This window comes from Bacillus sp. FSL W7-1346 (genome assembly GCF_038593335.1).
Lineage (GTDB): Bacteria > Bacillota > Bacilli > Bacillales > Bacillaceae > Bacillus > Bacillus altitudinis.
The window spans coordinates 3,055,442-3,170,784 of record NZ_CP151988.1 but is presented as its reverse complement, the minus strand read 5'-3'; the positions used below and the strand labels follow the sequence as shown (position 1 = coordinate 3,170,784).

106 protein-coding genes, 1 tRNA gene, 1 pseudogene and 1 other annotated feature (1 of these 109 cut by a window edge) are annotated in these 115,343 nt (G+C 42.2%); of the genes and pseudogenes, 84 read left to right on the top strand and 24 right to left on the bottom strand.

All coding sequences use genetic code 11. The features are described from left to right. Positions 1–57: 57 nt before the first annotated feature. The gene (locus NST09_RS16420) at positions 58–1,851 is read left to right on the top strand and encodes a M3 family oligoendopeptidase (protein WP_342493126.1); all 1,794 of its coding nucleotides are present in this window, start codon (positions 58–60) and stop codon (positions 1,849–1,851) included. A gap of 215 nt (positions 1,852–2,066) precedes the next feature. Here the strand turns inward: NST09_RS16420 and NST09_RS16415 are convergent, their stop codons facing one another. Beyond that, entirely contained in the window at positions 2,067–2,801 is a 735-nt protein-coding gene (locus tag NST09_RS16415) for an alpha/beta family hydrolase (protein ID WP_342493125.1), read from the bottom strand. A 189-nt stretch (positions 2,802–2,990) separates the two neighbouring features. On the opposite strand from NST09_RS16415, the gene NST09_RS16410 reads away from it, so the two are divergent. The 5 genes from NST09_RS16410 (at position 2,991) to NST09_RS16390 (ending at position 7,546) form a co-directional block, all read left to right on the top strand. Then, a complete protein-coding gene (locus tag NST09_RS16410) occupies positions 2,991–3,839 on the top strand; it encodes a YitT family protein (protein WP_035389657.1) in 849 nt (282 codons plus the stop codon). A 48-nt stretch (positions 3,840–3,887) separates the two neighbouring features. Then, a complete protein-coding gene (cccB, locus tag NST09_RS16405) occupies positions 3,888–4,217 on the top strand; it encodes a cytochrome c551 (protein WP_007500002.1) in 330 nt (109 codons plus the stop codon). Positions 4,218–4,599: 382 nt separating this feature from the next. After that, complete coding sequence (gene ftsE, locus NST09_RS16400) at positions 4,600–5,286, top strand: cell division ATP-binding protein FtsE (RefSeq protein WP_008348229.1); 687 nt, start codon at positions 4,600–4,602, stop codon at positions 5,284–5,286. Then, on the top strand, positions 5,279–6,169 hold the full coding sequence (gene ftsX, locus NST09_RS16395; protein ID WP_017368131.1) for a permease-like cell division protein FtsX: 891 nt from the start codon (positions 5,279–5,281) through the stop codon (positions 6,167–6,169). Before ftsE ends, ftsX begins: the two co-directional genes overlap by 8 nt. Positions 6,170–6,283: 114 nt before the next feature. Beyond that, positions 6,284–7,546: a M23 family metallopeptidase gene (locus NST09_RS16390; RefSeq protein WP_072367407.1), complete on the top strand. Its 1,263-nt coding sequence runs from the start codon at positions 6,284–6,286 to the stop codon at positions 7,544–7,546. A 48-nt stretch (positions 7,547–7,594) separates the two neighbouring features. Here NST09_RS16390 and NST09_RS16385 read toward each other — a convergent pair whose 3' ends face one another. Next, positions 7,595–8,335, bottom strand: coding sequence for a sulfite exporter TauE/SafE family protein (locus NST09_RS16385; RefSeq protein ID WP_008348223.1), 741 nt, complete (start codon positions 8,333–8,335; stop codon positions 7,595–7,597). A gap of 153 nt (positions 8,336–8,488) precedes the next feature. On the opposite strand from NST09_RS16385, the gene NST09_RS16380 reads away from it, so the two are divergent. The 3 genes from NST09_RS16380 to NST09_RS16370 all read left to right on the top strand — a co-directional run bounded on the left by NST09_RS16380 (position 8,489) and on the right by NST09_RS16370 (position 11,891). After that, positions 8,489–9,937 carry a S41 family peptidase gene (locus NST09_RS16380; protein WP_072367409.1) on the top strand — a complete coding sequence of 483 codons (1,449 nt, stop codon included), beginning with the start codon at positions 8,489–8,491 and terminating at the stop codon, positions 9,935–9,937. Between the two features lie 344 nt (positions 9,938–10,281). Then, positions 10,282–10,635, top strand: a complete 354-nt coding sequence (locus tag NST09_RS16375) for a swarming motility protein SwrAA (protein ID WP_007500014.1) — start codon at positions 10,282–10,284, stop codon at positions 10,633–10,635. Positions 10,636–10,718: 83 nt separating this feature from the next. Then, positions 10,719–11,891, top strand: a complete 1,173-nt coding sequence (locus NST09_RS16370) for a PDZ domain-containing protein (RefSeq protein ID WP_171465812.1) — start codon at positions 10,719–10,721, stop codon at positions 11,889–11,891. An 8-nt stretch (positions 11,892–11,899) separates the two neighbouring features. On the opposite strand, the gene NST09_RS16365 is transcribed toward NST09_RS16370, so the two are convergent. After that, positions 11,900–12,265, bottom strand: coding sequence for a winged helix-turn-helix transcriptional regulator (locus tag NST09_RS16365; RefSeq protein WP_017357877.1), 366 nt, complete (start codon positions 12,263–12,265; stop codon positions 11,900–11,902). Between the two features lie 221 nt (positions 12,266–12,486). Between NST09_RS16365 and NST09_RS16360 the strand changes: the two genes are divergently transcribed. Together NST09_RS16360 and NST09_RS16355 are read left to right on the top strand one after the other, a co-directional pair. Next, positions 12,487–13,161, top strand: coding sequence for an NAD(P)H-dependent oxidoreductase (locus NST09_RS16360; protein WP_008348217.1), 675 nt, complete (start codon positions 12,487–12,489; stop codon positions 13,159–13,161). 91 nt (positions 13,162–13,252) lie between these two features. After that, positions 13,253–13,477 (top strand) — a binding site (T-box leader). A gap of 75 nt (positions 13,478–13,552) precedes the next feature. Beyond that, positions 13,553–14,902, top strand: a complete 1,350-nt coding sequence (locus NST09_RS16355) for an amino acid permease (protein ID WP_008348215.1) — start codon at positions 13,553–13,555, stop codon at positions 14,900–14,902. A gap of 48 nt (positions 14,903–14,950) precedes the next feature. Here the strand turns inward: NST09_RS16355 and NST09_RS16350 are convergent, their stop codons facing one another. The 8 genes from NST09_RS16350 to NST09_RS16315 form a co-directional block, all read right to left on the bottom strand. Then, on the bottom strand, positions 14,951–15,943 hold the full coding sequence (locus NST09_RS16350) for a glycosyltransferase family 2 protein (protein WP_008348213.1): 993 nt from the start codon (positions 15,941–15,943) through the stop codon (positions 14,951–14,953). 31 nt (positions 15,944–15,974) lie between these two features. Beyond that, entirely contained in the window at positions 15,975–18,098 is a 2,124-nt protein-coding gene (locus NST09_RS16345; protein WP_342493124.1) for a glycosyltransferase family 39 protein, read from the bottom strand. 150 nt (positions 18,099–18,248) lie between these two features. Then, positions 18,249–19,667: an ATP-binding protein gene (locus tag NST09_RS16340; protein WP_342493123.1), complete on the bottom strand. Its 1,419-nt coding sequence runs from the start codon at positions 19,665–19,667 to the stop codon at positions 18,249–18,251. Beyond that, entirely contained in the window at positions 19,664–20,350 is a 687-nt protein-coding gene (locus NST09_RS16335) for a response regulator transcription factor (RefSeq protein ID WP_024719907.1), read from the bottom strand. The genes NST09_RS16340 and NST09_RS16335 overlap by 4 nt, the downstream gene beginning before the upstream one ends. Further along, the gene (locus tag NST09_RS16330; protein ID WP_057079000.1) at positions 20,347–21,330 is read right to left on the bottom strand and encodes a YncE family protein; all 984 of its coding nucleotides are present in this window, start codon (positions 21,328–21,330) and stop codon (positions 20,347–20,349) included. Before NST09_RS16330 ends, NST09_RS16335 begins: the two co-directional genes overlap by 4 nt. A gap of 267 nt (positions 21,331–21,597) precedes the next feature. Further along, positions 21,598–22,932: an MFS transporter gene (locus NST09_RS16325; protein WP_342493122.1), complete on the bottom strand. Its 1,335-nt coding sequence runs from the start codon at positions 22,930–22,932 to the stop codon at positions 21,598–21,600. Between the two features lie 39 nt (positions 22,933–22,971). After that, the gene (locus NST09_RS16320) at positions 22,972–23,544 is read right to left on the bottom strand and encodes a TetR/AcrR family transcriptional regulator (protein ID WP_025208046.1); all 573 of its coding nucleotides are present in this window, start codon (positions 23,542–23,544) and stop codon (positions 22,972–22,974) included. Between the two features lie 90 nt (positions 23,545–23,634). Further along, positions 23,635–26,160, bottom strand: coding sequence for a PEP/pyruvate-binding domain-containing protein (locus tag NST09_RS16315; RefSeq protein ID WP_342493121.1), 2,526 nt, complete (start codon positions 26,158–26,160; stop codon positions 23,635–23,637). Between the two features lie 284 nt (positions 26,161–26,444). Here NST09_RS16315 and NST09_RS16310 point away from each other — a divergent pair, with 284 nt between their 5' ends. The 3 genes from NST09_RS16310 to uvrA all read left to right on the top strand — a co-directional run bounded on the left by NST09_RS16310 (position 26,445) and on the right by uvrA (position 31,850). Beyond that, positions 26,445–26,690, top strand: coding sequence for a CsbA family protein (locus NST09_RS16310; protein ID WP_008348197.1), 246 nt, complete (start codon positions 26,445–26,447; stop codon positions 26,688–26,690). A 290-nt stretch (positions 26,691–26,980) separates the two neighbouring features. Then, on the top strand, positions 26,981–28,966 hold the full coding sequence (uvrB, locus tag NST09_RS16305; RefSeq protein ID WP_035389639.1) for an excinuclease ABC subunit UvrB: 1,986 nt from the start codon (positions 26,981–26,983) through the stop codon (positions 28,964–28,966). A gap of 7 nt (positions 28,967–28,973) precedes the next feature. Continuing rightward, positions 28,974–31,850: an excinuclease ABC subunit UvrA gene (gene uvrA, locus NST09_RS16300; RefSeq protein ID WP_047945641.1), complete on the top strand. Its 2,877-nt coding sequence runs from the start codon at positions 28,974–28,976 to the stop codon at positions 31,848–31,850. A 32-nt stretch (positions 31,851–31,882) separates the two neighbouring features. Here the strand turns inward: uvrA and NST09_RS16295 are convergent, their stop codons facing one another. Then, a complete protein-coding gene (locus NST09_RS16295; RefSeq protein ID WP_008348188.1) occupies positions 31,883–32,113 on the bottom strand; it encodes a hypothetical protein in 231 nt (76 codons plus the stop codon). 197 nt (positions 32,114–32,310) lie between these two features. Between NST09_RS16295 and NST09_RS16290 the strand changes: the two genes are divergently transcribed. The 5 genes from NST09_RS16290 to NST09_RS16270 all read left to right on the top strand — a co-directional run bounded on the left by NST09_RS16290 (position 32,311) and on the right by NST09_RS16270 (position 38,286). Continuing rightward, positions 32,311–32,646, top strand: a complete 336-nt coding sequence (locus NST09_RS16290; protein ID WP_008348186.1) for a hypothetical protein — start codon at positions 32,311–32,313, stop codon at positions 32,644–32,646. Between the two features lie 11 nt (positions 32,647–32,657). Then, the gene (locus NST09_RS16285; protein WP_060832685.1) at positions 32,658–33,749 is read left to right on the top strand and encodes a DUF4097 domain-containing protein; all 1,092 of its coding nucleotides are present in this window, start codon (positions 32,658–32,660) and stop codon (positions 33,747–33,749) included. 6 nt (positions 33,750–33,755) lie between these two features. Then, entirely contained in the window at positions 33,756–33,950 is a 195-nt protein-coding gene (locus NST09_RS16280; RefSeq protein ID WP_008348183.1) for a PspC domain-containing protein, read from the top strand. Then, positions 33,951–34,337: a phage holin family protein gene (locus NST09_RS16275; protein ID WP_007500042.1), complete on the top strand. Its 387-nt coding sequence runs from the start codon at positions 33,951–33,953 to the stop codon at positions 34,335–34,337. A gap of 94 nt (positions 34,338–34,431) precedes the next feature. After that, on the top strand, positions 34,432–38,286 hold the full coding sequence (locus tag NST09_RS16270) for a metallophosphoesterase (protein WP_342493120.1): 3,855 nt from the start codon (positions 34,432–34,434) through the stop codon (positions 38,284–38,286). Positions 38,287–38,312: 26 nt separating this feature from the next. Here NST09_RS16270 and NST09_RS16265 read toward each other — a convergent pair whose 3' ends face one another. From NST09_RS16265 to nagA, 3 genes are read right to left on the bottom strand one after another with little or no spacing between them, the layout of a single operon-like run. Next, a complete protein-coding gene (locus NST09_RS16265) occupies positions 38,313–39,038 on the bottom strand; it encodes a GntR family transcriptional regulator (RefSeq protein WP_148779751.1) in 726 nt (241 codons plus the stop codon). Between the two features lie 18 nt (positions 39,039–39,056). Continuing rightward, entirely contained in the window at positions 39,057–39,782 is a 726-nt protein-coding gene (gene nagB, locus NST09_RS16260) for a glucosamine-6-phosphate deaminase (RefSeq protein WP_035389633.1), read from the bottom strand. After that, positions 39,782–40,972: an N-acetylglucosamine-6-phosphate deacetylase gene (gene nagA / locus NST09_RS16255; protein WP_144625671.1), complete on the bottom strand. Its 1,191-nt coding sequence runs from the start codon at positions 40,970–40,972 to the stop codon at positions 39,782–39,784. Before nagA ends, nagB begins: the two co-directional genes overlap by 1 nt. Before the next feature lie 176 nt (positions 40,973–41,148). On the opposite strand from nagA, the gene hprK reads away from it, so the two are divergent. The 7 genes from hprK (at position 41,149) to NST09_RS16220 (ending at position 46,272) form a co-directional block, all read left to right on the top strand. Next, positions 41,149–42,081 carry an HPr(Ser) kinase/phosphatase gene (hprK, locus tag NST09_RS16250; RefSeq protein WP_003212943.1) on the top strand — a complete coding sequence of 311 codons (933 nt, stop codon included), beginning with the start codon at positions 41,149–41,151 and terminating at the stop codon, positions 42,079–42,081. An 11-nt stretch (positions 42,082–42,092) separates the two neighbouring features. Continuing rightward, positions 42,093–42,917 (top strand): prolipoprotein diacylglyceryl transferase, encoded by an 825-nt coding sequence (gene lgt / locus NST09_RS16245; protein WP_046344550.1) that lies wholly within the window; start codon positions 42,093–42,095, stop codon positions 42,915–42,917. A gap of 16 nt (positions 42,918–42,933) precedes the next feature. Beyond that, complete coding sequence (locus NST09_RS16240; protein ID WP_025208037.1) at positions 42,934–43,878, top strand: nucleoside recognition domain-containing protein; 945 nt, start codon at positions 42,934–42,936, stop codon at positions 43,876–43,878. Continuing rightward, positions 43,875–44,525, top strand: a complete 651-nt coding sequence (gene ppaX / locus NST09_RS16235) for a pyrophosphatase PpaX (protein ID WP_017357895.1) — start codon at positions 43,875–43,877, stop codon at positions 44,523–44,525. Before NST09_RS16240 ends, ppaX begins: the two co-directional genes overlap by 4 nt. 1 nt (position 44,526) lies before the next feature. Then, positions 44,527–45,045, top strand: a complete 519-nt coding sequence (locus NST09_RS16230; RefSeq protein WP_017368116.1) for an acyltransferase — start codon at positions 44,527–44,529, stop codon at positions 45,043–45,045. Positions 45,046–45,114: 69 nt separating this feature from the next. Next, positions 45,115–45,543 (top strand): Rrf2 family transcriptional regulator, encoded by a 429-nt coding sequence (locus NST09_RS16225; protein WP_003213266.1) that lies wholly within the window; start codon positions 45,115–45,117, stop codon positions 45,541–45,543. 87 nt (positions 45,544–45,630) lie between these two features. Then, a complete protein-coding gene (locus NST09_RS16220) occupies positions 45,631–46,272 on the top strand; it encodes an NAD(P)-dependent oxidoreductase (protein ID WP_212046942.1) in 642 nt (213 codons plus the stop codon). Positions 46,273–46,303: 31 nt separating this feature from the next. Here NST09_RS16220 and NST09_RS16215 read toward each other — a convergent pair whose 3' ends face one another. Then, positions 46,304–47,095 (bottom strand): C39 family peptidase, encoded by a 792-nt coding sequence (locus NST09_RS16215; protein ID WP_342493119.1) that lies wholly within the window; start codon positions 47,093–47,095, stop codon positions 46,304–46,306. A 230-nt stretch (positions 47,096–47,325) separates the two neighbouring features. Here NST09_RS16215 and NST09_RS16210 point away from each other — a divergent pair, with 230 nt between their 5' ends. The 17 genes from NST09_RS16210 to NST09_RS16130 all read left to right on the top strand — a co-directional run bounded on the left by NST09_RS16210 (position 47,326) and on the right by NST09_RS16130 (position 63,021). Then, the gene (locus NST09_RS16210) at positions 47,326–48,501 is read left to right on the top strand and encodes an ATP phosphoribosyltransferase regulatory subunit (protein ID WP_079919148.1); all 1,176 of its coding nucleotides are present in this window, start codon (positions 47,326–47,328) and stop codon (positions 48,499–48,501) included. Next, positions 48,494–49,141 (top strand): ATP phosphoribosyltransferase, encoded by a 648-nt coding sequence (hisG, locus tag NST09_RS16205; protein ID WP_007500071.1) that lies wholly within the window; start codon positions 48,494–48,496, stop codon positions 49,139–49,141. Before NST09_RS16210 ends, hisG begins: the two co-directional genes overlap by 8 nt. Further along, the gene (gene hisD, locus NST09_RS16200; protein ID WP_050826641.1) at positions 49,138–50,427 is read left to right on the top strand and encodes a histidinol dehydrogenase; all 1,290 of its coding nucleotides are present in this window, start codon (positions 49,138–49,140) and stop codon (positions 50,425–50,427) included. The genes hisG and hisD overlap by 4 nt, the downstream gene beginning before the upstream one ends. Next, on the top strand, positions 50,424–51,008 hold the full coding sequence (hisB, locus tag NST09_RS16195; protein ID WP_017368110.1) for an imidazoleglycerol-phosphate dehydratase HisB: 585 nt from the start codon (positions 50,424–50,426) through the stop codon (positions 51,006–51,008). The genes hisD and hisB overlap by 4 nt, the downstream gene beginning before the upstream one ends. Further along, entirely contained in the window at positions 51,008–51,646 is a 639-nt protein-coding gene (gene hisH / locus NST09_RS16190) for an imidazole glycerol phosphate synthase subunit HisH (protein ID WP_017368109.1), read from the top strand. The genes hisB and hisH overlap by 1 nt, the downstream gene beginning before the upstream one ends. Next, entirely contained in the window at positions 51,643–52,380 is a 738-nt protein-coding gene (gene hisA, locus NST09_RS16185) for a 1-(5-phosphoribosyl)-5-[(5-phosphoribosylamino)methylideneamino]imidazole-4-carboxamide isomerase (protein WP_007500079.1), read from the top strand. The genes hisH and hisA overlap by 4 nt, the downstream gene beginning before the upstream one ends. Beyond that, entirely contained in the window at positions 52,377–53,135 is a 759-nt protein-coding gene (gene hisF, locus NST09_RS16180) for an imidazole glycerol phosphate synthase subunit HisF (protein ID WP_108611010.1), read from the top strand. Before hisA ends, hisF begins: the two co-directional genes overlap by 4 nt. Beyond that, positions 53,132–53,761: a bifunctional phosphoribosyl-AMP cyclohydrolase/phosphoribosyl-ATP diphosphatase HisIE gene (gene hisIE / locus NST09_RS16175; protein ID WP_108611009.1), complete on the top strand. Its 630-nt coding sequence runs from the start codon at positions 53,132–53,134 to the stop codon at positions 53,759–53,761. The genes hisF and hisIE overlap by 4 nt, the downstream gene beginning before the upstream one ends. A gap of 130 nt (positions 53,762–53,891) precedes the next feature. Further along, a complete protein-coding gene (locus NST09_RS16170) occupies positions 53,892–55,352 on the top strand; it encodes a tetratricopeptide repeat protein (RefSeq protein WP_017357904.1) in 1,461 nt (486 codons plus the stop codon). A gap of 364 nt (positions 55,353–55,716) precedes the next feature. After that, on the top strand, positions 55,717–57,093 hold the full coding sequence (locus tag NST09_RS16165; protein WP_052320275.1) for an NlpC/P60 family protein: 1,377 nt from the start codon (positions 55,717–55,719) through the stop codon (positions 57,091–57,093). 234 nt (positions 57,094–57,327) lie between these two features. Next, complete coding sequence (gene trxB / locus NST09_RS16160) at positions 57,328–58,278, top strand: thioredoxin-disulfide reductase (RefSeq protein ID WP_024719880.1); 951 nt, start codon at positions 57,328–57,330, stop codon at positions 58,276–58,278. Positions 58,279–58,635: 357 nt separating this feature from the next. Continuing rightward, complete coding sequence (locus tag NST09_RS16155; protein ID WP_008348133.1) at positions 58,636–59,100, top strand: 8-oxo-dGTP diphosphatase; 465 nt, start codon at positions 58,636–58,638, stop codon at positions 59,098–59,100. A 39-nt stretch (positions 59,101–59,139) separates the two neighbouring features. Continuing rightward, on the top strand, positions 59,140–60,027 hold the full coding sequence (rapZ, locus tag NST09_RS16150) for an RNase adapter RapZ (RefSeq protein ID WP_025208027.1): 888 nt from the start codon (positions 59,140–59,142) through the stop codon (positions 60,025–60,027). After that, on the top strand, positions 60,028–60,987 hold the full coding sequence (locus NST09_RS16145) for a YvcK family protein (RefSeq protein ID WP_008348128.1): 960 nt from the start codon (positions 60,028–60,030) through the stop codon (positions 60,985–60,987). A gap of 17 nt (positions 60,988–61,004) precedes the next feature. Then, the gene (gene whiA, locus NST09_RS16140) at positions 61,005–61,955 is read left to right on the top strand and encodes a DNA-binding protein WhiA (RefSeq protein WP_008348125.1); all 951 of its coding nucleotides are present in this window, start codon (positions 61,005–61,007) and stop codon (positions 61,953–61,955) included. A 26-nt stretch (positions 61,956–61,981) separates the two neighbouring features. After that, positions 61,982–62,239 (top strand): HPr family phosphocarrier protein, encoded by a 258-nt coding sequence (locus NST09_RS16135; RefSeq protein WP_008348124.1) that lies wholly within the window; start codon positions 61,982–61,984, stop codon positions 62,237–62,239. A 38-nt stretch (positions 62,240–62,277) separates the two neighbouring features. After that, positions 62,278–63,021, top strand: coding sequence for an arylamine N-acetyltransferase (locus NST09_RS16130; RefSeq protein ID WP_017368107.1), 744 nt, complete (start codon positions 62,278–62,280; stop codon positions 63,019–63,021). 52 nt (positions 63,022–63,073) lie between these two features. On the opposite strand, the pseudogene NST09_RS16125 reads toward NST09_RS16130, so the two are convergent. Both NST09_RS16125 and NST09_RS16120 read right to left on the bottom strand, forming a co-directional pair. Beyond that, positions 63,074–63,400, bottom strand: a pseudogene (locus NST09_RS16125) (ribonuclease); the annotation flags it as partial. Between the two features lie 342 nt (positions 63,401–63,742). Then, positions 63,743–64,720, bottom strand: a complete 978-nt coding sequence (locus NST09_RS16120; protein WP_342493118.1) for a D-glycerate dehydrogenase — start codon at positions 64,718–64,720, stop codon at positions 63,743–63,745. A 563-nt stretch (positions 64,721–65,283) separates the two neighbouring features. On the opposite strand from NST09_RS16120, the gene NST09_RS16115 reads away from it, so the two are divergent. Together NST09_RS16115 and NST09_RS16110 are read left to right on the top strand one after the other, a co-directional pair. Then, complete coding sequence (locus NST09_RS16115; RefSeq protein WP_342493117.1) at positions 65,284–65,865, top strand: carbonic anhydrase; 582 nt, start codon at positions 65,284–65,286, stop codon at positions 65,863–65,865. A gap of 37 nt (positions 65,866–65,902) precedes the next feature. Next, positions 65,903–67,525 (top strand): SulP family inorganic anion transporter, encoded by a 1,623-nt coding sequence (locus NST09_RS16110; protein ID WP_342493116.1) that lies wholly within the window; start codon positions 65,903–65,905, stop codon positions 67,523–67,525. 224 nt (positions 67,526–67,749) lie between these two features. On the opposite strand, the gene NST09_RS16105 is transcribed toward NST09_RS16110, so the two are convergent. Beyond that, positions 67,750–68,091 (bottom strand): MazG-like family protein, encoded by a 342-nt coding sequence (locus NST09_RS16105; protein ID WP_008347798.1) that lies wholly within the window; start codon positions 68,089–68,091, stop codon positions 67,750–67,752. Between the two features lie 136 nt (positions 68,092–68,227). Between NST09_RS16105 and NST09_RS16100 the strand changes: the two genes are divergently transcribed. Next, positions 68,228–68,806, top strand: coding sequence for a TIGR00730 family Rossman fold protein (locus NST09_RS16100; RefSeq protein WP_048001956.1), 579 nt, complete (start codon positions 68,228–68,230; stop codon positions 68,804–68,806). A 55-nt stretch (positions 68,807–68,861) separates the two neighbouring features. On the opposite strand, the gene clpP is transcribed toward NST09_RS16100, so the two are convergent. Then, positions 68,862–69,458: an ATP-dependent Clp endopeptidase proteolytic subunit ClpP gene (clpP, locus tag NST09_RS16095; protein ID WP_007500118.1), complete on the bottom strand. Its 597-nt coding sequence runs from the start codon at positions 69,456–69,458 to the stop codon at positions 68,862–68,864. 253 nt (positions 69,459–69,711) lie between these two features. Between clpP and NST09_RS16090 the strand changes: the two genes are divergently transcribed. The 5 genes from NST09_RS16090 to abc-f all read left to right on the top strand — a co-directional run bounded on the left by NST09_RS16090 (position 69,712) and on the right by abc-f (position 74,963). Then, positions 69,712–69,787, top strand: a tRNA-Arg gene (locus tag NST09_RS16090). A gap of 293 nt (positions 69,788–70,080) precedes the next feature. Beyond that, complete coding sequence (locus NST09_RS16085) at positions 70,081–70,545, top strand: DinB family protein (protein ID WP_342493115.1); 465 nt, start codon at positions 70,081–70,083, stop codon at positions 70,543–70,545. A 233-nt stretch (positions 70,546–70,778) separates the two neighbouring features. Continuing rightward, entirely contained in the window at positions 70,779–71,669 is an 891-nt protein-coding gene (locus NST09_RS16080; RefSeq protein WP_056702976.1) for an ABC transporter substrate-binding protein, read from the top strand. Positions 71,670–71,836: 167 nt separating this feature from the next. After that, entirely contained in the window at positions 71,837–73,003 is a 1,167-nt protein-coding gene (locus NST09_RS16075) for a macrolide family glycosyltransferase (RefSeq protein WP_342493114.1), read from the top strand. A 400-nt stretch (positions 73,004–73,403) separates the two neighbouring features. Continuing rightward, positions 73,404–74,963: an ABC-F type ribosomal protection protein gene (gene abc-f / locus NST09_RS16070; RefSeq protein ID WP_342493556.1), complete on the top strand. Its 1,560-nt coding sequence runs from the start codon at positions 73,404–73,406 to the stop codon at positions 74,961–74,963. Positions 74,964–74,978: 15 nt separating this feature from the next. Here abc-f and NST09_RS16065 read toward each other — a convergent pair whose 3' ends face one another. After that, the gene (locus NST09_RS16065; protein WP_282900206.1) at positions 74,979–76,388 is read right to left on the bottom strand and encodes a polysaccharide deacetylase family protein; all 1,410 of its coding nucleotides are present in this window, start codon (positions 76,386–76,388) and stop codon (positions 74,979–74,981) included. Between the two features lie 334 nt (positions 76,389–76,722). Here NST09_RS16065 and NST09_RS16060 point away from each other — a divergent pair, with 334 nt between their 5' ends. The 4 genes from NST09_RS16060 (at position 76,723) to NST09_RS16045 (ending at position 80,032) form a co-directional block, all read left to right on the top strand. Beyond that, the gene (locus NST09_RS16060) at positions 76,723–77,751 is read left to right on the top strand and encodes an iron ABC transporter permease (RefSeq protein WP_172673038.1); all 1,029 of its coding nucleotides are present in this window, start codon (positions 76,723–76,725) and stop codon (positions 77,749–77,751) included. Further along, a complete protein-coding gene (locus tag NST09_RS16055; RefSeq protein ID WP_283931119.1) occupies positions 77,748–78,749 on the top strand; it encodes an iron ABC transporter permease in 1,002 nt (333 codons plus the stop codon). The genes NST09_RS16060 and NST09_RS16055 overlap by 4 nt, the downstream gene beginning before the upstream one ends. Positions 78,750–78,765: 16 nt before the next feature. Then, positions 78,766–79,662 (top strand): iron-hydroxamate ABC transporter substrate-binding protein, encoded by an 897-nt coding sequence (locus NST09_RS16050; RefSeq protein WP_007500130.1) that lies wholly within the window; start codon positions 78,766–78,768, stop codon positions 79,660–79,662. A gap of 145 nt (positions 79,663–79,807) precedes the next feature. Then, the gene (locus tag NST09_RS16045) at positions 79,808–80,032 is read left to right on the top strand and encodes a phage holin (RefSeq protein WP_008347764.1); all 225 of its coding nucleotides are present in this window, start codon (positions 79,808–79,810) and stop codon (positions 80,030–80,032) included. A gap of 292 nt (positions 80,033–80,324) precedes the next feature. Here NST09_RS16045 and NST09_RS16040 read toward each other — a convergent pair whose 3' ends face one another. Further along, positions 80,325–80,795 (bottom strand): helix-turn-helix domain-containing protein, encoded by a 471-nt coding sequence (locus NST09_RS16040; protein WP_017368091.1) that lies wholly within the window; start codon positions 80,793–80,795, stop codon positions 80,325–80,327. Positions 80,796–81,052: 257 nt separating this feature from the next. On the opposite strand from NST09_RS16040, the gene NST09_RS16035 reads away from it, so the two are divergent. The 19 genes from NST09_RS16035 (at position 81,053) to NST09_RS15945 (ending at position 101,369) form a co-directional block, all read left to right on the top strand. Continuing rightward, a complete protein-coding gene (locus NST09_RS16035; protein ID WP_007500132.1) occupies positions 81,053–81,784 on the top strand; it encodes a Wzz/FepE/Etk N-terminal domain-containing protein in 732 nt (243 codons plus the stop codon). After that, a complete protein-coding gene (locus NST09_RS16030) occupies positions 81,774–82,457 on the top strand; it encodes a CpsD/CapB family tyrosine-protein kinase (RefSeq protein WP_008347761.1) in 684 nt (227 codons plus the stop codon). Before NST09_RS16035 ends, NST09_RS16030 begins: the two co-directional genes overlap by 11 nt. A gap of 165 nt (positions 82,458–82,622) precedes the next feature. Then, a complete protein-coding gene (locus tag NST09_RS16025; protein WP_342493113.1) occupies positions 82,623–84,497 on the top strand; it encodes a nucleoside-diphosphate sugar epimerase/dehydratase in 1,875 nt (624 codons plus the stop codon). Continuing rightward, entirely contained in the window at positions 84,463–85,602 is a 1,140-nt protein-coding gene (locus NST09_RS16020) for a glycosyltransferase family 4 protein (RefSeq protein ID WP_342493112.1), read from the top strand. The genes NST09_RS16025 and NST09_RS16020 overlap by 35 nt, the downstream gene beginning before the upstream one ends. Positions 85,603–85,604: 2 nt before the next feature. Continuing rightward, positions 85,605–86,444, top strand: coding sequence for a glycosyltransferase (locus NST09_RS16015; RefSeq protein WP_046344518.1), 840 nt, complete (start codon positions 85,605–85,607; stop codon positions 86,442–86,444). Then, positions 86,437–87,567, top strand: coding sequence for a glycosyltransferase family 1 protein (locus NST09_RS16010; RefSeq protein WP_342493111.1), 1,131 nt, complete (start codon positions 86,437–86,439; stop codon positions 87,565–87,567). The genes NST09_RS16015 and NST09_RS16010 overlap by 8 nt, the downstream gene beginning before the upstream one ends. 14 nt (positions 87,568–87,581) lie before the next feature. After that, on the top strand, positions 87,582–88,685 hold the full coding sequence (locus NST09_RS16005) for an EpsG family protein (protein ID WP_171465787.1): 1,104 nt from the start codon (positions 87,582–87,584) through the stop codon (positions 88,683–88,685). Between the two features lie 27 nt (positions 88,686–88,712). Continuing rightward, a complete protein-coding gene (locus NST09_RS16000) occupies positions 88,713–89,741 on the top strand; it encodes a glycosyltransferase (RefSeq protein ID WP_342493110.1) in 1,029 nt (342 codons plus the stop codon). Next, on the top strand, positions 89,741–90,769 hold the full coding sequence (locus NST09_RS15995) for a polysaccharide pyruvyl transferase family protein (RefSeq protein WP_282833385.1): 1,029 nt from the start codon (positions 89,741–89,743) through the stop codon (positions 90,767–90,769). The genes NST09_RS16000 and NST09_RS15995 overlap by 1 nt, the downstream gene beginning before the upstream one ends. A 28-nt stretch (positions 90,770–90,797) precedes the next feature. After that, the gene (locus tag NST09_RS15990) at positions 90,798–92,327 is read left to right on the top strand and encodes an MATE family efflux transporter (RefSeq protein WP_035389448.1); all 1,530 of its coding nucleotides are present in this window, start codon (positions 90,798–90,800) and stop codon (positions 92,325–92,327) included. Positions 92,328–92,347: 20 nt separating this feature from the next. Next, positions 92,348–92,941 carry a sugar transferase gene (locus tag NST09_RS15985; protein WP_017359198.1) on the top strand — a complete coding sequence of 198 codons (594 nt, stop codon included), beginning with the start codon at positions 92,348–92,350 and terminating at the stop codon, positions 92,939–92,941. Next, positions 92,904–93,593 carry an acetyltransferase gene (locus NST09_RS15980; RefSeq protein WP_052463366.1) on the top strand — a complete coding sequence of 230 codons (690 nt, stop codon included), beginning with the start codon at positions 92,904–92,906 and terminating at the stop codon, positions 93,591–93,593. The genes NST09_RS15985 and NST09_RS15980 overlap by 38 nt, the downstream gene beginning before the upstream one ends. Next, positions 93,590–94,753, top strand: a complete 1,164-nt coding sequence (locus tag NST09_RS15975) for a DegT/DnrJ/EryC1/StrS family aminotransferase (RefSeq protein ID WP_165379137.1) — start codon at positions 93,590–93,592, stop codon at positions 94,751–94,753. The genes NST09_RS15980 and NST09_RS15975 overlap by 4 nt, the downstream gene beginning before the upstream one ends. Before the next feature lie 164 nt (positions 94,754–94,917). Continuing rightward, positions 94,918–96,537: a nickel ABC transporter substrate-binding protein gene (gene nikA, locus NST09_RS15970; RefSeq protein ID WP_146270579.1), complete on the top strand. Its 1,620-nt coding sequence runs from the start codon at positions 94,918–94,920 to the stop codon at positions 96,535–96,537. 18 nt (positions 96,538–96,555) lie between these two features. Then, complete coding sequence (gene nikB / locus NST09_RS15965; protein ID WP_017368084.1) at positions 96,556–97,500, top strand: nickel ABC transporter permease subunit NikB; 945 nt, start codon at positions 96,556–96,558, stop codon at positions 97,498–97,500. Continuing rightward, positions 97,497–98,330 carry a nickel ABC transporter permease subunit NikC gene (gene nikC, locus NST09_RS15960; protein WP_017359202.1) on the top strand — a complete coding sequence of 278 codons (834 nt, stop codon included), beginning with the start codon at positions 97,497–97,499 and terminating at the stop codon, positions 98,328–98,330. The genes nikB and nikC overlap by 4 nt, the downstream gene beginning before the upstream one ends. Positions 98,331–98,334: 4 nt before the next feature. Next, positions 98,335–99,150 (top strand): nickel import ATP-binding protein NikD, encoded by an 816-nt coding sequence (gene nikD / locus NST09_RS15955; protein ID WP_342493109.1) that lies wholly within the window; start codon positions 98,335–98,337, stop codon positions 99,148–99,150. Positions 99,151–99,163: 13 nt separating this feature from the next. Next, the gene (locus NST09_RS15950; protein ID WP_254000806.1) at positions 99,164–99,979 is read left to right on the top strand and encodes a dipeptide/oligopeptide/nickel ABC transporter ATP-binding protein; all 816 of its coding nucleotides are present in this window, start codon (positions 99,164–99,166) and stop codon (positions 99,977–99,979) included. Between the two features lie 64 nt (positions 99,980–100,043). Next, the gene (locus tag NST09_RS15945; protein ID WP_342493108.1) at positions 100,044–101,369 is read left to right on the top strand and encodes an MATE family efflux transporter; all 1,326 of its coding nucleotides are present in this window, start codon (positions 100,044–100,046) and stop codon (positions 101,367–101,369) included. 24 nt (positions 101,370–101,393) lie between these two features. Here NST09_RS15945 and yvfG read toward each other — a convergent pair whose 3' ends face one another. Continuing rightward, on the bottom strand, positions 101,394–101,609 hold the full coding sequence (gene yvfG, locus NST09_RS15940) for a protein YvfG (RefSeq protein ID WP_017359206.1): 216 nt from the start codon (positions 101,607–101,609) through the stop codon (positions 101,394–101,396). Positions 101,610–101,679: 70 nt separating this feature from the next. On the opposite strand from yvfG, the gene rpoN reads away from it, so the two are divergent. Next, a complete protein-coding gene (gene rpoN, locus NST09_RS15935; protein WP_342493107.1) occupies positions 101,680–102,978 on the top strand; it encodes an RNA polymerase factor sigma-54 in 1,299 nt (432 codons plus the stop codon). A 173-nt stretch (positions 102,979–103,151) separates the two neighbouring features. Beyond that, a complete protein-coding gene (locus tag NST09_RS15930) occupies positions 103,152–103,889 on the top strand; it encodes a FadR/GntR family transcriptional regulator (RefSeq protein WP_148779725.1) in 738 nt (245 codons plus the stop codon). A 227-nt stretch (positions 103,890–104,116) separates the two neighbouring features. On the opposite strand, the gene NST09_RS15925 is transcribed toward NST09_RS15930, so the two are convergent. After that, a complete protein-coding gene (locus tag NST09_RS15925; RefSeq protein WP_342493106.1) occupies positions 104,117–105,559 on the bottom strand; it encodes a sigma 54-interacting transcriptional regulator in 1,443 nt (480 codons plus the stop codon). Between the two features lie 209 nt (positions 105,560–105,768). Here NST09_RS15925 and NST09_RS15920 point away from each other — a divergent pair, with 209 nt between their 5' ends. The 8 genes from NST09_RS15920 to eno form a co-directional block, all read left to right on the top strand. Beyond that, positions 105,769–106,962, top strand: a complete 1,194-nt coding sequence (locus NST09_RS15920) for an ornithine--oxo-acid transaminase (protein ID WP_342493105.1) — start codon at positions 105,769–105,771, stop codon at positions 106,960–106,962. A gap of 101 nt (positions 106,963–107,063) precedes the next feature. Beyond that, positions 107,064–108,485 (top strand): amino acid permease, encoded by a 1,422-nt coding sequence (locus NST09_RS15915; RefSeq protein ID WP_171465780.1) that lies wholly within the window; start codon positions 107,064–107,066, stop codon positions 108,483–108,485. A gap of 288 nt (positions 108,486–108,773) precedes the next feature. Then, a complete protein-coding gene (locus NST09_RS15910; protein WP_008347711.1) occupies positions 108,774–109,811 on the top strand; it encodes a sugar-binding transcriptional regulator in 1,038 nt (345 codons plus the stop codon). A gap of 31 nt (positions 109,812–109,842) precedes the next feature. Then, positions 109,843–110,850 (top strand): type I glyceraldehyde-3-phosphate dehydrogenase, encoded by a 1,008-nt coding sequence (gene gap / locus NST09_RS15905; RefSeq protein WP_007500174.1) that lies wholly within the window; start codon positions 109,843–109,845, stop codon positions 110,848–110,850. Between the two features lie 213 nt (positions 110,851–111,063). Continuing rightward, on the top strand, positions 111,064–112,248 hold the full coding sequence (locus tag NST09_RS15900) for a phosphoglycerate kinase (protein ID WP_017359212.1): 1,185 nt from the start codon (positions 111,064–111,066) through the stop codon (positions 112,246–112,248). Positions 112,249–112,278: 30 nt separating this feature from the next. Next, on the top strand, positions 112,279–113,040 hold the full coding sequence (gene tpiA / locus NST09_RS15895) for a triose-phosphate isomerase (RefSeq protein WP_017359213.1): 762 nt from the start codon (positions 112,279–112,281) through the stop codon (positions 113,038–113,040). Beyond that, entirely contained in the window at positions 113,033–114,568 is a 1,536-nt protein-coding gene (gpmI, locus tag NST09_RS15890) for a 2,3-bisphosphoglycerate-independent phosphoglycerate mutase (RefSeq protein WP_017359214.1), read from the top strand. Before tpiA ends, gpmI begins: the two co-directional genes overlap by 8 nt. A gap of 29 nt (positions 114,569–114,597) precedes the next feature. Beyond that, a protein-coding gene (gene eno, locus NST09_RS15885) for a phosphopyruvate hydratase (RefSeq protein WP_003212752.1) crosses the window boundary here: on the top strand, positions 114,598–115,343 show its 5' portion. It continues 547 nt past the right edge of the window; 746 of the gene's 1,293 nt are visible here — the first part of the coding sequence; its start codon is at positions 114,598–114,600; the stop codon falls past the right edge of the window.

Here is a 115,343-nt window from a genome sequence, read left to right as displayed (position 1 = left end):
CCATACTGACTCTATATCCTTTGTATGATGAAATTAGCAATTAAAGGGGGAAATAATTTGGGATTAAAACCATTACAAGAGACGTGGGATTTAGATGCCTTTTTTAAAGGAGGCAGTTCTTCATCAGAATTTATCACATACTTACAGCACATACAGCAGCTATTAGATGAGTTACGACAAAAGGTAGATGCCTTTTCAAAAGAAGATACACAAATTGAAAAAGAGTTAACAGCTGTCCTTGAAACGTATGAAATCACATATAAAAAATTAGCACAAGCAGGTTCATTTGTATCCTGTCTACAATCTCAAAATACAAAGGATATGAAGGCGGGCAGTCTCCGAGGGTCTATTGCCAAGCTGGAAGCTGAATTAGGAACCATTTTAGCAGGGTTTGATCAATCACTTGCTGAGATACCTACTAGCCAGTGGGAAGAATTAATGGATTCAGCCGCTTTCTCAGATGTTCGTTACATATTAAATGAACGAAGAGAACATGTGAAAGATCAACTGCCTGTTGAACAGGAAACACTCATTCAAAAACTAGCAGTAGATGGGTATCATGCGTGGGATGAACTTTATTCTAGCTTGGTGAACAAAATTACCATTCCATTTGAGCAAAATGGTGAAACACAAATGATTTCTGTAGGCCAAGCAGAAAATGCGATGGATGATTCAGACCGTGAAGTGAGAAAAGCCGTCTATCATAATTTAGAACATGCATGGACACAGGATGAACATTTGTTTGCAAGCACACTCAATCATCTCGCTGGTTTTCGTCTACAAGTATATGAAGCCAGAGGATGGGATCATATATTAAAAGAGCCCCTTGATATTTGCCGGATGAAACAAGAGACGCTCGATACAATGTGGTCTGTCATTGATGAACATAAACAGCCATTCATTGATTATTTACAACGTAAAGCTGACATGCTTGGGGTTGATAAACTAAGCTGGTTTGATGTGGGAGCGCCTATTGGAAGTGAGACAAAAACCTATTCTTATCAAGACGCAGCCGCTTTTATTATCAAGCATTTCGCAGGGTTTGGAAAAGAGCTTGCTGCTTTTACTGAAAAAGCTTTTAATGAACGCTGGGTAGAAGCTGAGAATCGCCCAAACAAACGAGTGGGCGGTTTCTGTACGAATTTCCCTGATAGCGGAGAATCACGTATTTTTATGACCTTCTCAGGGACTCCATCCAATGTAGCGACACTAGCACATGAGCTTGGTCATTCGTTCCATCAGGAAGTCATGCAGGATGTTCGGATGTTGAATCGTAAATATGCGATGAATGTAGCTGAAACTGCGTCGACATTCGCAGAAATGATTGTGGCAGATGCTTCATTAAAAGAGGCGGCCAATGAAGAAGAGCGTCTCAGTTTGCTAGAGGATAAGCTGCAGCGCAGTGTGGCATTCTTTATGAATATTCAATCACGCTTCTTATTTGAACAACGCTTTTATGAAGAGCGCAAACAAGGAGAAGTGCCAGCTGACCGCTTGAATGAGTTGATGGTAGAAGCACAGAAGGAAGCCTTTGGTGACTCTTTAGATGAATACCATCCGCATTTCTGGGCGTCTAAACTGCATTTCCATATTACAGGGGTCCCGTTTTATAACTTCCCTTACACCTTCGGGTACATGTTCTCTCTAGGTATTTACGCGAAAGCATTGCAGGCCGGGGCATCATTTGAAGAGAAATATATTGCGCTATTAAAAGATACAGCGTCAATGACTGTAGAAGATTTGGCATATAAGCACCTAGGTGTCGACCTGACTCAAAAAGCATTTTGGGAAGAGGCCATTTCACTGGCTGTGGCAGATGCTGAAGAGTTTTTAGAAGCGACGAAGGTATAAAAAATGAAAAGCTCCCATTACGGGAGCTTCAGCGTGTAGACAAACCCTCGCATTCGTTGTCAGTCCTGCGCTTCGGTGCTCACGAATGTCAAATTCGCTGCGCACCGATGCTCGTCCTTCCTAGGGCTGCAAAGGTTTTCTATCACGCTGAAAAGAAGACAAAGGGCTAAAATCAAGTTCATTTTAGCCCTTTGTCAACAATCTTGCAGCTCCCATTACGGGAGCTTTTTTGCTGGTTTTAACCATTCCAGCATCGTCTGAACGATGTCTTTTTGTTGCGTGAGGACTGGAATGTCTGCAGGCTGATCCCCTTTTTGTTTGCCATACATGCCAAATTGAGCATGATTACCGCCTTTTATCTCATGATATACGGTTTGAGAAGGTAGCTGCTTTTTCGATTTTTTGATTTTTTCTTGTGTCGCCAGCCCATCTTTTTCGCCTGAAATAGATAATACTTGCAAGGAAGCCTGTTTCAAGTCATCTGATGCAGGATAGGAGGCAAGGAAAAAGAGGCCGTCCAGCTTGCTTTGATTTTTCTCTGCATACATAGCGGCAGCTGTCCCGCCTAGCGAATGTCCGCCAATGTACCAATGCTTGATGGCTGGATGACTTTTGAGGATATCCTCTGCCTTCTTCGTATTAAAAATCGCGAAGGAAAATGGCATGTCTGGGATAAAGACCGAATAGCCTTTCTTCATCAGCGCATTCCCTAGATGGGCATACGCAAGAGGTTCAACTTTTGCCCCAGGATAGAGAATGATGCCAGTATCGCTTTTTGATGCTTCAAATGAATATACCCCATTTTTATGATCGACTTGTTCAATCTTCACCTGCTTTTTTAACGCTTCCGATGGTCCATATGTAAAGCGGCTCCATGTATAGAAAGCACCAAAAGCTAAGATGATGAGTGCAAGTAATGTAATACCGGTGATCTTCAATATTTTCTTCATCGTATGTCCCTTCTTTCTCATGTACATATTAAATATACCATCATTTACTCTTCTGCCAAACGGCAAGTACGCTGATCCGGCTGTGTGATAAAGTATTAATCCATTAGCACTGCATTTGGCTGTTATTTACAATCTGAATGAGAGGGCTTAAAATAGGTGTGCATTCAGAAGTAACGGAGGAAGAAAGACATGAAGCAGGAACATTCTCAACTTTGGATTGAAGTGAAAAATTATGTACTCATTTTAATAGGATCAGCCATCGTGGCGGTTGGCTTTAATACGTTATTATTACCAAATCAGATTGCTGCTGGCGGTGTGAGTGGAATCAGTACCATTATGCAGTCATTCGGTTTTGAAGCTGCATATGTACAATGGGGCCTCAATATTCCGCTCTTTATCGCAGGCTTTTATTTATTAGGTGGAACATTTGGGGTAAAAACGCTCGTTGGTTCTGTCTTTTTACCTTTAATGGTGTTCTTAACAAGACACATTGCTCCTGTCACCCATGAAGCACTGCTCGCCGCAATATTTGGCGGTGTAGTGATTGGGATCGGAATTGGGCTCGTTTTCCTCGGCAATGGTTCAACGGGAGGAACGGCACTTGCGGCCAAAATCATCAATAAATATACAGGGCTGACGTTAGGTACTTGTTTAGCGATGATGGACGGTTTGATTGTTTTGGCGGCCATGACTGTTTTTGGGATTGAAGAAGGACTGTACGCTGTGATCGGAGTGTTCATTTCTAGTAAGACGATTGATGTCGTGCAGGCTGGCTTTAGTCACTCGAAGATGGCCATGATTATTACGGGTCATGAGGATGAGGTCAGACAGGCGGTGTTTGATCAAATTGATCGTGGTGTAACGAAGATATCAGCAGTAGGTGGGTACACCGACCATGACCGGCCTATTTTAATGTGTGTGGTAGGGCAGTCACAATTCACAAAGTTGAAACAAGTGGTAAAAGCGATCGATGCATCAGCGTTTGTCATCGTCATGGATGCAAAAGAGGTGCTTGGTGAGGGTTTTAAAAGGGCGTAAACAAGGATATAATAACGTTGACCAAATGATTGTAAGGGAGGGAAATACATGAAAAAGAGCGGATTAACGCTTCTTTTTGTCGCTATGCTTTTTGTACTTGCGGCCTGCGGAGGAAATTCAAGCAGCAGTGACAAAGAAGGCAGTAAAAGTGCTTCAAATGTGAGTAGTGGTGAAGAGATTTATCAGCAAAACTGTATTGGCTGTCATGGAAAAGACTTATCTGGCGGAGGCGGACCAAGCCTGAAAGAAGTCGGGAAGAAATATAATGAAAGCCAAATTGCAGATATTGCCCAGAACGGTAAAGGATCTATGCCAAGCGGAATGGTAGATGAAAAACAAGCAAAAGAAGTCGCCAAGTGGCTTGCAGAGAAAAAATAAAACCTTTGTCTAATCGACAAGGTTTTTTTATTTTCTATTTGTAGAAAAAGACTTTTGGATAGTATGAAAACGTATTATATTAAATTTTATTTAAAAAATAAGGGTAAAAAGACACGTTTTTCGGTTTTTGTTGCTCTATTTACCTTTTATTTATAAGTTTTGAAATATAAATGTAATACCATTGCGTCGATTCATGACGTATAATTGGAGTTGTTGAAATTTAGACGATTCAATTTTTTCATCTTTTTGGATGAAAAGGACATAAATTGCTTGTGCGTATCGAAGGGTATGTGCGTGACCATACATAACGTTTTTTGACGAGAAGTGTCAGAACATCATGATAAGCTGTTTGACAGCGAATAAGAAAAGATTAGGTGATTACATGATTGAAATGAAGGAAGTCTATAAGATCTATCCTAATGGCGTAAAGGCGATCAATGGAATCAATGTCTCTATCCATCCAGGAGAGTTTGTGTATGTTGTTGGTCCCAGTGGCGCTGGTAAATCCACGTTCATTAAAATGATGTATCGTGAAGAGAAACCAACAAAAGGGAAAATCTTAATTAATAACAAAGATTTAGGCTCGATGAAGGAAAAAGAAATTCCTTATGTGAGAAGAGAAATTGGCGTAGTATTCCAAGATTTCAAACTGCTTCCAAGTCTTACGGTCTTTGAGAACGTGGCATTTGCTCTTGAAGTCATTGGTGAACAGCCAAGTATTATTAAGAAAAAAGTGCTTGAGGTACTTGATTTGGTGCAATTAAAGCACAAAGCTCGTCAATTTCCAGATCAGCTTTCCGGCGGTGAACAGCAGCGTGTATCGATCGCTCGTTCGATCGTCAATCATCCTGAGGTTGTCATTGCAGACGAACCGACAGGAAACCTTGATCCAGATACTTCATGGGAAATCATGAAGACACTCGAAGAGATTAATAACCGCGGAACAACAGTCGTCATGGCGACACACAACAAAGAGATTGTAAACAGCATGAAGAAACGCGTCATCGCAATCGAAGATGGAATGATTGTGCGTGACGAAGCAAGAGGGGAGTACGGAATTTATGATTAAAACTCTCTCGCGGCATTTACGTGAGAGCTTCCGTTCACTTGGAAGAAACACGTGGATGACATTTGCATCAATTAGTGCGGTCACTGTCACATTGATTTTAGTTGGGGTTTTTCTTGTTATTATGCTCAACTTGAATAACATGGCATCGAACGCTGAGAAAGAAGTAGAAGTAAAAGTTCTCATTGATTTAACTGCGAATCAAAAGCAGCAGGATGAATTAAAAGCAGAAATTGAGAAGATTCCTGAAATCAGTGATGTGAAATATTCATCCAAGGATGATGAACTAAAAGCACTGATTAAAAGCTTTGGTGAAAATGGACAATCTATGGGATTGGTTGATCAAGAAAATCCATTGAATGATGCGTTTATTGTGAAAACAACAGATCCCCACGATACACCAAAAGTAGCGAAGAAATTAGAAAACCTAAAAGGGACGTATAAAGTCACTTATGGAAAAGAAGAGGTCAGCCGACTCTTTAATGTTGTCGGAGTGGCGCGTAATGTCGGCATCGCACTTATTATTGGGCTTTTATTTACAGCGATGTTCTTGATTTCCAATACGATCAAAATTACGATTTTTGCTAGACGTAAAGAAATTGAGATTATGAAACTAGTAGGTGCAACGAACTGGTTTATCCGCTGGCCGTTCTTCATCGAAGGATTACTACTTGGTGTATTTGGCTCGATTATACCAATCGCTGTATTGCTTGGCACGTATCAATATGCTGTCGGCTGGGTGGCGCCAAGGGTACAAGGTTCATTTATTTCAATGCTTCCATACAATCCGTTTGTCTATCAAGTATCACTGGTCCTTCTATTGATCGGTGCCATTATCGGTGTGTGGGGAAGTTTAACGTCCATCCGTAAATTCTTGAAAGTATAAATCTATTTATATTGATGGCAGCACTCGAGGATTCTATAGAAGATGTGACCGGTTGATCCAAATCATCCGGTCGACTCTTCATGCAGGCAGTTGTCATGGGAGGGGAATATCGTTTTGAAAAGAAAGCTGATGATGGCTGGAATGGCAGCGTTTATTGGAACAACGTGGCTATACATTCCAGGGAACGAAAATCGTGCATTCGCATACGAAGACCTAGATCAAAAACGTCAACAAATTGAAGAGAAAACATCGAAGACTGAATCAACCTTGAAGAAAAAGAAATCAGAACTGGCAAAGCTTGAAAAGAAAGAATCAAAGCTAAAGCAAGAAATTGAAAAAATTGACCAAAAAGTAAGTGCCGCAACTGAAAAAGTCGCTGAAAAAGAAAAAGAGGTCAAACAGACGAAACAACAGATCAAAAAACTAAAAAAAGAGATTGAAGTCATCAACGAGCGAATTGAAAAGAGAAAAGCGATTTTCAAAGATCGAATTCGTTCTATGCAAAAAAGTGGCGGTACAATCAACTATTTAGATGTGCTGCTAGGTGCTCGTAGCTTTAGTGATTTTGTCAGTCGTGTGGGAGCTGTTACAACCATCGTCGAAGCAGATAAAGACATGATTACAGAACACGAAAATGATTTGGAGCTAGTGGAGCAAAAAGAAGCAGAGCTAAATAAACAGCTAAGTGGACTTGAAACATCTTTGAAAGAGCTTGAAACGTTGAAAAAGGACCTATCTAAACAGCAAAAAGAAAAAGGAAAAGTCCTTGGTCATGTAACGGAAGAAAAAGAACATGCACATGATGAACTAGGAAAGCTTGAAAATGAACAAGAAATTCTAGCGAATCAGAAAGCGGCGGTAAAGTCTGAAGAGGCACGCCGTCAAAAAGAAGAAGCGAAGAAAGCAGAACAAGCAGCTGCTGAAAAAAGTGCACCTGCACCAAGTGGAGGATCTGATCAAGTGTCAGATACACCAGCAAGTAGCTCAGGTTTCATTAAACCAGCTGCAGGCCGTTTCTCATCAGGCTTTGGCGGGCGTTCTGGCGGACAGCACTACGGATTAGATATCGCTGCAAAAGGCACTGTATCTGTCGTTGCAGCCGCATCTGGCACAGTCACGAACTCAAGCTACTCGTCGAGTTATGGGAATGTGGTGTTCATTACACATAACATCAATGGCCAAACGTATCAAACGGTATACGCTCATCTTTCAACAAGAAGTGTGTCAACAGGTCAAAGAGTCGAGCAAGGTCAATTCCTTGGATATATGGGCAACACAGGTCAGTCTTATGGCCAGCATCTTCATTTTGAAATTCATAAAGGATTATGGAATGGCGCGAAATCAAATGCAGTCAATCCAGCACAATATATCCGCTGACAAAAAGCCGATAACATGATGTTATCGGCTTTTTTCATGTAGATGAAATTAAAATAACAGCAGTAATCCGGCAATAATAGGTGTTAAAAGCACAGCGGATTTTAATAACAGTTTTGGCGCAAGGCGTGTAAATTTTGCCCCAATAAAAGCCCCTAATACGGTACCGATTAAGATCTGAACGAGCAGGATAAAGTCAACATAGCCTTCTGAAATATAACCAATTCCACCGCCAATAGAGATTGGAATAATCACTAGCATCGTTGTGCCAACAGCTTGTCTAATAGACAGCTTCAGCAAAATCAAAAGCCCCACTTGAATAAATGGTGCTGATCCAATACCGAACATCCCTGAAAGCATCCCTGATACAAGGCCTAATATAATGCCCCTGATCAGCAATTGGCGTGAAGAAAGCGGCTGCTGCTCAGCATCTTCTTTTAGGACAAACAATTTGATCATCATAAAAACAGCAGATAAAAAGAGCATACCAGCTGTTAAATAGTGCAGGCTATCCTCTGGAATAAAAGGAGCCACTTTTGCTCCGGCAAATGAAGCAATACAAGCTAGTGCACCGACAATCAAACCTGATTTGAGCTGGATATTTCCTTCCCGGTAGTGGCTGTATGCACCAGATAAAGTCGTAAATGCCATAGCAGCTAAAGATGTCCCAAGTGCAGTATGGATTGGTACATCAAAGATTAACGTCAGCAATGCGATGACAAAACCAGCCCCGCCAGCTCCTACAAACCCTAGTAAAATTCCTAATAAAAGCATCGTCAATATAATATACATAGCGAAGACTCCTTCTCGATCGTAACAAAATAAAAATTACACCTAATGAAATGATTAGTCAAGCCTCCTTAGGAGAATGTCTTTACATGAAATCCCTTCTTCTGGCATATAATAACTCAGGTCATCAGGAAGAGTTGAAGAAGGAGGCCAAATATGAAAAAACAAATCGCATCCATCATGGCAAGTGTCATTCTCATCATCAGTGCAGGGGTTGTGACGCATAAAGAGGCGACTCAGGCGGAGTCACCGAAAGCGGCTGCTGCAGTGGCTGGACAAGCTCAATCAAGTGATCGAGCGAAGGAAAACGGAATGGAGAAAATTGAGAAAGCCTATGACCTCATTTCGAATGAATATGTAGAGGAAGTGGATCGTCAAAAGCTGCTTGAAGGTGCCATTCAAGGAATGCTTTCAACCTTAAATGATCCGTATTCAGTATACATGGACAAGCAAACCGCAAAGCAATTTTCGGATTCACTTGATTCCTCATTTGAAGGAATTGGGGCAGAAGTTGGAATGGATGAAGGAAAGATTATCATTGTCTCTGCCTTTAAAAAATCCCCTGCGGCAAAGGCGGGTCTGAAACCGAAAGATGAAATCATCAGCATTGACGGTGAGTCGATGAAAGAAAAAAGCCTAAACGATGCTGTACTGAAAATAAGAGGAAAAAAAGGAACGTCTGTCGCCTTGAAAATCAGACGAAATGGAATTGAAAAAGAGCTAACATTCCATATCAAACGAGAAGAAATCCCGCTTGAAACCGTAACGGCTTCAATGAAAGAGGTCAATGGTCATAAAACAGGCTATATTGCGATCTCTAGCTTCTCTGAAGATACGGCGAAGGATTTCACGGCAAGCTTGAATAAGCTCGAGAAAAAGGGCATGGAAGGCCTTGTGCTGGACGTGAGAGGAAATCCTGGCGGCTATCTACAAAGTGTGGAAGACATTTTAAAACATTTTATCACAAAGGATCAGCCATATATTCAAATTGCAGAACGGAATGGCGATCGAAAACGATATTTTTCAAAACGAAAAGAACAAAAACCATACCCAATCAATGTCTTAATTGATAAAGGAAGTGCATCTGCTTCTGAAATTCTGGCTGGTGCCATGAAAGAAGCAGGGAAGTATGAAGTGGTAGGTGACGTTTCCTTTGGTAAAGGGACTGTGCAGCAGGCGGTACCAATGGGAGATGGAAGTAACATTAAATTAACGCTGTATAAGTGGCTGACACCGAAAGGGAATTGGATTCACAAAAAAGGCGTTGTGCCGACCATTGCGATTCATCAACCAGATTACTTCACCGTTGGCCCGCTCCAGCTGAAAGAACCGCTTCAGCTTGATATGAACAATGAAGAAGTCAGACAAGCACAGACATTGTTAAAAGGGTTATCATTTGACCCTGGCAGAGTAGATGGATATTTTGACGAAGAAACGAAAAAGGCTGTACTCGCATTTCAAAGCACATACAATCTCGAAAAATCAGGCGTGATTGATTTAAAGACAGCGAAAATGATGAACAAGATGGTAGATGAAGTGAAATCTTATGAAAAGAATGATCTTCAGCTGCAAACTGCACTAAAAGCACTATATCTCAAAAAATAAAGAGGCGAATAAATGCCTCTTTTTTTTGGTTCATAAGTGTTACGAACATGTAATAATTTATTCTTAAAAATATATTATATCGAGAAATATATTCATTTATTTTACAAAAAACATAACATTCCTTCGAATTTACCCGATAACATATTTATATAAGAGACTTTCTGTTGATTTAAACATGTCATGAAAATGAAACTTTTGAAAGTTGTATGTTACATAAATAATTCTTACAATAAAAAGTAGCACTCATTTTAAATATTTTATTTTTTGCGGATATTCAGCTTAAGCATTGAGCTGTACCGAGGTTTGCGCTTTTCTTAAAAGAACTAGTAAATGGGGGTACACAATTGAAAAGGGCAAGTATTGTGAGAGAGAAAAAATATTACGAGTTGGTAGAGGAGCTTAAGAGTCGTACGAAAGATGTGACGTTTTCGGCTACAAAGGCATTAAGTCTACTCATGCTGTTAAGCAGGTACTTGGTCAATTACACAACGGTAGAATCAGTCGACGAGATCGATGAAGACTGTGCTGAGATATACTTCAATTATTTAATGGATAATCATAAGAGACTTGGTATAAACTTAACCGACATCAAGAGGTCCATGCAGCTTCTCGGCGGCATACTAGATGTAGATGTAAATCACTATTTAAAAGATTTTTCACTGTCGAATGTCACACTTTGGATGAATCAGGAGAAATAAACCTGATGTCAAGCATCGATTTATTTGATAGAATAAGAGAAAATGCTTGACTTGGGCGGTGAACGATAATGAGCTCGGAGTGGATGGGAGCCGGATTAAAAGCGGTCGGTCTGTTTTTAATCCATCCTCTTTTTTATTTTATGATATTAATCAGCCTATTATATGGCTACATCCGCGTAAAGCGGGAGAGAAAAGCGTTTCAAACAAGAATAGAAGATGTTTACGATGAACTGAAATTTACATATTCAAAGGGATGGGTTCCAGGAATTTGTCTATCGATCATATCTGTAGGCTTAGGGATTTCCCTTCCGCCTGGATTCATCGTGCTGATTGCAGCGATGACCATCGTTTTCTCTTTATTCTTTAAGGCGAGTGCGCTTTCGTCTGCATACACACTCGGTTTCAGTTTTATTGCGGCATTTGGACTGATGTCTGTTCAAGTGAGCCATTCTTGGCTGCCGCAGCTTTCAATGATGAATGCATCAGCCGTTGTGATCCTGTTAGGGCTACTGTTAATGACCGAAGGCATCTTAGCCTATCGAACGGCGCATTTACGTACATCGCCTGCAATGGTGATGAGTGCGAGAGGACTTTTGATCGGCCAGCAGCGAGCAAACCGTCTGTGGCTTCTACCACTTGTTTTGCTGATGCCGGCAGGTGAATGGACTTCTTCTCTGCCATGGTGGCCTGTGCTTCAAGTGCACGATCAAAGCTTTTCATTTATTGTGATCCCGTACATCATCGGCTTTGGCCAGCGTATTCAAGGATCGCTGCCAATTGTGAGTATTCAAATTACGTCACGCCGAATTATGATGCTCGGTCTAGCTGTTGCTGCAGTAGGTGCGGCAAGTATTTGGTTTGAGCCGATTGCGTGGGGAGCTGTTGTTCTAGCGATTGCAGGAAGAGCCTTTTTATCATGGAAGCAGAGGGCGAATGACAACGCTGCACCATTCTTTTTCTCTAAGCGGAATCAAGGGCTTATGGTGCTTGGTATCATTCCGAATACCCCTGCGGCTGATTTAAAGCTTGAGATCGGAGAAATGATTACAAAGGTCAATGGAATCGAGATCAAAACCGTTTCAGAATTTTATGAAGCACTACAAACCAACCGTGCTCTGACAAAGCTTGAGATCATTGGTCTCAATGGTCAGACAAGGTTTGAGAAACGCGCCTCTTACGAAGGGGAGCATCACCAGCTTGGTATCCTGTTTGTGAAGGACGATCCTCAGCAAGAGCCAACGGCGATTTCATCTTAAAAAAGCTGCTAGAGATGGCAGCTTTTTTCTTTTGGGCGCGTTTCTCTCCCATAGGATTCGCCCCATTCACGCATGGCAAAGATAATGGGCTTTAACGTATTTCCAAGAGAAGTCAGTGAATACTCGACACGAGGAGGAACTTCCTCATAGACTTCACGGTGAACAATCCCGTCTTGTTCAAGTTCTCGTAATTGCAACGTCAGGACACGCTGCGAAATTCTTGGCAGAAGCCGGCGTATTTCGTTGTAACGCTTTGGACCGCAAGTCAAATGATAAAGGATGACGCCTTTCCATTTCCCTCCGATGACATTTGTAGTGATAGACACGGGACAGCCATGATTCACAATACTGACTGGATTGGATGGTGCACTCATCTCAACATTCCTTTCTTAAACGAAAATGGTCATAAACGAACATGTTTGTACCTAACGAACAAAAATGTGCGTACTTGAATCAATGGAAGCTTTTCTTTTACCATAGAGATAGGACATCACACATTCGGGTTGTTTGTTTTCCTATCATAACAATTTCTATGAGGGAATGGAAAGAAATTGGATTGTGGGAACACACCTGTTCATTAGAAAGGATGAAGAAAATGCGAGACAAAGAGCAGTTGAAAAAAGAAATCATTGAGGCGTATGAATTCCGTCATGCGACAAAAGAGTTTGACCCAGCGAAAAAGATTCCAGAGGATGATTTTGCATTTATTTTAGAAACAGGAAGACTTTCTCCAAGCTCTGTAGGGTTTGAGCCTTGGAAGTTCCTCGTTGTCCAAAATGAAGCATTTAGAGAAAAATTAAAAGAGTATACATGGGGGGCGCAAAAGCAGCTTCCAACTGCCAGCCATTTTGTGATCATCTTGGCAAGAACAGATGCCCGCTATGATTCAGCATATGCAGAATACATCAACAAGCAAATCAAAGGAATGACAGACGAAACGTTTGAAATGGTCAAGGGGCGCTACAGAGAATTTCAAGAGAACGATCTTCATCTACTAGAAAATGACCGTACATTATTTGATTGGGCTTCAAAACAAACGTATATTGCCTTAGGTAACATGATGACAGCTGCGGCACAGATCGGCATTGATTCATGCCCAGTTGAAGGATTTAGCTACGATCACATCCATCGTATCTTAGAAGAAGAAGGGTTACTGGAGGATGGTCAATACGACATCTCTGTCATGGCAGCCTTTGGTTATCGTGTCACTGAGCCAAAACGCGGCAAAACACGTCGCCCGATGGATGAAGTAGCTGTTTGGATTCGTTAATCGCTGTTTGTCTGAAAAAGGCTGTTGACAATTGCGTGGTTAGTCAGTATATTTAAAAAATAAAATCTTTGACGAATATACAAATTTGACTATAAACGCTTTGACTTGAGAATAGTAAATGAACATCCGTTTTTTAAGAGAGCTGCGGGTCGGTGCAACGCAGTAAAACGAATCATTGAACTCGCTCAAAGAGCGGTAAGACTGAATGAATAGTAAGTCTTTACGTGTGACCTCCGTTATCGGGTTTTAAGTTGGATTCAGCCATGGCTGAATCAATAAGAGTGGTAACGCGGTTGCAAGGTCAGTCGTCTCTTCCAGGAGATGGCTGGCCTTTTTATATGCTTTTATCTCATATTTGTCTGAAGATTCAAATTTAAAGGAGCTATAGAAAATGGAAAAGGAACATGTGCAGTTAAAACGAACAATGACATCAAGGCATATTATGATGCTTGCGCTTGGCGGTGCCATCGGTGCTGGTCTGTTTAAAGGAAGCAGTTCTGCCATTGATATTGCGGGTCCTGCTGTCATTTTGGCATACATGATTGGTGGTCTTATTTTATTATTTATTATGCAAGGACTTGCCGAAATGACCGTTGCACGACCTGGAGCAAGAACATTCCGTGACTTGATTGAACCTGTGTTAGGAAAATATCCGGCCTATTTCTTAGACTGGATCTATTGGAAGATGTGGGTGCTGAACATTGCAGCAGAAGCGATTGTGTCGGCCATCTTTATTCAGTACTGGTTCCCACAAGTGCCAATCTGGATGCTTGTGTTAATCATTTCACTTGTAGTCACAATCATTAATGTTTGCTCAGTCAAAATGTTTGCTGAGACAGAGTATTGGTTGGCTTCTATTAAAATTGCTGTCATCATCTTATTTATTATCATTGGATTTACCATGCTATTTGTCTCATTCGGACAGCATGCAGCACCTGGATTGTCTAACTTAACGGATCACGGTGGATTTTTCCCAAATGGTACTGGCGGATTAATTGCAGCAATGCTGGTTGTCGTGTATTCATATGGTGGGACGGAGATGATTGGGGTTACTTTAGCAGAAACAAAAAACCCTGAAAAAGTCATCCCAAAGGCCATTCAAAGTACGTTTGTACGCATCATCGGTTTTTATGTACTGCCGTTCTTTATCATTGTCAGCTTAATCCCTTGGAATCAAGTAAACAATGAGCAAGTAAGTCCATTTGTGACAGTGTTTGCAACAATCGGAGTACCGTATGCTAGTGACATCATGAATGGTATTATCTTACTAGCGATTTTGTCTTCTATGAACTCTGGATTGTATGCTTCATCACGGGTGCTTTATACACAGGCAATGGATGGCCGTGTATGGAAAGGATTCTCCAAGCTGTCAAAACAGCAGGTGCCTGTTCGAGCCATCCTTGTATGTACATCTACCTTGTATGCAGCTGTATTGATTTCTCTTTTTGTAGGAAGTCAAACATTTAATTACTTAATGGGCTCTTTAAGTTATACAGTTCTATTCATCTGGTTTATCATTGCCGTCGGTCATTTGAAATCTCGAAGCGTCGCACAGCCAGGCGGATATCGCGTGAAGCTGTATCCTTTCACAACGTGGTTTTCAGTTATTGCGATCATGGCCATTTTTGTCGGCGTTGTATTCAATACACCAATTGTTCAAACGCTGGTCACTATGGGCATTTATTTAATCATTACACTTTCTTTCTTTATTAACAGAAAACGGTTTGAAACAGCCGTCTAATTTATTAAAAAGCGTGCAGGACCTTCTGAAGGGTCTCGCACGCTTTTTTTAATGCTGTTTATATTGCTTGAAATGGACAGGGGATTGAACGGGATGTGGCTTTGCCTGAAGGCCATAGCTCTCCCTGACGATATAAAGCGGCCGGTCCTTGGCTTCATCGTAGATTCGGCCGATATACTCCCCGATCATGCCTAACATAAAGAGGATGATCCCACTAAAGAATAGCTGAATGACAATTAATGAACTCCAGCCGGTGATGGTGCTGTTAGTAAAAAGCTTTAAATATAAGACAAGAAACATCGAAATGAAGCCAATAGCTGAAAGGACAATGCCTGCCACGCTGGCCAGCTTTAAAGGTTTGTAAGAAAAAGATGTGATCCCATCCATCGAGAGCTTGAGCATCTTTTTGAGAGGGTACTTTGTTTCTCCTGCCAACCGCTCATCCCGAACATATTCTACTGCAATCTGTTTGAAGCCAACCCAGCTCACTAATCCGCGGACAAATGGGTTTTTCTCGCGTATTTTTCTCATTTCATGACACACTTTACGATCCATCAATCTAAAGTCGCCGGTGTCAATAGGAATATCTACTTCGGTGATTTGACGTAGCACTCGGTAGAAAAGGGAAGCCGTGTACTTTTTGAAAGCTGTTTCGCCTTTTCGTTGCGTGCGGACCGCGTATACGACCTCATAGCCTTCCTTCCATTTTTCAATCATGTCTAAAATCAATTCAGGTGGATCTTGTAAATCCGCATCAATCACTACGACAGCTTCTCCCTTTGCATAATCCATTCCCGCTGTAATGGCAATTTGATGCCCAAAGTTACGAGAAAAATCAATAAGTCTCACATGCGGATCAGTCTGGCAGTACCCTTTAATCAGTTCAGCTGTTCGATCCATACTGCCGTCATTGACGAAGAGAAGCTCATATGCTTCTCCCGTCGAATCCATGACGGTCTTGAGGCGCTGATACGATTCATGGATCACAAGTTCTTCATTATACACTGGGACTACAACAGAGTATTGTATGTTCTTTTCCATCAGTCATCGTTCCTCCCTTTTAATAGATGAATTAATCAACGGATAGTTCATAAAGAGTACCGCTCTCCATTCCGCCCATTCGTCCATTTGACTGATCATTTTGTTTTGATTGTTGGCTGTCAGAGCTGTCTGTTTGCTGGTTCGTTTTGGATGTAGAGCTGTTCTGCCATTTAGAAGTAGATACTTCTTTGCCATTTTTTTGAATCCAAGTGAGAATGTCAGAGCTGCCGCCTCTCATACCAGAAAGATAGAAGTATTTGATTTTGCCGTCTTTAACGAGCTGTTTGAATTCATTAAGCGTGAGAATGTTATCAGATCCACTAAATCCACCTAATGCCATAACAGCTTTTCCTGTTTTAATAATGTAAGGCGAAGCAGTGGTTGCATCTGTTGTCCCGAATAGGAATTCTTCTCCCGTATTGTTTTTTTCAAGATAGCTGATCAGCTTTTCATTGACTTGTGAACTCATGCTGCCACTTGAAGTTGCAAGCTGAGGACCAGCCTCTGGCAGCATACTGTTTCCTCCGTAAAGAAGAGGTGTGCTTGCCCAGTATAGGGGTGCGATCAGCATCCCTAGGATGGCAATGAGAGACATGAATTGTTTTAGTTTTTCTTTCCCTTTTATCAAAAGTAGAGAAAGGATCGTTCCAACACCAATGATACCTACTGCGATGCTTAGTGCAAGTCCAATCGTGCTTGTAAAAGTGGATAGGATAAAGATTTCAAATGCGGTTGTGACGAATATCGCAATTGGAAGCAACCATTTTTTAAAGCCAGTTCCTGTTTGGAACAATTGAGTCATAGAAACCCATCCTGCTCCTGCTAATACAGCAATTGGCGGTGCCAGCATGATTAAATAATAGTGATGGAAGAATCCTGCGACACTGAAAAATGCAGCAACAGGTATAAGCCAAGCTAACCAAAATAGTGTTTCTTTTTGTTTTGTATTGAGACGTCTTCTTTCAAAGGCTGTCGAGAAGAAGATACCAATCGCACCGAAGAGCGCAAATGGAAGCAGCCAGCTGATTTGATCGGATAGTTCAGATTGGAACAGACGTAATGGCCCTTTTGTTCCTGTTCCAAACATGCCAGAACCACTTCCCATTTTTCCGCCCCCACCATTTGGCGGTCCATCACCATTACCGCCTGAAGGCATATCAGGTGGTGTTGAGCCGTTTGCACTGCTTGGTGGTCCTTGCATGGAAGGCTGTTCCTGACTGGATGATTGGTTTGAATTGTCTGAGTTGTTTTGAGTTCCATTTGATGGCGGCTGAGGCATGGTGGATGAATTATTGTCATTTTGCTGATCACCCTGCTGTGAAGGTGGCTGTCCCTCACCCTGATTTGTGCCGCCTCCTCCGCCAGACTGTTGACCAGTCAACCGCTGCAGACCATTGTAACCAAAGGCTAATTCTAGGGCTGAGTTTGATTGACTTGATCCCATATAAGGACGATTGTCTTTGGAAGTGAGATCAACCGCTATAGACCATGAAGCAGATACACCTAAAAGAACAATCATCGAAATCATCAGCGATAACAACTTTTTCTTCCATGTCGTTCGATAGGCGATGATGTAAAACAGGACGAGAGCCGGTACAATCATATACGCTTGCAGCATTTTTGTATTAAAACCGACACCGATCATTGCAAAAGAAGCAATCGCCCAAAGCACTTTCTGCTGTTTCACAGCCTTGAACATCATGGCTGTTGAGAGTAAAAGAATAAAGACGAGTAAGCTGTCAATGTTATTTGTACGAGATACAGCAACTGCGATTGGTGTACACGCCATAATGAGTGCTGACACTCTTGCAGCAGCCAGGCCAAATGTAGGTTTGACTAGGCGGTAGATTAAATAAACAGATCCAATGCCAGCTAAAGCTTGGGGTAAGATCACACTCCAGCCATGCAGGCCAAAAATTTTGGCACTGATCGTTTGCAGCCAGAAGGCGAGCGGTGGTTTATCCACCGTGACATAACCTGAGGGATCGAACGAAGCAAAGAAGAAATTATGCCAGCTTTGCATCATACTTGTGACCGCCGCTGTATAATAAGCGTTCACCGTATCGTCGTTCCAAATGTTATAAATGTTTAAAATGGCAGATAAAATCAATATGAAAAATAAATAAAGATCAAATTTCTGAAAGCGTCTAATCAAAAGCTTGTCACTCCTTTTTCTTAACTTGAAAAAAGTGTAACAAGCAAATATGAATAAATTGTTAATAAAAAAAGGCCAATTCTTTATTTTTCTGTTGAATAAAAACAGCTCTAGAAAAGAGCTGTTTTGTTTAAAAGATGTCATCTTATTTTATGAGGAGACAGGCGGAGTTTCAGTGCTCTCTGCACTTGGTAATTGTATAATAGCGGTCGTACCTAGGCCTTGTTCAGATTGAAGAACGAACGAGCCACGATGTTTTTTTATAATTTGATAAACAATGGCTAGTCCAAGACCAGAGCCGCCATCTTTTCTTGTGCGGGCTTTATTCACTCGATAAAAACGCTCAGAAACATGAGGGAGATCTCCTTTTGGAATTCCGCTGCCTTCATCTATGATTCTCAATTCAGCAGTTTGTTGGTGAACGAATAATTCAATCGAAATCGATTTTCCTGATGGCGTGTAATGGATGGCATTGTCCAATAAATTACGAACGACTTGCTCAAGTCGATCGCTATCACCATAAATAATACAATCTTCTTCGAGTTCTCGGTTGAACGAGATTCCCTTTTGACTAGTAATGAATGTCATTTGATCAAGAACATCATGAATAAGCTGCGCAAAGACGATTGGTTCCATCGTTAGTGGATAAGATTCCCCCTCTAATTGCGCGAGATCAAGAAGGTCATGTACGAGCCTGCTTAATCGTGTGGATTCGTCTTGAATAATCTGCATGCCTTTCTTTTGATCAATAATGCCTTCTTCAATTCCTTCGGCATAGCCTTTCATATAACTTAAAGGCGTTCTCAGTTCGTGAGAAACATTAGCAAGGAACTCTCTGCGATGCTGTTCAACTTTTTCTAACGTAGAGGACAGTTTATTAAAGGAACGGCTCAGCTGATTTAGCTCATCCCCTTTTTTGGTCACAGCCATGCGTTTTGAAAAATCACCAGATTCCATTTCCATTGCAATTTCTTTCATTTGATTGATCGTCCTTACGACTTTATTAGAACTTTTATATCCAATAAAGAAAATCAAAAGCAAGATAATTAAAATAGAGATGCCAAGCGTTAATCGAATTTGAACAAACGGTTCATACACATCAGATAAAGGCATAGAGAGGAAAATGGTTCCTGATAAATCATTTTTGTTTGAGAACACAGGGATGGCAATCCCGAGAATATCTTGATGAAACTGGGGGTGTTCTCTAATTAACACAACTGTTTCCCCCTGAAGAAGCTTTTGGCGTTCTTTAAACGTAATGAGGTTATCGTTTGTATTCGTATCGAAAGGGATACCGCTTGAAAGCTCCATAGGATCATCAGTAAAAATAACACTTGCCTGACTTGAGTCATTTGCCCACTTCATTCTGTCAGTAAAATATGTGTCTTTCCCGTGTTTGTGATAGATTTCTGACAGTTTCTTTCCTTGTAAACTTAAAGAGTCAATCTGTTTATCTATATATAAGTGCTGGTATAAGTAATAAGTCAGGGCAAGAGCTGAGGCAGCAACGATGCCTATAACTGAAAGGATTAAGAAAAGCACTTTCCTTTTAATAGATAATGGCTTCATTTGTCCTCCTCAAACTTATAGCCGACACCCCAAACGGTCTTAATATACCGTTCCGCTTCCTTTAATTTCAGTCTTAGTGTTTTAATATGTGTATCGACTGTTCTTAAAGAGCCACTAGGTGAGTGTGATTCCCACAATTTTTGATAGAGCTGTTCACGGGAAAAGACTTGGCCTTGATTGAGCAGAAGAAACATAAGTAAATCAAATTCTCTTCTTGTTAAATTGATGGGCTTTTGCTTGAGATAGACTTGTCTGCCGTCTTGATCGATCTCCAAGTCACCAATCATGATTCGACTGCGCTTTAAAGAAAGACCTCTAATTCGTCTTAATGTCGTTTCAATTCTAGCTGCAAGCTCACGTAGACTAAAAGGCTTCATGATGTAGTCGTCTGCTCCAATTTCCAGCCCCTTAATGCGATCCTCTTCATAACTTCTAGCTGTTAAAAATAAAATGGGGATTTGGGAGGTTTGCCTGATGCGCTGGCAGACTTCGAATCCATCCATATCTGGCATCATAATATCCAATACAACAAGGTCAATGGCCTCTTTTTCAAGCTGATGTAAGGCGCCCGTGCCATTATTTGCAGTTATCACGTGAAAGCCTTGTCTCTGCAAAAAGGATCCGATTAACTCAAGCATATCTAATTCATCATCTACTATTAAAATATTCATCTGTTCTTTCATTTCTTTTCCTCCAACATGATAGCATAAGGTCCTGCTGGGATGTTCAGTCGGTTCTTCAACATAAATGTATGTTTGTCGATGACGGATACTGAATTGTCATCTAAGTTACTGACATATATAGATGAGGAATCAGCAGTGATATAATTCGGATTTTGACCGGTCTCAACAGAGGAAAGCAGTTTGTTTTTCTCGGTATTTACTTTATATAGTGTGTGGTCTCCATGACATAATACATATAAAGTAGAAGAGTTTTTTTCTGAAAAAAATGCGACTGGCATAACACCTAGTTTGATTTCTCGCTGTTTTTTACCTGTTTTAGGGTCGTAAGCAAAAATGCTCTTATTTAATGTGCCCGGTTTACCGTGCCCTCCAACCCAAATGGAATGCCCATCAAAATGAATGCCAGATGGCCGTTCTAGGACGGAAATCGTTCGTATCTTTTTTTTCTTTTCAATATCAATGACTGAAACAGAATGACTTTTTGCATTTAAAACAAACAACGTTCCTGAAGAAGACAACGCCATAGAAGAGGGGAATGTCCCGGTCTTCACAGTTGCTTTTATTTTCTTGTGCACTGTATCGATAAAATAAACGACATTTTTCTCTGAATCGGTCACAAGTAAAGTGTTGGTATCCGCATCATACGCAAGTGAAGTCAGACCTTTATTCATATCCATATAGTCCGCTGCTGTTCCTTTTTTTAAATTGATTTCTATAAGAGATTGTCCTTCCTTACTTGATGCAATGATCACGTCTTTGTTGATGTGAACAAGATCAGTGAGAGGATGTTTTAAATCAACGGAAGAGACAATTTTATTTTTTTGTAAATCAACGATTGAAAAGGAGGCTTTTTTTAGTTGAGAAATGACAGCAATTGATTGAGAGCTGCCAGGGGGCGTAAATTGCTGGTCTTTTCCGCAGCCTGCTAGGAAAAATAGTAGAGCTGACAAGCATATTAAAAAATATTTCACTCGTTTCATCCTTCTGCTCCTTTGGTGCTCTATTTTCAAAAAGCATAACACAAAAATTGTGAAAAAAAATCGAAGTTATGAATGCTGGAAGATATGAAAAGGAGTTTTTAGGTGGGGAAGTAGAGGTAAATGAAAGCTGAAATTTCTTTTTCGTCTATTTATATGACATTTTTTCATGAGTAAAAGATCATTTTCACAGTTTGATCATTGTATTCATAATCGGTTACAGTATCAAATAATCATAGCTCCCCGCCCTAAATAGAGCGAAGGGAGTCGTTAAGCAGAGTGTTCAGATGAATGAGAAGTGGGTTTCGTTTTTAGACGATGAGAGAGGAGGAAACCAAGGATACCTGCGCCCATTAATACGATAAATAAAGATTGAAAACCACTTAATATACCAATTAAAGTAGATGAAATGATACTTCCGAAATATCTAAAGGTAGAAAAAATCCCAGATGCAGAGCCGGATAAACTCTGATCAACAGATGTTAAAGAAGCCATCTGCATGCTAGTCATGCCAATACCTGATGAGATCCCCCCAGCGACTAATGTGATGATAAGGAGTGGTATATTTGGATAGCTACTTAGTGTGATCAGCATAACACCGGATAAAGTAAGACAGAGAAATGAAAATCGAATCATTTTTTTGGCACCTTTTATTGGATGGAGCTTTGCTCCGAGTAATCCACTAATAGACATACAGAGTGAAAAGATCGAAAGGAAAATCCCGCTTTGTGTATGAGAAAGTGCGAGTTTTTGCTCCATAAACAGCGGCATGATGAGAAGAATCGCGTACATCACAAAATTACTAAGCATGATAGAAAGGTTAGCGTTCGTAAAAGTACTGTTTTTAAATAGTGTCAAATCAATGATGGGATTTGTAACTTTCCGTACGTGTTTGAAAAATAAAGGAATGGAAATGACCGCTAGAACGCCATAGATCATGTATTCGTTTAATACTTGGCTTTTAGTAAACAAAATGAGTGTGGCGATCCCGATTGTTAAGTATAACGAACCGATGATATCTACATTGGCTTGTAAACGTGTATGTTTCATCTTCGGAATCATAAAAACGCCTGTCACAAGTGTGAGAATCAAAAATGGTATATTCACTAGGAAAATGGAATGCCAGTCAAAGCTCTGAATGAGAATAGAGCCGATAAAAGGTCCAAGTGCGGCACCAATTCCCGCTCCAAAACCGAAAAAACCCATAGTTTTAGAAAGCTTTTCATGTGATACTGTTGCACGAATTAAAGCAATGCTGTTCGGCGTTAATATAGCTCCGCCTGCCGCTTGAATTGATCGGAAGCTAATAAGAAAAGCAAGATTAGGTGCGAAAGCACATCCAATGGAGCCAATCAAAAAGAGTATCACACCAGCTAAATACATGCTGCGGTGGCCGTATATATCTCCCAGCTTACCCGCAATAGGTTGAGTGACTGCCATGACAATTAGATAAATCGTGACCACCCAAGTAATGTTTGATATGGATTGATCGTAATAAGTTGATATAGATGATAGAGCGACTGCGATCATGGTTGAATTGACTGGAACTAAAATAGCTCCAAGCAGCAAAGAATAAATGATCAAGTTCTCTTTTTTAAGATTCAATGTGTTTACCACCTTTGTAAAAAGAAGAATTTCACCCAATTAAGTGGGGGAAATTCCTCTCATGAAAATGTGTGTGCATGTCTCAATAAAGTCTTCTTTTTTTGTTAAAACAAGCTGAATGTCTTGCTCTAGCTGTTGAATGAAAAAGCCAAAATACGTGCTAATAAATATATCTGCATAGATGTCTTCTTTTCCTTCTAATACACGATGCTGAGCGCCCATTTTTTTGAAATAATGAATCAGCATGTCTCTCAATTCTTGAGGATAAATTTTTTCATGGTCTGTTAAATCTTTAAACATAGCGGGTTCTCTCATGCTGATATAGATAAATTCTTTTTTTGAAGTCAAATCTTCAAGGAAATAGCTACCGAGAAATTTTAAATCGGTGTATAAATCGTCTTTAAATTCTGCTTCAAGGGTTTTGGTCGGTGTTGATTTCATTTTCATAATGGCAGCAATCACGCCGCGTTTGTTTTTAAAGTTACGAAAAATTGTCGCTTCACTTACATTCGCTTTTGTCGCAATTTCTTTTGTCGTTGTTTTTTGATAGCCCTTTTCAGACAATAATTCCATTGTTGCGCGAATGATCCGTTGATTTGTTGATTTTAACAAGCATACTCACCTCAGGTTATGAATGTGTTTGCAACAAAGTAAGTATACCGATAAAATCTGTGACCGCCAATATGATCCAAACAGTGACGACTATGCCCGTGAATGCTGATTTAATAACTGGATACGCCCATTGGCTCCATCTACTGTCACGAGGTCGCCGGATTTTAGTTTTTCAGTTGCGATCCGTGTGCCTAAGACAGCCGGTATCATATATTCTCTAGCGATAATAGCGGAATGGGACAAAATACCGCCAGAATCGGTGATGACTGCTTTGGCGTCTCTAAATAAGCTGGTCCATAAAGGGGTCGTTGTTTTACAAATTAAAATGTCATCTTTTTCAAATTGTGAAAATTCATCAGCAGATGTAATGACTCTGACTCTTCCAGAAGTAATGCCGCTAGATGCACCAATTCCATAGATTGCATCGTCTGTGTTGTTTGCATTTTCCCTTAGAGAACCAAGCATTCTTTCTACTTGCTGCAATTCAGCTTCAGAAGGCGTTCCTGTATAAGCTGGTGGTTGGATGGATTCATTTTCCTTCATTTCAATTTTTCTTTGCTGAATGATCGAATCGTATGTGGTCGAAGTTGTGAGCGCATTGAGTACTTCATCATCGTAAAGATACCAAAGGTCTTCTTGATGAGGGATCGCTCCTTTTTGAACAAGAAGTTCACCAATTTTTAAGAGATAGAGTCTCGCTTTTGCATCTAACATGGCATCAATGTAAAAGTGATGATCATCTCGAATATTGGCTGCATGGAGTGCAAAATGATAAAGTTCTTCAAATTTTGTTTTAAACGCTTCATCTGTCACTTGACTGATAAACTGTTCATACGTTTCTTGCCTTTTGATCACGGCTTGTGCAAATTCTTCATCAAAATCAGATTGGTGCCGAATGTTGTTTCTAATGATGTCCAAGACAAATTCAGGATTTTCCACCCATGTTTCCTCGGTGAAATCATGGCTTTTAACAGACCGCCAACCATAGACTTGGAGAAAAGCTTCTACGTTGGAAATGAAGTTTTTTCCTTTTTCTGTGTGATTGAGGGCATATAATAGTTCAGCATTCGTTGAATGATGTTTAAATGCCTGAAGAAGCTCGGAATCTTGAAGAACGTCTTTTGCCAAGTGAGATAGCTTTTGATCTGTTTCAAGGGACTTGTTCATCACACCTATCATCATTTCATGCAGCAGGACGACTTGTGTTTGATCGCCAGTATATGAGACAAGCATGTCTTCAATGATCGCTGATAGAATGACTTGAGGTATGACAATGTCAAAATGGTCGTCATACGCTCTTAGATAAATTTCCTTTAATTCTTGAAAGCCGCTGATGGCTTCATCAATTGTTAGCGGTTGAGTGATTTGCCGATCAAGTTTTTCGTATAATGGGAACAAGTTTTGCTTTAAAATGTGATACATTCTTTCGCTTAAACGAGGAAACAGTTCGAATAGGCTCTCGTCAAAAACTGGTTCCGCTGACGCTTCTGGCATAGACGGTGAAGAATACAGATGTCCTCTATAAAGTTTGATATCTTTAATATTAAGGTCTGGTACTTGATACTTCTCTCCGTTTTTCTTCATCCCGTTTTTTAAAGCAGGTATGATCAAACTTGAAAAAAGAGGACTTGTGGGTCCAGGCATATGATCGTCCATTGAGATCCAGAAGTCTTGCAGCTCTTCAGGTTTCATTTGAAAGGCTGCACCTGAGGAGCCATTTGCTGTATTGGAAAAAGAAGCAGTAATCGGTCTTGCTTGAAGTAAATAAAAAGTACCATCTGACATGCCGAATTCGATATCTACTCCATGTCCATAAAGTTCTTCTACTTGTTTTGTCATTTTCGTGATTTGGATCAATTGATCATCTCGAAGACAAAATTGGCCAGCCATCTCCTCACCTACGGGTTGTTCAATAACGCCCTCTTGACAGGGAACAATTTGCACTTCTTTTGTTCCTAGTGATTTTTCAATTGAGTACGTTTCTTTGTTTACAATAAATGTATCTGGCGTCACAAGGCCGGAGACGATGGCTTCTCCTAGTCCATAGCTTGCAGTCATCATGACTTCGTTTGTTTTTCCTGATACAGGATTCTCACTAAAGATGACACCAGAGATGTCAGAATGGATCAATCCTTGTACAACAACAGCCATGAGCGGCATCTCTTCCTCGTTCTCAATCATTTCTTCCTTATATTCTGTGACTCTTGCTGCGAAGTAAGACGACCAACATTCTTTGACGGCTTGCAAGAACTCTTCATTTGTTTTGATATTTAAATAGGTCTCGTATTGACCTGCAAAGGAGGCGCCTTCGAGATCTTCCGCAACAGAAGAGGATCGCACTGCAACGGATGGATATGTTTTCAACAATGATTGAAAGGATGAAAGTAATTCTGTCTCCATTTGTGAAGGAAACGAAGCTTCTGTGATTTTTCGGGCAAGGTTTTGATCAGTTGGATGGAAATTGTGATATGAAAGAAAGCTTGCAAAGCTGTTCGTTTTAATAATAAATCCATCTGGAACTGGCAGTCCGTGATTGTTTAATTTAATTAAATTCACGCCTTTTGCCCCTGCGAGTGATGCGGATTCTTCAGCCGCATGAAATAATACTGAATACATGGGAATGCCCCCTTATCCAAATAGCCAATGGTTTCATTTGTCTCTTTTTGTTTTTTAAAATGATAGTGCGCACTATCATTTTCATCATAGAATTTATTGGATGTAACTGTCAAAGACGTAAAGACCTATCTTTAGAAAGGGGACGTTTTCACTAATTTTCCTCCTCATCTATATCAAAAGTCTTCAACCGAGAAGAAAAAAGCTGAAATTGAAAACTGTGAATTGTTCATTATGCCAATCTTTACTATAATCAAGGGAGTAGACCATGTAGAGGGAGGGTTTTTGTGATTACAAAAGCCATATTTGCACTTGTTTTTCCTTTCTTGCTCGTTATTTTATTTTCAAAGGTTACTTATAATCATTACGTTGGCATTGCATTAACAGCAGCGCTTTTATTTGCTTCGTATATGAAAGGCTATACAGAAACCTACTTTATCGTAGGATTAGATATTATTTCTTTAGTGGCCGGGGCATTGTTTATGGCCAAGAAAGAAGTCGAAAAAAGAGAGAAGGCTGAAAAACATCATTGATGTGATCCCTCTTGATGAAAAGAAAATGTTTTTGATTGCAGGAGCTGTGCTTACGATTCTAGTGAGTGCAGCTTTCTTTTTTGTGGTTTTTCTGCTGATCGAATATCTCGCTCCAAAATGTTCCATACTGAAAGGAAGGTTTCTTTAGAGGGTTATGAGCCACGGCAGAGAGGGTATGGTTGTATTGGAAATAAAAATCAAGTCAGACACGAACTTTAGTTCGTATTTTTGTGTTCTTTTATGATAATATATTCATTAGATAGATTTCGTAACGAAACGGAGGCTTTGATGTGAGTGACCGCTTTGAATTAGTTTCTAACTATCAGCCCCAAGGAGATCAGCCAAAAGCCATTGAAAAGCTTGTGGAGGGCATCCATCAGGGGAAACAGCATCAAACGCTGTTAGGTGCTACAGGTACGGGAAAGACCTTTACTGTATCCAACCTGATCAAAGAAGTGAACAAACCAACACTTGTCATTGCGCATAACAAGACACTTGCCGGACAATTATACAGCGAGTTCAAGGAATTTTTTCCAAATAATGCTGTTGAATATTTTGTGAGTTATTATGATTATTACCAGCCTGAGGCGTATGTTCCTCAAACTGATACATTTATTGAAAAGGATGCCAGCATTAATGATGAGATCGATAAGCTAAGGCACTCCGCCACATCCTCATTATTTGAGCGGAGAGATGTCATCATCATTGCCAGTGTGTCCTGTATTTATGGCTTAGGTTCTCCTGAAGAATACAGAGAGCTTGTGCTGTCTTTACGAACTGAAATGGAAATTGAACGCAATCAGCTGCTGCGTAAGCTTGTGGATATTCAGTATTCTCGTAATGATATAGATTTTCAGCGCGGAACCTTCAGAGTTCGAGGAGACGTCGTTGAAATTTTTCCTGCTTCACGAGATGAGCATTGTATCAGAGTGGAGTTTTTCGGTGATGAAATTGAACGTATTCGTGAAGTAGATGCTCTCACTGGAGAAATTCTCGGTGATCGTGACCACGTTGCTATTTTCCCAGCATCTCACTTCGTCACAAGAGAAGAAAAGATGGAAAAAGCGATTATTAATATTGAAAAAGAGCTTGAGGAACAGTTGGAAAAGCTTCGTGAAAACGGGAAACTGCTTGAAGCACAGCGTCTTGAGCAGCGGACAAGGTATGACCTTGAGATGATGAGAGAGATGGGCTTTTGTTCAGGGATTGAGAACTACTCAAGACATCTCACCTTACGTCCGCCTGGTTCAACACCTTATACATTGCTTGATTATTTTCCGGATGATTTTATGATTGTTGTCGATGAGTCACACGTGACCATCCCGCAAATTCGCGCCATGTACAATGGGGACCAGGCAAGAAAACAAGTGCTTGTTGATCACGGATTCCGTCTGCCGTCAGCACTTGATAATAGACCACTCACATTTGATGAGTTTGAAAAGCACATTAACCATATTGTGCATGTATCCGCAACACCTGGCCCATACGAGCTTGAGAAAACGCCAGAGGTCGTGGAACAAATTATTCGTCCAACCGGTTTGCTTGATCCAATCATTGAAGTCCGTCCGATTGAAGGACAAATCGATGACTTAATTGGGGAAATTCATGCAAGAGTTGAGAAAAATGAGCGTGTGCTTGTGACGACTTTAACGAAGAAAATGTCTGAGGATCTGACAGATTATCTGAAAGAAATCGGAATCAAGGTCAATTATCTGCACTCAGAAATTAAGACACTAGAACGGATTGAGATTATTCGTGATTTACGTCTCGGAAAATATGATGTGCTTGTAGGGATCAACCTTCTTCGAGAAGGCTTGGATATTCCAGAGGTGTCGCTCGTGGCGATTTTAGATGCGGATAAAGAAGGCTTTTTACGTTCAGAAAGATCCCTCATCCAGACGATTGGTCGTGCTGCAAGAAATGCAGAAGGCCGAGTTATCATGTATGCAGACAATATGACGAAATCAATGGACATTGCCATACAAGAAACAAAGCGGAGACGTGAGCAGCAAGAAGCGTATAATGAGAAATTTGGTATCACTCCGCAAACGATCCATAAGAAGATTCGAGATGTGATCAAGGCAACAAAAGTACATGAGGATTCAGAAGAATACGAAACAAAAGCAGCACCAAAGTTGTCAAAAATGAGCAAAAAAGAACGAGAAAAAGTGATCGAAAACGTCGAGATGGAAATGAAAGATGCAGCAAAAGCGCTTGATTTTGAAAAAGCAGCAGAATTAAGAGATCTATTGCTAGAGCTAAAAGCGGAAGGATGAATGCCAGATGGCTATGGAACGAATAGAGGTGAAAGGGGCAAGAGCCCACAACCTTAAAAATATTGATGTCAATATCCCGCGCGATCAGCTAGTGGTCATTACAGGTTTATCTGGTTCGGGAAAATCGTCGCTTGCCTTCGATACCATTTATGCAGAAGGTCAGCGTAGGTATGTTGAATCACTGTCGGCCTATGCACGTCAATTTCTCGGTCAAATGGACAAACCAGATGTAGATGCGATTGAAGGGCTTTCTCCAGCGATTAGTATTGACCAGAAAACGACAAGCAGGAACCCTCGATCAACCGTTGGGACAGTTACAGAAATTTATGATTACTTGCGTCTATTATATGCTCGAGTCGGAAAACCGATTTGTCCTATTCATGGGATCGAAATTACATCACAGACGATTGAGCAAATGACAGACCGTATTTTAGAGTATCCAGAACGAACGAAACTACAAGTGCTTGCTCCGATCGTATCTGGACGTAAGGGAACACACGTGAAAGTACTTGATCAAATTCGGAAGCAGGGCTACGTTCGAGTCAGAGTTGATGGCGAGATGGAGGACCTGTCAGAAGAGATTGAGCTTGAAAAGAATAAAAAGCATTCCATTGAAGTGGTGATTGATCGAATTGTCGTGAAAGAAGGCGTGGCGGCACGGTTGTCTGATTCTCTTGAAACGGCACTCCGACTTGGTGAAGGTCGTGTGATGATTGATGTGATTGGACAAGAGGAGCTGTTATTTAGTGAGCATCATGCTTGTCCGCACTGCGGATTCTCTATTGGGGAACTTGAACCAAGAATGTTCTCGTTTAATAGCCCTTTCGGTGCCTGCCCAAGCTGTGATGGGCTTGGTTCTAAACTAGAAGTAGATCCAGAGCTTGTGATTCCGAATAAGGATTTGACTTTACGTCAGCATGCCATTGCCCCATGGGAGCCTCAAAGCTCACAATATTACCCGCAGCTTCTTGAGGCGGTATGTACACACTATGGAATTGACATGGATATTCCAGTAAAAGATATTCCGACGCATTTATTTGATAAAATTTTATATGGCAGCGGCTCTGAGCTGATTTATTTTAAATATGAAAATGATTTTGGCCAGGTCCGTGAAAATGAAATCGAGTTTGAAGGTGTGCTTCGTAACATTGAACGGCGCTACAAGGAAACGAGCTCCGATTATATTCGGGAGCAAATGGAAAAATATATGGCCAATCAGCCATGCCCGACCTGTAAAGGGTATCGCCTGAAAAAAGAAACGCTTGCGGTTCTCATCAATGGCAAACATATCGGAGAAATGACCGATTTGTCTGTATCTGATGCCCTTGATTTCTATGAGAAAATTGAGTTGTCTGAGAAAGATTTGCAGATTGCCCAGCTCATTTTACGTGAAATCAAAGAGCGCTTGTCCTTCTTGAATAATGTGGGGTTAGATTATCTGACATTAAGCCGGTCTGCTGGCACATTATCAGGCGGGGAGGCGCAGCGGATTCGTTTGGCGACACAAATCGGATCAAGACTGACAGGCGTTCTTTATATTTTAGATGAACCATCGATTGGTCTGCACCAACGGGATAATGACCGGTTGATTGGGACATTGAAAAACATGCGTGATATCGGAAACACACTGATTGTCGTAGAACATGATGAAGATACGATGCTTGCCGCTGATTATCTCATTGATATTGGACCAGGTGCAGGGGTTCATGGAGGAGAAGTGATTTCAGCTGGAACGCCAGAAGAAGTCATGAAAGACCCAAAATCGTTGACTGGACAATATTTATCTGGTGAGAAATTCATCCCGCTTCCGATTGAGAGACGAAAGCCTGACGGCCGCTTCATTGAAATTAAAGGGGCAAAAGAAAACAACCTTAAAAACGTGAATGCGAAATTTCCTTTAGGTGTCTTTACCGCTGTGACGGGTGTGTCAGGATCAGGGAAAAGTACACTTGTGAATGAAATTTTATTGAAATCCCTTGCCCAAAAACTGCACAGAGCAAAAGCGAAGCCAGGACAGCACAAAGAAATCAAAGGAATGGATCACTTAGACAAAGTCATTGATATTGATCAATCTCCAATTGGCCGTACACCAAGATCCAACCCTGCTACGTATACAGGTGTATTTGATGATGTGCGGGATGTGTTTGCGCAAACCAATGAAGCGAAGGTACGAGGCTATAAAAAAGGGCGATTCAGCTTTAACGTGAAAGGTGGACGCTGCGAAGCATGTCGTGGAGATGGCATTATTAAAATTGAAATGCACTTTTTACCTGATGTATACGTGCCTTGTGAAGTGTGTCACGGGAAACGTTATAACCGTGAGACGTTAGAGGTCACGTATAAAGGGAAAAATATTTCCGATGTTCTTGAAATGACGGTAGAGGACGCACTTCAATTTTTCGAGAATATCCCGAAAATTAAGCGGAAGCTGCAAACGATCTTTGATGTTGGATTAGGATACATTACACTTGGGCAACCTGCCACGACATTGTCTGGTGGAGAGGCGCAGCGCGTGAAATTGGCATCTGAGCTTCATCGCCGTTCAAACGGAAGATCCTTGTATATTTTAGATGAACCGACAACCGGTCTTCATGTGGATGATATTGCTAGGTTGTTAAAAGTGCTCCAGCGCTTGGTCGAAAACGGGGATACGGTATTGGTCATTGAGCACAACCTTGATATTATTAAGGCTGCCGATTACCTTGTTGATCTAGGACCAGAAGGCGGTGCTGGTGGAGGAACGATTATTGCTTCAGGAACACCTGAACACATTGCTAAAGAAGAAGCTTCTTACACCGGTCGATACTTAAAACCGATTTTAGAGCGTGATCGTGAGCGAATGAAACAGTTAGTCAAAGAAACAGAAAGTGTGACATCCTCATAAAGAAAAACCCCTCCGAAAGAGGGGTTTTCCTTTTATTGCACATCTTCCTTTGGCATTAAGTTACTGAGGTGCGTTAAATCCTTTAAAATATGAGTGCTGCTACTATCGAGCAGTACTTTTAAATAACGGATATCACCATACTTCGGATGAGACGGATGAATGGCCTCTAGCTCCTTGATCATATCGCTGTTCATGCTTTTCTGTTTCTGTATAAGGTCTAAAAGCGTTTGTGCCGTGTGGTTAGCATTATGATGATCTGTCAAAATAATTACCCCCTATAATGATAATCACCATCTTTTCAACATATTTTAAAGGGTAATCCATGAAGAATCTACACTTAGGTGCAAAAAGAAATAATTTGTGTCTAAGGTCATATGTAAATCGAATGAGTTTGAAACTTTTTATACGCCATAAACGTATGAGTTAGAAAGGAATTTTCATCATGAAGGAGCGAATATATATGAACAGAGATCAGTCGATCATTGCATCTATTTGTTATTTTAGTGTATTTTTCATGCCGTTTATTGTACCGATCGTGGCATATTTTGTAGTGGATCAAAAGGAAACGAAACGGCATTCGCTGCGTGCATTGTGGTCACATGTTTTGCCAGTCGCAGCGTGTGTGCTGCTGGTTTTTGGAGCTATCCCCTTTTTATTGACGACACAGGCAAGCGACTCACTCGTTCCAGTGTTCACCGTACTTATCTTGTCCTTTTTAGTCGCCATTGGCTTTTTGATCTCTGTCATTTGGAATATCATTCAAGGTATTAAAGTGCTTCAATCCATCAAATCGTAGGAGGGCTTTGTATGAATGAAAAAGAACGCATTTTAAAATTAGTAGAAGACGGGACATTATCTGCAAAAGAAGCGATTACGCTGCTTGAAAAATTAGAAGAAAATCAGTCCATTTCACTAGAAAAATCAACGGCTGATCATACCTTTCATGAAGAAAAAGTTGGCGCAGAGAATAAAGGAACTGGTACTGAAAACCTCGGTGCAAAGCTGTTTGGATGGTTAGATTCGGCGGTGAAAAAGGTCAAAGATGTAGATCTTGATTTGAACTTTGGACAGTCCGTCGACGTTGAACACATTTTTCAATTCAAAGACGCGGCACTGTCTCATTTAGATATTCAATTGGCAAACGGCAGTCTCAATTTGATGCCTTGGGATGATGGGGATGTTCGGGCAGAGTGTCATGCGAAAATTTACCGTGCAGAGGATGGAGAGCAGGCAAGACAGCAATTTCTTCAACATCTGGATTGCGGGCTTGAAGGGGACAAATTTTTTATCCGAACTGAAAAGAAGACCATGAAGGTCAATGTCACCCTGTATGTGCCACGTATCCAATACGATAAGATCAAAGTCAAACTGTTTAATGGACCGATTCGCGGGGAAAAGCTAAAGACAAAAGAACTGGCTGCAAAAACAACAAATGGCGTCGTCTCTTTTGCCTCTTTACAAGCAGAAAAAGTCGGGATTGAAACAGCAAATGGACAAATCAAACTGGCTGATCACGAGTGTGGTATGATTGAAGTAGAAACCATTAATGGGCTCATTGACCTGCGCGGGAAAAGTGAATCAATTGATGCACAGAGCTTCAATGGGAACATTGCTGTTCAGCTGTCAGATGAGAAATGCCGTTCGATCTATGCAAAAACGACAACAGGCAGTGTGGACGTTCAGATTCCGCGTGCTTGTGCAGTGACTGCGGAGCTGAAAAGCAATCTCGGATCGATCTCTCATGAGCTGCTTGATGCAAATATGATTAAAGAGAAAAATGAAACGCTGCAAAAAGAGAAAATGATCAAAGCCAATCAACAGGCGGAGCACAATATATCCATTTTTGCAGAAACAAAAACAGGCTCAATCCAAGTAAAGCACCAATCAGACAAGGAGTGATTCTACATGAAGAAGCTTTATCGTTCAGCGACAGATAAAAAAATAGCGGGTGTTGTCGGTGGACTTGCTGAATACTTAAGTGTCGATGCATCCCTGCTTCGTATTTTAACGGTGATCATCGGATTTATGACAGCATTTATGCCGATATTCTTGATCTACTTCATCTGGTATTTTGTTGTTCCGGAAGAAGGCACTAACTAAATGCTTAGATGGATCGTTAGTATTTTCGTCAATGCATTACTTTTAATCGTCATTGCTGGATATTTTGATTCAGGCATTCTGCCAGGCCTTGGTAGTGTGTATATTGAAGGCTTTGGCGCAGCGATTGTAGCAAGTATTATTTTGTCCTTGCTCAATATTTTAGTGAAGCCGTTTTTGATCATTTTAACGCTGCCAGTGACAGTACTTTCACTAGGATTGTTCCTCTTTGTCATTAATGCCATCACACTGATGATGACCTCAAGCTTTATGGGAGATAGTTTTAACATTGATGGGTTTGGAACGGCCATTTGGATGGCTGTCATTTTATCCATTTTCCATCTGCTCATACAGAAAGGAATCGTGGAACCGTTAGCGAAAAAAAGCTAACGGTTTTTTTGTGTGAATTTATATCGTTTCCCCGTTCCATCTGTCATAAAAACCGTCTTCAGGAGACACAATATCCGAAGGGAGGCGGTGCACGATGGTGAATGTGAGCAGACAAATCATTCTTTTGCTTTTTTTGAGCATTCTTTTTTGTTTCAGTCAGCCTGCTTCAGCAGGATCTTTGACACAAACACAAGTGAACATACGAAATAAGCCCTTTTCACCTTTTATCTTTGATCAATTTCAAGTAGATGTCCGTCCGGTTCAAGGAAAAAAACGTGATCTTCAATTTCGGGCATCTATTAGTCAGTCAGAGCAAATTTTGTCTGCAAACTTGTACTATAAACAGAGTGATGAACTAGGATATCGATTGATCCCAATGGAACGATTACCGGGGATGAAACCAGAATTCACAGCGAAAATCCCGACAGATCAGTTGTGGAATCCAACAGTTCATTACTATACAGAATTCCTGACGCAGAAGTCTGTCATCAAAACAACCGAACAAGCAGTTCACTTAAACGGATTTGAAGAGGATCTCTCACAAATTCCTGAGCTATTGATGACAGAAATCGTCGTGAATTCAAAAAACCGCAAAGGCAAGGATGCTTTTGAATTCATCGAGGTGTATAACACAACACATGCACCCATTTCACTTCGACATTACCAGCTTCGCTATCGCAATCCAGCGCAAGGCGTGGAGATGGATGATATATATTCATTTCACACAAGTCCTATCACCATTTCTCCTGGAAAGCCGTACGTATTTTGGCTTAGAAAAAAAGGGCAGGAGCATTTAACGGTAGCGGACTTTAATGCGATGTACAAAAGCCATTTAAAAGAGGGCGAGCAACTATCGGTCATTGAGAGTAAAGGATTGTCCAATTCTAAATCCCGCCTTGTTTCTATCACAACAAATATAGGAGAAGAGGTATCGTCGGCATCCTATCGTTTAAGGCCTTCATTGTTTAGCGAGCACAGATCGTTACTGTTCAAGTATCCAATGGATGGTACGACACAAATGAAGCTGATCTCGAAAGTGGAGGAAGAGCCAACACCCGGAAAAGTGTTAAAAGCACAAATTCCAACTGAAAAAAAAGAAATATCACAAGATGTTCATAAACCTGTGATCGAAGATATGACAGACAATCAACCGATAAAACCAACTGAAGGCATTGAAATGAGGGCAGATGTGCAGGATGATCAGTCCGTCAAAACGGTCAAATTGCGATATCGAACCAATCGTCATGAAGATTTTAAAGAGGTGCTGCTTCAAAAGGATCATAATGATCGGCTGTTTCACTATATTATTTATTCACCTGAGCTCATCGGTAAAGATCGATTGGAATATCAGATTGAAGCGTCTGACGGCGAAAATCAAGCAATGACAATGAAAAAAACAATTGATGTGGAACAAGTAAGCAAAGCTCACGGCCTTCGATTGAATGTAGAAGAAGGAGATACGGTTTCTGGCGTATTTCACTTAAAAGCAACAGCAGATCAGAAAAAAAGCATAAAATTAATGATAGATGGAAAACCGATTCGACAAGTATTCCCTGCACTTGAAGCAGATCCATATCTTGCATTTGATGTCAAAGGGACAAATTTATATTTTAAGAATGGTGTGTCTATAGGTAAGCACTTACTTTCCATTTTTGATGATTCGACAAAAGTGTATCGCACCTATACGATACCAATACCAGAAAAACACTTAGAAAAGGCAGGTCCACAAACGATATCATTCCATGCTGGGACGAAGTCATCGCCGTTTGACCGATTTCCTGGAGAAAATCACGATGATTTTGAATTGAAAAATGTCCAGATGATTTTATCGAATGGAACTCAAATTCTGCCTCTAAATGCGAGCCAGCATGAGGAATGGAAAATGGGCGACGGTGGCAGCGCTAAGAAGGTGAGAGCATTTCAGTTTCAAATCCCGAAGCAAGCATATGCATCAAGCTATATTCAGTGGGATACAAGAAGGCTGAAAGAAGGAGTACATGTTGTTCAGGCTAAAACCGCAGACGAATCTCAATCTGTACGTGTGAAAGTCGATAACACGGGTCCGAAAATCAAGAGTAATATACAGGCAAATGACCAATATAAAGGCGTCTTTACGTTAAAGGCAAAGGTAACGGATCGTTGGAGTGACATAGCGGAGATGAAGGCATATTTAGATGGAAAACCGATCTCTTTGCCTTATCAAACGTCCTCTAGCGAATTAGAACCTGGGGAGCACACATTGAAGATAAAAGCAAAAGATGCCGCTGGAAACAAATCAACTTTGAAAAAGGTTTTTAAGACGGTACATGAACACCCTGAAACGCCAGAGAGAGTGTCAGATAGGACAAAAAAGGAATCATCTAAGCAAACAGTGCTAACCAATGATCCTACTAATGATCAGTTAGATTACTCCTTTTACCGTGCCTATCAATATACATCGCTGCATCCGTCCATGAAGATTTTCAAATATGCAGCGGAAACAGAGCCGCCAAAACATTTAAATGAAACAGGGGAAATGATTTTTTCTGATCGAGAAAGAAATCGCATTGCATTTGCTGATGGTAAATCAGTGGAAACGAAAGATCTACAGCATTTTCCTTATCATCGCTTTCAAATCAAGGTTCATCACGATGTACGTGAAAAGGATGTTGTCGAGGCTGTATGGAAAGGAAGCTCATTATCAGGGAGAAAGGTAACGATGTATGCTTGGAATCATCAGCAAGAAAAGTGGGATAAAATTACTCATCACTTTGCCAAGGATGAAAAGGAATTTTACTTGAAAGGGCTGCTGTCAGTCAGACAGTATATGAAAAATCAAACGTTTGATTTGCTTGTACAAGATGAGATCAGTAAGACGTTAAAGCCTTATAAGATGGTGTGGATGTCTGATACTCAATATTATGCCAGAAGTTATCCTCACATCTTCAAAAAAATGGTCGAGTGGATCAGAGATCAAAGGGACCCATTAAATATTCAATATGTGTTCCATACAGGTGATATTGTGGATGATTCAAAGGACAAGCAGTGGAATCGTGCCGATACATTTATGCGTGTGTTAGATAAGCATCAGATTCCTTACGGTGTATTAGCTGGTAATCATGATGTCAGGCACAAAGACGGCCATTATAGGGAATATGGGAGATATTTTGGAGCGAAACGCTTTGAAGACAAGCCGTATTACGGTGAATCCTATCAAAACAATCGAGGTCATTATGATCTTATCTCTGCTGGTGGCAATGATTATATGATGGTGTATATGGGCTGGGGGATCAAGCAAAATGAGATTGACTGGTTAAATCGAGTCATTTCTGAACATCCAGATCGAATTGTCATTTTAAATTTCCATGAGTATTTGTTAGTGAGCGGAAATCGAAGCCCAATTGGAGATTTGATCTTCCATCAAGTGGTAAAGCGTCACCCGAATATTGTCGCAGTATTTAGCGGTCACTACCACGGAGCCAGTCGAAAAGTAGATGAGATTGACGATGATCATGATGGAAAAGTGGACAGAAAAGTATATCAAATCCTTGCAGATTACCAGTCAGGTCCTGAAGGCGGTCAAGGTTTTATGCGGCTGATCACTGCGGATCAAGAAAAAAATAAACTTCATTTCACCACATATTCACCCTACTTGAATCAAGAACATTTCTATGATCCAAAAACGTATGGAGATCAAGATGAATTTTCAATTGATGTGGATTTAACACCTAAAATGAAATCCGTTAAAACCAATTATTTTGAATTGAATGTCTACACAAACGTTCTTCTTGGAGAAGTCAAAGGTGTGAAAAGTGGTAAAAAAGCAAGCTTTGAATGGAAAGGGTTAAAGCCAAATCAAGAATATTATTGGTACACTGTAGCAAAAGACCGTTTCGAAGGGAAAGCGATTTCGCCTATATGGAAAATTCATACAAAAAATGATGATCAATCAACATTTCTTAGGAAATAAAAAACTGTGCTTTCAGGAGCACAGTTTTATCTTTCCATTGTGTGAGTGAGCTTGTATCGATCCCCTCTATAAACGGATATGACATACTCGAATGGAAGGTCATTTTGAAAATAAGTTGTTCTTGCAATGGAGAGAACAGGGTCCCCTAATGAAATAGACAGCGCGTTAGCTTCTTCCTTTGAAGCAACATTGGCTTCAAGCTCCTGCTTGGCATGGGCGATGGTTAGACCTGTGTTCGCTTCTATATATTCATATAAAGATCCAGTTAAATGTTCCTTTGTGAGCTCGCCAGCAAATTTTTCAGGAATATAACTCGTTTCAATAGCCATTGGTTCATCGTTTGCAAGGCGGATTCGTTTTAATTCATAGACATTTTCACTGTTCGACAGCTGTAATGATTGCAGCAAGTGCTCTGGGCATGCGACTTTTTTGAAATCAATCAACTGACTTGAAGCTTTGAGCCCACGTTGACGCATATCTTCTGTAAAGCTTGTTAAGCCCTGAAGCGGTTGTTCAAATTTCTTTCGGCTAACAAATGTTCCTTTTCCTTTTTGCCGGTATAAATATCCTTCGTTCACAAGGTTCGATAAGGCTTGTCTGACAGTCATTCGGCTAATACCAAAGCGTTCGGCATATTCTCTTTCAGAAGGAATGAGTGTATCAGGTGCTAACGTTCCATCCTCAATCTGCTTTTTCAAGTTCTCCATAATCTGATGGTACATGGGGATAGGTGACTGCTTATCAATAAACATGTGAAAATCCTCTCGTGTTTAGCGTAGTGAACCAGCTTCTCGATCAATAAAAATCGTCACATCTTCATGAAGTTTCAGAGCAGATGCAGGGAAGTCTGGGTGAATCTCTGTTCGTTCTAAATATTGTATCACGTCCGCTTTTGATTTTCCTGATGCGAGAAGGAGAATTTTTTTACTTGAAAGAATGCTTGCAATTCCCATTGTAATGGCATGTGTAGGCACCTCATCAATAGAAGAAAAGTATCTTGCATTGGCTTGGCGAGTGTGTTCATCTAATTGGACGACATGCGTCTTTGAGTCAAAAGGAGTACCAGGTTCATTAAACCCGATATGTCCATTTTGTCCGATACCAAGTAGCTGAAGATCAATACCCCCTAAATCTTCAATGAGCTGATCATACCTTAAGCACTCTTCTTCCAAGTGAGCAGCAGCACCATTGGGGAGGAAATATTGATCTGATGGGAGATCAATATGGTCGAATAAATGACGCTTCATGTAAGTCATATAACTATTTTCATGATTTGGATCAATTCCCACGTACTCATCCAGATTCACTGTTCTTGCTTGTTTGAAAGACAATTGTTCTGTTTGATGCAACTGAATTAACTCTTTATAAGTATCAATTGGTGTACCGCCAGTTGCCAGACCGAGAACCGCATCTGTTTTTGATTTAATGGTACGTGCAATGAAAGCAGCTGCTGCTTTTCCTAATTGATCTTTATCTGCAAATTCGATGATGTTCATCAGTGTGTGGCCTCCTTTTTTTCATAAACGATTTGTCCATGGCAGATCGTCATCATGAGTTCGCCAGCTTCATCCCAAATGACCAAGTCTGCCAGTTTTCCAACTTCGATCGAACCGAGCTGATGATCGATCCCGAGCTGAGTGGCTGCATTTGTTGAGGTCATTTGAGCAATTTCTGTCCATCCACATTGTGTGATCTGTCTCATACGTTTGACCCCATCTTTCATTTGTAAAATCGATCCTGCAAGTGTTCCATCTGCCAGCAATGCTTTTTCACCGCTGACTGTCACAGTCTGACCGCCAAATTCGTAGGTTCCCTCTCCAAGTCCTTTTGCACGCATTGAGTCTGTAATCATGATCAAACGTTCACTTCCCTTAGCCAAATACGCAAGCTTTACGGAAAGAGGATGTGAATGAATGCCATCTGTAATCAGCTCAGTCAAAAGCTCTTCGTTTGTAAGCGCAGCCCCTGCAACATTTGGCTCACGATGCTGAAATGAACTCATCGCATTATAAAGATGCGTGACATGACGCGCGCCGTGATTTGCTGCTAGTTCAATCATGTCATGAGAAGCATTTGTATGTCCAATAGAAGGAATGATATCTTTTTCTTTTAGCAGGGAAAGGAATGCAAAATCAGTATCTTCCTCAGGTGCAAAAGTGACAATTCGAATCAGCTGATCAGATGCACTCAGCCATTTCTCAAAAAGAGGAAGGTTAGCCTGTGTAATCCATTGAGCAGGCTGCGCTCCAGCTTTATCTTTAGAAATAAAAGGACCTTCTAGATGAATGCCTAAACATTGTGCCTGACTTCCAGCCTGTTTTTCATTATAGGGTCTCCACTGTGCGACATTTTTAAGTGCTTGCTCAATCTCTTGATGATTTTGTGTAATGGTTGTTGCTAAAAAGCTTGTCGTTCCTTCTGCGGGTAAGTGATCAGCAAGTGTATTCATGGCTTCTGGTGTGGCATCCATCATATCTGCACCATATCCCCCATGGATGTGAATATCAATCATTCCGGGGAGTAAATAAAAGTTTTCCCGGGAAATATATACTTTTTCATAATTTCCTGTCGGCGGTGATGTTGAAATATAGTCGATCTTGCCATCGCGTAAACCGACAAAACCGTTTTCAATGATTTCTGTCTTTGTCACAATATGAATATTGGAGAGCAATAAAGAACTGCTCATGATTGTGCCCCCTTATTCTCGTCGTTAGATTCAGTTTACCTTTTTTAAGTATAGTTGTCTATACCAGTAAATGTGATGAAACAGGATCAGGATAAAATACTATTTTGGGTTCATCATTGAAAGTGATAAAATAGAGCTGTATTTCTGAAACGCCTGCGATAAAAGGAGGAAGAAGCGTGCCGAAAGTTCGTACGAAGGACATAATGGAACAATTTCATCTTGAACTGGTAAGTGGGGAGGAAGGGATTAATCGTCCCATTACAATCAGTGATCTTTCCAGACCAGGTATTGAAATGGCTGGATATTTTACATATTACCCAAAAGAAAGAGTTCAACTTTTAGGGAAGACAGAGCTTTCTTTTTTTGAACAGCTCCCAGAACGCGAACGAAAGCAGAGAATGATGTCTCTTTGTACAGATATTACCCCTGCCATCATTTTGTCACGAGATCGTGAAGTACCAAAGGAATTGATCGAAGCTTCAAACGAAAATGGAGTGCCGGTTTTACGCTCAAGCTTAAAGACGACAAGACTTTCGAGTCGATTAACGAACTTCTTAGAAAGCAAGCTTGCACCAACGACTGCGATTCATGGCGTACTCGTAGATGTATATGGTGTAGGTGTGCTGTTAATTGGAAAAAGTGGTGTAGGTAAAAGTGAAACGGCTTTAGAATTAGTGAAGAGAGGACACAGGCTGGTTGCAGACGATTGCGTGGAAATCAGGCAAGAGGATCAGGATACGTTAGTTGGAAGCGCACCAGAGCTGATTGAGCACCTTCTAGAAATCCGTGGATTAGGCATTATTAATGTGATGACCTTATTTGGAGCGGGCGCTGTCAGAAGCTATAAGAGAATTACGATTGTTATGAACCTTGAGCTTTGGGAACAAGGCAAACAGTATGACCGTTTAGGACTTGAGGAAGAAAAAATGCGAATCATCGATACAGATGTACCAAAGCTGACCATCCCTGTACGTCCGGGACGAAATTTAGCGGTCATCATCGAGGTAGCTGCTATGAACTTCAGATTGAAACGAATGGGACATAATGCAGCGGAACAATTTACAAGTAAACTTGCCGATGTCATTGAAGACAATGGCCAGGATGAATAGGAGCTGTCTATATGAATGAAGCAATTCAACCAATTGATCCGATTGCTTTTCAGCTCGGACCTATTTCGGTTCATTGGTATGGTGTGATTATTGGGGTCGGAGCGCTGCTTGGACTCTGGCTCGCATTAAGGGAGTGTGAAAAAAGAGGCATCAATAAAGATATGTTTATTGATCTCATCTTATTTGCCATTCCTATCGCCATTATTTGTGCACGAATTTATTATGTATCCTTTGAATGGGATTATTATCAGCAGCACCCAAATGAAATCATCAAGATTTGGAATGGCGGAATTGCCATACATGGTGGACTGATAGGGGCGGTGCTGACAGCGATTGTCTTTACTAAAGTGAGGAAGGTGTCCTTTTGGAAAATCGCCGATGTCGCAGCGCCTAGTATTTTACTAGGGCAAGCCATCGGGCGCTGGGGGAACTTTATTAATCAGGAAGCGCATGGTGAGGCTGTTTCAAGAGCCTTTTTAGAAAATTTGCACCTGCCTGAGTTTATTATTAATCAGATGTACATTGACGGGACCTACTATCACCCTACGTTCTTATATGAATCATTATGGAATATCGCAGGCGTTTTGATATTAATCTTATTACGTAGAACATCATTGCGTCGAGGCGAAATGTTCTTGTCTTATTTAATCTGGTATTCAATCGGCCGTTTCTTCATTGAAGGAATGAGAACAGACAGCTTAATGCTGACTGAGCATCTTCGAATTGCACAGATGATTTCGATTGCCATATTTGCAGTGGCTGTTTTGCTGATTGTGTTTAGAAGAATCAAGGGATATGCATCTATACGGTATAAAGAGAACAACTCATCAAATTAAGCAAGGGGGATAAGAGATGGGTGAGACATGGAAAAACGGCTTGAAAGCAGGGTTATCGACAACTTGGACACTTGGAAAAGTCATTTTTCCGGTTACCATTCTCGTTAGTATCTTGCAGCATACACCTGTGATGGATTGGATGATACAATTCATCCGTCCTTTTATGGGCCTGTTTGGTCTTTCAGGGGAAGCGGCCATTCCGCTTGTTTTAGGAAATATGCTGAACTTGTATGCGGGTATTGCAGCCATCTTGACATTAGAGCTGCCTGTGAAGGAAGTGTTCATTTTAGCGGTCATGCTCTCCTTTTGTCACAACTTGATCATCGAATCAACAGTGGCGGCGAAGGTTGGGCTGCGGGTGTCTGTCATTTTGCTGGTGAGAATCAGTCTTGCCGTCGTGTCAGCAATTGTCATTCACCTCGTTTGGCAGGGAGGCGAGGAGCCGGCGCAATATGGTTTGCTGACAGCTGCTCAGTCGGCTGATGTGCCTTCTAGCTGGTATATGATCGTACTTCTTGCTTTACAGAAAGCTGTTCTTGGTGTGCTGCAGCTGGCTTGTATTGTCATTCCTCTCATGATCATCATTCAATTTATGAGAGACTTAGGGTGGCTCCATACGCTGTCTAAGTGGCTGTCTCCTTTTACGAGAATGCTTGGAATGAAAGAAAATACGTCTATGACGATGGTGGCTGGTTTAACCATTGGTCTTGCCTACGGGGCAGGCGTCATGATGAAGGCAGTGGAAGAGGACGGTGTCAGCAAAAAGGATTTAACGCTTGCTTTCATTTTCCTTGTGGCGTGTCATGCGGTGGTCGAAGATACACTCATTTTCATTCCTTTAGGTATTCCAGTCTGGCCGCTTCTTCTTATTCGCCTTATTTCTGCTATTTTATTGACAGCTGCCATCAGCTATATCTGGCGGAGGCGCGAACATACAGCTGTTAGAAAGGAAGCCATATGAACCAATCAACTATTAACACAGTGCTATTTGATTTAGATGGCACATTAATCAATACAAATGAATTAATTATTGCTTCATTTCAGCATACGCTTGATCATTATTACCCTGGTCAATACAGCCGTGAGGATATCCTTCATTTCATTGGTCCATCATTATTTGATACATTCTCTGCAATGGATCCGAATCTGACAGATGACATGATTCAGATGTATCGAACGTTTAATCATGAACAGCATGACCTGCTTGTGACGGAGTACGAGACGGTGTTAGACACGTTGAAAATTCTTCAGGATCGAGGGTTTAAGCTTGGTATTGTGACTACAAAAATACGTGATACGGTTTTAATGGGATTAAAGCTGACTGGTTTGGAGCCTTTTTTTGAGGTCATTGTCACACTTGATGATGTACAAAATGAGAAGCCGCATCCAGAACCAGTCCAGCTGGCATTATCCAAGCTCGGCAGTGATCCGCATGAGGCGATCATGGTTGGCGATAACTATCACGACATTTTATCTGGTCAAGCGGCAGGGACGAAAACAGCAGGTGTTGCTTGGTCTATTAAGGGAGAAGAAGCCCTGTTAAAGCATCGCCCTGATTATATGCTGCAGAAAATGAGTGATCTCTTGGCGATTGTTGGAGCTGATTAAGTTGAGAAAAACAGATCGTTATCCTGTCAAAGGGGTCAATTCGCTTAGACAAGTCTATCGGACGGTCCCCTTTCTCAAGGTTGTGAAAAACTTTATCTTTATTCAAATGGCAAGGTATACGCCTTTTATGGGAATGAAAAATTGGATTTATCGCACCTTCCTTCGAATGAAAGTCGGGGAGGATACGGCGTTTGCTTTAATGGTGATGGTCGATCTCATGTTTCCTGAGAAAATCACTGTCGGTCGAAATAGTGTGATTGGCTATAACACGACCATTTTGTCCCATGAGTATTTGATTAAAGAGTATAGGCTTGGGGAAGTCTATATTGGTGATGAAGTCTTAATTGGGGCAAATTCAACGATTCTACCTGGAGTGACAATTGGTGATGGTGCGATTGTATCGGCAGGAACTCTTGTGAACAAAGATGTTCCGGCAGGCTCCTTTGTTGGAGGTAATCCAATGCGGATGATATATACAAAAGAGGAAATGGAAGCACGTCAATCTACGTCTGCTGAGTAGCTCGGCAGACTTTTTTGTTGACATTCTAACTTGGTGTAACTATAATGATTACAACAGAGGTGAGAAAACATGAAAATCAGCAGCAGATTTACTGTCGCTGTCCATATTCTGGCCTTGCTATCACTTGAAAAAGGATCATTACAGACATCGGAGGATATCGCAGGAAGTGTCAATACAAATCCAGTGGTCATTCGCCGTATCATGAGTAAGCTCAAAAAAGCAGGCCTAATCTCAACGAGTCTTGGCAAAGGCGGTTCTCAATTGAACCGAAGTGAGGATGACATCACACTGCTCGATGTGTATAAAGCGGTTGAAGTTGTGGATGAGGGAGAATTGTTTCAAATTCATGAAAGCCCAAACCCTGACTGTCCGATCGGTGCCAATATTCAAGCTGTACTAGAATTAATTTTGTGCCGTGCCCAGAGTGCGATGGAGCAAGTGCTTGCTGAGATTAAATTAAGTGAACTAACGCAGGTTTTAATCAAAAAAATTGGATGATCTATTCAATTTTTTTTACCTCTGTTGTAACTATATCGGTTACATCTTAAGTGATCAAAATAACAATATATTGTGGGAGGAATTTACATGAAAATTGGAATCATTGGCGCAACAGGTAAAGCAGGACAACACATTTTAAAAGAAGCTCAATCAAGAGGGCACGAAGTAACGGCAATCGTTCGAGATGCACAAAAAGTGACCAATTCATCAGCAGCTGTTTTAGAAAAGGATGTTTTTCACTTAGAGGCAGGAGACGTCAAAGGTTTTGATGTGATCGTAAACGCATTTGGTGCACCAGCAGGACAAGAGCACCTTCATGTAGAAGCAGGGAAAAAACTCATTCATCTCTTGAAAGAGACACCAGAAACGCGTTTAATCGTTGTGGGAGGTGCTGGAAGTTTATTTGTAGATGAGGCCAAAACAACTAGACTGATGGACACACCAGAGTTTCCAAAGGAATACTTTGCAACTGCTTCACAGCAAGGAGAAAACTTAAAAGATCTTCAAAAGACCGAAGGAGTAAAATGGACATTTTTAAGTCCAGCAGCCTTCTTTAATCCAGCAGGCAAACGGACAGGTGCTTATGTGAAAGGCAAAGACCATCTTATCGTCAATTCAAAGGGTGACAGCTATGTGAGTTATGCTGACTACGCCGTTGCACTTGTCGATGAGATAGAACAAGCTGCTCATGTTGGAGAACGTTTTACTGTGGTTTCTGAAGCAGAATAAGAATATAAAAACCCCGCTAAATAGCGGGGTTTTATGCTTTAATAATAATCGCCTGACTGCCCATCTGTTTCCAAGAATCTTCAAACTGTTCACGATCGACTTTTTGATTCTTCTCTCCGTAAGGGTTATTTAAGTAGACGTGATCTTTGTCGTAGCCTGTGATGACTACGCTGTGCATATTAAAGCTGATATCTATTTTCCCATTTGGTGTATTCCATGTTTCAATGTTATCTGTTTTGGCAAAGGTCGAAGTGGTAATGACCCAGACAGGATAACCTTTTTCAAGTGATTGGTAAATGGCCTTTTTAACTGGCTTGCCGGTTAAGTCAACGGCTTGATTACCTACATATTTTTTCGCAAGCTGATAAATGGGTTCATGGTACACACCAAGACCTGGCCCATTCTCCATATCGCCTACAAACCCGTCATGAGGGTCTCCCTTTAAGCCATTCTCATAATTGAGCGGGACACGCTTCATCTCGTTTGCCAATGCGTTTTTCGTTATATGCTCATAGCCGCTGTAATGAAGAAGCATGGCTAAGCTCGTGACTTCGCATCCGTTATAAAGCTTTGGTGCATCCATTTGATTAAAGAGGATGACGTCCATGGCTTTTTTATTTCCTTTTAAACTAGATTGTGTCGTTTCTGTTTTTTTCGTAGAACGCGTTTCTTCTGCTGCTAGTGCGGTATCATTTTCTTTTTCTTTGGCTTCTTGCGGTGACGTTGTTTTCTTGACTTGGTCGAATTGTGAAATGAAAATAAAGCCGAAATAAACAAGACATGCGCACAACAAAGTTAAGATTAATGTCTGGATGAATTTCACTGTAATCTCCTGTGTTATTCAATATTTTTAAGTATTATAGCATGTTCCTAAAGCAAAGAGATCAAAAAGGATTAGGTGTCATTTTAATGTAATATATGAACAAATGATTAAGGAAAAAAAGGGGAAAATAAAAATGATTGATTTAATCACTTTATTTTGTTAGCATATTATCATATTAGCGAACTAAAGGATTCGGAATTTTTTGTTTTAATGTGTTGGAGGTGCGGAACATGTTCATGTTTGAAAAACCATATGGTATGCGAGATTCATTACCAGGATTGTATGAGACGAAGAAAAGGGTTAGGCATTCTTTAACAGAGGTCATGAATGGTTGGGGTTATCGTTTAATGGAAACGCCAACGCTTGAATTTTACGATACAGTCGGTGTTCAATCGGCGATTACAGATACGCAGTTGTTTAAGCTTCTTGATCAAAATGGTCAAACCCTTGTGCTTAGACCTGATATGACGGGACCAATTGCGAGAGTGGCGGCCTCAAAGCTTCACGAACAGGCATATCCGCTTCGAGTCGGTTATGCAGCCAACGTGTTTCGGGCACAGGAAAGAGAAGGCGGAAGACCTTCTGAATTTGAGCAGGTCGGTATTGAATTGATCGGTGATGGTTCGATTAGTGCAGATGCTGAGGTCATAGCGCTTGTCGTGTTTGCATTAAAAAATGCTGGACTTCAATCCTTCAAAATTGCGATCGGGCATGTGGCTTTAGCTGAGACCTTGTTTTTAGATGTACTAGGGAATACGGAGCGGGCAAACGTATTGCGCCGATTTTTATATGAAAAGAATTATGTGGGATACAGGCAGCATGTCAAACAATTGCCGCTCTCATCCATCGATAAAACAAGGCTGCTCCAGCTTTTAGAGCTGCGCGGCGGTCAAGAAGTGACCCAGCAGGCTGAAGAAATTGTGGTCTCACAAGAGGGCAAAGAAGTGCTGGCGGAGTTAAAGGCGCTGTGGGAGACACTTGAAGATTACGGCTGTACAGAATATATCCGTTTGGATTTAAGCATGGTCAGTCATATGAGCTACTATACGGGAATTTTGTTTGAAGTATTTGCAGATCATGTTGGGTCTGTGATCGGAAGTGGAGGAAGGTATGATCAATTGCTTGCTCACTTTGATGCACCCGCACCCGCTACAGGCTTCGGACTTCGATTAGACCGTCTTCTTGAGGCACTCGACGCAAAAGAAATAAATGAGCCCCAAGAGGCTGTGATTTTTAGTAAAGAACAACGGCTTGAAGCATTTGATTTTGCAGAAAAAGAGCGGAAAAAAGGCAAAAGGATTGTTCTCCAAGACTTAGCAGGTATTGAAAATATCGATGCCATGACCAAGGCATTTGAACAAGTGACTTATTTTATCGGCGCTAGAAAGGAAGAGCAAAATGGGTAAAGTGTTGACAATGGCAATGCCAAAGGGGCGGATATTTGAAGAAGCAGCAGGGCTATTAAGACAGGCTGGATATCAGCTGCCGGAGGAATTCGAAGATTCAAGAAAACTAATCATTGATGTACCGGAAGAAAATCTCCGCTTTATTTTAGCGAAGCCAATGGATGTGACGACATATGTAGAGCACGGTGTAGCGGATGTGGGCATTGCAGGGAAAGACGTCATGCTTGAAGAAGCACGGGATGTGTACGAAGTGCTCGATTTAAACATTAGCAAATGTCATTTAGCTGTAGCAGGCTTGCCGGGAGCCAGCTGGGGCGGTGTTGCGCCGCGTGTGGCCACAAAGTACCCAAATGTCGCTTCTTCTTATTTTAGAGAACAAGGTGAGCAGGTGGAGATCATTAAGCTAAATGGTTCCATTGAATTAGCACCGCTCATCGGACTTGCCGATCGAATTGTTGACATTGTCTCCACCGGTCAAACACTTAAGGAAAATGGGCTTGTCGAAACGGAACATATTTGTGACATTACGTCACGTTTTATTGTCAATCCTGTGAGCTATCGAATGAAGGATGCGGTAATCGATGAAATGGCGCAGCGTCTGGCAAGAATCATCGAAGGAGAAGGGGAGGAAACATCATGAACATCACCTACATACAAGAAGGTGAGACAGACACTCTCTCACTCAAGCGTTCTCTAGATACAGGAACGGAAGAGCAGCGACTGGCTGTTCAGCGGATTATCGAAGAAGTGAGAAAAAATGGTGACGAAGCCGTACGGTCTTTCACGAAGCAATTTGACGGTGTCTCTATTGAACAGCCACTTGTGACGGAGGATGAAAAGACAAAAGCCTACGAACGTTTGGACCCGGAGATGATCCAAATCATCCAAACGGCGATCCGGAATATTCGAACATACCACGAGCGTCAGCTAACCTCCTCTTGGTTTTATCACCAAAAGGACGGCTCAATGCTAGGTCAGAAAGTAACACCGCTTGATGCGGTCGGTGTATATGTCCCAGGGGGAACGGCCGCCTATCCATCATCTGTTTTAATGAATGTGATCCCAGCACTTGTTGCCGGCGTTGAGCGAATTGTCCTTGTGACACCGCCAGGAAATGACGGCCGTCTGTCTGACGCTGTGCTAGTAGCTGCGAAGGAGTTGGGCATTTCAGAAATGTACAAAATGGGCGGTGCTCAGGCGATAGCCGCTCTTGCATATGGAACGGAAAGTATTCAGCCTGTTGATAAAATCACCGGTCCAGGAAATATTTATGTAGCACTTGCCAAACGGGAAGTATTTGGTCAAGTAGACATTGATATGATTGCGGGTCCAAGTGAAATTGCTGTTTTAGCAGATGAAACGGCAACTGCACATGAGGTGGCAGCTGATTTGCTTTCACAGGCAGAGCATGATGCATTGGCATCCAGTATTTTGGTGACACCATCTAAAGGATTGGCTGAAAGAGTGCAAGCGGAGGTGCAAGCGCAGCTTGATACTTTGCCAAGGAAATCAATTGCAGCACAATCTATTCAAGACCATGGTTATATTTACGTAACAGAATCTTTGGATCGTGCAGTTGATATCGTGAACCAGTTAGCCCCAGAGCATTTAGAAGTGCTGACGGCGTATCCAGAATCACTACTTGGTCAAATCAAGCATGCTGGAGCAATTTTCTTAGGGCGTTACAGCCCAGAGCCGGTAGGGGATTACTTCGCAGGACCGAACCATGTGCTGCCAACAAACGGGACGGCAAGGTTTTCTAGTCCGCTCGGCGTCACGGATTTCCAAAAGAAAACGAGCATCATTTCATATAGTAAAGAAGCCTTTGAAACACATAGGGAAAGCATTGCGGCTTTTGCAAGATTAGAAGGGCTTGAAGCACATGCCAGATCGATTGAAGCGAGAAAGCGGGAGGAATCAAAATGAGACAGGCGGAAACAGCGAGACAGACAAATGAAACGAACATTTCGTTAGCGCTAGAGATTGATGGCGAAGGAAAAGCAGATATTCAGACAGATGTCCCTTTTATGACGCACATGCTCGACTTATTCACGAAGCATGGACATTTTAACTTAACTGTAGATGCAAAAGGAGACACAGATGTCGATGATCACCACACAACAGAAGATATTGGCATTGTGCTTGGGCAGATGTTTAAAGAAGCGCTCGGTGATAAAAAAGGAATTAAGCGCTACGGCTCTAGTTTTGTTCCAATGGATGAAACACTCGCCCAAGTAGTCGTGGATTTAAGCAATCGTCCTCATTTGGAAATGAGAGCCGATTTCCCTAGTCAGAAGGTCGGCACCTTTGATACGGAGCTGGTTCATGAGTTTCTTTGGAAATTTGCCCTTGAAGCACGAATCAATCTGCATGTGATCGTTCACTATGGAACCAATACCCACCATATGATTGAAGCCATTTTTAAAGCGATGGCACGCGCCTTAGATGAAGCAACAACCATTGATCCGCGTGTGAAAGGGATCCCGTCGACAAAGGGGATGCTCTAATGATTGGCGTCATTGACTATGGAATGGGAAATTTGTTTAGCGTATCAAAAGCACTGGAACGAGCAGGAGCGTCTTATATCGTGTCTTCTGAAGCAGAGGAGCTGAAAAAGGCAGATGCGTATATTTTGCCAGGAGTCGGTTCATTTCGTGATGCGATGCTGCTGTTAAGACAGACAGGACTTGAGGCGTTTATCCACCAAGTCGTGCAGGAAGGAAAGCTGTTATTTGGCATTTGCCTTGGCATGCAGTTGTTGTTTGAAGAAAGTGAAGAAGCAGGAAAAACAAAAGGGCTAGGCCTTTTAAAAGGACGTGTCGTTCTTTTGAAGGATCGTGATCAGGATGGACAAAGGCTGAAGGTGCCTCATATGGGCTGGAATGAGCTCACATTTCATCAGCCCTCTCCATTGTTTGAAGGTGTGCCGGAAGGATTTGCATACTTTGTTCACTCTTATTATGTGAGCGGCATGAATCCAGAAGACCTATTGGCAAGTGCACCCTATGGTGTGCAAGTACCTGCCGTTGTTGGGAAGGGGAATGTGTTTGGAACGCAGTTTCACCCTGAAAAAAGCAGTACAACAGGAATGGCACTGTTGAAACAGTTTATTCAATTAGCAAACGAACAGAGGGTGAGCAAATGAGTGATTTTACATTATATCCAGCAATTGATATGAGAAATGGCAAATGTGTACGACTTGTGCAAGGAGACTATGACCAAGAAACCATTTATGGAGATTCACCGTTAGACATGGCGAGACTGTTTGCAAATGAAGGAGCGAAATGGATACATCTCGTTGATTTAGATGGCGCAAAAGCAGGAAAACGCGTGAATCATGAGCATGTGCTGGCGATTGCTTCCTCATTAGATGTGAATGTCCAAATTGGCGGCGGCATTCGGACAGAAGAAGATGTTGCATTTTATTTAAACAATGGCGTATCGAGAGTCATTCTTGGCAGTTCAGCGGTGTCAAACCCGGTTTTTGTGAAAAAAATGCTGGCGCAATATGGAGAGAAAATCGCCATTGGCATTGATGCACGAAACGGTTTTGTATCGACTGAAGGCTGGCTTGAAACGTCGGAAGTGAAGGCGGAGGAACTTGGTCAGGAACTGGCAAAGGAAGGCGCAGAGGTCTTCATTTTCACGGATATTCAAATGGATGGCATGCTGTCTGGTCCAAATGTGGAAAGTACGGTTCGATTAGCAGAAGCAACTGGCAAACAAGTCATTGCCTCAGGTGGTGTCAGTGCAGTGAGTGATCTGCAAAAGCTGTCAGCACAAAAGCAGACAGGTGTGTCTGGTGCAATCATTGGCAAGGCGCTGTACACAAAGCAATTTACTTTAGCTGAAGCGTTTGAAGGGCTTGACAGCATATGATGACAAAACGAATCATTCCATGTCTTGATGTAAAGGAAGGGCGTGTGGTCAAAGGGATCCAATTTCTAGGGTTGAAGGATGCTGGTGATCCGGTCGAATTAGCGCAGATCTATGACGAGGAAGGTGCGGATGAACTCGTCTTTCTTGATATATCTGCCTCTCATGAAGGCCGAAAAACGATGGTGGATGTGGTCAAACAAGTGGCATCCACTCTCGCTATCCCGTTCACGGTGGGCGGCGGGATTAACCACCTTGATGACATGAAGCGTATTTTAAGAGCGGGGGCAGACAAGGTGTCTGTGAACACAGCGGCTGTTTTAAGACCGGAGCTAATAACAGAAGGAGCCGACTTTTTTGGTTCACAGTGCATAGTTGTTGCGATTGATGCGAAATACGATGAAGAGAAACAAGCATACATGGTCTATACGCACGGAGGACGCCGTCAAACGGATTTAGAAGTGAGTGACTGGGCGAAAGAAGCCGTGCGAAGAGGAGCAGGCGAGATCTTGCTGACTAGCATGGATGCCGATGGTGAGAAAACGGGCTTTGAGCATCGTTTGACGAAGCTTGTATCAGAAACAGTCACAGTGCCAGTTATTGCTTCAGGAGGTGCTGGCAATGCGCAGCATATGCTGGAGGCTTTTACAAAAGGTGAAGCTGATGCCGCACTCGCAGCCTCTATTTTCCATTATAAAGAAACCTCCATTCAAGAGGTGAAGACATTTTTGAGAGAACACGGGGTGAAGGTAAGATGAAACAGGCAAACGAATTAACCTTTAATAATGCAGGTCTCATTCCTGCCATTGTACAGGATGCTCAAAGCAAGGAAGTTCTTACTTTGGCGTATATGAATCAAGAATCCTATGAAAAAACATTAGAGACAGGGGAAACATGGTTTTTTAGCAGATCGAGAAATGAGCTTTGGCACAAAGGAGCCACATCTGGACACACCCAGCGTGTCACATCCATTCGCTATGACTGTGATCAAGATGCCCTGCTTGTTCTAGTGACACCAAGCGGTCCAGCCTGCCATACAGGCAGCTATAGCTGTTTTTCGGAAGAGGGCGTGAAACAGCAAAGGGGAGAACAAGACCGCTTTGCCATTTTAAATGAACTGGAACAGGTCATTGCGAAGCGTCAGATGGAAATGCCAGAAGGAGCTTATACAACCTATCTCTTTGAAAAAGGAGTCGACAAAATCCTGAAAAAGGTAGGGGAAGAAGCTTCTGAAGTCATCATTGCAGCGAAGAACCGTGATCAAGAAGAATTGAAATGGGAAACAGCAGATCTTCTGTATCACCTTCTTGTGTTATTACGTGAACAGCAGCTGCCTCTTGATGATGTATTAAAGGTATTGAAAAAGCGCCATCAAGGGGAATGAAAAGCTGGGGGTACCCCCAGCTTTTTGCTTTTAAATGAAAAACAAATCCTTCCTTTCCTTTTGTTCTATGTGACGACTCATGAAGTATGTTATACTACACACGGTACACTGTTCGAAATGGAGGGTATCGGTGAGTAAATACACTTCTCAAAATAATCACACACAAGTCGTCCAGCTATTCCAAGATGGGCATTACTTTTTTCATAAAGGTCTAAAAGCATATAGAGAAAGAAATCTGTCTAGGGCAAGTAAGCTGATACAGCGGGCCATCGTACTTGAGCCTGAAAATGTAGAAATGCTGTCGCAGCTTGCCATTATTTATACTGAAATGGGGCATTACCAACAATCTAATGAACTGCTTGATTTTATCCTTGAACACTTGGATGAGAACATGTCAGAGTGTCACTACTTTAAAGCCAATAATTATGCGAATCTCGGTTTGTTTCAAGAGGCATATAGATGCGCCACTGCTTATGCTGCGCTGGAAGAAGACGGGGAATTTGCAGATGAAAATGACGATCTCCTCGATCTGCTTGATATGAGTGACGATGTTGATGAAGATTTTCCTTATGATCAGGATGATCTGATTGTAAAGCAGGATCAAGCCAACCATTTGCTAGAAAGCGGCAGGCTGGATGAAGCAATCGAGATGCTGGAACAGATGATTGTTGAGTATCCAGAGTTTTGGTCAGCGTATAATAATCTCGCTTTGGCCTATTTTTATTCTGGCCAAATCGATCAGGCAAAAGAAATGTTGAACCGGGTCCTTCATGAAAATCCCGGTAATCTGCATGCCCTTTGTAATCAGCTTGTTTTCTATCATTATGAAAAAGAAGAAGAAAAGGTCAATCTGTTAGCGAAGCAATTAACGCACGTGTATCCAATATTAAGTGAACAGCGTTATAAGCTTGGCGCAACATTTGCCCTTGTTGGAGAATTTGAATGGGCATTTAAATGGCTTTATTCTTTGTATAAAACAGGTTTCCAAGGTGATAGTACGTTTTTATACTGGCTGGCAAGTGCAGCCTATTATACGGGCCACAAAACGCTGGCGCAAACCGTTTGGGATAAGATGGTGGAAGAAGATATTGATGCAGATGAAATCAAGCCGTGGCAAGACAAACCAGAGGAGTCTGAGCCAATGGTTTCAATTGAGGAACGACTCACTGCCTACTATGTCAGCAAACAAAAAGGTGAACGTGACGTCTTGCAATCTGTTCTTGATTCCCGCGCTGCGAAAACGGCCTTTGAACAGCAGTTTATTGAGTTACTTTTATATGAAGATCAAATGGAAGAACGATCGTTTTCAGAAGATGCGGTCTTCGCAAAACAGGCGGCATCTGCTTTGGAAGAAGCGGTGCAGCCTGATAGCCACATGCCATATTTTTGGTTATTCCATATTATTCAGCAAGCACGCGCTTCAGGCGTAGAGAAGAAAAATGCCATTGCATGGGCAGCAGCTTCTTATTATCTATGGATGAATGAACAAGAAGAATCAGCTGTCAGCAAAAAAGAGATCGCAGCTTCTTTTCAGATCAGCGTTCAAACGCTGTCAAAATATGAGAATGTTATTTGTGCGTTCATGGTTTGAATAGGTAAATAGAATCAGATAACAGCAGCATGGCCGAAAAGGTCATGCTTTTTTCTTGGATAAAAAGGTGGGATTTGCTAGGATTTGGCGAAGTATGACAATCTCGACATCTATTTGAAACATAAATGTAATAAAAATATTAGCTCATTTTGTCGATGTGTCATGTATAATGAAACTCGTGGATTAAAACAAAGACATATATTTAAATATTTTACTATACATAATGCAACACCTAGTGATAGAAACAATCTGGTCAACATCTGACTGAATCATCAGGAAGAAAGACACAGGAAGCACAGATTGGTCGCAGAGAATTTGCTGCTTTCTCATGTCGCTTGGGAAATTGTCAAAGGAGGAACTATACGTGAAAAAGTTTATTACTTTCGGTTTAGCTTCGGTGATTGGAGCGAGCGGTTTATTTATTCCATTTACTCATGAAGCAAATGCACAGAACTTTGAACAAAAGAAACAAGAACTAGACAGCAAGCAGTCAGAGGTAAACAAGAATCTTCAAAAGAAAAAAGAAGAGCTTTCAAAGCTTGAGGCAAAACAAGAGGCACTTGCGCTAAAGCTAAAAGAAATTGACGAAAAAGCTTTAAAAACAAGTGATCAAATCGAAGAAAAACAAAAAGAAAACGAAAAAACAAAAAAAGAAATCAAGGCACTGAAAAAAGAAATTGCTGATACAGAAAAACGTATCGAAGAAAGAAACGAATTCTTGAAAAAGCGTGTACGTGCGCTTCAAGAAAGCGGTGGTTCTACGAAATACATAGATGTATTACTAGGAGCAAAAAGCTTTAGCGATTTCATCAGTCGTGCAGGTGCTGTATCTACATTAATCAACGCAGACAGCGAAATCATTAAAGAACAAGAAAGAGACAAAGCGGAATTACAAAAGTCTGAAAACGAATTAAACACAAAGCTTGAAGATGTTCAAAAGACGCTTGCAAAGCTTGAAACACTTCAAACTGACTTAAATAAACAGCTTGATGAGAAAGACAAGCTATTCAAGCAAGTGAAAAAGCAAAAAGGAAGTGCTTCTTCTCAAATCAGCGAGTTAAACACTGAGGCAAACAGCATTGCATCTGAAAAAGACGCAACAATCGCTGCTCAAAAACAAGCTGAAAAAGAAGCAAGAGAAGCTGCTCAACAAGCAAAAGAAGAAAAAGCACAAAGACAACAGCAACGTCAAGCTAGTGTTCAAGCTGAAGACAACAGCTCTAATAACGACAGCGGTTCTTCTTCAAATAACAGTGGATCTTCAAATAACAACAACAACAGCAGTTCACCAAGCAAAAAGCCATCTTCTGGCGGTGGATCACCTGTTAGCAATAACGTAGGCGGAATCGAAGGTGCAATCAGCACAGGTTCTACGATTGTAGGACAATCTCCATATAAATGGGGCGGCGGCAGATCACAAGCCGATATTGACGCACGTCGTTTTGACTGTTCTTCATTCGTTCGCTGGGCATTTGCATCAGCAGGCATCAACCTTGGACCAGTTGGCGGTACAACAACAGATACGCTTGTAGGTAAAGGAAGAGCTGTAAGTGCATCTGACATGAAACGCGGAGACCTTGTGTTCTTTGATACGTATAAAGTAAATGGACACGTTGGTATTTACTTAGGAAACGGTACATTCTTGAACGATAACAGCTCTCGCGGTGTTTCAGTTGACTCTATGAGCAACGTTTACTGGAAAAAAGCATTCAATGGCGTTGTAAGAAGAGTCGTTGAATAAATCATTACTTACTATATAACCGTAAACAGGCTTCCTTAAACAGCAGTTTAAGGAAGCTTTTTCTTTTTTTGAAGATATGAGCAAATGATTCGCTTATTATCCGCAGATTTAATAGGATATGGGTAAGGAATAAAAGCTAAGAGTGGAAATGATGCTCTCTGTCATGAATGGAAGCATCACCCAAGGGCATTCTAATAAGAAATGCTAGCAGCAATTGAAGAGGGAGTGACAGTTGTGTCAGAAGAAAAAATCTACGATACGATCATCATTGGAGCGGGTCCTGCCGGAATGACAGCCGCTGTTTATACATCACGGGGAAATCTTTCAACACTGATGATTGAAAGAGGAATTCCAGGCGGCCAAATGGCGAATACGGAAGATGTCGAGAACTATCCGGGCTTTGAAAGCATCTTAGGGCCGGAACTTTCAAATAAAATGTTTGAGCATGCAAAGAAATTCGGTGCCGAGTATGCGTATGGCGATATTAAAGAAATTGTAGATGGTGAAGAGTACAAAATCGTCAAAGCTGGTTCCAAAGAATACAAAGGACGCTCTGTTATTATTGCGGCAGGTGCTGAATACAAAAAAATCGGTGCACCAGGCGAAAAAGAACTTGGCGGCCGCGGCGTATCATACTGCGCTGTATGTGACGGTGCCTTCTTTAAAAACAAAGAGCTTGTCGTGATTGGCGGAGGAGACTCAGCAGTAGAAGAGGGTGTTTACCTCACTCGCTTTGCGTCTAAAGTCACAATTGTCCATAGACGCGACAAACTTCGTGCCCAAAGCATCTTACAAGCACGTGCATTTGATAATGAAAAAATCGACTTTATGTGGAACAAAACCGTTAAAGAAATCAATGAAGAAAATGGGAAAGTCGGCAGTGTGACATTAATTGATACCGTGACAGGTGAGGAAGAAGACTTCAAAACAGATGGCGTCTTTATCTACATCGGTATGTTGCCGCTGTCTAAACCATTTGAAAATCTAGGGATTACAAATGCAGAGGGCTACATTGAGACGAACGAAAGAATGGAAACAAAAGTTGAAGGAATCTTCGCAGCTGGTGACATTCGTGAGAAAACACTTCGTCAAATCGTCACAGCAACAGGTGATGGAAGTATTGCAGCACAGAGTGCACAGCATTATGTAGAAGAGCTTGCTGAAAAGCTAAAAGCAATGAAATAAACAGCTGTCGTAAATCCTTAATATTGCGTCACGGGCTTTTAACTGGAATGTAACACGGGTGAAACAATTATCCGTTATGATAAAACTAGTAATTGACCCCCTTTTATAAGGAATACATGTTTGGCACGGATGTGAATCCGTGTCCTTTTTTTTGCTTAAAATCAGAAATTCACGAGATGTTCACAAATGACGCATGGAGAACCGTTACATGTTGTAAAATAAAGAATAGAGAAAGTGCCCGTCGCCATATTCATACGAAAACCTGTCTGTTTTCAGTGAAGAACGGGCATGTTCATTGTGGGAGTCATGATGAACCTGTATAATAAGAAAAAGACATAAAAGAGTAGGTGACAGCTGATGCAACGAGTAACCAATTGTGTGCTGCATCACGAAGATCAAGTTCTCTTGCTGCAAAAGCCAAGACGAGGCTGGTGGGTAGCACCTGGCGGCAAAATGGAGAGCGGAGAATCGGTCAAGGATTCAGTCGTTCGAGAATTTAGAGAAGAAACAGGCATTTATATTTTAAATCCGCAGCTAAAAGGCGTGTTTACCTTTATCATAAAAGAAGGCGATCAAATCGTTCAAGAGTGGATGATGTTCACCTTTATGGCAGATTCCTTTACAGGAAAAAACGTATCAGAGTCGGAGGAAGGCATTTTAAAATGGCATGATGTAAAAGATGTACCCAGCTTGCCGATGGCTCCAGGAGATTCCCATATTCTTGACTTCATGTTGAAAGGGAAAGGACTTCTCCACGGCACTTTTACGTATACACCAGACTTTGAGCTGATTGCTTATCGATTAGATCCTCAAGGAGACTAATAAATGAACCGTTTTCATAAAGAAGGAGAGGGAGCAGGCATGAATACGCACAAACAAGATGATATTCAGCTTGTGATTATTACAGGGATGTCAGGTGCGGGGAAAACCGTTGCCATCCAAAGCTTTGAAGACTTAGGTTACTTTTGTGTGGATAACTTACCGCCATCACTTTTACCGAAGTTTCTAGAGCTTATGAAGGAATCCAATTCAAAGATGAGCAAGGTGGCCCTTGTGATGGATTTGCGCGGACGCGAATTCTTTGATAGCTTAATTGCAGCCTTAGATGAAATGAGTGATCTTGGTTGGATCACACCAAGAATATTATTCTTAGATGCAAACGATAAGGTACTTGTCTCAAGATACAAAGAAACGAGACGTTCGCATCCTCTTGCGACAACAGGTTTGCCGCTCGAAGGAATCGCGATGGAACGCGATCTGTTAGAAGAGTTAAAAGGCCGAGCTCAAATGATTTTTGATACATCGGATTTGAAACCGAAACAGCTTCGAGAAAAGATTGTCACACACTTTGCTACGAATCAGGGGCAAGTGTTTACAGTGAATGTGATGTCATTTGGCTTTAAGTACGGCTTGCCAATTGATGCTGATCTTGTATTTGATGTGAGATTTCTGCCGAATCCTTACTATATTGAGAGCATGCGTCCACAGACTGGAAATGATGAAGAAGTACGCTCCTATGTCATGAAGTGGAGTGAAACGCAAAAGTTCACAGAGAAATTAATCGACCTTCTCAGCTTTATGCTTCCGTCCTATAAACGAGAAGGGAAAAGTCAGCTGGTGATCGCTATTGGCTGTACAGGTGGACAGCACCGATCAGTGACGCTAGCGAACTACTTATCGGAGTATTTTAAAAATGACTACTATACTCATGTCACTCACCGGGACATTGAAAAGAGAAGCAGAAAATAGATGACGACACTTCCAAAGGTGGTCATTCTTGGCGGAGGCACTGGCTTATCTGTTTTGCTCAGAGGGCTAAAAACAAAGCCAGTGGATATTACCGCTATTGTAACGGTTGCTGATGATGGAGGCAGCTCAGGCAGACTGCGACATGATTTGAATATTCCGCCTCCAGGCGATATTCGGAATGTCCTTGCGGCACTTTCTGATGTCGAACCGCTTGTAGAAGATTTATTTCAGCACCGTTTTAATAAAGGGAATGACTTAACAGGCCACTCTCTCGGCAATCTCATTCTTGCGGCTATGACGAATATAACCGGTGATTTTTTTCATGCCGTCACAGAAATGAGCAAGGTCTTAAATGTGAGAGGAAAAGTATTGCCAGCAGCGAATTCAAGTGTTGTTCTTCATGCTGAATTAGAAAATGGGCAAGTGGTAACAGGAGAATCAAAAATCCCAACCTATGGTGAGCGAATTAAACGAGTGTTCCTCACACCCGATACGATTGAACCGCTCCCAGAATCGATTCAAGTCATTCGTGAAGCCGACTTGATCGTCCTCGGACCTGGCAGCTTGTATACAAGTATCTTGCCAAACTTGCTTGTACCGCATATTGGCGAAGAAGTGATTCGTTCTAAGGCGAAAAAAGTCTATATTTGTAATGTCATGACACAGCCGGGGGAAACGCTTTCCTACAGTGCAGCTGATCATGTGCAGGCACTAAACGATCATATGGACCGACCATTTATCGATACGATATTTGTGAACAATAAAGAAATTCCAGAAGAAATCAAAGCAAAATATGCAGAAGAGCAGGCGCAGCCTGTACAATTCGACACAGATGTACTCAAAGCCATGGGACTAGAAGTCATCCCTGGGGAAATCATTACATATGACCAGCATGTGATTCGTCATGATACGCTGAAAGTAGCTGCGCTGCTTGTCGATTTGCTGCATCAGAAAAAATAGGAATGGGGGTGGCAAGGATGTCATTTGCATCCGAAACAAAAAAAGAGCTGACTAATCTGGAAGTGAAGGACTGCTGCACAAAAGCAGAGCTTTCTGCCCTCATCCGTATGAACGGTTCATTATCTTTTTCTAATCGAAAATTGATTTTAGATATACAGACAGAGAACGCAGCCATTGCAAGACGTATTTATACCCTTTTGAAAAAGAAATACGATGTGACTGTCGAGCTGCTCGTTCGTAAAAAAATGAGATTAAAAAAGAATAATGTGTATATTGTCAGACTGGTAGAACGAGCGAAAACCATTTTAGAGGACCTAAAGATATTAGGTGAACAATTTGTATTTGAACGCAACATTTCAGAAGAACTTGTGAAGAAAAGATGCTGCAAGCGTTCCTATATGAGAGGTGCTTTTTTAGCAGGAGGTTCTGTGAATAATCCAGAAACCTCTTCGTATCACCTTGAGATTTTTTCACTATACAAAGAACATAATGATGCCCTTTGTGAGCTCATGAATCAATTCCATCTTAATAGTAAAACACTTGAACGCAAAAAAGGCTTTATCACATACATGAAGGAAGCGGAGAAAATTACGGAATTCTTAAGTGTTGTGGGTGCTCATAACTCATTGCTTCGTTTTGAAGACGTGCGCATCGTCCGAGATATGAGGAATTCTGTGAACCGGCTCGTCAATTGTGAAACAGCAAACTTGAATAAAACGATCGGTGCCTCACTGCGCCAGGTTGAAAATATTCAATTCATTGACGAAAAGATTGGATTAGACGCTCTGCCAGATAAGCTGCGTGAAATTGCGCAACTGCGTATTGACTACCAAGAAGTCACACTAAAGGAACTTGGCGAAATGGTGGAAAGCGGCAAGATCAGCAAATCAGGCATTAATCACCGTTTAAGAAAGCTAGATCAGATTGCAGAACAATTAAGAAACGGACAAGCTGTTACACTCAAATAGGGAAATAAAAAAGGGAGGCAGATCATATGGTGGAAAAAACGGTCACAATTCAGCTGAAAACGGGTTTGCAGGCACGTCCGGCTGCTTTGTTCGTTCAAGAAGCCAATCGTTTTGGTGCTGATATTTTTCTAGAGAAAGATGGGAAAAAGGTCAATGCGAAGAGTATTATGGGACTGATGAGCCTTGCGATCAGCTCTGGGGTCACCGTCAAACTAATAGCTGATGGAGCAGATGAACAAGAAGCCATCGATGCGTTAACGGATTTTATCAATCAAGAAAACTGAGTCTCTTCAAGGGCTCAGTTTTTTTAGGAGGGAAAGTTGTGATTCAATCAGCCTTTTTACAGAAAATTGGATACGAAGCCGTGTCCATTACGTTTGATCAATTGCCGGATTTACTAAGGAAGATGGCTTATACCTTTCCTTTTGAAAATAGATCTGTGGTGGGTAAACACGCCTATGCTTTGGATCCAGAAGGTTTGAAGCATCATCTTCTGGAAGGCAGCAGAGGTGGGCTTTGCTATGACCTCAATCCGCTCTTATATTATGTCTTAAAAGAGGCAGGTCTCGCTGTACAGCTCGTTCAAGGGACCGTATATAACAAAGAAGCAGAGAAGTGGGCACTGGATGGGACGCATGTAGCCATCGTCCTTCAACATCACCATGAGCGCTACCTCATTGATGCAGGATTTGGTGTGAATTTACCCCTTCAGCCCGTCCCTTTTACAGGTGAATGGGTGGAAGCACCGTCCCTTCGTTTTCGAGTGAACGAAGAGGAAACAGAAAAAGGAACCCATCTACTCCAATTGGATAGGGGAGCGGGTGCTGAAACAGGTTATGCTTTCACATTGAAAGAAGTCGGTGAAGATACACTTGTGCAATTGAGGCATGAGATTTATGAAAATGAAGCCTCTCCTTTTAACAAAAGACCGCTTGCATCCAAACTGACACCAACAGGTCGTGTGATCGTGACAGAGGATCATGTCACGATACATGAACAGGACGAAGTATCGAAGAAACCACTCTCACAACCGTTTGAGGAGTACGTACAAAAACTGCTTCCGTAAACAATATGAAAAAAGACAGCCCTTTTGACTTAGGGCTGTCTTTTTACAATGATTAACGAATCCTCGTAAATGTCGCATAGTGATCGGTTGTTTTATAAATGAGCCAGTCACTTGAGTATACTAGGCGGTCAGCATTACGGAAACCGGAGACGTAGTTGATGTCGGCTTCACGCCATGTACGGCCACTAGCTGATGGAAGGCGTCCTTCCCGATTAGAGAATACGTCTCCACCGATGCTTTTGCCCGGCGCGACTTCAGCTAAATTTCCTTTTGATGCAACCCATCCGAGGGCGCTCGCTTGTGATTTGGTGATGTAATTATCAGGTAGTCGTTTATAGCGGATTAAGTAATCTGCTACACCATCAAAGGTATTAATGACGGCAAGGGTACGAAGGTCTGGTGCAAGCTGTACGGAAGCAGTTTCATTTGTGGCTGTTGGTGTAAGTGGTGTTTCTGCATGGGCTTGCTGCGGGATAAATCCAGAAAACAGAATGGCAGCAATCAGAGCGAACAGAGTAAAAATCGAACTTATTTTTTTCATCTTGATCCTCCTCAAAAGGAAATGGGATGCCGTCCTCTTGATGCTTGTCTATCTCATATTATAGCACCGGCATATGAAGAGAATGTAAAGAATCAGGAGATTGGTGAAAATGAGGCTTTTTGACCTACTGTCTCTAGATGACGTAAACAAAAAGACGCAGTTCCCTGCGCCTTTTTTCAATTAAGATGAGGCAAGCTCCTTCACAATATCAACAGGGGCTTTGCCATCAATTCCATGAAGCACATTATGAATAGCTCGTTTCAGCATAAGGTCTCTTGTCGTTTCAGTAGCGGAACCGATATGCGGGGCAAGCGTGACATTGTCCATCTTCTTGAAAGGATGATCTTCCTGAAGCGGTTCTTGCTCGTACACATCCAGACCAGCTCCTTTAATCCACCCTTCCTGCAGTGCTTGAATGAGGCTTTTCTCATCGACGGTTTTTCCGCGGGAGATGTTCACGAATAAAGCTGTCGGCTTCATTAATTTCAATTCCCGCTCTCCTATCATATGGTACGTCTCATCAGTCAGCGGTGTGATTAACACAATGATATCAGCTTGCTTCAGCAAGTCATCCAGTGCGCAATATACAGCGCCATATGCCGATTCGGCTTTCTCGTTTCGGCTCCGGTTGTGATAGAGAACGTTCATATCAAAACCATGAGCGGCTCGTTTGGCTACTTGCTCACCGATTCGTCCCATCCCAATGATCCCAAGCGTTTGATGATGGACATCAATGCCGAATATATCTTCCTCTTGAACAAATTTTGTCCATTTTCCCTTGCGGATAAAACGATCAAGCTCGGCAATTCTCCTCGCAGAAGAGAGAATGAGCGAAAAGGCAAGATCAGCAACGGTATGATCGAGTGTATAAGGCGTGTGCGTACCAATCACGCCTCTTTGTCTCATGGCTTCTAGATCAAAATTGTCATAGCCGACTGAATTATTGCTCACCACCTTGAGTTGGGGTGCATGATCTAATAAATCTTGATCAATTTTCGTACCAGATGTTAAAAGGCCATCAGCCTTCTGCAGCTTCTCAAATAATAGATCTCTTGGGATCGGATCCTTTGACTGCCATACCTCATATGTACAATGTTCTTTTAACATGTCTTCAAAAGAGGCAGGTAAGGGTTTGGCGACAAAAATATGTGGTTTCATCATCAACTCGCTCCTTTCACATGGTCATCTTTCTCTTTTTATTATAAAGCAACCATTTTGGCAGTACACGTTTGAATATGAGCTGCTCAATATTTAATATACTGAAATAACTGAAAAGGAGAGATTTTTATAGTGAAAGAGTAAATGACATGGCCATCTGATGTCTTTTTATGATGTAGAAAAACGAGTGATTAGTAGATGAGTCATAGAAAAATGCTAGATGTTTCGGGAGATAATCTGACAAACTGGAAAATAGATCGAGACTTTTTGGTAGAAAATTTATTATATTTGCAGTGTATTAAACGGGATGGTCATTTTCTACTAAACCATTTCATCGTCTTTTGGTGAAATGAGAGCCATCGTTTGTAAGCAAAAGCCGCATATCCCCTGTGCTGAAGCGGAACAAAGAGCAAAATAGAGAAAATGTTTACATATTCTCTCATCGTTTTCTCATTTTTTTCTTTTTTTTCTATCATTTTTCTTCTCTATGCTTGAGAACACACAAGGGAAAAGGAGGCCAGGTAAGGCGTTACAACCACTTAAAAAAGATAGGAGATGACAGGATGGAATCAACATTAGAACAGATTCTTCAGCACAATGCAGATTTTGTGAAAGAGAGAAAGTATGAGCCTTTCAAGGCGGGAAAATTTCCTGAGAAGAAATTGGTTATATTAACTTGTATGGATACACGCCTGTTGGAATTATTACCGCAATCCATGGGGCTTCGTAATGGTGATGCGAAGATCATTAAAAATGCAGGAGCCATCGTCACACATCCATTTGGCAGTGTCATGCGGAGTATTTTACTAGCCATTTATGAGCTGAAAGCAGAGGAAGTATGCATTGTCGGACACCATGAATGCGGAATGGCAGGCCTTGCGGCAGACCCTTTACTTGAAAAGGCAAAAGCACGGAGAATTGAGGAAAAGTGTTTGAGCATTGTGAAAAGCGCAGGTGTTGATTTAAAGGGCTGGCTGACAGGCTTTGATTCAGTGGAAGAGAGCGTATCCCAAAGTGTGAAATTAGTCAAAGAGCACCCGCTCATGCCAAGTGATGTAGCTGTTCATGGACTAGTGATTCATCCGGCAACAGGAAAGCTGGATGTCGTTATAAAAGATAAACAGATCGACCCGCAATATACCTAAATCATCTACACATACTTGAAGGAGGCCAACACATACCATGCGTTTTTATGGAAGATTTGAAGGTTATGATTCATCAAAGTTTAGACGCGATTTAATCGCTGGGCTTGTCGTGGGCGTTGTGGCAATTCCTTTAGGCATGGCTTTTGCCATTGCATCTGGTGTCGGACCAGAATACGGACTATACACAGTCATCGTTGCCGGCATTTTGATTTCATTGTTTGGTGGTTCAAAGTATCAGATTGGCGGACCGACCGGGGCATTTGTTCCAATTTTATTCGGGATCGTCAGCCAGTACGGTATTGAAAACTTACTCATTGCTGGTTTTATGGCAGGCTGTATGCTTGTCTTATTCGGAATATTCAAACTAGGAAAGCTCATGAAATTTATTCCTCGTCCGGTTATCATCGGCTTTACTGCCGGCATTGCTGTCATTATTTTTTCAGGACAGATTGCCAACTTCCTCGGATTAAAGGGTGTTGAAAAACATGAAAGCTTTTTCCTCAATATGAGAGAAATCGTGGTCCATCTCGGTACCGCAAACAGTCTCGCCATTCTCACAGCGATTGTTGGGCTCATCGTGATTTTGGCGGCACAAAAATACATTTCCAAAATACCTGGTGCTCTATTAGGTCTACTCGTTTCAACATTTATAGCTGTTCTCTTTTTTCAAGGACAAGTTGAAACCATCGGCTCTGCATATGGCGAAATCCCTCGTCAGCTGCCAACTTTCGCTTTTCCTGAATTGACGATTGAAAAAATGATTTATTTGCTGCCGCCGGCTATTGTCATTGCGCTTTTGGGCGGCGTGGAGTCGATCTTGTCCGCGATGGTAGCTGATAATATGAAAGGTTCTAAACATGACAGCAATAAAGAACTCGTCGGACAAGGAATTGCCAATATGGCGGCACCGCTTTTTGGAGGGATCCCAGCGACTGGAGCGATTGCTCGTACGGCAACAAACATTAAAAATGGTGGAGCAAGCCCCATTTCAGGAGTCGTGCATGGTGTCGTTGTCTTGCTCATCTTAATGTTATTTGCACCATATGCATCGATGATTCCACTTGCTGCCATGGCACCGATTTTGATGTTTGTGGCGTGGAATATGAGTGAGAAAAAGGAGTTTATCAATATTGTCAAAGTCAAAAATGCGGATTCCCTTGTGCTTGTCGTGACCTTCCTGCTAACGGTCATCGGTGATTTGATTATAGGGGTGACTGCAGGTCTCATTTTAGCGTTTATCGCCTTTATCAAAAAAATGAGCCAGACAACGAATATTTCCTCAAATGTTGCTGTTCCTCAAATCGAAACCGCAGCTGCCTTAGAAAGGGAGACCGATCAGAAAGGGATTAGTATGTATTCGATTGAAGGGCCACTCTTTTTCGGTACAACCGATTCATTGGAAAATTCGATTTTGGATCATGTTCAGACAAAGCCGAAAACACTCATTTTGCTTATGAACAAAGTGAATTATATGGACACCTCAGCAGAAGCGGTTCTGATGAACATTTCTAATCGTTTAAAGCATCACAATGGAAAATTGATGATTGTAGGGCTTCAATCACAGCCAAAAGAGCTTTTGCATCGTACCGGTCTTTTCCATCACATTGGAAAGCAGCATTTCTTTGAACGAACGGATGATATTTCACCACAGCAGCTATAAAAGGCTAAAAAAAGCACGTGACATGTCGGTCACGTGCTTCAGCGTGTAGACAAACCCTCGCATTCTTTGTCAGTTCTGCGTGCCGGTGCTCACGAATGTCAAATTCGCTCCGCGCCGGTATTCGTCCTTCCTAGACTGTAAAGGTTTTCTATCACGCTGAAAAGAAGACAAAGGGCTAAAATCAAGTTCATTTTAGCCCTTTGTCAAAGCCCATGACATGTCGGTCACGGGCTTTTTACCTGCTCTTTTTCACTAGAAAACCGTTGTGTGAGTTTCTGTTGATGGGAAGAGAAGACCTCTTCTACTGTTACATCATAGAGATCAGCTAGAACAAGTAGATTTCCTAAGACATCTCCCATTTCTTCAATAAGGTCCTTTCTTAACGCGGCGTCCTCCTGTGTTTTCTCATCAGGTCGATCGCGTCCAATTTCGACCGCCCTGACTGCGCGAGCGAGTTCACCTGTTTCTTCCATCAGGAAACCTAACCTGATAAACGGCCCGTATTCTGTCCAATTTCTCATTTTGTAGAAATCTTTGATCCATTTTTCCATTTCAGTTGTTTGCATTCTCTTTATACAGCTCCTTATATGGTGTTCACCTTCTGATTTTACACTATATATAGATAGAGCGGCTGTTTCTTTACAATGAATTATAGTAGAATGAGTGGGTGAAGAAATCATAGAGAGAGATGGAGCTGTTTTGATGAAAACGATTTGTGTGTTTGCTGGTTCGAATCCAGGTGTGAATGACATCTACAAACAAAAAGCTGTCGAGCTAGGGGCTTATATGGCAGAGCAAGGAATCCGCCTTGTATACGGTGGCTCACGAATTGGCTTAATGGGAGCTATAGCGGATGAGGTATTGAAAAACGGCGGGCAAGTGATCGGAGTCATGCCAAAAGGGCTTTTTAGAGGAGAGGTTGTGCATCAAGAGCTAACCGAATTGATTGAAGTCAAAGGGATGCATGAACGAAAAGCGAAAATGAGCGAGCTGGCCGATGGGTTTATTGCCATGCCAGGTGGTTTTGGTACATATGAAGAATTATTTGAGGTGCTATGTTGGGCGCAAATTGGCATCCATCAAAAGCCAATCGGATTGTATCAAGTGAATGACTATTTCAATCCGCTCATAGACATGGTGAAGTTTAGTATACAGGAAGGTTTTTCGAATGAATCACACCTTCAATTGCTACATGCCTCTGGAGAACCGGAAGAATTGATTTCACAGATGGCTTCCTATCAAACACCAACTCTTCAACAGAAATGGACGGAGCTGTCTTAAAATAGATGCATAACAAAAAACCGTCTGTTCAAAGAGCAGACGGTTTGTTTTGTGATTATTTTTGTTCTTCTGTATTACGGGTCAAGACTTTGTCAATGAGTCCGTATTGAAGTGCTTCTTCCGCTGTTTTAAAGTTGTCACGATCTGTATCGCGCTCAATGACTTCAATTGGCTGACCAGTACGTTCAGCAAGTACTTGGTTCAGTTTATCGCGTAAAGAAAGGATTCGTTTTGCCGCAATTTCAATTTCTGTTGCTTGACCTTGCGCACCACCTAGTGGTTGGTGAATCATCACTTCACTATTTGGAAGGGCATAACGCTTACCTTTTTCACCAGCAGCAAGCAGGAACGCACCCATAGATGCAGCCATACCAATACAAATAGTTGATACCTTTGGTTTAATAAATTGCATCGTATCGTAAATGGCCATACCAGCTGTGATCGAACCGCCAGGGCTGTTAATGTAGATAGAGATATCTTTTTCTGGATCCTCGGCTTCTAAGAAGAGAAGCTGTGATACGATGGAGTTGGCAACATTGTCATCGATCGCAGAACCAAGCATGATAATACGGTCTTTTAAAAGACGAGAATAAATGTCGTAAGCTCTTTCCCCACGATTTGTTTGCTCAATGACTGTAGGTATTAAATTCATAATGTTCCTCCTTCACCTTTTAGGTAAGTATGTAATTCAATGATACATTTTTGGTCAATAAAGGTCAAACAAAATGCTGACCTAAAATCAAATACCCCTATCCATTTTCCCCAAAACTCTTCCACTTCAAACCATCATATGAGTATATGTATGGGAATGAAGAAAATGCATGGACAGGGATAGTGATTAATCATTGCTTTCTTGCAGCATTTCCCTTATAATTTGATATGCTGACGTTCAAAAAATAAATCGTGCGCTCGTAGCTCAGTTGGATAGAGCGGTGGTTTCCGGTACCACGTCTGCCGGGGGTTCGAATCCCTCCGAGCGCGTCTTGAGTATCCGATGGATTATTTATGAAAGAACTTGAAAACCCTTTGAAATAAAGGGTTTTTTTGTTTTTTTATGAGTGGTATTGTGTGAGTAAATTGAGAGGAACTTCACTATTTATTAGAGAGTTCATTTTGTATCGAAAAACACAGATTAATATTGTTAAAAAGACAAATTTTCTTGATGATAGGCAATCAAGTCAACTTAATCTATTATTGGAGTATAAAGTCAGTTCATCAATATTCTCAAAGCTTGTTCAACGAAAAGGGCAGAATTCATTCATAAGGAGGCACTAATGAATTGTGAAAGTGTTTTACATCAAATTGAAGTAGCTGTTAAAACATTAATAAAAATAGTAAGTCAATTAGAAGAAACTGATTTACAAAAAAGACCAACACCTCATAAGCAGTCTATGGGAGAGTTGCTGGAACACATTGCGATCATTTGTGAAGCTGACTGGCGTATCGCAAATGAGGCGACCCAAGAAGAGATGGAAACATTTTATGCTAATGTATCATATAAAACTGTAAAGTCGATAGAAAAAGGCTTAATGACTAATTTTCAATCATTAAAAAATCATTATATGAAATTATCGGACACAGAACTACTGTCTCGTACCACTTCCTATTGGGGTGTGACATATACAAGGTATGAATGGTTGTTAGAGATATTAGCACATGTTTATCATCATAGGGGGCAAGTACACGCTATGCTTGTTCACTGTTACGATAAAGACCCTAAAATTTCTATGTTTGAATAACTGTCCTCAATTCAAATAACCATCCATCGTGTTGGTTCAAGTAATGTCAATTATACGTTCTTCGAGTTCATGCTCGACCTAGTTCACGATAGAACAAGGTCTCTCAAACCCTTCTCCATTAAGAGAGGGGTTTTTGTGTGGCGTTCACTTCTAAAACTTTACATCTATACCAAACTATTTATGCTATAATTAATAATCATTCTCAATTAAAGGTGGTTTCGTCAGTGAAAAAAATGATTTGGCTTATGAGTCTGCTGGCAGTATTGTTGGTGGCTTGCGGGCAGAAAGACAATAAAGAACAAGAATCAAATACTCGTACATATACAACTGAAACGGGTGAAAAGATCACCATTCCTGACAAGCCAAAGCGTATTGTTGTGTTAACAGCGCAGCTTGGAAATTTTAAAAAGTTAGGTGTGACACCTGTTGGCATGACAGATGTTTATCCTAAATCATCCTTTTTAGATGAAACAGGTGTGAAGAGGGTGCCGATAGAAAATGTGGAGGCAATCGCCAAACTGAAGCCTGATCTCATCATTGCTTATTCACAAAATGATCAAGTTGAGAAATATAAAAAGATCGCAAAAACAATTACTTTCACAACAAGTGAGCATAGCTTTAAAGAGATGCATATTGAAATCGGAAAGATTCTTGGAAAAGAATCGTTAGCGAAAAAACAAATACAAGAAATGGACGAGCAACTGAAAAAAGACGGCAAAGAGGTCAAAGCAAAAATTGGTGAAGACAAGACGTTCTCCATTATGGATGTGCAGCCTAAGCAGGTGTACTTATTTGGTACAGACTTTGGTCGTGGAGGAGAGGTTATCTATCAAGGGTATGGATTCAGTTTGCCTGAAAAAGCAGAGAAAGCTCTACCAAAAGAAGGGTATCTCGGTATTTCATTAGAAGAGATGAATGAGTATACAGGTGACTATTTACTTGTACCAACAAAGGATGGAAAAGCACCTAATCTAGATATCACAGGTAGCGGTGTATGGAAGAAGAATAAAGCAGTGAAACAAGGACATGTTTTATCCTATTCAATCAAAGAATTTATCTATGCTGATCCAATCTCAATTGAAAAACAGTCTGCTGCGTTTAAACAAATGCTGCTCAAAAATTAATAGAAAAAAGACAAAGCACTTAAACAGGAGGCTTTGTCTTTTTTTCTGCTATCCTCTTAAAATACTAGCCATAAGTCTCATTTATCCCCTTTTCAGGCGTATTTGTTGAGCCCGATCACTGTATAAGATTAACATGGAAGAGAATTGACAATAAGGAGAGGATTCTTGTGGCGAAGGTTTTAATGATTACGTTCCCAGCTGAAGGACATGTGAACCCAATGTTAGGAATGATAAGAGCATTTGTTGATCGAGGTGATGAAGTGCATGTGGTCACAACTGAACATTATCAAAAGCGGATCAAACGCTTAGGCGCTCACGTACATATACATCCAGATTATATTCGCACATTAAGTGTCGAAGAAAGCGATTTAGAGTCCATGCAGCCATTTTTCCATGCCATGCTGCAAACGTCATTAGACATTTTAGAAGTGGTGGAAACTCTTTCTCAACAGCATTCATTTGATTTGGTCTATTTTGATATGTTTGGAGCAGGTGAGCTTGTGCGGGATTACTTACAAATTCCAGGCATTGGTTCGAATCCTTCTTTTGTGCTGCAGGAGGCGCATTTTGATACACCTTTATACAGAAAAGATGAGAAGGCGACTCATCTGTTAGAAGAAATACATGAACGTTTTGGCGTTCAGCCAAAGCATTTGATGCAATTCATGAAAAACCGTGGAGAGCTGAATATGGTGTATACAAGTGAATATTTTCAGCCGTCTGTTGATGCATTGGATGATTCGTTTGTCTTCATTGGACCGAGCTTTCTAAAACGTGCTGACCAGCATGATTTCCCGTTAGAAACGCTTGAGCGAGAGAAGGTCGTCTTTATTTCAATGGGAACGGTTCTTGGAGATACTGAAGCATTCTTTAATATGTGTATTGATGCTTTTGCCGACTTTGATGGAAAAGTGATTCTCGCAACTGGTGAAAAAATCGACATGTCTCTCCTAAAAGAAGCGCCATCTCATTTTCTCATCGAGCCTTATGTGCCGCAGCTTGAAGTCCTTGAACTGACAGATGTGTTTGTGACCCACGGCGGGATGAACAGTGTCAATGAAGGTATTCATTATCATGTTCCAATGGTTGTCATCCCGGTTGACAAAGATCAGCCGATGGTGGCAAAAAGACTGACGGATCTCTCTGCTGCTCGTGCACTCGATAAAGACCAGCTGACAGCAAAACAGCTGAGAGATACTGTAGAGAGTGTACTCGGAAGTGACACATATCGTGCTGGGATTGAAAAGATTGAAGAAAGTTTCCAAACAGCAGGTGGAACAGAAAAAGCATTACGTGTCATTGATCAGTTTATGCAAGCGAAACAGATGCATTAGGTAAGGTGTTTACCCAAGTTGGCCAGCCTGTCTTAATAGGAAACCTACTTGACAAAAAATAACCAATCTTTTATCGTATACGTAACAAACGACGGAAGGGTGACCCAATGCAATGAAGTACTAATCCTATGACCTGTAAGCAAAATGAAAGAACGAAGGCAGTGAGCAAACGATATGTGTTGCTATGTTTGCTGCGTTTTCATTTTTTAGCTTCGGAATAGGATGGTACAGCTTGGGAATCAAAGATTGAAGTGATGGATACGGGGGATATGTGTGCTCATTTGATGAACCACATGTTATTCTTTCTGTATCGATACGCTTATTTTTGTACACCATTTTGCCTCCTATTCTGAGAATAGGAGGCTTTTTCATGTCTCCTGATACGAAAGGAGAGGGTTGGATGTTACTGAGAGCCCACCAATTAAAAGTATTTAGAAAGGATCGCTTGTTATTTGATATAGAGGAGCTGGCCATTCATCAAGGGGACCGAATCGGCCTTGTGGGAACGAATGGCAGTGGGAAAACGACATTGCTCCATGTACTGGTGGGTAGGGAAAAACCAGACAGCGGCACATTTGCACACACTACAACTTGTACGCTGCTTCCTCAACTAAAGACAGGAGATGGCAGACAAAGTGGCGGAGAGATGACTCAAGCTTATATTGAGAGAGCTTTAAGTCGGCCTTCTGCCCTTTTATTAGCCGATGAACCCACGACTCACTTAGATACGGAGCATATTGAGTGGCTAGAAGAAAAGCTTCGTTATCATCAAGGTGCTCTGATTGTCGTCTCGCATGACCGTGCTTTTTTAGATGCGTTATGTACAGACATTTGGGAATTGGAGGATGGGAAACTCAAACCATACAAAGGCAACTACAGCGATTTTGCCCGGCAAAAAGAACTCGAACATCGTCAGCAAGTGGAGGCGTACGAGGCGTATACCCAAAAGAAAAAACAGTTAGAATATGCCATGCAAAAGAAAATGAAAAAAGCCGACAAAGCGACAAAGCCATCTCCAAAGCTGAAATCCTCGGGGCCTAAAATTGCAAAGCCTTATTATGCAAACAAGCAAAAAAAGCTTCAAAAAACAGCCAAATCCATCGAAACAAGAATGGAGAAATTAGAAAAGGTGGAGAAGGTAAAGGAAGCCCAGCCTCTTCAAATGACGCAGCACACCATGAAGGAAGTGGCGAGCCGCACCATTTTTCGTGTCGAACATGTAGATGGCATGGCAGGAGATAAAGTCCTTTGGAAAAAGGCGAATGTAGAAGTGAGAGGCGGAGACAAAGTCGCGATCATTGGGAAGAATGGGAGCGGTAAAACGACATTTCTCCGAATGCTTGTAAACGGACATCCCGGGATTTTTCGTTCAGAAGCCGTGAAGATCGGTTATTTCAGCCAAGATCTTTCAGAACTGAATCTAGATGAATCGATCTTACAAAATGCACTGGAACAGGCGATTCAAGATGAGACTGTCGTTCGCACCGTTTTAGCGAGACTTGGGTTTCGGGGAGACGATGTGTACAAGCTGACGAACGTATTAAGCGGCGGGGAACAGGTGAAGACGATGCTTGCCAAGCTGCTCGTCAGTGATGCCAATGTTCTGATGCTTGATGAACCGACGAACTTTTTAGACCTTGCGGCAGTAGAAGCGCTTGAAGAACTTTTAAAAGATTACCCGGGCACAGTCGTGTTTGTCTCCCACGACAGGAGGCTCATTGAGCAGGTGGCTACTCGTATTCTTCATGTGCACGAGGGAACCATTGAACGCTTTGATGGTACCTATGAAGAATATAAACAAAAGGAAGAAAAGCCAGCTGCTACAAAGAAAGAAGAAGAGCTCCTGCTGATTGATATGCAGCTGTCTGAAGTGCTCAGTCGTTTAAGCATCGAGCCTTCTCATGAGCTTGAAGAGACGTTTCAAGCATTGTTGAAAAGAAAGAAGTTGTTAGAGTCATAAAAAAAGCCCCTGTGTTTACTGCACAGGGGTTTGTTCATTTCGTTCTTTTTTCAATTGTTCAAGTTCGCTGACTGTGACAAGCTGGTAGCCTTGTTTGGTGAGTTCATGTATGATCTTCACCGCTGCTCGAGCAGAGCTGTCATAAATATCGTGCATGAGTACGGTTTTGCCATCTGCTGCATGTGAGAGAACATGGTTTGTGATCTGCTGGCTGTTGCGAATTTTCCAGTCCTCAGGATCGACATCCCACAATGAAACGTTCATGCCAACCGCTTGATTGATGTCGGGATTTGTTCCTCCATATGGCGGTCTAAAGTGCGTAGGAGTATAACCGCTGGCCTTTTCAATCAGCTTCTGCGTGTCTTTTACTTGTTTGACCGCTTCATTTAGAGGGAGTCTCGTTAATAAAGGATGGTTATATGAATGGTTTCCGATCTCATTTCCCCCCTTTAAAATGTCGGCAAGCATTCCAGGATAATACTGAACCCTGCTTCCTAATACGAAAAAGGTGGCGTGTCCTTTATTTTCCTTCAGCGCTGCTAAAATGGTTGAAGTTGTGGCTGGGTTTGGACCGTCATCAAATGTGAGTGCGATGGCTTTTTTATTCGGATCAAGCTTTGGCTTTTGCGGCAGCTTGACGGCTTTTCTTTTTGGATTCGGTTCTTTGATTTCATTCTGATTTTTGGTCTTATTCATATATTCCGGCTTCAAGATATCTTTTAGCAGCGTCTTTTTGATCGCCAGCGTTTGCGGACCTAAGTCCTTTGCGGCTACTTGAGAAGCTGGGAAATAGAACTCTATATATTTCTCTTTTAAGGCGAATTGACTGAAGTTTTGATCAGTAGGGGCTGTTCCTTTTTGAAGGAGTGATAGATCCTTAGACAAGGTTTTATCTTTTTTAAGCTCCGTGTATGTAATATAGGATAATTTTTTCAAATAGTCCTTTTTGGGTTGAAATAAATCTTTTGTGTCAAGAAAGTCTTTTTTCTGAAAATCGAAATTGATTGTGACGTGATGAGTGGTTCCATTTTGCTGACCTGTATATGTGTAGGTCGTAAAATAAATGGCCGCAGATTGTTTTGCATAGTGCACCATGTCATAGTCAATATTCAGTTCAAACCGTTTGTTTTCATCAATGTCCTTTGCTTCACTAAATGTCTTTTTGAAATGCTCTAATGCTGAATTCGCATAGCTTTGAATCTTGTCATCTAGCTTTTTTTGATGAAAAAGTGGATAGTTCACCGCATATCTCATAAACTTCCCGTCATTTACAAGAGTGACAATTTCAACATTTTTATAATTCGTATCCTGCTTCACATTTTTCTTCTCTGTACCGCTTGCTTGCTGATTTTGAAAGAATGCAACTGCTCCAATGACGATGGCAAGCGCAAATAGGATGATACTCCATTTTCCCTTTACTGACACAACTTTCAATTCTCCTCTCATGACGGGTCATTCTTTATTCCTTTGACATCTGTTTGTAATATTTTTATAACATTTGACTTACTTTTGTAATTTTAGGGGATTTTCATGCGGAATGTCAACTATTTTCCTATTAAAATACTGTAAAAATTGATAGGTCTTTTAGAACGAGAAAAAGCAGAAGGAAAGAATTCTCATATTTGCCGTCTACCAATACCTTCAATAATTAAAAAAATGAGCCGTACATTGATTTTTCAGAGGCTGACGGCTATAATTTTGATGATTATGATTCTCATTTTCAAACTGACTTTTAATGAAGAAAAGGATGACACCGATTTTGCCGGATAAGCGAACATCTCAACAAAAACGATCATCACCTATTTTGTTCTTTTTATTGTTTTTTCTCGCTGTCATTGGTTTATTGGCAGCTATGTTTTTGGCTGTTTCATACGGTGCAAAGTCATTGTCTTTGCAAACGGTCTGGACAGCTGTGTTTGACTATCAGTCTCATGTGACAGAGCAGCAGATCATTCATGAATTAAGGCTTCCTCGTGTGTTAGGAGCTGCGCTTGTTGGAGCGGCGTTTGCTGTGGCAGGTGCGCTCATGCAAGGCATTACAAGAAATCCGCTGGCAGATGCGGGGATATTAGGCATTAACGGCGGTGCGATGTTTGTAGTCGCTCTCTGTTTTGCTTTTTTTCCAGGAATGCCTTATTCGGCATTGATGTTATTTTCTTTTTTTGGTGCCGTTCTCAGTACACTGCTGATCTTTGCCATTGGGGCGGCTGGCGGCGTGCTGACCCCACTTCGGCTCACTGTAGCTGGAGCTGTTGTTGCCGCATTGCTGCATGCGCTAAGCTCAGGTATCGCCATTTACTTTGATCTCAGTCAGGATCTGGCTTTTTGGTATGCAGGGGGTGTGGCAGGTGTCAAATGGCCGCAGCTGATGATCCTTGCTCCAGTCATTCTCATTGTCATCGGTTGGGCGATGTTATTAGGACGATCCCTCTCGTTATTATCACTTGGTGAAGATGTAGCTGCGAATTTAGGGGTGAAAACCCGGCAAGTGCGAATACTAGGTATGGCAGCTGCGGTTCTGCTGGCAGGCGTTTCTGTATCGGCGGTTGGGTCTATTGGGTTTGTCGGGCTTGTCATTCCGCATATTGCACGAAAGCTGGTTGGGGTCAATTATCGTTTCGTCATTCCGATGTCAGCGATTTTAGGCGCAATGCTTCTCGTCTTCGCTGATCTTGCCAGCCGGACAGTAAATCCGCCAAGAGAGCTTGCCATTGGCGTCATGGTGGCACTTGTTGGTGTTCCTTTCTTCTTATATATTGCCAGAAAAGAAGGGAGGAACCTGTCATGAAAGAGAAACGGCGTGCTTTTGTCGTGACAGCCGTTTTGCTTTGTCTGAGTGCGGCTGTCGTGCTGTATAGTTTAAATACCGGCACGCTGAAACTCAGTCCTCTCGTTGTCGTCAAAACGTTATTTGGCCTTGGAGATTTCCAAAGTGAGACGGTGCTGTTTGATTATCGTCTGCCTCGAATCGTCGTGACGATACTAGCTGGAATAGGTCTAGGCATCGCAGGTGGCATTTTGCAGAGTTTATCCCGCAATCCACTTGCCGATCCTGGGATTATCGGTCTGAATGCAGGAGCCGCATTCGGCTTAATCATCTTTGTGACGTATTTTCACGTACTAGAAGGAAATCCATCTTTACTCATTCCGCTCTTTACGTTTGGTGGAGGCCTACTTGCGGCGGCAGTCATCGTTCTTCTTGCGTACGACAGGCATGAAGGGCTTGTGCCTATCCGGCTGATCCTTGTTGGAATTGCCGTAGCTGCGGGGTTTAGTGCATTGACGTTATATTTGTCATTGAAACTGGATGAAGATACATATACCTTCGCTTCAAGGTGGCTTGTGGGAAATGTATGGGGAAGAGACTGGATTCATGTACTTGCGCTCCTGCCTTGGATCTTATGTCTTGTCCCGCTTACGCTCATGCAGTCCAGCACACTCAATGCGTTAACGTTAGGTGATGCCGTCGCCTCAAGTGTTGGCGTACGTGTACAGCGTAAACGTCTGTTGCTACTCACCTTAGCTGTTGGTCTAGCGAGTGCAAGTGTATCGATGACAGGCGGAATTGGTTTTATTGGCCTTGTTGCACCTCATTTGGCAAGGCGTCTTGTCGGCTCACTGCACCAATATTTTTTACCAGTGAGCGCCTTGCTCGGATTGTTGATTTTGGTCAGTGCTGATACACTCGGACGTTCCATATTTGCCCCAAATGCCATCCCAGCGGGTGTGGTTGTGGCTTTTATCGGAGCACCTTATTTTCTCTATTTACTAACAAAAACAAAATAAGAAAGAGGAACTCATCATGAAAAAAGTACTTGTGTTTGGTTTAACGCTCTGTTTCTTGATTCTGGCCGCTTGTGGTCAACAGGAAACAAAGAAGACAACAAATCAAGATGAAAACGGAACACCTAAGATTGCGTCCTTGTCGATTCATTTAACAAATGACTTATTAGCACTCGGGATAAAACCTGCTGGCTCTGTTGTAGGGGGAGACTTAAAAGATTTCCTTCCACATGCGAAAAAGCAGCTTAGCCAAACGAAAAAGCTGGGCATCGCAGCAGATCCTGATATGGAGTCATTGCTTGCTTTAAAACCAGATGTCATTTACGTCGATGAAGAACTGGCTGGACAAGACTTATCAAAATACAAGAAAATCGCCAAAACCGAAGTGTTTAATTTAAATGATGGCACATGGCGTGATCATTTGAAAAAAATCGGCAAGCTCGTCAATAAAGAAAAAGAAGCCGATCAATATATTAAGGACTACAATCAAGAAGCAAAAGAAGTCAAATCACTCATCCAGAAAAAGATTGGAAATGGAAAAGTGATGGCGATTCGTGTAACAGCAAAAGAGCTTCGAGTATTTAGTATGAAACGTCCGATGGGGCCAATTTTATACGATGATTTAGGACTGACACCTGTAGATGGTGTGAAAAAACTGGACAGCAAACGTCCATTTGAAGTCATTTCTCAAGAAGTGCTTCCTGACTTTGATGCAGATGCTATTTTTGTCGTCGTGAACCGTGATGATAAGGCGCAACAGGCATTCAAACAGTTAGAGCAGACGCCGATTTGGAAAGGCCTAAAAGCCGTGAAGAAAAACCAAGTGTATCCGATTGCCGATCAGCCATGGTTAGATTATTCAGCTCTAGGCAACAAAATGGCAATGGATGAAGCAAAAAAGATGTTCTCTAAATAAACAGCACATAAATCAAGGCATCATTCCGCATCTAGGAATGATGTCTCTTTTTTTGATTCGATCTTCTATTCATTCGCTTTTTGCATACATATGAGAGGGAACGAGCAGTATCGCCCGTATGAAAGGATAAGGGGAGGGGTTACAGTTGAAGGTTCAAAAAATTAGTGCAGGCACTATTGCGAGGCTTGTGCTGCTTTTATTGGCACTTGTGAACAGCGCTCTCACCGCTGCAGGAAAAAGCCCAATTCCAATTGATGAAGAAGGTGTGCAGCAATTCATTACGTTAGCTTTTCTTGGCATCACATCACTATGGGCCTATTGGAAGAACAATGATATTACGAAAAAAGCACGAACCAAAAAAGAAGAATAACAGAAAACAGAGCCTTTTCATGCAAAAAGGCTATCAGCGTGTAGAAAAACCCTCGCATTCGGTGTCAGTCCTGCGCTTCGGTGCTCACGAATGTCAAATTCGCTCCGCTCCGGTGCTCGTCCTTCCTAGACTGCAAAGGTTTTCTATCACGCTGAAAAGAAGACAAAGGGCTAAAATCAAGTTCATTTTAGCTTTTTGTCCATAAACTGAATAGAGCCTTTTCATGCAAAAAGGCTCTATTTCATCGAAGCGACAAGCGCTTCTCCCCGCAAATTGGTTTTATCTCAGTGGCTTACGCCCGGTGTTCTCCCATATTGGTAAGAAACGCTTTCACTTCCTCGATGGTTAAGCCAATGGCCTTTGCTTCACTCATGAGACGTTTCCATTCTGACATATTTGAGTCGGTCAGCTTTCTCTGATTGACATGCAACGTCTTTCCTTCCTGCTCCTTTCTGTAGGTTTGGAGCAGCTGATACAGTTCTTCTTTAGGCATGCCGGATTGGACGGCATGAACGATATGATCCCGCCACTCCTGTTCACCGCCCTCAGCGTAATGAAACATCATCGTTTCTGCATCAAACAGCTCTTGTAAATCAATGTCTAGTGATGAGGATACCTTTTTTAAAAACTGGACAGATGGATTACGATGGACACCACGCTCAATCTTACTCAAATACGATTTAGAGACATGGGCATCTTCAGCCAACTGCTGAATTGAGTATCCTTTCCTCTTTCGGTAAATGCGTATCACCTTTCCTATCATTCGATATATGATCTCCCTTCTCCCCGGCGAATCGTTCTGCGACCTTTTCGTTCATTATAAGAAATAAATTGTTCTTTATAAAATTCAAAAACGTAAGAAACAGGAAGTAAACAAAAGAAAACGAACGATTTCGTTCTTTAAAAAGAACTATAAGACCTATTATGACATTTTTCTTTGCGGGTATTATCTTTTATAATCCAATCATTAACAAAAAGAAACCATATATAACCTTTTTATGATGAAATCGGGAGGTATCTATGAATGAGAATATAGGTTTTAAGCAGCTGTTTTCTGTCATAAAAGAGAAAATGGCCCTTCTGATCCTGATTGTCCTGATCGTAACGGGCATTTCAGCCTACTATCAGTTCTATGTCTCGACTCCTGTATATCAGGCAACCACTCAAATTCTTGTTCATAAACGAAGCAGTGATGCACAAGCGAATTTAAACGATATTCAGATGAACCTTCAATATACACGTACCTTTCAAGTCCTATTAAAAAGTCCAATCGTTATTGAAAAAGTAAAAGAAACACTCAATCTTACAGAATCGGCGGAAGGATTAAAACACAAAATTGCCACAAGTACAGAAAATGAGTCAGAGGTCATAAATATTTCTGTACAAGATGAGGACCGAGCGAAGGCAGTAGCCATTGCGAATACAGCCACAGAGGTGCTGCAAGAAGAAATCAAAAAAACCATGAATATGGATCGCATTAATGTTTTGTCTGAAGCCAAGCTGTCCAACACGATACTGATGAACTCACGTAAATTCGTTCACATTGTTCTGGCACTAGGCGCCTCTGTATTAGGGGGAATGACACTCATTTTCTTAATGAATTTACTCGATGATACGGTGAAACGAACACATCAAATAAGAGAAGAGATCGGATTGCCGTCGCTCGGCAGTGTCTATCAGATGCATGCAGACAGGAGGGCAAAAAAAGACAAGCAGTCCGTCATAACGGGAGGACAGAACATTGATTTTTAAGAGGAAAAAACGAGAAAAAAGAGATTTATCCTGCATTTCTGTATTAAATCCTCACTCTGTCATTGCGGAACAATTCCGAACGATCCGAACGAACATCGAATTCACGTCGATTCAAACGAGGCTGAAGTCGATATTGGTCACATCCTCCTTGCCTAAGGAAGGAAAATCATTTACGGCTGCAAACTTGGCAGCTGTTTTTGCACAGCAGAAAAAACGGGTTTTGCTCATGGATGCTGATTTACGTAAACCAGCCATTCATGAATATTTTGATCTAAGCCCGCACACCGGATTGACCAATGTGCTATTAAATAATTGCAGTTTGGAGGAAGCCATTTTGCCTACTCCGATTGAGCATTTAGAGCTGCTTCCGAGTGGGACCATTCCGCCAAATCCCGCTGAGCTGCTTTCCTCCTCTGTGATGAAGCAGCTATTTTACGAGATTGAGCAGCAGTATGACATGGTGATTGTGGATTCCACACCGCTTCTGCCTGTAGCCGATGCAAAAATATTAGCAAACCGGACGGATGGAAGCATTCTTGTGGTTTTAAGCGGTAAAACGAAGATTGCCGCTGTGAAGAAATCAAAAGAAGTATTAGAGGGGACGACAGGGAAACTGCTTGGGGCGATGCTAAATGGCAAGAAAGTGAAAAAGGGAAGGCACTATATGTATTAAAGAGATTGATAGGTGATGTCTCCTAATCTTTAACAACGGAGGCACTCGATCCTGCTGTGGGCATGACATATGCCTTAGATGCTCGTCATCGGTAGTGGGATGTGAGGACGGGTTTGATGCCCATTTTATGTAAGAATAGTGATGCTTTAAAAAGGGGGAGGAGCGTTGACTTACGCCCAAAGATTATCAATCATCGTGGCACTAGATTCATATCTCATTTTAGTTGCCGTCTTTTTTGGCTTTCAATTTGTTCAAGAGGCAGCGTTAACCGTATATACATTTGAAATGCTCGTCATTTCTTCGCTCAGTCTACTGATCGGGCACCATTTGTTTTCGTATGTTTTTCACGTGTACAAGCAAGTATGGGCCTATACAGGGGTTAGAGAGCTATTTTCTTTAATGAAGACCTTTGCGTGTTCATTTTTATTTTCCATGACGATGCTGTACATTTTTGTGCAGACATGGCCATTTCGCTTTTTATTTATTGTCTGGCTTTTCCATGTGTTATTCATCGGTGCATCTCGTATGGCATCCAGGCTGTTTCATGATGGTGCGAAGCGGTTTCAAGTTGAAAAGGAGCGGGCACTAATCATTGGCGCTGGATCAGCCGGAACCATTATCGTTCGTCAGCTTCAGCAGTCGAGTGATGTACATATTGAGCCGGTCGCTTTCATTGATGATGACAAAACAAAGCATAAGCTTGAAATTATGGGGCTGCCTGTTCTTGGGGGAAAAGAACATATTCAAACGGCTGTTGCGATGATGGATATTCAAAAAATCATTATCGCCATTCCATCCAAAAGCAGTCACACATTAAAAGGACTGTATAGAGAATGTGTAGCGACTGGAATCAAAACACAGATTATGCCGGAAATGGAACAGATTTTAAAAGGAACCCATGCGCTGAATCAATTGCGGGATGTTCAGCCAGAGGATTTGCTTGGAAGAGAGCCGATTCAATTGGATACAAGCCGTCTATCCGTTCACCTAAAAGGAAAAACGATTATGGTGACAGGAGCTGGCGGGTCCATCGGGTCAGAAATCTGTCGTCAAATTTGTGTATTTGCCCCTCGGGCGATTGTGCTTGTGGGACATGGAGAATTTAGCATTCATTCTATTTTACTAGAGCTGAAAGAATTGTATGGAGATAGCATTAGCCTATATCCACAAATTGCGGATATTCAAGATAAACAAAAAATGAGTGAAATCGTTGGTCATTTTCAGCCGGATATGATTTATCATGCCGCCGCGCATAAACATGTCCCGCTCATGGAAATTAGCCCGAAAGAAGCGGTGAAAAACAATATTATCGGGACAAAAAATGTGGCAGAAGCTGCACATGAGCACGGAGTTGAAACATTTGTCCTCATCTCATCTGACAAAGCGGTCAACCCTGCCAATGTGATGGGAGCGACAAAGCGGTTTGCTGAAATGGTGATTATGCAAATGGGGGCAAGCAGTGAAACGAAATTTGTCGCCGTCCGGTTTGGGAATGTACTCGGAAGCCGGGGCAGTGTCATTCCAATCTTTAAAAAACAAATTGAAAAAGGTGGACCAGTGACTGTTACGCACCCAGCCATGACAAGATATTTTATGACGATACCAGAAGCATCAAGGCTTGTTATTCAAGCTGGTGCACTAGCAGAAGGAAGGCAGATTTTTGTTTTAGATATGGGGGAGCCAGTCAAAATTGTCGACCTCGCAGAAAACCTCATTCACCTCTCAGGCTACACCACAGACCAGATTCCAATCACATTTACGGGTATTCGTCCCGGAGAGAAAATGTACGAGGAGTTACTCAACCAGCATGAAAAAGCACAGGAGCAAATTTTCCCGAAAATCCATATCGGCCATGCCTTGGATGGTGATCCGTATGTGCTGAACCGCTTTATTCACGAATTTAACATGATGAGTGACGATCAATTAAGACAGGCCTTGTTTGCCGCCATTGAGTCGCATGATGTATTGCCTGAACCGATGCAACGAGAGGAGGAGCCACTTGCTAATGAAGAAAAAAGTCTTGTTTTGCGCAACGGTTGATTATCATTTTAAGGCGTTCCATCTCCCGTATTTCAGGTGGTTTCAGGAACAAGGATGGGAAGTGCATACAGCGGCAAATGGCCAGCTGGAGCTGCCGTATGTGGATCAAGCGCATTCCATTCCGATTCAGCGTTCCCCTTTTCATTTGCACAACCGGCTTGCTTATGTGGAGCTGAAAAAGCTGTTAGAAAAAGAGCATTATCAGTTCATCCATTGTCACACACCGATGGGGAGTGTCATTGGCAGGCTAGCGGCGAAAACAACACGCAAAAAAGGGACGAAAGTTCTTTACACAGCGCATGGCTTTCACTTTTGGAAGGGGGCACCGCTTCAAAATTGGCTGCTTTATTATCCAGTTGAGAGATGGCTCGTTCAATATACAGATGCACTCATCACCATTAATGGAGAAGACTATGAAAGAGCCGATCGTCTGTCAAAAGAGAAGGCAGCTGTGCATTATGTTCCCGGTATGGGTGTCGATATGAAGCGGTTTGCACCAGTTGATGACACAGAAAAAGACCGCCTTCGCAAAGCATATGGTTTTACCACGCAAGATTTTATCGTGCTGTGTGCTGGTGAATTAAATGACAATAAAAATCAAGGAATGCTCATCAAAGCTTGCGTGCAGGTGTATCGGAATATACCACAAGTGAAAATTGTATTTGCTGGAGAAGGGACAAGTCGGTCGTCCTATGAAAAGCTGGTCTGTCAGCTGAATCTTGAGGAACATGTACAGTTTGCGGGATTTTGCAAACACATCGAAGATTGGATGCATATGAGCGATGTATGTGTATCAACCAGCTTGAGAGAAGGACTTGGGATGAATCTTCTTGAAGCGATGTCTGCTGAAAAGCCGGTGATTGCAACAGAAAATAGAGGGCATTGTGAGCTCGTCAAACATGGAGTGAACGGCTTTTTAGTCAAACCGCATGATGTGAATGGTTTAGCCGTTTATTTACAGCAGCTCTATCATAAAAAGGACCAGCTCCATCTGATGGGGAAAGCGGGACGGTCTATGGCTCACGCATTTGCACAGGAGCAAACGGTGAGTGCAATGGAGGAAATTTACACAACGTATATGGATCAAACAGAGAAGGTGATGTGAGCATGCGTCAGCCGAAAGTATCGATTATCATGGGTGTTTACAATTGCCAAGAGACAGTAGATGAAAGCATTGAATCGATTCTCCGTCAAACCTATGAAAACTGGGAGCTCATCATATGTGATGATGCATCAACAGATGGCACCTATGAAAAAGTGCTGCACTATACCATGCGTGAACCCGATAGAATTCGCCTCATTCAAAACGAACACAATCAAAGACTTGCCGCCAGTTTAAATCGTTGTCTTACTGAAGCTAATGGAGAACTGATTGCAAGACAGGATGGCGACGATATATCGGTGTCTACACGATTAGAAAAACAGGTTCATTTCCTTGAAGCACATCCGGAATATGATGTGGTTGGTACGGCGATGACGGTGTTTGATGAGTCAGGGGCGAAGGGCGTTCGAGCACTTGTCTCAGAGCCTGATCGAAGGGTGTTGGCAAGAGGAACGCCTTTTTGTCATGGGACGATTATGATGAGAGCGTCTGCCTACAAGGCTTTAAATGGCTATCGTTCTGTCAAAACAACCAGACGGATGGAAGATATCGATCTTTGGATTCGTTTTTTTGCTGCGGGGAGAAAAGGCTTTAATCTGCAAGAGCCCTTATACCTTGTAAGGGAGGATGAAGCGGCCTTTCAGCGCAGGAAATTCCGATATTCCATGGACAATGCCTGGCTTGTGTTAAAAGCATGCAAGCAATTAAAATTGTCGCCGTTTGATTATCTCTTTGCGCTTAAGCCGGTCATCCGTGCCTGTATGTCACCAAAGATCATGAGGTTTTATCATCAGCGGAAACTTGGAGGATCTATGGTGAAAAGGAGGACGATTCGGGATGAGTGAGCCAAAGCGTGTACTTCATGTTGTGGGCGGAATGAACAGAGGCGGTGCAGAAACGATGATCATGAACATCTATCGTGCAATCGACCGAAATGTTCTTCAATTTGATTTCATTACCCACCGGGAGGATGCCTGTGATTACGATGAGGAAATTCGTCAGCTTGGCGGGCGGATTTTTTATGTCCCAAGTATTGGAGCGTCCTCTCCATGGACGTTTGTCCAAACGTTGACGAAGACGATTAAGCAAACGGGACCTTATCAGGCGGTGCATGCACATACAGATTTTCAAACGGGCTTTTCTGCCCTTGCTGCGAAACTGGCAGGTGTGAAGATACGCATTTGCCATTCACATAATACCGCTTGGAAACAGTCTCCTAGCCGGGTGGATCATTTGATGCTCAAAGGATTTCGTCAGCTGATCTTTGCCTTTTCTACGAAGCTTGTTGCATGCGGTGAAGATGCCGGTGTCTTTTTATTTGGACAAAAAAGAATGCACGATGGACGAGTGGACATTTTGCCAAATGGGATTGATTTGAACCTTTTTTTTCAGTTGGAGCCAGAAGCGAAGGTGAAGATGAAAAAAGACCTCCATCTTCACGAGAGAAAACTGATCATTGGACATATTGGCCGATTTCATGAGCAGAAAAACCATGTTTTTTTCATCGAATTAGCGCAGACACTGAAAAAACAAGGGGTCTCCTTTCAGCTAGTTCTCATAGGAGATGGGCCGCTCCGGCCAGTGGTTGAATCGTATGCAGTGAAAGCAGGATTAATGGAAGACATTGTGTTTACGGGCGTTGTCTCAGAGGTTCCGCAGTATATGAAAGCATTTGATGTGTTTGTGATGCCGTCTTTGTTTGAAGGTCTTCCGCTCGTATTAGTGGAAGCGCAGGCATCTGGACTCCCATGTGTGATTTCAGATCATATCACAAAGGAAGTCGATTTAGGTTGTGGGCTTGTGAAACGGAAGTCCTTGCAAGATTCAGCACATGAGTGGATGAAAGCCATACTAGAAGCCTACCATGCAGACCCTCCTCTTCAGGAGACGATTATTTCTCAGCTTGGCATTAGAGGATTTGATGTGAAACAGAACATCACCCGTGTGATGAATGTGTATGGATTATAAGGAAGGATTGGCAGATGGCGGTTTATTTGGTGAACATGATCATGGTCTATTTATGGTCGAGCTTTGCTGCATTTTATGGCAGACGTGATGATACCATACAAAGCGGCTGGCGGCCGAACAAGCTTCTGGTGTTTTTTCCATTTTTATTTCTTTGTATTGTGGCGGGCATACGCTACAAAGTAGGAACTGATTTCGTCACCTATGGACAAATGTATGAGTTCTCCGTCAACTATGACAAGCCTTGGCATATTTTCGGATTCGGTGTAGACAAGGCCGCCACTGATCCGGGCTTTACATTGATCTTGTGGATGCTCAATCAACTGTCACATGAGCCGCAAATCATGTATATCACAGTTGGGATCATCACCTATTTTTTTATTATCAAAACACTTGTGCGATATGGACGGCCATTTGAGCTTAGTATGCTGCTATTTCTCGGCACATTTCATTATTACGCTTCGTTCAATGGCATGCGGCAGTATATGGTGGCAGCGATTCTTTTTTATGCCATCCAGTTTGTCATCAAAGGTCAGTGGAAATGGTATTTTCCGCTCGTGCTTGTATGCGCGCTGTTTCATTCCTCGGCACTCATTATGATTCCAGTCTATTTCATCGTCAGAACAAAGGCATGGTCTTGGATGATGTTTGTGTTATGTATGATTTTTCTAGGCTTAACCGCTCTGTATGACCGCTTTGTCTCCGTGTTTGTGGTGATGCTGCAAGGGAGTTCTTATGGTCATTACGAGGAGTGGCTGACAACGAATACGAATGGAATGAATGTGACGAAAATTGGTGTCTTGATTTTGCCGTTATTGCTTGCGTTCTTTTGTCGAAAACGACTTCGTGAGCTGACGCCAGAGAGTGATTATATTGTGAATTTTTGTTTGCTTGGTTTTTTGTTTGGCATCCTTGCAACGAAGGATGTCATTTATGCAAGATTTCATATTTACTTTGGTCTGTATCAGCTCATTTTACTGCCTTATTTCACACGGATTTTTGATCAACGAACCAATTTCTTTATGTATATCGGAATTGCGGTTTGCTATATTTTGTACAGCATCATGCTGATGCCGTTTGATTCTTCTGTTTTACCGTACCGAACAATTTTTACAAAGTAGATTTGAAGAAAGGTGGGGCTTGCTGTCATGCCAGCTATCAGTCTATTGGTCGCAGTCTATAACACTAGTCAATATGTCGAGCAGTGTCTTCAATCGATTGCAGACCAAAGCTTTTCAGATATAGAGGTCATCCTCATTAACGATGGATCTACCGATTACAGTGGAGACATCCTTGAAGCGTTTGCTGCGCGTGATGAGCGATTTCGGGTGATTCACCAAACCAATCAAGGGCTGGGAGCGGTGAGGAACAGGGGCATAGAAGAAGCAACAGGAACGTATCTTGCCTTTGTTGATTCAGACGATGTTCTCGCTCCTCAATACTGTGAGGCTTTATATCAAGAAGCCGAAAATACCGGTGCCGATCTTGTTATCAGTGAATATTGGATTCAGTTTGAACAGTCAAAACGGATCATACCGACGACGCTGTTAGCTCAGCAGGAAGCCGATAAAACAAGTTTAATAGAATCGTTATTACATGGTGAGATCACGGGATTCTCATGGAATAAGCTGTATCGGCGGGCGTTTATCGAAAAGCATCATATCCGTTTTCCGTTGAGAGGTGAGCTTGAGAATATTGAAGATCAATATGTCACGCTGCGCTGTTTTTCTTTATCACGTGTCATTGCCTTTGTTCATGAGCCGCTTTATTATTACCGGGTTCATTTGTCATCCATTGTCCAGCGATATCAAAAGCAGTATTTTCAGCATGGACTGGCGTTTTATGACGCGCAGCGTTTGTTTTTAAAAGAGCATGATGAGCTGACACCATATGAGAAGGCTTTTTGTTTTTTTATCGTGAATCATACGCTGCATTGTATGCTCAATGAATGGAAGAGCCAAAATTCCCTGTCCTTTCAAAAAAAGCTTGGTCATATGCGTGAAATGGTGACACATGAAGCTTTTCAGAAGGCTGTGAAACAAGTGGAACCATCGAAGCTGACTGTGCGCAAGCGAATGATCTTATTCCTTGCTAGGCTGCAGTGGGTGTATCCGCTCTCTGTCGCAGCTTCAAGCTATCAAAAATGGATTGAATATCAAACGAGAAAATCGGGGTGATGATTGTGACATTGCAGCAATTAAAAGCACATGCCGCAGAGTGGCTGCTCTTAAAGGTCAAGTATCCGCTCCAATATAGGTTGAGCCGCCAAAGACTGCCAGAGCTGCGTCATCAGAAGAAAATCATTCTCACGCTGCTGCCGGCACATGACAACTTAGGTGATCACGCGATTGCCTATGCCAGCTGCTGTTTTTTACAAAAGCACTTTCCAGACTATCAAATCATAGAAGTAGACATGCAGGAGATGTATCGTCTAGCACGTCCGCTGAAGCACGCGCGGCACCCAGAGGACATTGTCTGTATCATCGGCGGGGGCAACATGGGCGATTTATATCGATATGAAGAATGGACAAGACAATTTATCATGAATGCCTTTAAGTCCTATCCCGTCATTCAGCTGCCCGCTACTGCTCATTTTACAGAAACAAAGAGAGGGAAAAGAGAAGAACGCCGCGCTATTCAAGCATATCAACAACACCCGAGGCTTCTTTTGATGGCAAGAGATCAAACCACCTATCAATGGATGAAGCAGCATTTTCCTAATAAAGAGGTGTGGAAACAGCCTGATATGGTCCTGACATTAGACGAAACATCAAAGAGTCAAACCCGTAAAGGAGTGCTGCTTTGTCTGCGTGAGGATAAGGAGGCATATCTCACGAAAGAGAAACGAGAACAACTGCAGGAGCATATCAAAGAAACGTATGATCAAGTTGGTTTTATCACAACAACCATTGGTAAGCGAGTAAATCGAACGACTCGTTTAGAGGAATTATCCACGTTATGGACGCAGTTGAGACAGGCACAAGTCGTCGTGACAGATCGACTGCATGGCATGATCTTTTGTGCGATCACACAAACACCGTGTGTTGTCATCAGGTCGTTTGATCATAAAGTCATGGAAGGATATGAATGGGTAGCGCACTTGCCGTTTATGACCCTTTTGAAGGAACCAACGGAGGAAGCGGTGAAAAAGGCCATTCATCAGCATATGAAAACAAGCGGACAAAAGGGAGAGGAAGCTGGATGAAGGCCCTTAAACACTGCGTGAAATCACCATGAACCGTGCGTTTCTTTACAATGTCAGTGCAAATGTGATGACGTTTATCTTGATGATGCTGATGTCTGTTTGTTTAACGCCTTACATTGTTCATACACTTGGAGTGGAAGCGTTTGGTCTGATTCATCTGACGCAAAATATGATCAATTATTTATCGGTCATTACGGCTTCATTAAGTGCTGTGGTGGTGCGTTTTTTTTCTGTTGCGGCTCATAAAGGAGAGATGGAACAAGCGCAGCGCTATCTCGCTTCCTATTTTGTCAGTTCTCTCTTTTTATCCATCTGTCTTTTTTTACTTTGTCTATTCATGTCTCAGCAGCTGGTTGATTGGCTCCATGTGCCTGCTCATCTTGCAAAAGATACACAGATCGCCTTTGTGTTAGGGGGTCTTTTATTTATGCTCAATTTCGTCATGTCTGGTATTGGGGCGGCACCATTTTATGCGAACAAATTATATGTATCGAGTGTTGGACAGGCCATTCAGATGTTTGGCAGGGCGCTTGTGATTGTTCTGTTATTTACCGTGACAACACCAGCCATTTGGCATATTCCGCTTGCAGCCGTTATAGGGAGTCTCGCCGCTTTGGGAATGGGTCTCTATTATTTTAAGAAACTCATTCCTTGGTTTTCGTTTAAGTGGCGGTACGTTTCTTTATCTTCAAGTCTCACGCTGGTTCGATCAGGGGTGTGGCATTCATTTGAACAAATGGGCATTTTGTTGTTTTTACAAATCGATTTATTGATGACCAACTTACTGATTGGGGCAGAAGCGACTGGACAGTATGCCGCCATTTTACAATTTCCATTATTATTGCGCACCCTTGCAGGGACACTTGCGGTTGTGTTTGCGCCAACGATCACAAAATTATATTCAAATCAAGACGAGCAGGGGCTCATTCAATACGCTGCCAAAGCCATGAAATGGAGTGGTTTATTTGTGGCATTCCCCGCGGCTCTGTTAGGAGGTCTTGCCGGTCCGCTCATGCTGTTATGGCTTGGACCAGCCTTTGAGGAGCTGAAATGGCTGCTGATGATTCATGCGGCTTATTTGTGTTTCACGTTGATGTTTTTACCGCTGACCTATGTACCGACTGCCTTTAACCGATTTAAAGTGCCGGCGGTTGTGACACTCATATTAGGCGGTTCCAATGTCCTGTTCGCCTATGGACTGACTCACCTACTTCAGCTCGGGTTATATGGCATTGCATCAGCAGGAGCCGTTGTTTTATTGATGAAAAATATCGTCTTTCTCCCATTGTATACAGCCAAGATCACGAAACAGAAAAGTACCATCTTTTACAAACATACAGTCGTTCCGCTGTTTGGGGCTCTGTTCATATGGGGGATCTGTGCCGGCATTCAGGCTGTGTATGATGTGACGAGATGGTGGGAGCTATTTTGTATTGGCGGAATATGTTTCGTTCTCTACTTAGGCTATTTGTATCAATTTGCAGGAACAAAACAAGAGCGGATACAGCTCATGCGTAAGGTGAAACAAGCTGCTATTGAACGAGCTGTCTCCCGCTAGTGTGGAAAGGAGAAGCAATGATGAAAAGAATAATAGATGTGGTCGTGGCACTGACACTGCTCATCGCAGGGAGTCCTCTTTTCCTTCTCATCTATGGACTCATTCGGTGGAAAATCGGAGCGCCTGTGGTGTTTCGACAAGAACGGCCTGGTCTGTACGGACAGCCGTTTATGCTTTATAAATTTCGGACGATGACCGAGGAACGCGATGAACATGGCGTACTGCTTCCAGACCATCTTCGATTAACAAAAACCGGCGCCTTTATTCGTAAGCTCAGTCTTGATGAATTGCCGCAGCTTGTCAATGTACTCAAAGGGGAAATCAGTCTCGTTGGACCAAGACCGCTTTTAATGGAGTATTTACAAATGTACACAGAGGAGCAAGCGAAGCGTCATCTTGTAAAGCCTGGTATCACTGGATGGGCCCAGGTGAATGGGAGAAATACTCTCTCTTGGGAGGAGAAATTCACCTATGACCTCTGGTATGTAGAGCACCAATCGTTTTGGCTCGATATGAAAATCTTATGGATGACCTTGCTGAAAGTCATCAAAACAGAAGGGGTGCAGCAGCCAAATCATGCAACAGCTGAAAAATTCAAAGGAACTGATACGTAAAGAGCAGCCCATTGGCTTAATAGGGGCTGGCGGACACAGTAAGGTCATTCAGGAGTTGATTTTTTTGCATCCTGAGTACTCATTGTGTGCTGTATTAGACGATCGATTTGAGGAAGCTGACCCTCAAACCGGCATTCTGTATGGTCCGATTTCTATGAGTCAAAAGGTAAGAGATGAAATACCTGATATGCAATGGCTTATTGCCATTGGGCAAAACGAAATCAGACAGAGGATCAAAGAACGTCTCGCATTTGAAGAGAGGGCATTTGCCACACTGATTCATCCAGAGGCAGTTGTGAGCTCGTCAACGAAGGTTGGCCGGGGAACGGTTGTGATGGCAAGGGCTGTTGTGCAAGCAGATGCAGTGATCGGTGAGCATGCCATTATCAACACCGGTTCTATCGTGGAGCATGACTGCTTTCTCGAATCCTTTACGCACCTATCCCCGGGAGCTGTGCTCACCGGCTGTGTCTCTGTGCGAGAGGGTGCTCATATTGGAGCTGGGGCTGCTGTCATACCTGGCAGAACCATTGGAAGCTGGGCAGTAATCGGCGCAGGAGCGGCAGTGACCCGAGATATACATGATCAGAAAGTCGCTGTAGGCGTTCCTGCAATTGAGATCAAAGATCGAAGAGAAGGTGGGAAATCATGAGAGACAGGAAACGAATCTACTTATCTCCTCCTCATATGAGTGGAAAAGAACAGAAGAAAATAGAGGAGGCATTTAAAAGCAATTGGATTGCACCATTAGGACCGCTTGTAAATGAATTTGAGCAAGTGGTCGCGGATTATGCAGGCGTGAAGAGTGGAGCGGCATTATCTTCAGGAACAGCAGCCATTCACCTTGCCTTAAAACTCATTGGCGTTCAAAAGGGAGATATGGTCTTTTGTTCCACTCTCACATTTGTTGCCAGTGCAAATCCTATTTTATATGAACAAGCGACGCCTGTTTTTATTGATTCAGAAAAAGAGACATGGAATATGTGTCCGCTGGCGTTAGAGAAAGCCTTTGCTGAAACAAAACGACTTGGGAAAAGACCCCGTGCGGTTATTGTCGTTCATTTATACGGACAAAGTGCAAAAATGGATGAAATCATAGCGGTGTGTGAGGCATATGATGTGCCAATCATTGAAGATGCGGCTGAATCGTTAGGCAGTATATATAAAGGAAGAAAAAGCGGTTCAATGGGCAGGTTCGGTGTGTACTCTTTTAACGGAAATAAAATCATTACAACATCAGGAGGCGGAATGCTTGTCAGTGATGATGAATCAGCCATCGACCGCTGCCGATTTCTCGCGTCACAGGCAAGAGAACATGCCCTACACTATGAGCATCAAGAGGAGGGATATAACTATCGGATGAGCAACCTGCTCGCAGGTGTAGGAATTGCACAAATGGAAGTGTTAGAGGAGCGTGTTCAGCAAAAACGTCGCATTTTCGAGCGTTATCAAGATGCTTTAGCCGATATTGAGGGCCTTCAATTTATGCCAGAATATCAAGAAACCACATCAAACCGCTGGCTGACCACATTCACCATGGATCATCATGCACAGATGTCTCCAGTAGAGATGATAGATGCTTTAGAACAAAAGCAGATTGAAGCAAGGCGTGTATGGAAGCCACTGCACCAGCAGCCGCTCTTTCATGGTTATCCTTTTTATACAACAGCCGATGAAGTCCCTGCATCTGAGTTGTTATTTGAGACAGGTCTTTGCCTGCCATCTGGTACAAGCATGACAGACGCGGAACAGGAGCTTGTCATTGATACACTGTACAACGCCCTGCAAAAGAAAGCATTACCCTCCTCATAGGCTGCTCGTTCATCAGCAGCCTGCCTCTCTTTTTAACAAATCCCTCAATTTATGGAATAATAAGGAATGTATATTGTCATTTCGTTTCAAATATGATATTGACAACAGAGTCCTTCCTCCTTAAAATGAAAATGATTATCAGCATCAATTAGGAGGAGCAACTTATGTCGATTTGGAGTAATTTTCCGAAAATTAAAATAAATACAATATTACCTATCCTACTGATCTTCTTACTAGTAGGCTGTTCTCAATCAAATAATGGAGCAGGTGGAGACAAGGATCATCCCGATATGATCACCATGGCATGGCCAAGAGATATTGGCGAAATGAATCCACACATATACAATCCATCACAATTGTTTGCCCAATCCATGATTTACGAACCATTGGTGAGCTATCAAAAAAATGGAGAGCTTAAACCTGAATTAGCAAAATCATGGGATGTTTCCAAGGATGGCAAGGTGTATACGTTCCATCTTAGAGACAATGTCACGTTCTCAGATGGATCTAAATTTAATGCGAACATTGTGAAAAAGAATTTTGATACGATTTTAAAAAACAAAGAAGTACATAGCTGGTTAGGTGTCATAAAGAAAATTAAAAAGACAGAAGCAGTGGACAAGCAAACGTTTAAACTCACATTAACTGAGCCTTATTATCCAACTGTTCAAGAGTTAGCTGTTGTGCGCCCCGTTCGTTTCCTAGGCGAAGCAGGTTTTCCGAAAAACGGAGATACATCAAAAGGAATCGAAAAACCAGTGGGGACAGGTCCTTGGGTATTAAAGACGTACAAAAAAGATGATTACGCGATTTTTGAACGAAATGACCACTACTGGGGAGAGAAACCAAAGGTCAAAGAAATCAAAGTGAAGGTCATTCCAGATGCCGAAACAAGAGTGATGGCATTTGAAAAAGGCGATGTAGATCTACTTTACGGAGAAGGAACGATTAGCCTTGATGCTTTTAAACAACTAGAGGCGAGCGGCAAGTATGAAACGAAGATGTCAGAGCCTGTAGCCACAAGACAGCTTGTCATGAACACAAAAGTCGATCAGCTGTCAGATGAGAAAGTGCGTCACGCCCTTCAGTATGCGATCAATAAAACATCATTGGTGGAAGGTGTGACCTCTGGCTTAGAGGATGTAGCAGATCACATCTTGCCGACAAACATGCCATATACGTCAGGCATCCGGGTGAAATCTTTCCAATATGATGTGGACAAAGCGAAGGCTTTACTGGATGAAGCGGGCTGGACGCTTCCAAAAGGAAAAACCATACGCGAAAAAGACGGAAAAACGCTTGAGTTTAGTATGATGTATGACTCAGCAGAATCGATTCAAAAAACAATGGCTGAAACACTGCAGGCAGAATGGGCAGCTATTGGCGTTGGCGTCAAACTTGAAGGTGTCGAGCTGGCGACGCAGGTTCAGCGGTTTAAAGCGAACAAATTTGATATGAACTTCTTTAGCAATTACGGAGCGCCGTATGATCCGCATACATTTATGAACGTTGTCTCATCAGATGGTTTTGGATTCAAAGAAGCGATCTCAGCGTATCCGAATAAAGATAAGCTGATCAAAGAAATGACAGAGATTCCATCAACAACAAATGAAAACAAACGCAAAGCACTTTATTCGTCCGTCTTATCTTCCTTGCAAGATCAAGGGGCGATTGTGCCAATCTCTTATTTTAAAAAGACAGCTGTTTATCAAAAAGATGTGAAGGACTTTGATTTCCCTGCGAATCGAGATGAACACCCTTTCACAGGCATCAAGCTGAAGTAACAGAAGGAAGGTAAGCAAATGAGCCGCTATATCATCAAACGAATGTTATCTATCATTCCTGTATTTCTACTAGCCACACTGTTCACAACTGGCATGATTCATCTGTCACCAGTTGATCCAGCGGAGGCATATTTAGCAGCGGCTCATATTCAGCCTACTGATGAGGTATTAGCCCAAAAACGAAGTGAATTTGGTTTAGATGAACCTTTTTACATGCAGTACCTTCATACGATTGAAAAAGTCGTCCGTCTTGATTTTGGGCGGTCGTATATGACCAATCAGCCTGTGCTTGATGAGGTGATCTATCGAATACCTGCGACGATTCAATTGGCGTTCACTAGTCTGCTGATCGCAATTTGTGTCAGTATTCCACTAGGCTTTTTCAGCGGGGTGAGAAAAAATGGCGTTGTAGATCATGTGAGCCGGTTGATTTCCTTCCTAGGAGCATCTATCCCGACCTTTGTTTTGGGGTATTTGCTCATCTTCTTTTTTTCAGTGAAACTCGATCTTTTACCTGTTGAAGGTGTTGGTACATGGGAACATCTTGTACTGCCATCCATTACACTGGCTGTGCCGTTAATTGCGATGTATACGAGATTATTGCGAGCGAGTGTGAGTGAGACGCTTCACGAGCCTTTTGTTCAATATGCGAGAATGAGAGGGTTAAAGGAACAATCGATTATGTTCAAACATGTCTTCAGAATGGCGATATCACCGATGCTGACAGGACTTGGCGTGAATCTTGGCAAGCTGCTCACAGGGACCATTATTGTAGAGGCTGTTTTTTCATGGCCTGGATTTGGACGATTTTTTATTGAAGCGATCTTTAACCGAGATCTGCCGGTCATTCAATTTTATGTGTTGATGGCAGCGTGTATCTTTATCTTAAGCAGCTTGATAGTGGATCTTCTTCTGCTGCTCATTGACCCCCGTATTTCTAGAAAGGAAGGCCGCCAGCCATGATGACAAAAGTAAAACATCTTTTCTATCATCAAAAGATGATCTCGATCTGTGTGCTGCTGCTCGGTCTCCTGCTCATTGTGACAATATGTGCACCATGGATCGCTCCGCATGACCCAGCGGCTGTCAATCTTGCAATGAAGCTAAAGGGTTCTTCATGGGAGTATCCTCTAGGCACCGACCAATTGGGAAGATGCAATTTATCTCGTATTCTATATGGTGCTCGTATTTCACTAGGCTGTGCGTTGTTAATCTTTGTTTCCTCTCTATCTATCGGTTTAATCGTAGGGCTGATTTCTGGATATAAAGGCGGCTGGATCGATCACGTATTGATGAGATTGTGCGACGGGGTCATGGCATTTCCGAATTTGGTGCTGATCCTCGGATTAGTCGGTATTTTTGGACCAGGGCTTTCTCAAGTGGTGCTGGCTTTGATGCTTGTGCAGTGGGTGTATTACGCCCGCGTCTTTCGAGGGATGGTGCTTAGTTTAAAAGAACAAAACTTTATTGCAGCTGCGAAGATTAGTGGTACTTCTCATTGGAATATCATGAGAAAGCATATGATTCCGAATGTACTGCCGCCACTCGCGGTTGTGGGCACACTTGAAATGGGCTGGGCGATTATGGACATTTCAGCCATGTCTTTTCTAGGCTTAGGGGTTCAGCCGCCTACGCCTGAATGGGGAGCGATGATCCATGAAGGAAAATCTTATATTCAAACAAATCCTCAGCTGATGCTTTATCCGGGCCTTGTGATTATGGCTGTGGTCATTCTATTCAACTTACTGGGAGAAGCTCTTTCAGAGAAATATGGCATCAAACGTCGTGTGTAAAGGAATGAGTCAGTTGGAAGAGTCTATTTTAAATATAAAGAACCTGCATGTGCATACGAAAACGCCGCAAGGAACCATTTCTCTCGTTCAGGAAATAGCATTTGAGGTAAAGCACGGTCAAATTGTTGGATTAATTGGTGAGAGCGGATGCGGAAAAACGGTGACAAGTATGTCGATCTTAAACATGCTTGATCGAAAAACAACGGAAGTGACTGGCAGTATCACTCTACAAGGTCGAGAATTGATCGGTTTGAGTGAACAGCATATGCGGTCTATTCGTGGCAAAGATCTCTCATATATTATGCAAAATCCAATGAATAGCTTTACGCCTGTATGGACAATTGGACATCAATTGATTGAAACAATCCGCCGGCATACATCTGTCAGTAAAAGGAAGGCTCGGGTCCAGGCAATTGAAGCCTTAGAGAAAATGAACCTGCCGCATCCAGATCAATTACTGAGTAAGTACCCTTTTGAATTAAGCGGGGGGATGCTCCAGCGTGTCATGATTGCTATGGCTGCCTGTATGCATCCGCCTCTGATCATCGCAGATGAACCGACAACCGCATTAGATGTACACAATCAGAAGCTGGTGCTTGAGCACTTGAATAAAATTCGTCATGAATACGGAACGGCGATCTTGCTCATTACCCACGATCTTAGTGTGATTGCAGAAATGGCAGACGTGGTCGTGGTGATGAAACAAGGAAAAATCGTTGAAAAGGCTGAAGTTCTTGAGCTTTTTGAACACCCAAAGCATGATTATACAAAGAAACTTTTAGCAGCTCGTCCATCCATTCCAGCTGTTTGCCCGATTTGAGGTGAGAAGACCGTTGCATTTAATAGAAGTGAAAGCAGTGAGTCATTCCTATGGCAACCGATCGTTTCTGATGAGGACAAAAGGGAGAACCCCTGTCCTGAAAAACGTTCATTTGACCATTGAAGAAGGCACTTGTCTTGGGTTATTAGGTCAAAGTGGTGCAGGGAAAAGTACACTCGGCCGCATCATCCTTGGACTAGAGAAGCCGAGTAGCGGACAAGTTCTGTTTGAAGGTCAGGATATCATTCGTGCAGATCAGCGGACACATCAGCATTTCCGCCGACATGTACAAGCGGTATTTCAAGATTCATATTCAGCGGTGAATCCAAGGTGGACAGTGGAACAAATCTTATCTGAGCCGCTTGAAAACTATGAACCAATGACCCGAAAAAAACGTCAGCATATACTCATTCACTGGTTAGAAAGAGTAGGGCTCAGTGAGCAGGATTTGTCCAAGTACCCATACCAATTTAGCGGCGGCCAGCTACAGCGGATCAACATCGCCAGAGCACTGGTGCTTCAGCCAAAGCTCATTGTGCTGGATGAATCAGTCAGTAGCTTAGATATGGTTACGCAGGCTGTCATTTTAGATTTGTTAGTCGAATTAAAGAAAGAGCTGAAGCTTGCATACTTATTTATCACACATGATTTGACAGCGGCCTATCATTTAAGTGATCAATTAGCGATTCTTGATCAAGGTGAACTTGTGGCTCAGTTTCAATCGAAGGATGATTTCTTTATATCAGAGCACGAAGCTGTGCTGAAAATGAAGGAGGCAACGCTCGCCAGTCACCCTTTGTCCCGAACGATTGGCAGGCCGCTTCGTTAACTTTTTCATTCCCTCAATGCCTCTTTTAGGAGAGGCTATTTTTCATGAAAGGCAGGTGGCATCGATGAACCATCGAGCATATTTAGCTTTGGCGATCCCTTTAACCATTTCAACGATGACCACGCCATTACTCGGTGCTGTCGATACAGCAGTTGTTGGACAGCTTGCCAATCCCGCTTATATAGGGGGCGTCGCAGTCGGCAGTCTCATTTTTAGTACATTGTACTGGCTGTTTGGTTTTCTGCGGGTAAGTACATCTGCTTTTGCCGCCCAAGCAAACGGAGCGCAGAACGAGGAGCAGGGTGTTCTTGCTTTTCTAAGGCCTTTTTTGCTGGCTATTATCGTCGGGCTTTGTTTTATTGCTCTTCAATGGCCCATTATTCAATCCGCATTATGGATCATCTCTCCTGCTGCTGATGTGCGTGAATATGCAGCGGATTATTTTCATATTCGGATCTGGGGAGCGCCATTTACCTTGATGAATTACGTCATACTTGGCTGGCTGATGGGGATGGCAAAAATGAAAGAAGCTCTTTCTTTACAAATTTTGATCAATGTCATGAATATGATCTTGGCATTGATCTTAGTTCATGCGTTTTCTTTTGCCGTCAAAGGTGTGGCAGCGGCGACATTGATCTCTGAACTCACTGCTTTTGTGTTAGGGGCCTGGATCATCTTGAAGCATACGTCAAACGGTTTTCGGATGCCGTCTATCCAGCAGGTGATGGACACACGTGCAGTAAAGAAAATGTTTCATGTGAATAAAGACTTGTTTATCCGAACGATCTGTCTGCTTGTCGTGATCAACATGTTTACAGCAAAGGGAGCGTCTTTCGGAACGGAGCAATTGGCAGCGAATGCCATTTTATTTCAAATTCACTACATCATGGCCTATTTGTTCGATGGATTTGCCAATGCGTCCAGCATCCTTGTCGGTAAATCAGTAGGTGCGAACGACCGAGCGCTTTATGATAAAACTTTAACCCTTTCGAGACAATGGGCAGTTGTGATGGCATGTGTCATTGCGGCAGGTTACTTTTTCTTTAAAGTACCGATTTTGAGCCTGTTTACAAATTTGCCTCAGCTTCTTGATGTGACACTGCAATATGCCGATTGGCTCGTTCTTTATCCGTTTGCTGCTTGCTTTGGTTTGGTGATTTACGGTGTATTCACAGGTGCGACAGAAATTGCTCCTGTTAGGAATTCAATGCTGTTTGCGATGATTTTGTTTGTGGCTGTTCAGGCGGCAGTCATTCCGATATGGCACAATCACGGACTATGGTTTGCCTTTATCATTTATACTGTAGGTCGGTCCGGCTTTTTGATGATGTACAAATCGAAGCTGGATCAAAAGCTTTTCCTGCATGAAAAACACCCTTTGCAATCATGAGAAAGGGTGTTGTTTGTCGTCCATTTATTCGCTTTCTTTTTTCACCTTTTGGTACGCTTCATCGAGATGCTGAATTCGCTTCAAGACAACAGCATTTTTCGTCAATTGATCCTGCACAAGTGTAGAAACCACCGAACGATAATAAGCGTTCATGGCATGAATCTTGTCTTCATGTTGATTCATGGCAATGTGCTGTTTTAAGTTATCAATAAAGTATGGAACGGAAAAAAGTTCAGACATGGACATCACTCCTATTTCGTATATACGGTCCGTCAATCTTCATGTAAAATGATGAGAGGGAGGGGAGACAATGAGCCTTAAACTGCAACAAGAACTAGTATTAAAGCAGGTACTCACACAAGAACTCAGGCAGGCGATTACGCTGCTGCAATTGAATTGTGCAGAGCTGGGTGAGTATCTTGATCAGTTAGCGCTTGAGAACCCTCTGATTGAGCGGAAAGACACGGACAGCTATCAACCAGTTTATCATAAAAGAACGCAAGATCGAATGACAGAGCCGTATCGTACGCATCAAAAAGAAAGCCTGCAAATGTATTTAAAGAGACAGGCCATTGATTTGAATTTAAATGAAAAGAATCAAAGGATTTTTCAATTTATGATTGAGTCCATTGATTCCAATGGCTATTTAAATGAACCGATTGACCAAATGGCCACTGCTCTAGGGGCTTCGGCAGAAGAAGTAGAAGCCGTTCTTCATCAGCTTCAATCATTAGATCCTGCCGGTATAGGCGCTAGATCATTGCAAGAATGCATCCTGCTCCAGCTTAGACGAAAAAAGGATCGCTGGTATGAAGCAGAGCTGATCATCGAAGGGCATTTCTTTCTTTTCGCAAGGAAGGCTTGGAAGGAAATCGCAGCTAAAACAGGTATGCCGTTGAAAACCCTGCAAGCCATACAAGATGAGGTGTCGCTTCTCGAACCAAGACCAGGCCTTCTTTTCTCTTATGAAGAAGAGGATGTGTATATAGAACCAGATGTGTTGATTACAGCTGCGGGAGGTCACATCACATTCGAGCTGAACCAGCGTGCTTTTCCGGACATTGAAATGAATGAAGGGTATTTCGCCATGATTCAAGATCAAAAGCGGCATGAAGCATACACGTATTTAAAGGAAAAGCAGCAGCAGTACAATTGGCTTGTTCAAGCGCTTAAGCAAAGAAAACAAACGATGACAAATGTCGTTCGTGAGATTATCTTACAACAGACTGATTTTTTCCTGACCGGGAAGCATAAAATGAAACCGCTTACGATGAAGCGGGTTGCAGATATATTACAAGTGCATGAGTCGACAGTGAGTCGAACAGTCAAAGGGAAAATGGTGCAGACCCCTTACGGATTAATGGAAATGAAGCAGTTTTTCCAAGCGAAACTAGAAGGGCATTCGCTAGAAGAAGCATCCAGCTACACAGTGAAGACCCACATTGCGGAGCTGATTCAATCAGAAAATAAGAAAAAACCGTATTCGGATCAGCAAATCATGACGCAGCTTCAGCAAACCTTTGGTATCCGTGTCTCTCGCAGAACCATTGCCAAATATCGTGAACAAATGAACCTTCCGTCTTCCACGCTGCGGAAGCGATATGATTAAAAAGAAGCACATGCCAGAAACAATGGCATGTGCTTCTTTTTTGATGAGTGGAAGAGTGATAGAAGATTTCTTGAGAATTGAAAAAAGGGAAGACGTGTGATCTGAATTTTGGGGTAAAGTATAAGATAGGGCATGAGCCGATAGGGTAGACAACAGTGATGAGGTGAGACCAATTGAAATATAAACAAATCAAAACGAAAAAAATATATGAAGAAATTGCGGATGCATTAATCGAATCCATTCGAACGGGGGAGCTTCTTCCGGGCGAAAAATTAGACTCGGTTCAAGCACTTTCTGAAAACTTTCAAGTCAGCCGTTCCGCTGTGAGAGAGGCGCTGTCCGCTCTGAAAGCGATCGGATTAATAGAGATGAAGCAAGGAGAAGGCACATATGTGAAGCAGTTCGATCCTGAGCAGCTCACATTTTGTTTATCTCCTGCTTTTTTGATGAAGCAGCAGGATATCGCACAGCTTCTTGAAGTGAGATCAATCATTGAATCAGGTGCTGTCAAAAAGGCAGCATTGCTGCGGACAGACGATGACCTCCATCGACTGCAGGAGGCACTAGAACAAATGAAGCGTGCAGAAGCGCATAAAGAAATTGGTGAGGAGGCAGACCTCACATTTCATCTTGCCATCGCCAAAGCCTCAAAGAATCATTTACTAGCGGCGTTAATGAATCAGGTCTCAACCTTGTTAATGGAAACGATGCGAGAAACAAGAAAAGTCGTGTTATTCTCAAGAAAAGCGTCCATCCATCAGCTTTACAAGGACCATGAACGAATTTATCAAGCTATCATGGACAAACAGCCAGAAGAAGCAGAGCGGGCGATGCTCACACATTTGGAAAAAGTAGAACAACTTCTTGGTGATGTGCTGCAAGAACAGGAAGGAAAGCCAGATATACAATAAGCTGTGCCGAAAAGCGGCACAGCTCAGCGTGTAGACAAACCCTCGCATTCTTTGTCAGTCCTGCGCGCTGGTACTCACGAATGTCAAATTCGCTCCGTGCCAGTGCTCGTCCTTCCTAGACTGCAAAGGTTTTCTATCACGCTGAAAAGAAGACAAAGGGCTAAAATAAAGGTCATTTTAGCCCTTTGTCAACAATCTAAGCTGTGCCGCATAAGGGCACAGCTCTATTATTGAAGAGAAATATGCAATTTTTTCATTCGATATTGCAGACTTTGCCTGCTCATGCCCAATATCTTTGCAGTCTGTGAAATATTGTCGTCCATTTTATTTAAGTAATGGACGATGTATTGTTTTTCAAATCGTTCCATTTGGGTTTGGAAATCAGTTGTATGATCTGAGCTCGTGTAGACAAACGTATCAGCTGCAGCTGCTAGATTAAGCGGACTCATCTGCATGTGTTCACTAGGATGACCTTCTCCTTGCTTGAATCGGAAATGGTAAGGAAGGTGATGCAAGCTTAAGGATGTTTCGTCCATCATCATATTCATTCCAGCCTCAATCACATGCTCCAGTTCTCTTACATTACCTGGCCAATGATAAGTTTGGAACAGGGCAAGTACCTCTTCATCAGCCGCCTTCACATTCATTTGAAACAGTTCATTATATTTTTGAATAAAATGCATGACAAATGTGGGGATGTCTTCTTTTCGCTCAGAGAGTGGCGGGATAAACAAGGTGACAATGCCAAGCCGGTAAAATAAATCCTTTCGCATCCGTCCACCTGCGATCGCATCCACAGGGTCCTCATTCATATTCGCAATCACTCTCACATCAATGGCGATTTCCTTTGTACTGCCTAACCTTCTTACACGTTTCTCTTGCAAGACGCGCAATAGTTTTGCTTGAAGAGCCGGGTGTAATGAGTTGATCTCATCTAAAAGCAGTGTACCTCCTTGTGCTTGTTCGAATAGACCGGGCTGATCTGTTGCCCCTGTAAAAGCCCCTTTTTGTGTTCCAAATAGCAGACTTTCAATGAGGTTATCAGGCAGTGCTGCACAATTCTGCGTAATAAATGGTCCAGATGAACGGCTGCTGCCATTATGAATGCTTTGTGCAAATAGCTCTTTCCCCGTGCCTGTCTCACCAACAATCAGCACATAAGATGAGGTACGTGTGGCTCGTTTCGCATGTTCAATCACTTCTAAAAAGACAGGACTCTCTCCAATGATTGAATCAAATGTAAAGCGTGTGTTTCCTTTTTTCTTCATATTGTGATGAATGAGCCGTTCCAGTTTCGTGACATCATTCGAAATTTCAACCGCTCCTTGAATCAAACCGTCTCGTACGAGCGGGTATGTATGGTTAATCGTTGTGATTTCTTTTCCATTGTAGTTGTGATACGTCTGCTTTGCATGAACCGTCTGTTTCCCGGTTCGCAGCGCTTGGACAAGTGTACTGTGCATCTCATCCTGAAACACAAAGAGGTCTAAGACATTTTTATAAAGGACATCAGAACGTTTTAAAGATTCGATCTCCATCATTTTTTTGTTATAAACAATGGTATTGCCATTTTCATCAATGGCGTGAACCCCAACATCAATTAAATCGAGCATTTGTTTATATAGATCAATCTCATTTTCGAGCTTTGCGGTATGCTGATCTTTTTTCACTTGCGCCACCTCCAGACATTACCTCTATTTTACATGAAAAATTTTGCGGTTTCCTCTAAATAGTTTTGCATATGCAAAATTATTTTGCGTTAAAGATGAGCGCAATCCTAGGCACAGAGCGATCACTAAGTTGGCATGATCCTTGCATAACATAAGAGTGAAGATGAACCCAATCAAAAGAGGCAAGCTTATAGAAGGAGGAATACACGATGACACAGACAAAAGCATTGATTCATCAAACAGAACAATACGGTGCGGCGAACTATCATCCGTTGCCAATTGTGATTTCAGAGGCTGAGGGAGTGTGGGTGACTGATCCTGAGGGCAACCGCTACATGGATATGCTCAGTGCATATTCTGCAGTGAACCAAGGACATCGCCATCCCCGCATTATTGAAGCGCTTAAAACACAAGCTGACCGCGTGACACTCACATCAAGGGCCTTCCATAATGATCAGCTTGGCCCATGGTATGAGAAGATCTGCAAATTAACGAATAAAGAGATGGCATTGCCGATGAATACGGGTGCCGAGGCTGTGGAAACGGCGATAAAGGCAGCGAGACGATGGGGCTATGATGTCAAGGGAATCGAAGAGAATCGGGCAGAAATCATTGCATGTACCGGGAATTTTCATGGTCGTACAATGACGGCTGTGTCACTTTCTTCGGAAGCAGAATATCAAAGAGGTTTCGGTCCGATGCTTCCAGGCATAAAGCTCATCCCTTATGGAGATATTGAGGCGTTACGCGAAGCAATCACTCCGCAAACAGCGGCTTTTCTCTTTGAACCGATTCAAGGAGAAGCGGGCATTGTCATGCCGCCTGAGGGCTTTATAAAAGAGGCAAAAGCGATCTGTGAGAAGGAACATGTGTTATTGATCGCAGATGAAATTCAAGTGGGATTAGCGCGGACCGGTAAGATGTTTGCATGCGACTGGGAAGATATTGAGCCGGATATGCTGATTCTTGGTAAAGCACTTGGCGGTGGGGTATTCCCGATCTCATGTGTTGTAGCAAACCGTGATATTTTAGGTGTATTTAATCCAGGGTCTCACGGGTCTACCTTCGGCGGGAATCCTCTTGCGTGCGCAGTATCACTTGCTGCACTAGATGTGTTAATCGACGAGAAGCTTGCCGAGCGCTCATTGGAGCTAGGGCAATATTTCAAAGACAAACTGTCACGCATTCAAAGTCCTGTCATTAAGGAAGTCCGCGGGCGTGGACTATTTATTGGGATGGAACTGGCTGAGGCAGCTAGACCTTATTGTGAGAAACTCAAGCAAGCGGGGCTGTTATGCAAAGAAACCCATGAGACAGTAATTCGATTTGCACCGCCGCTTACCATTTCAAAAGAAGACTTGGATTGGGCAATTGCTCATATCCAAGCGTTATTTCAAGCATAAATGATCAAGGGAGAAGCCTTATAATTCTCCCTTTCTCTTTCAATGAACGGCGAATTTTGTCAAAGGTTGATGAATAGAAGAGTGAAAGTGGGGAAACGGATTTGAAGCCAGAACAGCATAATGAACTAGAGCGTTCCATGAAAAGCAGACATCTCTTTATGATTGCCTTAGGTGGGGTTATCGGAACAGGCCTTTTCCTTGGATCAGGACTCATTATTCATCAGGCAGGCCCAGGGGGAGCCATTCTTTCGTTTATCATTGGCGGGTTGCTCATGTATTTGGTGATGCTCTGTCTTGGTGAATTAGCAGTGGCGATGCCGACAGCCGGTTCTTTTCAAGAGTATGCCACGAAGTATATTGGTCCATCCACGGGCTTTATGATTGGCTGGCTCTATTGGTTTAGCTGGGCGTGTACGATTGGACTTGAGTTTACATCAGCAGGTATTCTACTCCAAAGATGGTTTCCTGATATCCCAGTTTGGCTTTGGTGTCTTGCCTTTAGCGTCATCTTATTTGCTATTAATGCCATCTCGGCACGCAGTTTCGCTGAAACAGAGTTTTGGTTTTCGGCCATCAAGGTGGCTGCGATCTTATTGTTTATTATCATTGGAATTGGCGCAATTTTCGGAATGATTCACTTGAAAGGTGGGGAACCTGCCCCTCTATTTCGTCATTTGACGGATCATGGCGGACTTTTTCCTAATGGTCTTTTTGCGATTTTATTAACCATGGTCACAGTCAATTTCTCCTTTCAAGGAACAGAGCTTGTAGGGATTGCAGCAGGGGAGAGTGAAAGTCCAGAAAAAACACTCCCACGCTCTATTCGGAATATTATTTGGCGGACGATGGTCTTTTTTGTTTTATCGATTGCGGTTCTTGCAGCACTTCTTCCATGGCAGACCGCCGGCGCAGTGGATAGTCCGTTTGTTGTGGTGTTGGACAAGGTCGGTATACCATACGCTGCAGATATCATGAATTTTATTATCATTACAGCCGTTTTATCTGTAGCGAACTCTGGATTATATGCATCATCACGTATGCTTTGGGCGCTTTCAAAAGACGGGAAAGGACCTGTTTTCACGAAAAAATTATCCAAGCGTAAAATCCCGATCAATGCCTTATTGGTGACAATGGGTGTATCCGCTCTATCACTGCTCACGAGTGTTGTAGCACCAAAAACGGTATATGTCTGGCTCATATCCATTTCGGGTATGGTGCTTGTCGTGGTTTGGATGTCGATTTGTTTATCCCAATACTTCTTTAGGAGACAATTCATAAAAGAGGGCGGAGATGTAAAGGATCTTGTCTTCCGAACGCCTTTTTATCCATTTGTGCCATTAGCAGGCTTTATCGCATTTGGCATTGTTCTTATCAGTTTATTCTTTATTGAGGATCAGCGGATTGGTCTTTATTGCGGAGTTCCATTTATGGCCGCCTGCTACATCATTTACTACCTCAAGATTAAACCGAAGGAAGATGCGAAACGATTTAATGAAGAGAAAGAAACGATACCGAAAACATAAGCAGGCGGCTTTTGACCGCCTGCACCTTTTCAAAGACAAATGCATTCAATATAGAAGAAAATAAATAGTTTGAAAAAAATAAAATGGCGGAAAGCTAGATGACAAGCAGGTTATCGGTCAAAATGTGTCTATTTTTTGTCTGAATGTGTTTGTAAGAGTTGAAAATGCAAGATTATCCTGTTAAAATAGATAAAGAAAGCAGGGATTGATTTTTTTTGGCTGTGGCGGGACGTTTTTTGTCACAGTGGGACGTTTTTAGTCCAACGTGAAAAGAAAGGGTCGTTAGCCATGAATCGTTTATTGGAAGCTCAAAAAAAATTATTACCAGATCTTCTCACAGTTATGCAAAAGCGCTACGACATTTTGCAGTACATCAGATTAGCTGAACCAATTGGTCGCAGAAGTCTTGCGACAAGTCTTGGTCTGAGTGAACGTATCTTAAGAGCTGAGGTTCAGTTCTTAAAGGAACAAAATCTGCTGGATGTCAAAACGAGCGGTATGATGCTGACGACTGAAGGTCATGCTTTGCTTGAAATGCTTGAAGGAATGATGAAGGACGTTTTAGGTTTAACCTTTTTGGAAAATACATTAAAGAGGAAATTAGGCCTGGAAGAAGTCATCATCGTTTCTGGTGACAGCGATGAATCCCCGTGGGTGAAGCAAGAAATGGGAAGAGCTGCTGTTCAATGTATGAAAAAAAGGTTTACTGGAAATAATATCGTCGCCGTCACTGGCGGAACGACGATGGAAGCTGTTGCCGAAATGATGACCCCTGATGCCAAAAACAGAGACATGATGTTTGTCCCTGCGAGAGGCGGTCTTGGGGAGAATGTAAAAAATCAGGCAAACACCATTTGTGCCCACATGGCTGAAAAAGCTTCCGGTACTTACAAACTGCTGTTTGTTCCAGGACAGCTGTCAGAAGGTGCATACTCTTCCATTATTGAAGAGCCGTCCGTCAAAGAAGTGCTTCAAACAATTAAATCATCCACGATGCTCATTCATGGAATCGGTGAAGCAAAAACAATGGCGATGAGACGAAACACACCCGCTGAAGATTTAAAAAAGATTGATGAGCATGACGCAGTGACAGAGGCTTTTGGCTATTACTTTAATCGTGATGGCGAGGTCGTCCACAAAGTGCACTCCGTCGGCATGCAGCTAGATGATTTAGAAAGCATTCCACACATCATTGCTGTTGCTGGTGGATCATCAAAGGCTGGGGCCATTGAAGCTTATTTCAAAAAACCCCGCCGAACGGTTCTCGTCACAGACGAAGGAGCCGCAAAAGAGTTATTAAGGGAGTCAATCGATCCCTCAATATAAAACATTGTGACCTATAAAAGGAGGAAACATCATGGCAGTAAAAGTCGGTATTAACGGATTTGGACGTATTGGACGTAACGTATTTCGTGCAGCATTAAACAATCCTGAAGTTGAGGTAGTAGCGGTTAACGATCTAACAGACGCTAACATGCTTGCACACCTTTTACAATATGACTCTGTTCACGGAAAACTAGATGCAGAGGTTTCTGTAGACGGTACGAACTTAGTAGTGAACGGTAAAACAATCGAAGTATCAGCTGAGCGTGACCCTGCGAAATTAAGCTGGGGTAAACAAGGCGTAGAAATCGTTGTTGAATCTACTGGATTCTTCACAAAACGTGCAGACGCTGCTAAACACTTAGAAGCTGGCGCTAAAAAAGTCATCATCTCTGCTCCTGCTAACGAAGAAGATATCACAATCGTTATGGGTGTAAACGAAGACAAATACGATGCAGCTAGCCACGATGTCATCTCTAATGCATCTTGTACAACAAACTGCTTAGCTCCATTTGCAAAAGTACTTAACGATAAATTTGGTATCAAACGCGGTATGATGACAACTGTTCACTCATACACAAATGACCAACAAATTCTTGATCTTCCGCATAAAGACTACCGTCGTGCTCGTGCAGCTGCGGAAAACATCATCCCAACTTCTACAGGTGCTGCGAAAGCTGTTTCACTTGTATTGCCTGAACTTAAAGGTAAATTAAACGGTGGCGCTATGCGTGTTCCAACACCTAACGTTTCTTTAGTTGATCTTGTTGCTGAATTAAATCAAGATGTGACAGCTGAAGACGTAAATGCAGCACTTAAAGAAGCGGCTGAAGGAGAACTTAAAGGAATCCTTGGCTACAGCGAAGAGCCATTAGTATCTGGTGACTACAATGGTAATGCAAACTCTTCAACAATCGATGCTCTTTCTACAATGGTAATGGAAGGCAGCATGGTGAAAGTCATTTCTTGGTACGATAACGAGAGTGGATATTCTCACCGCGTTGTTGACCTTGCAGCTTACATTGCAAAACAAGGTCTTTAATTTCTCACACTGAAGGAACTCACTTGGTTCTTTCCTAGAGACACGATATAATGAAGACGGACAAGGGAAGGGGAAGCATCCCTTTCCCTTTTTCTCTGTATTTATCCGTTCTGCACGATTTCTCGTTTTGATGAGGGCAAAATGGGAAAAGGATAAAGAGAGACTTGTCCAATGCGTAAGGAAACCAGAATAAAGGAGGATCTCCTGACGAGCATGAATAAGAAATCAGTAAAAGACATTGACGTAAAAGGTAAAGTTGTGTTCTGCCGCGTAGATTTTAACGTTCCAATGAAGGACGGAAAAGTGACGGATGATACTCGTATTCGCGCAGCATTACCAACGATTGAGTATTTAACAGGACAAGGCGCAAAGGTACTACTAGCTAGTCATTTGGGTCGTCCGAAAGGTCAAGTTACTGAAGAACTGCGTCTGACACCTGTAGCAAAACGTCTGCAAGAGCTTCTTGGACAAGAAGTGAAAAAAGCAGATGAAGCTTACGGCGACAACGTGAAAAAGCAAATCTCTGACTTAAAAGAAGGAGATGTGCTAGTGCTTGAGAACGTTCGTTTCTATCCTGGTGAAGAAAAGAACGATCCTGAATTATCAAAAGCGTTTGCTGATTTAGCCGATGTGTATGTCAATGATGCGTTCGGTGCTGCACACCGTGCACATGCATCCACAGCTGGTATTGCAGCGTATCTTCCGGCTGTTTCAGGCTTCCTCATGCAAAAAGAGCTTGAGGTTCTAGGAAAAGCCATTTCAAACCCTGATCGCCCATTTACAGCGATTATCGGTGGCGCAAAAGTAAAGGATAAAATCGGTGTAATTGAAAGTCTTCTTGATAAAGTGGACAACCTGATCATCGGCGGCGGACTTGCTTATACATTTGTCAAAGCACTTGGCCACGAAGTAGGAAAATCTCTATTAGAAGAAGACAAAGTAGATTTAGCGAAATCCTTTATGGACCGTGCAAAAGAAAAAGGCGTGAACTTCCTGATTCCAACAGATGTTCTGGTAGCCGACGACTTTTCAAATGATGCGAATACAAGCATTGTGCCAATCTCTGAAATTCCAAGTGATCTAGAAGCACTTGATATTGGAACAGAGACAAGAGAGAAGTATGCTGATGTCATTAAAAACAGCAAACTTGTTGTCTGGAACGGACCAATGGGTGTATTTGAAATCGATGCATTCGCTAAAGGAACAAAAGCAATCGCAGAAGCACTGGCAGAAGCAAAAGATACATATTCTGTCATTGGCGGTGGAGATTCAGCAGCAGCTGTTGAGAAATTTGGTCTTGCCGATCAGATGAGCCATATTTCTACAGGTGGCGGCGCTTCACTTGAATTTATGGAAGGCAAAGAACTTCCAGGTGTGACTGCATTAAACGATAAATAAGACCAAAACTGCTATAAGGAAGTGTCAATCATGAGAAAACCAATTATAGCTGGGAACTGGAAGATGAACAAAACACTTGGCGAAGCTGTAAGTTTCGTTGAAGAAGTCAAGTCATCTATTCCATCTCCTGACAAAGTGGAATCTATTGTCTGTGCACCAGCCCTTTTCCTTGAAAAGCTGAACAGCCTTTCTAACGGAACAGACCTTAAAATTGGTGCGCAAAACATGCACTTTGAAGAAAACGGTGCATTCACTGGTGAAATCAGCCCTGCTGCGCTTAAAGATCTTGGCATCGGCTACTCAGTGATCGGTCATTCAGAGCGCCGCGAATTCTTCGCTGAAACAGATGAAACAGTGAACAAAAAAGCACATGCTGCATTCAAGCATGGCATCGTTCCAATCATCTGTGTAGGTGAAACGCTTGAAGAGCGTGAAGCAGGCAAAACAAACGAACTTGTCGCTGATCAAGTGAAGAAAGCACTAGCTGGTTTAACGAAGCAGCAAGTCGCTGAATCTGTCATTGCCTATGAGCCAATCTGGGCGATCGGTACAGGTAAATCTTCTACAGCAAAAGATGCAAACGATGTTTGTGCGCACATTCGCCAAACGGTTGCAAGCGAATTTGGTCAAGAAGCGGCAGACAGCCTTCGCATTCAATATGGCGGAAGCGTGAAACCTGCGAATATTAAAGAATATATGGCAGAATCCGATATTGACGGTGCTTTGGTAGGCGGCGCAAGCTTAGAACCTCAGTCTTTCGTTCAATTATTGGAGGAAGGTCAATATGAGTAAGAAACCAGCTGCATTAATCATCTTAGATGGATTCGGTTTAAGAGGCGAAACAGTCGGTAACGCTGTTGCCCAAGCAAAGAAACCGAACTTCGACCGCTACTGGAACGAATTCCCGCATCAAACCTTAACGGCTTCAGGTGAGGCAGTGGGCCTCCCAGAAGGTCAAATGGGGAACTCTGAAGTTGGGCATTTGAACATCGGTGCAGGACGCATCGTGTACCAAAGCTTAACAAGAGTGAATGTGGCCATTCGTGATGGGGAATTTGAGAAAAACGAAACGTTCCTAGATGCAATGACTTATGCAAAAGAAAATGACAAGGCGCTTCATTTATTCGGTCTCTTGTCAGACGGCGGTGTGCACAGCCACATCCAGCATCTTTTTGCCTTGCTGAAACTAGCGAAAAAAGAAGGCTTAACAAAAGTATACATTCACGGCTTCTTAGACGGACGTGATGTTGGTCAGAAGACAGCGAAAGTGTACTTAAAACAGCTTGAAGAACAAATCAAAGAAATCGGTGTCGGAGAAGTCGCAACACTTTCTGGACGCTATTACTCAATGGACCGTGACAAGCGCTGGGATCGTGTGGAGAAAGCATATCGCGCGATGGCGTATGGTGAAGGCCCAAGTTATCAAAACATCTATGATGTCGTTGATGACTCCTATGAAAATGGAATCTACGATGAGTTTGTTATTCCATCTGTCATTACGAGAGAAAATGGTGAGCCGGTTGCAAAAGTAAACGACGGCGACTCTGTGATTTTCTATAACTTCCGTCCAGACCGTGCGATTCAAATTTCAAACACATTCACAAATGAAGATTTCCGCTCGTTTGACCGCGGGGAAGCACATCCGAAGGATTTACACTTCGTCTGCTTTACACACTTCAGTGAAACGGTAGATGGCTATGTGGCTTTCAAACCAGTGAATTTGGATAACACAGTAGGAGAAGTACTTTCTCAAAATGGATTGAAGCAGCTGCGGATTGCTGAAACAGAGAAATATCCTCACGTGACGTTCTTTATGAGTGGTGGACGTGAAGAAGAATTTCCTGGAGAAGACCGCATCTTAATCAATTCACCAGATGTCGCAACCTATGACCTCAAGCCAGAAATGAGCGCTTATGAGGTAAAGGATGCGCTTGTTGCAGACATCAATGCGGATAAGCATGATGCGATCATTCTGAACTTTGCTAACCCAGATATGGTGGGGCATTCAGGAATGCTTGAGCCAACAATCAAAGCCATTGAAGCAGTAGATGAGTGCTTAGGAGCTGTAGTCGACGCAATCCTTGCAAAAGGCGGACACGCCATCATCACGGCAGACCACGGTAACGCAGACGTGCTCATTACCGAAGAAGGAAAGCCGCATACTGCACATACAACGAATCCTGTGCCAGTCATCGTAACGAAAAAAGGTGCGACGCTTAGAGAAGGCGGCATTTTAGCTGATCTATCTCCAACGCTTTTAGACTTACTTGGACTTGAAAAACCAAAAGAGATGACAGGAACATCATTGATTCAAAAATAACAAATTGATTCAAAAGGAGAGAAATAACGATGCCATACATTGTTGACGTATATGCACGCGAAGTATTAGACTCTCGCGGTAACCCAACAGTTGAAGTAGAAGTTTACACAGAATCTGGCGGCTTTGGCCGTGCACTAGTACCAAGTGGTGCTTCTACTGGTGAATATGAAGCAGTAGAACTACGTGACGGAGACAAAGACCGTTACCTTGGAAAAGGTGTTCTAACAGCTGTAAACAACGTAAATGAAATCATTGCACCAGAGCTTTTAGGCTTTGATGTCACTGAACAAGTAGCAATTGACAAAATGTTAATCGAGCTTGACGGAACTGAAAACAAAGGGAAATTAGGCGCAAACGCAATCCTTGGCGTATCTATCGCTGTAGCACGTGCGGCTGCTGATTTCTTACAAATTCCACTTTACCAATACCTTGGTGGATTCAACTCCAAAACGCTTCCAGTACCGATGATGAATATCGTCAACGGCGGAGAGCATGCGGATAACAACGTAGACATTCAAGAATTCATGATTATGCCTGTAGGTGCTCCAAACTTCCGTGAAGCACTTCGCATGGGCGCTCAAATCTTCCATAGCCTGAAATCTGTATTAAGCGCAAAAGGCTTAAACACAGCTGTAGGTGACGAAGGTGGATTCGCTCCAAACCTTGGTTCTAACGAAGAAGCACTTCAAACAATCGTAGAAGCGATTGAAAAAGCTGGTTTCAAACCAGGTGAAGAAGTGAAACTTGCGATGGATGCTGCATCTTCTGAGTTCTA

Excerpts from the sequence above, each read along its gene's own strand:
- cccB (WP_007500002.1), top strand. The coding sequence starts at position 3,888 with ATGAAAAAGAGCGGATTAACGCTTCTTTTTGTCGCTATGCTTTTTGTA.
- NST09_RS16220 (WP_212046942.1), top strand. The coding sequence starts at position 45,631 with ATGAAAATTGGAATCATTGGCGCAACAGGTAAAGCAGGACAACACATT.
- NST09_RS16010 (WP_342493111.1), top strand. The coding sequence starts at position 86,437 with ATGAGTGAGCCAAAGCGTGTACTTCATGTTGTGGGCGGAATGAACAGA.
- NST09_RS16015 (WP_046344518.1), top strand. The coding sequence starts at position 85,605 with ATGCGTCAGCCGAAAGTATCGATTATCATGGGTGTTTACAATTGCCAA.
- clpP (WP_007500118.1), bottom strand. The coding sequence starts at position 69,458 with ATGAATTTAATACCTACAGTCATTGAGCAAACAAATCGTGGGGAAAGA.
- nikC (WP_017359202.1), top strand. The coding sequence starts at position 97,497 with ATGATGACAAAAGTAAAACATCTTTTCTATCATCAAAAGATGATCTCG.
- NST09_RS16380 (WP_072367409.1), top strand. The coding sequence starts at position 8,489 with ATGAAAAAACAAATCGCATCCATCATGGCAAGTGTCATTCTCATCATC.
- NST09_RS15980 (WP_052463366.1), top strand. The coding sequence starts at position 92,904 with ATGCAACAGCTGAAAAATTCAAAGGAACTGATACGTAAAGAGCAGCCC.
- tpiA (WP_017359213.1), top strand. The coding sequence starts at position 112,279 with ATGAGAAAACCAATTATAGCTGGGAACTGGAAGATGAACAAAACACTT.
- NST09_RS16240 (WP_025208037.1), top strand. The coding sequence starts at position 42,934 with ATGGGTGAGACATGGAAAAACGGCTTGAAAGCAGGGTTATCGACAACT.
- NST09_RS16265 (WP_148779751.1), bottom strand. The coding sequence starts at position 39,038 with ATGTTTATTGATAAGCAGTCACCTATCCCCATGTACCATCAGATTATG.
- NST09_RS15900 (WP_017359212.1), top strand. The coding sequence starts at position 111,064 with ATGAATAAGAAATCAGTAAAAGACATTGACGTAAAAGGTAAAGTTGTG.
- nikA (WP_146270579.1), top strand. The coding sequence starts at position 94,918 with ATGTCGATTTGGAGTAATTTTCCGAAAATTAAAATAAATACAATATTA.
- NST09_RS16020 (WP_342493112.1), top strand. The coding sequence starts at position 84,463 with ATGAAGAAAAAAGTCTTGTTTTGCGCAACGGTTGATTATCATTTTAAG.
- nikB (WP_017368084.1), top strand. The coding sequence starts at position 96,556 with ATGAGCCGCTATATCATCAAACGAATGTTATCTATCATTCCTGTATTT.
- hisF (WP_108611010.1), top strand. The coding sequence starts at position 52,377 with ATGATGACAAAACGAATCATTCCATGTCTTGATGTAAAGGAAGGGCGT.
- nagB (WP_035389633.1), bottom strand. The coding sequence starts at position 39,782 with ATGAACATCATCGAATTTGCAGATAAAGATCAATTAGGAAAAGCAGCA.
- NST09_RS15910 (WP_008347711.1), top strand. The coding sequence starts at position 108,774 with ATGAATCGTTTATTGGAAGCTCAAAAAAAATTATTACCAGATCTTCTC.
- NST09_RS16370 (WP_171465812.1), top strand. The coding sequence starts at position 10,719 with ATGGGAGCCGGATTAAAAGCGGTCGGTCTGTTTTTAATCCATCCTCTT.
- hisB (WP_017368110.1), top strand. The coding sequence starts at position 50,424 with ATGAGACAGGCGGAAACAGCGAGACAGACAAATGAAACGAACATTTCG.
- NST09_RS16085 (WP_342493115.1), top strand. The coding sequence starts at position 70,081 with ATGAATTGTGAAAGTGTTTTACATCAAATTGAAGTAGCTGTTAAAACA.
- NST09_RS16115 (WP_342493117.1), top strand. The coding sequence starts at position 65,284 with ATGGAATCAACATTAGAACAGATTCTTCAGCACAATGCAGATTTTGTG.
- NST09_RS16350 (WP_008348213.1), bottom strand. The coding sequence starts at position 15,943 with ATGGAAAAGAACATACAATACTCTGTTGTAGTCCCAGTGTATAATGAA.
- NST09_RS16225 (WP_003213266.1), top strand. The coding sequence starts at position 45,115 with ATGAAAATCAGCAGCAGATTTACTGTCGCTGTCCATATTCTGGCCTTG.
- NST09_RS16275 (WP_007500042.1), top strand. The coding sequence starts at position 33,951 with ATGCTTAGATGGATCGTTAGTATTTTCGTCAATGCATTACTTTTAATC.
- NST09_RS15995 (WP_282833385.1), top strand. The coding sequence starts at position 89,741 with ATGATTGTGACATTGCAGCAATTAAAAGCACATGCCGCAGAGTGGCTG.
- NST09_RS16035 (WP_007500132.1), top strand. The coding sequence starts at position 81,053 with ATGAATGAGAATATAGGTTTTAAGCAGCTGTTTTCTGTCATAAAAGAG.
- NST09_RS16105 (WP_008347798.1), bottom strand. The coding sequence starts at position 68,091 with ATGCAAACAACTGAAATGGAAAAATGGATCAAAGATTTCTACAAAATG.
- NST09_RS16330 (WP_057079000.1), bottom strand. The coding sequence starts at position 21,330 with ATGAAACGAGTGAAATATTTTTTAATATGCTTGTCAGCTCTACTATTT.
- hisG (WP_007500071.1), top strand. The coding sequence starts at position 48,494 with ATGGGTAAAGTGTTGACAATGGCAATGCCAAAGGGGCGGATATTTGAA.
- ppaX (WP_017357895.1), top strand. The coding sequence starts at position 43,875 with ATGAACCAATCAACTATTAACACAGTGCTATTTGATTTAGATGGCACA.
- NST09_RS16285 (WP_060832685.1), top strand. The coding sequence starts at position 32,658 with ATGAATGAAAAAGAACGCATTTTAAAATTAGTAGAAGACGGGACATTA.
- rapZ (WP_025208027.1), top strand. The coding sequence starts at position 59,140 with ATGAATACGCACAAACAAGATGATATTCAGCTTGTGATTATTACAGGG.
- yvfG (WP_017359206.1), bottom strand. The coding sequence starts at position 101,609 with ATGTCTGAACTTTTTTCCGTTCCATACTTTATTGATAACTTAAAACAG.
- NST09_RS16050 (WP_007500130.1), top strand. The coding sequence starts at position 78,766 with ATGAAAAAAGTACTTGTGTTTGGTTTAACGCTCTGTTTCTTGATTCTG.
- ftsE (WP_008348229.1), top strand. The coding sequence starts at position 4,600 with ATGATTGAAATGAAGGAAGTCTATAAGATCTATCCTAATGGCGTAAAG.
- NST09_RS16005 (WP_171465787.1), top strand. The coding sequence starts at position 87,582 with ATGGCGGTTTATTTGGTGAACATGATCATGGTCTATTTATGGTCGAGC.
- NST09_RS16280 (WP_008348183.1), top strand. The coding sequence starts at position 33,756 with ATGAAGAAGCTTTATCGTTCAGCGACAGATAAAAAAATAGCGGGTGTT.
- hisH (WP_017368109.1), top strand. The coding sequence starts at position 51,008 with ATGATTGGCGTCATTGACTATGGAATGGGAAATTTGTTTAGCGTATCA.
- NST09_RS16040 (WP_017368091.1), bottom strand. The coding sequence starts at position 80,795 with ATGATAGGAAAGGTGATACGCATTTACCGAAAGAGGAAAGGATACTCA.
- nikD (WP_342493109.1), top strand. The coding sequence starts at position 98,335 with ATGAGTCAGTTGGAAGAGTCTATTTTAAATATAAAGAACCTGCATGTG.
- NST09_RS16155 (WP_008348133.1), top strand. The coding sequence starts at position 58,636 with ATGCAACGAGTAACCAATTGTGTGCTGCATCACGAAGATCAAGTTCTC.
- NST09_RS16355 (WP_008348215.1), top strand. The coding sequence starts at position 13,553 with ATGGAAAAGGAACATGTGCAGTTAAAACGAACAATGACATCAAGGCAT.
- ftsX (WP_017368131.1), top strand. The coding sequence starts at position 5,279 with ATGATTAAAACTCTCTCGCGGCATTTACGTGAGAGCTTCCGTTCACTT.
- NST09_RS16055 (WP_283931119.1), top strand. The coding sequence starts at position 77,748 with ATGAAAGAGAAACGGCGTGCTTTTGTCGTGACAGCCGTTTTGCTTTGT.
- whiA (WP_008348125.1), top strand. The coding sequence starts at position 61,005 with ATGTCATTTGCATCCGAAACAAAAAAAGAGCTGACTAATCTGGAAGTG.
- NST09_RS16365 (WP_017357877.1), bottom strand. The coding sequence starts at position 12,265 with ATGAGTGCACCATCCAATCCAGTCAGTATTGTGAATCATGGCTGTCCC.
- NST09_RS16000 (WP_342493110.1), top strand. The coding sequence starts at position 88,713 with ATGCCAGCTATCAGTCTATTGGTCGCAGTCTATAACACTAGTCAATAT.
- NST09_RS16415 (WP_342493125.1), bottom strand. The coding sequence starts at position 2,801 with ATGAAGAAAATATTGAAGATCACCGGTATTACATTACTTGCACTCATC.
- gap (WP_007500174.1), top strand. The coding sequence starts at position 109,843 with ATGGCAGTAAAAGTCGGTATTAACGGATTTGGACGTATTGGACGTAAC.
- uvrA (WP_047945641.1), top strand. The coding sequence starts at position 28,974 with ATGGCTATGGAACGAATAGAGGTGAAAGGGGCAAGAGCCCACAACCTT.
- NST09_RS16210 (WP_079919148.1), top strand. The coding sequence starts at position 47,326 with ATGTTCATGTTTGAAAAACCATATGGTATGCGAGATTCATTACCAGGA.
- rpoN (WP_342493107.1), top strand. The coding sequence starts at position 101,680 with ATGAGCCTTAAACTGCAACAAGAACTAGTATTAAAGCAGGTACTCACA.
- NST09_RS15945 (WP_342493108.1), top strand. The coding sequence starts at position 100,044 with ATGAACCATCGAGCATATTTAGCTTTGGCGATCCCTTTAACCATTTCA.
- NST09_RS16080 (WP_056702976.1), top strand. The coding sequence starts at position 70,779 with ATGATTTGGCTTATGAGTCTGCTGGCAGTATTGTTGGTGGCTTGCGGG.
- NST09_RS16135 (WP_008348124.1), top strand. The coding sequence starts at position 61,982 with ATGGTGGAAAAAACGGTCACAATTCAGCTGAAAACGGGTTTGCAGGCA.
- gpmI (WP_017359214.1), top strand. The coding sequence starts at position 113,033 with ATGAGTAAGAAACCAGCTGCATTAATCATCTTAGATGGATTCGGTTTA.
- NST09_RS16290 (WP_008348186.1), top strand. The coding sequence starts at position 32,311 with ATGAACAGAGATCAGTCGATCATTGCATCTATTTGTTATTTTAGTGTA.
- NST09_RS16410 (WP_035389657.1), top strand. The coding sequence starts at position 2,991 with ATGAAGCAGGAACATTCTCAACTTTGGATTGAAGTGAAAAATTATGTA.
- NST09_RS16385 (WP_008348223.1), bottom strand. The coding sequence starts at position 8,335 with ATGTATATTATATTGACGATGCTTTTATTAGGAATTTTACTAGGGTTT.
- hisIE (WP_108611009.1), top strand. The coding sequence starts at position 53,132 with ATGAAACAGGCAAACGAATTAACCTTTAATAATGCAGGTCTCATTCCT.
- NST09_RS16100 (WP_048001956.1), top strand. The coding sequence starts at position 68,228 with ATGAAAACGATTTGTGTGTTTGCTGGTTCGAATCCAGGTGTGAATGAC.
- NST09_RS16315 (WP_342493121.1), bottom strand. The coding sequence starts at position 26,160 with ATGTATTCAGTATTATTTCATGCGGCTGAAGAATCCGCATCACTCGCA.
- hisD (WP_050826641.1), top strand. The coding sequence starts at position 49,138 with ATGAACATCACCTACATACAAGAAGGTGAGACAGACACTCTCTCACTC.
- NST09_RS16270 (WP_342493120.1), top strand. The coding sequence starts at position 34,432 with ATGGTGAATGTGAGCAGACAAATCATTCTTTTGCTTTTTTTGAGCATT.
- NST09_RS15990 (WP_035389448.1), top strand. The coding sequence starts at position 90,798 with ATGAACCGTGCGTTTCTTTACAATGTCAGTGCAAATGTGATGACGTTT.
- NST09_RS16340 (WP_342493123.1), bottom strand. The coding sequence starts at position 19,667 with ATGAAGCCATTATCTATTAAAAGGAAAGTGCTTTTCTTAATCCTTTCA.
- NST09_RS15975 (WP_165379137.1), top strand. The coding sequence starts at position 93,590 with ATGAGAGACAGGAAACGAATCTACTTATCTCCTCCTCATATGAGTGGA.
- NST09_RS16120 (WP_342493118.1), bottom strand. The coding sequence starts at position 64,720 with ATGAAACCACATATTTTTGTCGCCAAACCCTTACCTGCCTCTTTTGAA.
- NST09_RS16145 (WP_008348128.1), top strand. The coding sequence starts at position 60,028 with ATGACGACACTTCCAAAGGTGGTCATTCTTGGCGGAGGCACTGGCTTA.
- NST09_RS15920 (WP_342493105.1), top strand. The coding sequence starts at position 105,769 with ATGACACAGACAAAAGCATTGATTCATCAAACAGAACAATACGGTGCG.
- abc-f (WP_342493556.1), top strand. The coding sequence starts at position 73,404 with ATGTTACTGAGAGCCCACCAATTAAAAGTATTTAGAAAGGATCGCTTG.
- hisA (WP_007500079.1), top strand. The coding sequence starts at position 51,643 with ATGAGTGATTTTACATTATATCCAGCAATTGATATGAGAAATGGCAAA.
- NST09_RS16360 (WP_008348217.1), top strand. The coding sequence starts at position 12,487 with ATGCGAGACAAAGAGCAGTTGAAAAAAGAAATCATTGAGGCGTATGAA.
- lgt (WP_046344550.1), top strand. The coding sequence starts at position 42,093 with ATGAATGAAGCAATTCAACCAATTGATCCGATTGCTTTTCAGCTCGGA.
- NST09_RS16110 (WP_342493116.1), top strand. The coding sequence starts at position 65,903 with ATGCGTTTTTATGGAAGATTTGAAGGTTATGATTCATCAAAGTTTAGA.
- nagA (WP_144625671.1), bottom strand. The coding sequence starts at position 40,972 with ATGAGCAGTTCTTTATTGCTCTCCAATATTCATATTGTGACAAAGACA.
- NST09_RS16335 (WP_024719907.1), bottom strand. The coding sequence starts at position 20,350 with ATGAAAGAACAGATGAATATTTTAATAGTAGATGATGAATTAGATATG.
- NST09_RS15985 (WP_017359198.1), top strand. The coding sequence starts at position 92,348 with ATGAAAAGAATAATAGATGTGGTCGTGGCACTGACACTGCTCATCGCA.